Consider the following 114347-nt stretch of genomic DNA (forward strand, 5'->3'; position numbering starts at 1 on the left):
ACGGCGCCACAGGCGATGGTGATAAACAGGAAGGGGAACAGATCCCCGGCCCAGACCGGGCCGGTGCCGTCGATGAACTGGGTCAGCGCCGGCATCTGCAAGGTCGGCTGGGTCACCAGTATGCCGATGGCGAGGCCCACTATGGTGCCTATCTTGAGGAAGGTGGAGAGGTAATCCCGCGGCGCCAGCAGCAGCCAGACCGGCAGTACCGAGGCGACGAAGCCGTAGCCCACCAGCATCCAGGTCAGTTGCACACCATCGAAGTCGAAATAGGGCGCCCAGGTTTCGCTCTCGGCCACCCAGCCACCGGAGACGATGGCGAAGATCAGACACACCAGGCCGATGATCGACACCTCACCGATGCGGCCCGGCCTCAGGTAGCGGGTGTAGATCCCCATGAAGATGGCGAGCGGTATGGTGAAGGCCACGGTGTAGGTGCCCCAGGGGCTGTGGGCCAGCGCCTTGACCACTATCATCGCCAGCACCGCCAGGATGATCACCATGATCATGAAGGTGGCAATCAGGGCGATGACGCCGGCCGTCGGCCCCATCTCCGCCTTGACCAGCTCACCGAGGGAGCGGCCATCCCGGCGGGTGGAGACGAACAGCACCATGAAGTCCTGCACCGCCCCCGCCAGCACCACCCCGGCCAGCAGCCAGAGCATGCCGGGCAGGTAGCCCATCTGGGCCGCCAGCACCGGGCCGACCAGGGGGCCGGCACCGGCGATGGCGGCAAAGTGGTGGCCAAACAGTACCTTCTTGTCGGTCGGCACATAGTCCAGACCGTCGTTGTGACGCACCGCCGGCGTCATCCGGGTGGCATCCACCGCCAGCACGTGCTTGGCAATAAACAGGCCGTAGTAGCGATAGGCGATCAGATAGACGCACACCGCCGCAACCACAATCCAGAGTGCGTTGATCTGTTCGCCCCGATTGAGGGCGATATAACCGAGGGAGCTGGCACCGACCAGCGCCATCAGCATCCATCCAAGGTGTTTCCCTAACTTGTCCATCAGTGTGCTCCCTCCATGGTTTTTACACGAAATGCCAGATACAGCTACATCTGTATAGCAATCACCCTGGCGCCACAATCGGGCCCCGTCACAACTCCTGAGCCTGCCCCGAGAATTTCTCAATATTGCCGACCGGATCACGGCCATTTTAGGAGACATGACCTCAATGGGACTGAATTGATTGGAAAAAGTGGCGGTGATAGCCACAAAAAAGGCCCCTCAAAGGGGCCTTCATGACTAGCGCTTGGGTACGGATTCTTGCCTAGGAGAGCGCCAACCCGATGGAGAGCAGCAGGCTGAACAGGAAGGCGCTGATGGCGGTCTTCTTAAGGGCGCCGGTCAGCACCTCACCATCGAAGCTCACCCGCAGGGTGCGGGCGGCATCGGTGAGCGGCTTCATGGCGGGCAGGAAGATCCAGGGCCAGAGACCCGTTTGCTGCGTCAGCAGGAAGACGATGGTGGTGAGTAGCGCCGCTCCCAGCAGCAGCCAGTGGTAGACGATGGCGCGGTTGCGACCGAGCCGCACCGCCAGGGTGATCTTGCCGCTGGCGGCATCGGTCTCGATGTCGCGCACGTTGTTGATGTTGAGCACAGCCGTCGCCAGCAGACCGCAGGCGGTGGCCGGCAGCAGCAGATCCCACTGCAGGGTATGGGTGAACAGGTAGTAGGAGCCGAGCACCCCCAGCAGGCCGAAGAACAGGAACACCGAGATGTCGCCAAAACCGCGATAGCCGTAGGGCGTCTTGCCCACCGTGTAGGTGATGGCCGCAACGATGGCCGCGCCGCCGAGCAGGACGAAGGTCAGGATCTGCTGCCAGGCCTCCCCGAAGGCACAGGCAAGCAGGGCCAGTCCGCTCACCACCGCCGCCAGGGCGGTCAATCCCATGGCCACACACATCTGTTTACGGGTGATGAGGCCGGAGACCACGGCGCGCTGGGGACCGATCCGCTCGCCGTTGTCGGCGCCGGATACCGCATCACCGTAGTCGTTGGCCAGGTTGGAGAGGATCTGCAACAGGATGGCGGTCAGCAGGGATAGGCCCATGATGGCCCCGTCGAAGGCACCCCGGCTGGCGGCGAGGCCCGAGCCCAGCAAGATGGAAGAACAGGCAAGCGGCAGTGTTCGCAAACGCGCCGCCAGCAACCAAACAGAGCAGGTATTTGTCATATTGTGATGGCCAAACAATCAGATATTGATCGTGTTAAGGGTTATCGAACCGGATTTAGGTATACTTGGCTCCGTGGGGGCTTTAGGCTCCCTCGGGCAATTTACATGGAAGAATGGGCAGATAATATATAGGAAATCATCGCCCTTTGGCATCAACCTGCGCCATCCTCCCTCCAGAGCGATCGCCACTATCCGGCTCAGACACGACATCCATGTTGGCTCAGACCCATATCAAGCAACAACTGGACGCCCTGCGTCACAGCACTGTCAGCGGCTTCGTGCGGTTGCGCGTGGCGGTCGAGGTACACTCCTTTCTGGGCTGGCTGGCGGCGCAGACTCTCTATCCCCGCATCTACTGGCAGGCCCGTGGCCCGGCCCGGCCCGAATATGTCGCCCTCGGCCGGATCCATGAGCTGACCCGTCCGCAAGATATCCAGCGCGTCTGTGACAACACAGGTATCGACAGCGAAGACAGTCCCCGTTACTACGGCGGGCTGGCATTCGATCCGACCCAGCCCGGCTGGCCGGACTTTGGCCCCTGCCGTTTCGTGCTGCCACGCATCGAGCTGGTACGCCGGGGCGAGTGTGCCAGCCTCTGCCTGAACCTCTGGCTGCCGGCGCGCGATCAGGCACACGCCTTCGAGGCCGAGCTGAGAGCCGCCGAAGCCGCGCTGGATCTTCTGCAACCGGAAGCGCCCCTGCCGCCGCTGCACAAGCACAGCTGGCAGCGTACGGATTGCCCCTCCCGCGCCCAGTGGCAGCAGTTGGTGGCCCGGGTCACCGCCCCCGAGTTTCAAGCCCACACCCCCAAGGTAGTGCTGTCGCGGGAGAGCCGCCTTGGGGATGATGAGCCGAACGATGGTCAAACCGCCATCTCCCCCTGGTCCCTACTGGCCCAATGGGCGCAGCATGCCCAGGAGTGCTTCCACTTCGGTTTTCAATTCAGCCCAGAGCAGGCCTTTATCTCCTGCTCCCCCGAGCGACTCTATCGCCGGGAGGGACGCCACCTGCTCACCGAGGCGCTGGCTGGCACCATACGCCGCGCCGGGGATGATGCCATCGACCAGGCCCTGGCCGCCGAGCTGCTGGCCGACAGCAAGAACCGGCTGGAGAACCGACTGGTTCATGCGGATATCCTCAGCCGACTGGCACCGCTCAGCACCCATACCAGCCTGACCGAGCCGCGCATCCTCAAGCTGAGGTTGCTGCAACACCTCAAGTGCGACATCGAAGCCGAGCTCAAGCCCGGGGTCTGTGACTGGCAACTGCTGGACGCCCTGCATCCTACCCCGGCGGTGGGTGGTGCCCCGCGCGAATCGGCGCTGGCCTTCATCCGTGAGCACGAGCCCTATGACAGAGGCTGGTACGCCGGTGCCTGCGGCATGCTGAGCCGGGAGACCTCGGAGTTCTCCGTCGCCATTCGCAGCGCCCTGATCCAGGGCGGGGCCATCCGTCTGTTTGCCGGCGCCGGCATAGTGGCGGGATCCGAACCCGCCGCCGAGTGGGCCGAACTCGACAACAAGATCGCCAACGTGCTCTCCCTCTTGGGATAGCGTTTTCCATCGTTTCCTCACTGCGAGAGCCTCATGTCCGCGCGCCCAGAGTTTGCCACTCACCATGCCACCTTCAACCACGTCTGGTCCTCCCTGCTGCTGGAGGAGCTCTATCGCCTCGGCGTGCGGGACATAGCGCTGGCCTCCGGCTCCCGCTCGGCGCCCCTCACCATGGCCGCCGCCGTCCACAGCGGCTTTTGCCGTCACCTGCATTTTGACGAGCGGGGCCTGGGCTTCATGGCACTCGGCCTCGCCAAGGGCACGGGCCGACCGGTGGCGGTGATCATGACCTCGGGTACCGCGGTGGCAAACCTCTGGCCCGCGGTGGCCGAGGCCCAGCTGACCGGGGTGCCGCTCATCATCCTCTCGGCCGACCGCCCCCCGGAGCTTATTGACAACGGCGCCAACCAGGCCATCGATCAGCAAGGGATCTTCGGTCACTACCCCGTCTATCAGCTCAATCTGCCGAGCCCCACCCAGACCATTCCCGCCGCCTTCGTGCTGAGCTCGGTGGATCAGGCCCTGGCCCAGCAGGCGCGCACTCCCGGCCCAGTGCATTTCAACTGCATGTACCCCGAGCCGCTCTACCCCGGTGATGCCTATCTGGATTTCGGCGACTACCTGGCGCCCCTCGGCGACTGGCTGTGCTCGGAGAAGCCCTGGAGCCCTTGGCTCCCGAGCGAACAGAGCTGCCCCATCCAGCCCGACTGGGAAGCACTGCGGGGCAAGCGCGGCGTCATAGTCGCGGGCCGCATCCAGGATCCGGTGCAGGGCCAGACGGTGGCCGAACTGGCACAGCGCCTCGGCTGGCCATTGCTGGCGGATCTGCAGAGCCAGATCCGCTTTGACAGTCGCAACCTCATTCATATGGATTTGGCGCTGCAAAACAGCTGCTTCGTGAGTGAGCTGGCCCGCGCCGAGGTGCTGCTGCAGTTCGGTGCCCGCCTCATCTCCAAGCGGCTCGGCCAGTTTATCAAGCAGCACCCCTGGCAGGATTACTGGCTGGTGGATCCGCAGCCGGCCCGGCTCGACCCGGATTACCGGCTGCGTCGCCGCCTGCTGTGCGAGCCCGTCGCCTTCACCGCCGCCCACCCGGTTGGCGAGCAGCAGCAACCCTGGCACAAGCTGGCGGAACGCCAGCAACAGGCGACCCGTCAGGTGCGCGCCGCCTGCGATCGTTTCTCCGAACTCGGGGTCTGCCACCGCCTGAACGAGCTGATTGAAGGTCAGCTGTTTGTCGGCAACAGCATGCCGGCCCGCTTGATGGACATGCTCGGCGAGACCGGCAAGGGGCCAAGCCGGGTGATGACCAATCGCGGCGCCTCCGGTATCGATGGCCTGATCGCCACGGCCTATGGCTTTGCTCAGTCAAGCGATCAGCCCACCACCCTGCTGCTCGGGGATCTCAGTGCCCTGCATGACCTCAACAGCCTGGCTCTGCTCGGCAAGGCGAGTCGGCCGCTGGTAGTTATGCTGCTTAACAACGACGGTGGCAGCATCTTTCGCATGTTGCCGGTGCCGACCCAGGATCAGCTGCTGGAGACTTACTACTGCCTGCCCCACGGCCTGCACTTCGATCACGCCGCCGCCATGTTTGGCCTCGCCTATCACGCGCCCACCACCCTGGCCGAGTTCGAGCAGGTCTATACAGCCGCCTTGGAAGACCAAAGCTCGCAAACCCGAGCAACCCTGATTGAAATCAAGGTGCCGAGCAATGAAGTGGCCGAGGATCTCAAAGCATTGGGTAGTGCGATCCGTGGCAACTAGCGCAGAGGCAAACATCATCCCGATTGAAATCAAGGTTCCACATCACGACGAAGTGGCTAAGGATCTCAAAGCATTGGGCAGCGCGATCCGTGACCTCTAATCCAGGCGACTACAAGCTGCCGCTGGTGCTGCTGCACGGCCTGCTCGGCGATGGCCGCGACTGGCAGCCGGTCATCGATGCCCTACCAGGAGTCGACTGCCACGCACTGGATCTGCCGGGCCACGGTCACAACCAGCCTCTGCGGGTGAGCGATTTCGACGAGGCCAACGAATGGCTCTGTGGCGAGCTTGAGTCGCGCGGCATCCGCCGCTACCGGCTGGTGGGCTACTCCCTCGGTGGGCGGCTGGCGCTCTATCACGCCAGCCACTCCCCTGCCGGGTTGCAGGCCCTGCTGCTGGAGAACTGCCATCCGGGCCTGCCCGCCGCCGAGCGCGCGGCCCGCATCGCCCACGATGAGGGTTGGGCCCGGCGCTTCGAGGGCGAGCCCTTGACCGAGGTGCTGGCAGACTGGTACCGCCAACCGGTGTTTGCGGATCTCGACGCCGCCGGACGGGCCCGCCAGATAAGGCGCCGGCTCGGCAATCAGGGTCAGGCAGTGGCCGCCATGCTGCGCGCCACCTCCCTTGGCAAACAGCCGGATCTCGCCCCCTGGCTTGCGTCCGCGCCCTTGCCGGTGACCTGGATCTCCGGCACGGAGGATCAAAAATTCCATCGGCTGGCTTGCCAGCTGGTAAAGTTGGGCTGCAATATCAATCACTTGACCATGAATGGCGGCCACAATCTGCACGCCAGCCAGCCCGAGACTTTTGCCCGGCTCCTGCGGGAGTGGGTTAACCAACCAGAAGAGAAGCTCCATGATTGAAGCAATGAGCGAAGCCGAACTGTATGCACCCATCGAGTGGCAGGATTGCTCCGCCGGTTACGAGGACATCCTCTATCACAAGTCCCAGGATGGCATTGCCAAGATCACCATCAACCGTCCCCAGGTGCGCAACGCCTTCCGTCCCCGCACCGTCAAAGAGATGCTGCAGGCGCTGGCCGATGCCCGTTACGACGATCATATCGGCACCATCATCCTCACCGGCTTCGGCGAGAAGGCGTTCTGCGCCGGTGGCGACCAGAAGATCCGGGGCGACTACGGTGGATATCAGGATGACGAAGGCACCCATCACCTCAACGTGCTCGACTTCCAGCGCGACATCCGCACCTGCCCCAAACCGGTCGTCGCCATGGTGGCCGGTTATGCGGTCGGCGGCGGCCATGTGCTGCACATGATGTGTGACCTGACGATTGCGGCCGACAACGCCCAGTTCGGCCAGACCGGTCCGAAAGTCGGCTCCTTCGACGGCGGCTGGGGCGCCTCCTACATGGCCCGTATCGTCGGCCAGAAGAAGGCCCGCGAGATCTGGTTCCTGTGCCGCATGTACGATGCCAACCAAGCCCTCGACATGGGGCTGGTCAACACCGTGGTGCCCTTGGCGGAGCTCGAGCGCGAGACTGTGCGCTGGTGCCGCGAGATGCTGCAAAACAGCCCGATGGCGCTGCGTTGCCTGAAGGCGGCCCTCAACGCCGACTGCGACGGCCAGGCCGGCTTGCAGGAGCTGGCGGGCAATGCCACCATGCTGTTCTACATGACCGAAGAGGGTCAGGAAGGGCGCAACGCGTTCAACGAGAAACGCCGTCCCGACTTCTCCAAATACAAACGGAACCCCTGATGACACTCGCCCTCTATCGCTACCATCTGCCCTTTACCCAGCCTCTGACCTTTCACGGCAAGGTGGAGGTAGCGCGAGAGGGCCTGCTGGTGCGCATCAACGACGGCTGGGGGGAAATCGCCCCCCTGCCCGGTTTCTCCAAGGAAACCCTGGCCGAAGCCCAGAGCGAGGCACTTGCTTGCCTGACGCAGCTGGCCAAGGGAGAGACCATCAGCCCTCAGCTGCCTTCGGTACAATTTGGCGTCGACTGTGCTCGTCGCCATTGGCCCGCCCAGACAGCCTCCCTGCCCGAGCCCTATCCCCTCATTCAGGGCTCCCCCCAGGAGCTGCTCAAGAATTGGAAAGTCTGGCTGCACGAGACGCCCCTCAAGGCCAAGCTCAAGGTGGCCCGCTACCCCATGCGTGACGAGCTGGCGCTGATCCGCCTGCTGCTCGACCGACGCCCGACCCTCAAGCTGGTGCTGGATGCGAACCAGGGCTGGACCCGCGAGGAGGCCTGGGCCTTCTGCGGTCACCTGGATCCGAACCGGATCGAATACCTGGAAGATCTCTGCGCCAGCTTCGACGACATCGCCTTCGTGGCCGCCCGCACCAATATGCCGGTGGCGCTGGATGAGCTGCTGAGCCGGGGCGATCCCTGGCAGCCCATCCCTCAGCTCAAGGCGCTGGTGCTCAAACCCATGCTGCTCGGCAGCCTCGCCAACAGCGAGGCGCTGGTGGCCCGCGCCCGTGAGCTGAAGCTCAAAGTGATCGTCTCCTCCTGCTTCGAGTCCGGTGTCGGCCTCGGCCAGCTCGCCCGTCTCGCCGGCGAATGGGCGCCGGACCAGGCCCCGGGCCTGGACACCAAGCGCTGGCTGGCGGGGGATCTACTGGATGCCCAGGGCCAGCCCGACTTGAGCAAACTCAAGCCTCTGTTCCACCGTGATTGAGGCCCAGTCGCCCCAGATCGAGCAGAGCAGCGAGCCTTGCCCGGTGCGCCACTGGGCAAACCTGGCGCCGGAGCGGATCGCCATCCACGGCGACAACGCCCTCAGCTACCGACAACTGGACGCGCGGCTTAACGCCCTGTGTCGACAGCTTGAATCTGCTGGTTTGAACACGGGTGACAGGTTGGCCGCCGTGGTGCGTGGCGCGCAGGCAGATGTATTGATTGCCTGGGCTTGTGTGCGCAGCGGTATCGTCTTCTGCCCGCTTAATCCCGCCTTCCCCTTGGAAAAACAAGCAGAGCTGGCCGCCCAGCTAGAGGTTGCCGCCTTCTGGTCGGCGGGAGAGATCCCGGACGGCCCTTGGCAACCCCTGCGACTGGATACCGAGGCCGAGCTGGCTGCGGGCCATGATCTGCTGGCGCTGGATCCCGAGCGGCTGTGCAACATGATCCTCACCTCGGGATCGAGCGGCACCCCCAAGGCGGTGGTGCATCGCCTCGCTAATCATCTGGCCTCGGCCCGGGGCTCCGCCACTCTGATCCCGCTGGACGGCGACTGTGGCTGGCTGCTCTCCTTGCCGCTGTTTCACGTCGGCGGCTACGCCATCCTGTTCCGGGTCTTCCTGGCCGGCGCCAGCCTGGTGCTGGACGATCGCAGCCAACCCCTCGGCACGCGACTGACACAAGCGCCCATCACCCACCTATCCTTGGTGCCGACCCAGCTCTGGCGCCTGCTGGCCCAGGGCTTCGACCCCGCCAACACCCGGCTGCGCGAACTGCTGCTCGGCGGCGCCGCCATCCCCGAGCCCCTGGTGAGCCGTCTCAAGACGCTGGGCATCACTCCCAAGGTGAGCTATGGCCTGTCCGAGATGGGCAGCCAGGTCTGCACCGGCCAGCCCACCGGCGCCGGAGTGGTCGGCCGGCCGCTGCCGGGGCGAGAGGTATGCATCCGCCAGGGGGAGATCTGCGTGCGGGGCGCCACCCTGTTTGCCGGCTACTTCAAGGGCGGCCAGCTGGAGCGGCCACTCGATGAAGAAGGCTGGTTCCACACCCGCGACAAGGGGCACGTCACCGAGCGCGGCGAGCTGGTGGTGGAGGGACGGCTCGACAACCTCTTCATCTCCGGCGGCGAGAACATCCAGCCGGAGACCATAGAGCAGCGGCTGGTGGATCACCCCGCCGTGGCCCAGGCGCTGGTGGTGCCCATCCCGAGCGACGAGTGGGGCCAGCGCCCCGCCGCCTTTATCGACTGGCACGGCGAGCCCGTCTCCCATGCCGAGCTGAGTGCCTGGATCCGGCAGTCACTGCCCGGCTTCATGGTGCCGGACCGCTGGCTGTCCTGGCCGGATCTTGGCGGCAGCCTCAAGCCCTCCCGCACCAGACTCGCCACCTTGGCTGCCTCGGCCTGAACCCCCTCCTATTCGACTATCCTGTCCACGACACCTTAATCTGATACTTGCCCCCCATATGGGGCTGAGTCCTTGCTATCGGTACGGCCCCTAATGGGGCTGCTTTTGTTATGTTGCATGAGAAGGGAATGATTGCCCCGCCCCATCTGGTTTGTTGATGTTCCTTTGGAACCCAATACCCTGCCCGGTTCCCCCACGCCACTCCATCCACCAAAGGGATCACAATGAACCACCTGGGTATCAGGCTGCTGTTATTGGCAGCCCCCGGCCTGCTCGCCACCTCGGCGCAGGCCAACTACAGCGCCGACTGGCAGCACTACCGGCTGAACGGCGAGTCGAGTCGCCAGCTTGGCGATCGGGTCACCGAAGTCACCTATGAACTGAGTGCTAGTGACGGCAACGCACCCTATCAGCAGTTGCGGGTCTATCGCCGCTTCGACTGGCAGTCGGCCAACCTGGACGCCTTGGCCGAACAGCAGTGCGGCGAGCCGCAGCTCAAGGTCGAGCAGGGCTGGCAGATCCGCTATCGCAGTTGCGAGCAGGTGGTGCCGGTAGGCAAGGCAGTGCCAGCCAGAAGTTATGACTTCGGCTACGGCCTGCTACAGGGGCGCTGGGAGCCGCTGACGGGCACCCCGACCGCGCCACGCCAGGATGCCCTGCCGCTGCCCGAGCGCCTGGTGCTCGGCCACAGCGAACAGGAGCTGGATCGCTGCGAGCTCAATGCCGAGGGTCGCTGCGCCGAGCAGAGCTGGCAGTATCGGCCCCAAGACTGGCAGCAGCTGAGCGTGCTGGAGGAGACCCCCAACGAGCGGGATGGCCGACTCGAGCAGATCTTCTTCCGCCTGCAACCCGTGGCGGGCAATCAGGCCGCCAGCCAGGTGCGCGAACTGCACGTCTGGCGCCAATACAGCTGGTTGCTGGAGGAGGCGAAGACCCAGCAGGAGTGCGATGAGCCCCAGACGCGCCAGGAGGGAAACAAGGTCATCAGCTTCCGAGTTTGCCGCCAGACCCTGCCCGCCGGCAGCGAGGTGCAGGTGGTCTTGAAAGACACCGGCTATCAATATCCGGTCGGCGGCAGCCAGTGGCAGGCGCTGCCGGAGACCAGCGAATGGCAGGAGAGCCGGGTGCTCAATCGCCCCATAGTGCTGGCCAGCAAGGAAGAGCTGCTCGACTGCCGCCGCAGCGATGGTCGCGCCTGCTCCGAGCCGGACCTCCCTGATACGGATCTGCTGGATGCTGAGGCCGCCAAAATCGTGCAGGACGCCAGTGGCCAACCCGCACCTGTGTGGCAGGAGAACTACGGCCACGACGATCACAAGCTGCTAGTGGTCTCTCGCGGCATCCAGCGCCTGCTGGCGGCCAACCAGCCCGCCCACCCGGCCATGAAGCAGCTGCTCGAATACGTGCGCGCTCACAACTATTACAACTACGGCAAGCATCAGGAAGATGGCCCGGCCGCCGCCGAGGCCCTGGCCGAGGCCCTGACCGCACTCGGCGCCCATCCGTTGCTCTATCCCGAGCAGGCCACGGACGAAGTAGGGGCCGTCATCGGCGCCTGGAGCATCGCCCTGCATGGCCAGTTCAGGAGCCCGGCGGTGCAGAGCCGGTTCGGCACCCTGCTCGGCCAGTTCAACCAGATGCTTGCCTACAGCACCCAACATGCCAGCGAGATCAATGGCCGCCACCCCTGGGCGACTGGCCTGTTCGATCTGCTCAACTTCATCGACTTCGCCAGCGACTATGCGACCCCCTTCGCCGCTGATTTCCGCCAGCAAGACGATGAGCTGCGCCAGCAGCTGCGTGCCATCGGCATGAGCGAACTCGCCTTGTGGCAGGGACGGGACGGAGCGGATCTGTTCCTGCTCAACAACGTGCTGGACGCCTACACCCGCCTCTACCGGGTTGCCCGCTACACTCGCCCGGACGAAGCCGAAGCCTATCGCAAGCAGCTGGATGAGGCCGTCATCGCCCAGATCCGCCATCATGGCCTGATCCCGGGTGGCAGTCAGAGCCAGACGCTGCTGGACGACATGTCCCTGACCCTCTCCACCTACTACCTGACCTACACGGATCGCACCAGCGAGGCCTGCATCAGCGGCGACTTTGCCGGCCTGTGCACCCCGATCCGGATGGAGGATGTGCTGCCGTTCGAGCACACCTGCTCGCCGACCCTGCGCCTGCGGGCCCAGGAGCTGACCATGAGTCAGGCCGAGGGGATCTGCCGTGAGCTGGGCGCCGAGGAGCAGCAGTTCCACCGGCAGATGGAGACCGGCGGTCAGCCGGTAGCGGACGATCACAATGAGGCGCTGGAGCTGGTGATCTTCGACTCCTCCACCGACTGGAAACGCTATGGCGGCGCCCTGTTTGGTGGCGTATCCACCGACAACGGCGGCATCTACATCGAGGGAGATCCGGCCCGTCCCGGCAACCAGGCCCGCTTCTTCGCCTACGAGGCGGAGTGGAAACGCCCCGCCTTCCAGGTGTGGAACCTGCGTCACGAGTACGTGCACTACCTGGATGGCCGCTTCAACCAGTACGGCAGCTTCGGCCACTATCCTCTCAACCGCACCACCTGGTGGTCCGAAGGATTGGCGGAGTTCATCGCTCACGGTCAGTGCTTCGCCCGCGGCATGGACAACGTCGCTGCCCGCCCGGCCACCGAGCGGCCGAGCCTCGCCGAGATCCTGCATCTGGATTACGACAAGGGGGGCGAGATGGTCTACTCCTGGTCCTATACGGTGCATCGCTTCCTGAACGAGACCGGCCGTGGCGGCAGTTGGCTGGCACTGGCCCAGGCCCTGCGAGGCCCGGATCAGTCGCAGGCGATGAGCGCCTTCGAGACCGAGCTGGATCAGCTGATCGCCAGCGACAGCGAGGCTTATCAGCAGTGGCTAGCGCAAGAGTTGCTGCCCTGGTGGGAGTCCAACAAGGAGTCTGACGAGTGCAAGGCCAACGACTCCTCCCACTGAGGATGAGGCATTGATCGACAGGGGCAGCCATGGCTGCCCCTGTTTTTTTCGCGCAAAGGATGAACAGAAATCGCCCCGCCCACGACAGTCTCTGCCCGAGTGACACCACTGCCGGCTATCAAGCCTGACGCCAACCGCCAACTTGTAATAGAATGGCCCCCTGTCATCCCTTACTTCAGACCCGAACGCACCGCGCATGAAGAAGTTTGCCAAGATCCTGCTCGCCTGCCTCTGCCTGTTGCTGGCCTCTGCCGCTACGCTGCTGGGCTACAGCGAGTGGACCGTCTCGGACGCCCGTCACTACACCTATGACGACGTCGATGCGGTGCCCTATAACCGGGTCGCCCTGGTGCTCGGCACCTCCAAATACCTGATCGGCGGTAGCCCGAACCACTATTTCAAGTACCGGATCAAGGCCGCCGCCGAGCTCTACAACAGCGGCAAGGTGGACTACATCCTGGTCTCCGGTGACAACGCCACCGTGCAATACAACGAGCCACGCCAGATGCGGCGAGCCCTGATCCAGGCCGGCATCCCGGCCAACGCCATCTACAGCGACTACGCCGGTTTCCGTACCCTGGACTCCGTAGTGCGCGCCAAGGAAGTGTTCGGCCAGGCCCGCTTCACCGTGGTTTCCCAGGCGTTTCACAACGAGCGCGCCATCTTCATCGCCCGCCATTTCGGCATCGACGCGGTCGGCTACAACGCACTGGATCCCAGCGCCTATCAAGGTATCCGCACCCGGGTACGCGAGGTGTTTGCCCGGCTGATGGGGCTGCTCGATCTCTATGTACTGGACAAGGGCCCCAAGTTCCTCGGTGAGCCCATCGTCATCGGTGGCCCTATCCCCTGCCAGGCGCTGAGCAGCATAGGCACCAGCCAACCCTGCCTGCCCATTCCCCCCGTGGTGCCGGTGAAAAAGCCGCTCGATAAGGCCAGCGTAACCAATACGGCTGTGGCAATCAGCGCAGCAACGGCAACCAGTGCAGCAACGGTAACCAGCGCAGCAACGGCAACCAGTGCAGCAACGGCAACCAGCGCGGCAACGGCAACCAGTGCAGCAACGGCAACCAGCGCGGCAGCGACAACCAGCGCAGCAACGGCAACCAGCACGGCAACGGCAACCAGCGCGGCAGCGGTAACCAGCGCGGCAACGGCAACCGCCCCCTGAACAGACAGAAACAAGAGACCCGCCTGATGGCGGGTCTCTTGTTTGATGGGTCGAGCAAGGTGGTACTTAGCCCAGCGCCTGCTGGTAGCGACGGGCCACTTCCGGCCAGTTGACCACCTTGTAGAAGGCGGCGATGTAATCGGGGCGCTTGTTCTGGTACTTGAGGTAGTAGGCGTGCTCCCACACGTCCAGCCCCAGGATCGGTACATTACCCTGCATCAGCGGGCTGTCCTGGTTGGCGCTGCTCTCCACCTGCAACTTGCCTTCCTTGTTCACCGTCAACCAGGCCCAGCCACTACCGAAACGGCTCAGCGCCGCCTGGGTGAAGGCCTGCTTGAAGGCATCCAGCCCCCCCAGATCCCGCGCGATCGCCTCGGCCAGCTCGCCAGCGGGTTCGCCACCGCCCTGCGGGCTCATCACCTGCCAGAACAGGCTGTGGTTGGCGTGACCGCCGCCGTGGTTGCGCACCGCCCCCTGCACCTTGGCGGGCAGGCTGTCGAAGCTGAGCAGCAGCTCATCCACCGGCAGGGCCGCAAATTCGGGGGCTCCTTCCAGTGCGACGTTGAGGTTGGTGATGTAGGTCTGATGATGACGGCTGTGATGGATCTCCATGGTCAGCGCGTCGATATGGGGTTCCAGTGCATCGTAGGCGTAGGCAAGGGCGGGCAGGGTATGGCTCATGTTCGTCTCTCTTATTGGGGATCAATGCAATCGGGCTGCGGGCTCGGCCTGACACTGGCACTGACCGAGGCAGCGTTGAATGCCATCGTGGGTGCCGTGCTTGCGCACGAAGGCCAGCAGCTCGGTATGGGTGGTGCGGCTGTGGCGCAAGGCGGATGCCCGCAGCGAGGTGGAGCAGGCCGGGGACTGGCTGGTGGCGATCAGGCAATCGTGGATGTGGCACAGCATGTCGGCGGCCCTGTCCGGCAGCGTCATCGCCACCAGCAGATCCGCCAGGTTGTGGTGTGCCACCACCAGCGCCGCCACGGCTTCGTCAGAATCGTGCCAGAAGGAGAACTGCTGGCGGGCCAGCCACAGCGCCTGCTGGTAGTAGTCGAGCGCCTTGGCATGCTCACCGGCATCGAAATGACGATTGCCGCACAGGGTCTGCTGCTTCCAGTGCGCCATGCTGTTGTCCGCGTCGGTGGCACCGACCCATCCCTTCACCCAGGTTCCCGTCATGGCTTTAACACTCAAATGATAATAATTATTATTTAACTTATTTGAGGGGGGGAACACAAGGGATAGTTCAACGGCGGGCTCCTGCCCATATGGGTAGTGTTTTATCGCAATGGCCGGTTTAGTGATCGCATCCACAGATACATTCGAGTGCGGATACCATGCTGACAGTACTGGCATGACGCCGGTGGCTGCTCCTCGGCAGCCTTGCACACAAGGATGATCACAATGAAGAGATGGCTGTTGATGCTGCTGTGCGCGCTGCCCATGCTGACTCAGGCGGCAGGCTATACCCAGACCCGTTACCCCATAGTGCTGGTGCACGGGCTCTTTGGTTTCGACAAGTTGCTCGGGGTCGATTACTTCTACGGCATTCCCCAGGCCCTGACCCGGGACGGCGCCCGCGTCTACGTGGCGCAGGTGTCCGCCACCCAGAGCTCCGAGCTGCGCGGTGAACAGCTGCTCAAGCAGGTGCAGCAGGTGCTCGCCATCACCGGGGCCGAGAAGGTGAACCTCATCGGCCACTCCCACGGCGGCCCCACCATTCGCTACGTGGCCTCGGTCGCCCCCGAGCTGGTCGCCTCCGCCACCAGCGTGGGCGGGGTCAACCAGGGCTCGGAGATAGCGGATCTGGTGCGTGCCAAGGTCAAACCCGGCTCGGTGACGGAACAACTCGCGTTGGCGGCCGCTTCGGCGCTGTCCGGCGTCATTTCGCTGCTCTCCGGTGGCGGCAACCTGCCCCAGGATCCCCTCGCCTCCCTCGAGGCCCTGACCAGCGCCGGTGCCCAGCGCTTCAACCAGCACTACCCGGAAGGGCTGCCCAGCCGCTACTGCGGCGAGGGGCCGCTGCAAGCCACCAACGGCGTCTACTACTTCTCCTGGAGCGGACGCGGCAACATGACCAACATCCTGGATCCGGTGGATCCGGCGCTGGCGCTGACCGGCACCTTCTTCAAGGAGCCCAACGACGGCCTGGTCGGAGTGTGCAGCAGCCACCTCGGCAAGGTGATCGGCACCGGCTATCGGATGAACCACCTGGACGAGGTGAACCAGTCGTTCGGCATCCACCACCTGTTTGAGACAGATCCCGTGACCCTCTATCGCCAGCACGCCAACCGCTTGCAGAGACTGGGGCTATGAAGCGGGGTGTGGTGTTGCTGGGGCTGCTCTGCCCGACCCTGCTGCTGGGGATATTGTGGCTCTGCCCGAGCGCAGAGGCTCCCCTCGAGGTGGCGCCCGAGCAAGGGGCGCTGCGCCACCAGCTGGCCCAGCGCCTCGAGCAGGGCGACAGTGACGAAACGGACGATCTGATGCGCCGTTATCGCGGTTTTTTGACGGCGGAAGGCAGCCTGACGGTACCGACCGATCCCGGGCTCACCAGCCTGCAACGGCTGTTCGATGAGCGTGAGCAACTGCGCCAGCAACGCTTCACCAGCGCCGAGCAGGAGCAGCTGTTTGCCGAGGATCGGCTGATGGAGCAGTGGACCCTGCGCCGCAAGGCGTTGGCAGAGGCGAGCGAGGCTGACAAACAGGGATTGGCCACCGAGCTGGAACTCTGGCTGGCGGAGCAACCCCAGTGGTTCAGGGACGCCGAGGCCAACAGCCAGCTACTAGGGGATCTGCAAAGGCTGGATCCGCTGGCGCCGGCCGAGCGGGATGCCGTGCTGCAGGAGCGAGTGGGGCCGGAGGCGGTGGACAGGTTGCACCAGCTGGATCAGAGCCGACAGGCATTCGATCAGCAGCTGGCGGGCTATCTGGCGGAGCTGACCTCGCTTTCCGTCGGTGACAGGGCCATGCAGCAGCAGGAGATACTGTCGAACTGGTTTCAACCAGAGCAATGGCGAAGAGTCGAGGCACTAACCAGACTAAAACTCGGTGAAATGCCATAAAAAAGGGGCCTCTTGGCCCCTTTTTCCATCTCGTCCCGGCTTATAGCGGCTTGTTGGCCGCGGGCATGGACTGCCAGGTGAGGCGCGTCACCTGGGTGCCCTGCACCTCGCACTTGAGGCAGAGATCCTGCCAGCCCTTGTCCTGGCGCAGGGAGACTTCCCCTTCCAGCCCATTGGCATCCACCTTGATCTTCGTCGGCTCAACCTCAACCTTGTCGCCCTTGGCCAGCGCCATCAGCTTGCCGCTGCACAGCCACTGGGTCAGTTCGGCCCCCTTCAGCTTGACGCCCCCCTTGGCGGCTTTCTGTTCAACCTGGCTCGGCACGAACAGCTGGCTCAGTTCGGCGGCCCGCTTGATGAGCCACTCCTGACGCTGCTGCATGCTCATCTTGCTGACGAACTCGGCCGGCTGGCCCTTCTCATCCAGCCACTGAGTCAGGGTGCCCTTGTCGTCGAAGGCAAATTGGGCGGTAGGCTCCTTCACCCCAAACAGCTGGCCCGCCTTGAAGTAGTACCGGCTCTCCCCCTCCAGCTTGCCCTGCTCGTTCATGATAGGCACGGCGATGATGACGGGCGCACCGTCGATCCAAGCCTTGATATCGACGCCGTCGTGGCTGAATTGCCGGGTATCGAGGGCACTCTCGGCCCCCTTCTCCATCAGATTGAACTGCTCGGTCAGGGTAGCGGCCAGCGAAGGCAGGGAACTGAGTCCCAATCCCAAGCCGAGGCTCAGGGCGATCAGGGTATTGCGCATAAGTGTCCTGTGATGGGCCCGCAGGCCAGGATTAACTCTCTACCAGCCAGACCCGCAGTCCCTCCCGGTGCATCTCGCTCAGGGGACGGGATTGACGGGTCTGGTAGTCAAAATGGATCAGGGTCGTTTCGGCGGTGACGGCCAGCTCGCCGCCCTGCCAGGCCTCCTGCCAGAGCGTGAACGAACTGGTGCCGATACGGCGCACCCCGGTCTTGATCGATACCTGCTGACCATAACGCAGCTCCCGTTTGAACTGCACCGCATAGCCCGCGATGATCAGATGCCAGTCATGCACATCCAGCTCGGGGGAGAAGAGGCGGAACAGGGGATCCCGGGCCGACTCGAACCAGACCGCCGGCACCGTATTGTTGATGTGGCCGAGGGCGTCTGTCTCTTGAAAACGGGGTTGGATCTGCATTTCCAGCATGGATATCGACTCCTTGTCGTGGGACCGCGCACAGGCTAGCGCGGTAATCCTCGCGACTCAAGCACCCCGGCGTGCGGGTGGGAGCGAGCTCAGGTTTCCTCCGCTGCAGCTGCCTGTACGGGTTTTAGCCAGGCGCTGCGAAAATCGAACCAGCCGAGCGCCGTCATGCGCACCCCATGCACGCCAACCCGGCTTTCCAGCTCCAGCCAGTGATGAAACAACGGCACAAACCAGTGTTGCCGCTGCACCTCGGCCAGCAAGGCGCGCGGTCCCGGCTCGGCGCCGCAAGCACGCCACTGCGTCAAGCCCTGCCACAGGCCCGTCTGGCGGCTCCATACCTTCTGTAGCAAGGGCGTGCCCAACAGCCAGGCATAGGGAGCGAAGGCTTGCGCATGTTCGAGGTTGAGGGTGCCGAGCCAGAGATCCACATCCTCATCCTCCCCGCTCACCCAGCGGTCGTAATCTAGGCTGCGCACCTCCAGCGTGATGCCCTGCTCCCCCAGCAGGCTGGCCATGGCACCGGCACATTCATTGAATTCCAGGTGCTGGTTGAAACAGGCAAGCACCAGCCGCACCGGCAGCTGCGCAGGCCCGGGTTGCGGGCTCGGCAGGGGCTCGCGCCAGTGCGGCAACAGGCCGAGGGCGCTGGTCCAGCCCCGTTGCAACTCGGGGGCGACCCGCGCCATCAGGGCGATGGGGTTGAGCAGGGTCGCCAGCCAGTGGCGCAGAGCCGGATCCTGCAAGGCTTCGGCCCTGTCGTCCTGCAGCAGGAAATAGCAGCCGGACTCCAGCTCCGACTCACCGCGCATGGTGCCAAGCTCCGGGCTGTCATGACCGAGCTGCAGGTGGCTCTCCAATCGCTCCGCCAGTTCGGGCAACATCCATATGTCGATCTCGTCGAGCAGGGCGCGCAGGCCGAAGTAGTCGTCAAACGCACTCAGGCACAGGTGCAGGGGATCGTTGGTGATCACCTTGTAGGGGCCGGTGCCCACCGGCTGCAGGGCAAAGCCCGGCTCCCCCTTGAGCTCTCGCGGCAAGATGGCCGCCACCGGCTCGGCCAGCAGGTGGGCCAGCCAGGGATCCGGGCTATCCAGATGCAGATCCAGGGTACGCGGCCAGGGGCTCTCGATCTCGCTGAGATGGGCAAACAGCGGGCGCTCGCGCAAGCCAAGCAGGCTCTCGATCACATCCTCCATCCCCAGCTCGCGGCCGTGGTGGAAACGCACCGCCGGTCGCAGGTAAAAGCGCCAATGGCAGGGGCCGAGCCGCTCCCAGTGATGAGCCAGATCTCCCTCTATTTCCCCATTTTCCTCATTTCGCCGGGTCAAACCGTTGAAGATCTGGCGGCTCAGGTGTACCTCGGAGCGCCGCAGCGGATCGGTGGGCAGCAAGCGGGGCAACGGCCGGTAGTAGGGCACCCGCAGGATCTGGCGCCCCTCCCTGGTAGCCTGGCCGAGCTGCTCGATGAGCAAGGGGGTGAGCAGATCCAACCTGTCTTCCGCCAGCCGTACCGCCTGGGCCAGCAGGCCCTGACTCAGCAGATCCCGCAGTCGGCGCCGGATCAGGTTCTCCTGGCTGTCGAGCAATACCAGCCGGGAGCGGCGACCCCGCCCCGCCTCGGCCGACCAGCTGAGCCAGCCTTGTGCCTGCATGCGCTTGAGCAGGAGGCGAGCGTTGCGCGGAGTGCAGCACAGCAGATCCGCGACCTCGGCGAGGCTTAGCTCCCGCTCGTCGCTGCCGAGCTGATGGGCGAGCCGTTGAAATTGCTGGTAGAGGCGACTGCTGGGCATAAAAGAGGAAATCCTTGGCAATGAAGTCGTCAGTTTTTACTTCCTCATTTTAGCTCAATACTGTTGGCGAACGTGAGAACCACCGCACAGGAGCACCATCATGAGCCAGCAAACCTTGCCCAAACCGAACCGGATCCAGCAAACCCTGCGCCGCTATTTCAAGCGGATCCTGCCCCAGCCGCTGTCACTGGTGGAGGATCCCATGGCTCAGCTCAATCGCCTGATGCAATGGGACATGACCCAGATAGACGACAGGGAGTACCGCCGCCGCCTGTAGCGAAGGAGTGCAATAGCTATACCGGATCTGCTTGTTTACTTCGGACGAGGGCCTGTTAGATTGGACGTCTATCCATCTATAACAACGGCAACGAGCAACATCCAACAAGGAGTGTGTGATGAAAGATGCGACCCTGGCCCTGCACCACGGCTTTTCCAGCGACCCCACCACCAAGGCGGTGGCCGTGCCCATCTACCAGACGGTGGCCTACGAGTTCGACAGCGCCCAGCACGGGGCGGACTTGTTCAACCTGGCGGTGCCCGGCAACATCTACACCCGCATCATGAACCCCACCAACGACGTGCTGGAGCAGCGACTGGCCGCGCTGGAGGGTGGGATCGCCGGACTGGTGGTGTCGGCGGGCTCTGCCGCCATCACCTACGCCATCCAGGCGCTGACCGCCGCCGATGACAACATCGTCTCGACGCCCCAGCTCTACGGCGGCACCTACACCCTGTTTGCCCACATGCTGCCGAGCTTCGGGGTCGAGGTGCGCTTCGCCAAGGATGACAGCGCCGAGGCCATCGCCGCCCTCATCGACGACAAGACCAAGGCGGTCTACTGCGAGAGCATCGGCAACCCGGCGGGCAACATCGTCGATATCAAGGCGTTCGCCGAGGTGGCCCACGCCCGTGGCGTGCCGCTCATCGTCGACAACACTGTGGCCACCCCTGTGCTGTGCAAACCCATCGAACACGGTGCCGACATCGTCGTGCACAGCCTCACTAAGTACGTGGGCGGTCACGGCAACTCGCTGGGCGGTGTGGTGGTCGATTCCGGCAAGTTCCCCTGGGCGGATCATGCAGAGCGCTTCCCCCAGCTCACCCAGCCCGAGCCTTCCTATCACGGGGTGGTCTACACCGATGCCTTTGGTCCGGCAGCCTTTATCGGCCGGGTACGGACAGTGCCGCTGCGCAATACCGGCGCGGCGCTGGCCCCCATGAATGCCTTCCTGCTGCTGCAGGGGCTGGAGACCCTGAGCCTGCGCATGGAGCGCCACGTGGATAACGCCCTGCGGGTCGCCCATCACCTCAAGCGCCACCCCAAGGTAGAATGGGTCAGCTATGCCGGCCTGCCCGACCACCCTCACTATCCGCTGGCAGAGCAGTACATGGGCGGCCGCCCCTCGGCCATCCTCTCGTTTGGCTTGAAGGAGGGGTACGAGGCCGGGGTGCGCTTCTACGATGCGCTCAAGATCTTCAAGCGGCTGGTCAACATCGGCGACGCCAAGTCCCTTGCCTGCCACCCCGCCTCCACCACCCACCGCCAGCTGAGCGAGACCGAGCAGGCCAGGGCCGGGGTCAAACCGGAGATGATCCGCCTCTCGGTGGGCATCGAGGCCATCGAAGACATACTGGCGGATCTGGATCAGGCGCTGGAGGCCTGAGTCGGTAAAAATGCGGGCACTGACATAGTGCCCGCTCTCTATTTGCCAGGCGGGTGAACCAGTTGCCTGCCCGATACGTATGACAGCCTCTTGCCACCGAATCGAGGTTCCCATGATAGTCCTGCACCACCTGAACAAGTCCCGCTCCCAACGCATCATCTGGCTGCTCGAAGAGCTGGGGCTGCCCTACGAGATCAAGGCCTACCAGCGCGACACCGCGACTTTTCTGGCGCCGCCCGAGCTCAAGGCCATTCATCCCCTCGGCAAGTCACCGGTCATCGAGTTCGAGGGGCGGGTGCTGGCAGAATCCGGTGCCATCACCGAGTACCTGATCGCCCGCCACGGCGCCGATCGGCTGGCGCCGGCCCAGGATGACCCCGAGTACGCCGAGTACCTGCAGTGGCTGCACTTCGCCGAGAGCTCCGGCATCTTGCCGCTGCTGCTCGACATGTTCGTGCGCAAAGACGGCAGCCCGATGCGCTTCCTGCCGGGCTATGCCAAGGCGGAGTGCGCCAAGGTGCTTGGCTATCTAAATGCGGTCTTGAGCACTCGCCACTACCTGGTGGGGGAGCGCCTCTCCGGCGCCGACATCATGAACTCCTTCCTGGTGGATCTGCTGGCCCAGAGCGGTCAGCTGACCCAGTTCCCGCATCTGCAGGCCTACTGGCAGCGACTCAACACCCATCCGGCCAGGCAGAAGGCAGCGGCGCTGGAGCGCGAGCTGGATCTGGGCGCCTGATCCCCTGCCCGGTACGCCTAACCCCGCAATGCAAAACGCCCCGATCATCGGGGCGTTTTCTGTTTGGCTTCATTTAGCCTGGAGCAGCTGGATCCTGGGGATCAACGGGCGTGTGAAAGGATCCGCGCCACCTTGTCCGGATCGATGTCCTGCTGCTCTCCCAGCGCGGTCAGGCCGAAGCGCTTGAGGTTGGAGCAGATCGCCGGGATACAGCGCTCGTCGAGGCCATAGTCGGCGAGACTGGTACCCACCCCCATCTGTTGGAAGAACTGCTCGGTGCGAATGATCGCCTCCTCGATGCGCAGCGCCTTGTCCTCACGGCTGGAGTGCCAGACCCGCTCGGCAAATTGAGCCAGCTTCTCCTGCTTCTGGGAGGCTTGCTCCCGCAGCAAGGAGGGCAGCACCACCGCCAGGCTCTGGGCATGATCCAGCCCGTGCAGGGCGGTGAGCTGATGGCCGATGGCATGGGTCGACCAGTCCTGCGGCACGCCACGACCGATGAGACCGTTGAGCGCCAGGCTGGCGGCCCACATCAGGTTGGCACGCACCTGATAGTTGGTGGGATCGCTCAGCGCCTTGGGGCCGTTGTCCACCAGCACCTGCAGCAAGCCCTCCGCCAGCCGGTCCTGCACCTCGCCCCCCACCGGGAAGGTGAGGTACTGCTCGGTGATGTGGACGAAGGCATCCACCACGCCGTTGCCGATTTGGCGCGTCGGCAGGCTGTAGGTGGTGGTGGGATCCAGCACCGCAAACTGCGGCAGCACCAGCGGGCTCATGAAGGAGAGCTTGGCATCTCCCCGGCTCACCACGGCGGCGGGATTGCTCTCCGAACCCGTGGCGGGCAGGGTCAGCACGCAGCCCAGTGGCAGCGCCGCCTTGACCGGTGCCTTGTCCAACAGTATCTCCCAGGGATCTTCTCCCTCGAAGCAGGCGGCAGCAGCCACGAACTTGGTGCCATCCACCACAGAGCCACCCCCGACCGCCAGCAGGAAGTCGATGCGCTCGCGCTTCACCAGCTCGACCGCCTCCATCAGCTGGCTGTACTGGGGATTGGCACCGATACCGGGAAACTCCTGCCAGTCTATCCCCGCCAGCGCCGCGGTCAGCTGCCCATAGACGCCATTTTGCTTGATGCTGCCACCGCCATAGAGCACCAGCAGGCGACTGCCGCTCGGTATCAGCTCGGACAGGCTGGCTATCTGGCCCTCCCCGAAACAGATGCTGGTAGGATTGGCATATTGGAAGTTGTACACGGCAGAGCCCTCGGTTGAATGCATGCAGGGGGATTGTGCGCCCGTGCTCGCAAGAGGTCAAAAACGGGAGCGGGCTACCAAAATGGGGATGATGGCATTTCTAGCATGGGTACTCAGGTGCGACTTTGCTATGGTGTTAGCGGGATGAGGTGAGGTAGAGCCTCCCCATCGTCATGGCGCCACCGCCGTATCGCCATCAGGGCGCCTCTCAGGGGTCCCGTTTCCTAGCCATAAGGTCTCAATCATGAAACTGAAACACGCATGGATTGCCGGTTTGTTCACTCTTTCCGCCACTCTGGTACAGGCTGCCGAAGTCACCACCAACGTGGCCATGGCGCCCGGTCAGGCCAGCCTCGCGGAGGAGGTGACTGCCAAGGCCACCGTCACCGCCATCGACCAGACGACCCGCAAGGTCAGCCTGAAGAATGCCGAAGGCCAGAGCTTCGATCTGGTCGCCGGTGACGAGGTGACCAATCTGAAGAACGTCAAGGTGGGTGACGAGGTTGCGCTCAGATACCTGCAACTGCTGGATCTGGAGCTGCTCAAGGGCACCGCCGGCGTGAGAAAACGTGTAGTGGAAGTCGAGGGGAGCAAGGCCGCCGCCGGTCAGCAACCGGGCGCCGGGGCTGGCATGCAGGTCACCATCTATGCCGATGTCATCGATATCGACAAGGCGCACCAGACCATCAAGGTCAAGGGCGTGGACAAGACCCTCACCGTCAAGGTCAATGACCCGGCCCAGTTCGCCCTGATCGCCAAGGGGGATCAGATCAAGGCGGTCCAGACCACCGCCGTCGGCATCGGGATTGAGCCGCAGAAGCAATAACGGCTCCTCTACTCTTTCATCATGTATCCCACAGGGAGCGGCCTCGGTCCTCCCTGCTGTTTATCACTAAATGTGTCACTGAATGTGTCACTGACCCGCCATCATCGGGCCTGCATCAGGCAAGCGCTTGCCCCTGGGGGCGACAGATGGCCATTTGAATCATTATCCCTAGGCGCTCTTCTGCTCGCTGCTCTGCTTGCCGGTCAGGCGATCCATGGCCGCCTTGAGCATGGCATCGCGCTGCTCGGTCAGTGCCTTGCTCTGGGTCTCCCGCTCTTCGGCCGACAGCTGCTTGTTATCGGTAATGCCCTTGAGCTGACGCTCGAGATCGTCAAATTTTTTGCGATCGAAGCCGAGCGCCTTGTCCACCAGCTGTTGCATCCCGCTATTGTTGACGCCTTCGATAAGCGACGGGCTCTTGCTGTTTTTGGCCAGATGTTCATAGGTCAGCGCCTGCTGCGCCTTGCCGGTCAGCACCTGGCTGGAGAGGCTGACCTGCTGCTCCCACCCGCTGCTCTGCTGACTGTCATTGGCGCTGAGGGTGGCCAGGGCACGGTTGTGGGACGCACTCTGGGCGAGTTGCTGGCCATACGATTTGATATCCATGAGGGCTCCAAGCTGCCTGTCGGCCGAGCCGACGTCCGGGGATCTGCTCCCCACCATGACAAGATGGTGAGCAAGTTACAGGCCAACTTGCCCATCAGCTGCAGATGACGCGCCTTTTCCATCATCGATCTGCTGCTGTAACGGGTCATCTCAACAGATGTCACCAAGCCAGCAAGTTTTCCCCATACAAAGATCAATAATGAACAGCAGATCACAAAACAAACAACCACAGAGTCTTACCATGCCAGCGCACAATACAGTCAGGACGCCGTATTGTGGATGAAATGATTTTAATATCAATAATATGCAGACCAATTCACCGGCGTTTCTCGATGGCCGCAAGCGGCCTGTGGCAACGCCCATCTCATCCCTCGCCTGACTCTCACTCACCTCCATGTTTCGGGCAAGCGAATGAAAAAACATACCTTGAGTCTCCTCTCCGCCACCCTGTTAAATCTGATCGGCACCAGCGCCGACGCCTGCACCGGCCTCATCGTCGGCAAGGGTGCCAGCGCCGATGGCAGCGTGATGATCGCCAGAAATGAAGACTATGGCGTCAACAACTGGAACAAGCACCTGGTTTTCCACCCCGCTCAGCAAAACGAGGGCAAGAACTGGAAACTGGGCAATGGCCTGGAGGTGCCCATGCCCAAGGCCTTCCTCGCCTACTCCGCCATTCGTGACTGGGATGCCGCCACCAGCGATCCCGCCGGCAAGTATTACGAGGAGCGCGGCATCAACGAGGCCAACGTCGCCATCTCGGCCACCACCAGCGCCGAGGTCAACGACAAGGCCCAGAAAGCCGATCCGCTGATCGAGACCGGTGTCATCGAGGCCATCATCCCAACCCTGATCCTGCCCCAGGCCAAAAGCGCGAAAGAGGGGGTCGAGCTGCTCGGCCACTACGTGGAGACTCATGGCGCCGGTGAGGGCAACAGCCTCTACCTGGCGGACGTGAACGAGGCCTGGCTGATGGAGATTGGCTCGGGCCACCACTGGGTAGCGGTGCGGGTGCCGGACGACAGCTATGCCATGGTGGCCAACGGCTTACGCATCCACGGCGTGAACCTGGACGCCGCCGATGTGCTGCACTCCCCCAAGCTGCTGGAGTTCGTACGCGAGCACAAGCTGCTGGATAACGCCGACCCGAAAGATTTCAACTTCGCCAAGGCGTTCGGGGTCATCGCCGATCCCTACAACGTGGACAGGGAGTGGCTCGGCCAGCAGCTGCTCAGCGCCTCCCACAAGCAAGCGACCCGCCAGGCCCAATATCCCCTGTTCATGAAGCCGGATGCCCCCATCGCCGTGCCGGACGTCACCAAATTGCTCAGCGCCACCTATCAGGGTACACCGCTCGATGGCAAGGCGGAGCGGCCCATTCGCATCGACCGGCAGCTCGAGTCCCACATCATCCAGCTGCGCAAGGAGATGCCAAAAGAGCTGCAGGGCCTCATCTGGCAGAGCTACGGCGTGCTGGCCGAATCGGTGATGCTGCCCATCTACAACACCCTGGAGTCCTACCCCCTGCCCTATCACAGCGGCAGTGACAACTACTCCGACGACTCCGCTTACTGGCAGTTCCGCAGCCTGACAGCGCTCGCCAACACCAACCCGGACAAGTACCTGCCGCTGCTGCGCGGAGTCTGGGACAAGGAGAGCAAGAAGCTCTACCAGGAAGTGGCGGTGCTGGACAAGACCCTCAAGCAGACCTATGCCAGCGACAAGGCCACGGCGCTGGGGCTGGCGTCGGATTACTCCTACGGCCAGCTTGAGCAGAACTATCAGCTGGCCAAAGAGCTTCGCTACAAACTGATGACGGACCTCACCAAGAGCAGCGAGAAAAAGTATTCGGAGGCGGAATTCAAGAAAATCATGAGCCTGTAGCAGGCCAAAACAGCACAAAAAAGAGGCGCCCAAGGGCGCCTCTTTCTATCTCGGCAAGGAGTCTACCCTTCAGCGACGGCTGATCTGGAGCGGGCCGAAGGTCTGGGCCACCGGCATGATCTCGATGCTGTTGATGTTGACGTGGGCAGGCTGCTGGCTGACCCAGAGCACGGTGCCTGCTATGTCTTCCGGCTGGATCGCCTGCACTCCCTGATAGACGGTGGCGGCCTTGGCGTCGTCACCGTGGAAGCGCACGTTGGAGAACTCGGTACCACCGCACAGGCCCGGCTCCACGTTGGTGACGCGAATGGCGGTGCCCGCCAGATCCGCGCGCAGGTTCAGGCTGAACTGCTTCACGAACGCCTTGGTGGCGCCGTAGACGTTGCCGCCCGGATAGGGGTAGGTGCCGGCGATGGAGCCGATGTTGACCACGTGGCCGCGATTACGTTCGACCATGCCCGGCAACAGCAGGCGGGTGAGCAGGGTCAGGCCGCTGATGTTGGTGGCGATCATCTGCTCCCAATCCTCCAGATCCGCCTTGTGGGCGGGCTCGAGCCCGAGCGCCAGGCCGGCGTTGTTGACCAGCAGATCCACCTCTGACCAAGGGGCGGGCAGGCCCGCGATGGCAGCCTTGGTGGCAGCCTTGTCCTGCACGTCGAACACCAGCGGCAGGAACGCTTCACCGAGTTCCTCGGCCAGGGCAGTCAGCCGCTCGGCGCGCCGGCCGGTGCCGATCACCTTGTAGCCCGAGCTCACCAGCAGGCGGCTGATGGCCTCACCAAAACCGGACGAGGCGCCCGTTACCATTGCAATCATCTGAACCTCCATTGTCTTTTATCTTGTTGATAGCTAAAACGAATTCATTCATGTTCTCGCGCAGGCTCCACGCACCTTCGCCAGAGAAACAGCAACAGGTGCAACCCGAACAAGCCTGAGCCTGCGAGAGCAAACAGCAGGGCGGTGAGGGCATTGATCGAGGCATCGGCCCCCAGCCACCACCAGGCCAGCCAACCGACGCCGCCGATGGCGAAGGTCTGGACGGCGCACACCGGACAGCGGCCCAGCTTGGCCCCAAGGGCGGTGGCCAGGCAGTCATCGCAGCTCATGCAGACTTCTCAGCCGTGAGGCGCCGCAACTCATGTTGCCCCCGGCTCGCTCGGGGCCAGTGGCAGCACCAGCCGGTGCGCGTGCAAGCCTGGCCCATAGTAATCGGCCAGCCTTAGCCGGGAGCGAAATCCCAACTCGTGATAGAGGGTCTGGGCCTCCTGGTTGGCATCGGCAACCTCGAGCCGGATGGCGCCCCAACCAGCCGCCTTGCCCTCGGCAATCACCTGCGCCAGCAGGCGGCGGGCCCAGCCCTGGCGGCGCACCGTCCAGCGGATGGCAAGAGTCTGGATGGTGAGTCGATCCCAGCCCCTGTGTTCCAGCACGCACAGATAGCCCATCAGCTGATCCTTCTCATCCAGCAGCAAGAGGGTGCGCCCCTTGGCCTGGGTGAGCAGATAGTGCCAGCGGCTGCGGCCGAAGGCGACTTCGGGGGGAAAACAGTAGCGTTCCAGTCTAACGATGGCGCCCAAATCATCGATTCGGGCCGCGCGCACGGTCAACACGGGGTTTCCTCGTTCGGTTATTTATCCTCAGCACCAACAATGCGACTTGTATCACAAGTTACCAAGGCAGATATTAGGCACTGTAACCTCTTGTTTCCCCTCGCGCCATTGTCGTGCTTGTCGGTGCATCGAAGCCCACTGGGGATCCTGCCATTGTGGCAGTCCTTTCTGTGGAGCCGAAAATATGAGTACCTATGTCATCGTCGAGGAGCTCGGCGACTGGCCCTGTCATGCCGATTATCTGCTGACCGCCCGCACCTACCTGCAGCATGGCCTGCCCACCACCGGCGGGCGGCCCCGCATCATCAACCTGTGTCGTAGCCTGGAGCACCTGAGCGCCGGCTACTACTGCTCCCTGCTGGCCCAGGCCCGCAGCCATCACTGCCTGCCCGGCTTGCAAGCCATCAGCGTGCTGCAACCCCAGCAGCCGCCCGCCAAGCTGTGGCGCAAACTGCAAGGCTGGCTGACCCGTCAAAGCGAGGACAGGATCCGGGTGCGCGCCATCTTCGGCCAGTGCGAACAGAGCGAACTGGCGGGGCTGGCCCGTTACTACTACGGCCTGAGCCAACTGCCGCTGCAGGAGTTGACCCTCAAACGCGGTCGCCACGGCTGGTCGGTGCGCCAGCAGCAGAGTCTGTCGCCGCTGGAGTTGAGCCCAAGCGAACAGGAGCTGATGCTGCAACACGCCCAGGCGCTGGTCGGGACAGGTGACGAGGAGCAGGCGGCCCCGCTCTATCAGCTCGCCATCCTGGTGGATCCCAACGACGGTCGGGCCAGCAGCGACGAGCTGGCCCTCAGCCGTTTCATCAAGGCTGCCGCCGCCCAGGGGATCCAGGCCGAGTTGCTGCCCCCTTCGGCCATAGAGCGGTTGCCGGAGTTCGACACCCTCTGGCTGCGATCCGAGACCGCGGTCGGTCACTACACCTTCGAATTTGCCCGCCGCGCCGAGCAGCTCAAGATGCCGGTGATCGACAGCTCCCGCGCCATCCTCGCCTGCAGTAACAAGCTCTATCTCTACGAGCTGATGGTGCGCAGCGGCGTGCCCATGCCGCCGACCATGGTGGTGACCCGCCGTGGCCGCCACCACACCGGCGAGCTGGTGCAACGACTCGGCCTGCCGCTGATGGTGAAGGTGCCCGACGGCGCCCAGGGGCGGGATCTCGCCATGGCGAGCGATGAGACCCAGCTCGCCCGCCTGCTGGACGAGGGACTTGGCCGCTCCGCCCTGCTGCTGGTGCAGAGCCGGATCCCCGCCGAATTTGACTGGCGCATCGGCTTTCTCGATGGCTCGCCGCTGTTCGCCTGCCGCCGCTTCCGGCCCGAGCCCGGCAACCGGATCCGCCGCCGCAAGCACCCACTCGACTTGAGCCGTATCGAGGCGCTTCCCCTCAACGAGGTGCCGGAGCGGGTGCTGCAGACCGCCCGCCGCGCCGTGCATCAGCTCGGCAATGGCCTGTTCGGGGTGGACTTGCGCCAGCAGGGACCGAGCTGCGTGCTACTGGAAATCATCGACAATCCCTGGATACGTGGCGATATTGAAGACAGAGAGGCGAAGGATCTCTACGAGCGCCTGGCCAAGGCTTTCCGGCTGCGGCTGGAAAACCGGGGGCAAGGCGTGGCAGGATAACCAGCATCGTCCGTAGGGGACTTATGATAACGACGCAGTGGTGGGACATAGCGCCCCTTGGCTGGGATAACATCCTGGTTTGTCTGATATGTGGCGCCCTGGTGGGGCTGGAGCGGCAGTTGCACGGCAAGCCGGTCGGCATCCGCACCTCTTCCCTCATCGTGCTCGGCACCTACTGCTTTCTCGCCATCGGCGCCGCCGTCAGCTCGGCACCCGCCGATCAGGCGCGGGTACTGGGCCAGCTCATCACCGGCATCGGTTTTCTCGGCGCCGGGGTCATGATGACCCGGGATGGGCATGTGCTGGGGGTCACCTCGGCGTCCACCATCTGGATGCTGGCCGCCCTCGGTGCCCTCATCGGCATGGGGATGCTGCGCCAGGCGCTGTTGCTCACCGGCGTGACCCTGGTGATCCTGGTGGGCGTCCATTATCTGGAAGCCAGCTTCAAGAGCCTGCGCCGTGGCGTACACAACCAGCTGGAACACTGGCGCAACAGCGGTGACCACCCGCCCCAGCATCATCCCCGTCAGGACGAACCGGGCAGCAACATCGAGAAATGAGCCGCGTCGGCGGCAATAAAAAGGGCTCCTTGATGGAGCCCTTTTTGATCCCTTGCCCGTTACTGCAGCAGCAGGAAGCGGCCGCTCAGTGGTGGCAACTCGACCGTCACGCTGCTGCCGCCGATACTCAGGCTTTCGCCGCTCTGCAAGTCCAGCAAGGCGCTGCCACTGCGCAACTTGCCCACCGGCAAGGCATAGCTCTGGGGCGTGCTGGAGACGTTGAGCAGATAGACTATCTGCTCGCTCGCCGTCTGCTTGATGTCGCCGTAGAGGCTGCCGTCCGCCACCAGCTTGACCCGCTCCCCCTGATAGAGCGCGGGGTGCTGGGCGCGCAGGCCCAGCAAGGTGCTCAACCACTGCTTGAGCTCCGCCTGCTCGCTGCTGGGTACGAAGCCGGTCACCCCGGGCACCTTGCCATCGCTGCGGGCCACGTGATCGTCACACAATCCCTGGGCCGCACAGTCGCCGCTCACCGGCTTGGCAAAGCCCGGCACCTCGTCACCAAACTCCTCACCGTAATAAAGGGTGATGGGGCCGGAGCGGGCCGCGAGGAAGCTCAGCGCCGCCTTGTGACGCAGCCAGTAGTCCGCCGGATTGAAGTTGCCACGTTCGAGCAGGTCGCCGAAGCGCACCAGATCGTGGTTGCCCAGCATCAGGTTCGGCATGGCGTGATTGGGGTAGTTTTCCACCTTGTTCCAGCTGGCATCGAGCACGCTGGCGCCCTGCCCGCCCTTGCCGGATTCCTCCACCGCCAGCGCCTGCACTATGCCGTAGCGCAGCGGGAAATCGAACGCCGAGGAGAGCGCCGGTTTGTCGCTCGGGCCATAGGCCTCGGCCCGGATCTCGTCCGCACTCTTCCACACCTCCCCCACCATGTAGCCCAGGGTGCCCCACTGCTGACCCGCCGCCTTGCGCGCCGCGCTTGCCTGCTCGACCTCGGCGCGAATGGCGCGCCAGTCGTCCAGCCCGAGTTGATAGGCCTGATCGAGGCGCCAGCCGTCGATGCCGTACTGCTCGACCCAGTAGCGGGCCACCTCCTTGAAGTAGGCGAGGCTCTGGGGCTGGCTGTAATCCACCAGCTGACCCGGATAGCCGGCGCCACCGTTCTTGAGGGCGGGCAGCCGTCCCGCAGGCGAGGGCTTACTCACCCCCACCTTGTTGACGTGGCCGAACACCCCGTCGAGGAACACATAGAGGCCGCGCTGGTGTGCCGCATCCACCAGTTGCTTGAGCTGGGCATTGCTGCCGAAGTTGGGATCCACGTTGAAGAAGTCGCAGGCGAAGTAGCCGGTGGCATCCAGCTTGTCGTCCCCGCCCTGGCCGGCGCAGGAGTCGAATACCGGGGTGAGCCAGATGGCGTTGACGTTGAGACTCTTGATGTGGTCCAGGCTGTTGATGATCCCCTGCAGGTCGCCGTTGTGTTGGGAGGGGCCGTAGCCGACCCCGTAGTTGGCGGCGCCATCCCCGTCGACGAAGGACTCCACCATCAGCTGATAGGTTCTCAGGTTGCAGGCGGGTTGATCGTCCCCATAACAGGCGCGGCTGCTGGCCACAGGCGGTGGATTGACGATCGGCGGCTCCGTCTCGGTGCTGCTGCCCGAGCCACCACTGCCGCATGCCGACAGTAGCAAGGCGGCCCCGATCAAGCCGCCATAACGCAACATTCCCTGTTTCATTGTTCTCTTCCCGCGGTGGTGTGATCGGCGCAAAGACGCCGCATATGACACCATGATAACTGCCTGTTCGCGCGGGGTGTGTGACTGAAAACGTTATCTGGCTCAGCGAGTTAGCGAGCAATGCTCAGTGTGGATTGCGCGTCTTGAAGGCCTCGCGTTCATCGACGGCCTTGATGAGGTGATAGACCTCCTGCGCCGCCAGCACGCAGCCGCCTGGCCACGCCAGCTGATGGCGACTATTGATGAAGACCCGGGCGAAGTGACGCTCCGAGTCGATGGCGGCGAACAGTGGTTGGTCGCGCCAGGGGGTCAGATCCAGCGCCCCCGTGGTGCCATCGGAGAGCACCACGAACAGGCACCACCCCTGCAGATACTCGACATCGAGAAAGACCGGCATTTTTCGGCTCCGATTGAGAGATTTCGGCGCCATTATAGAAAAGCCCCCTTCCCCGCTTTGCCATCAGGATCACAGTTCTTTCAGTCGTTTATGCCGTCTTTTGGATGGGGGCCAGCCAGTTGCACACGCATATGATAGGCAAATGGACTTTTTTGTTACCCCTTAAGCAACCTTTCCCGAGTCCCATTGTCTTAACCCTGCAACATAAAAAAAGGTACCCCCGGATGGGGACCAAAAAACAGGCTTTTATCAGGAAAAACAATGACAAAAATACGGCATTGGCTGGGTCCATTTTGGCCCATCGCCATTTTTTCAGTGATCGCGCTCGTCACCCTCTCCGCCAGCAGGATTGGCCTTGGACTCTGGCAGCAGGAGCGGGTCGATGCCGCCGCCGGCTGGTCGCAGATGTTACTGCAGGGAGTGCGCGTCGACTTCGCCACCCTCTGCTGGCTGTGGGGGGTCCCCGCCGTGTTTACCATGCTGCTGGCCGGCCCTCATGCCCTGGGGCGAGCCTGGCTTCAGCTCATCAGGGTCTGGTTGACGCTGGGGCTCTGGTTAATGCTGTTCCTGGAGATATCCACTCCCTCCTTCGTCACCGAATACGGGGTGCGCCCCAACCGTCTCTACATCGAATACCTCATCTATCCGAAAGAAGTGCTCGCCATGTTGTGGGCGGGGCGCAAGGGTGAGCTGCTGCTGGCGCTGGTGCTCAGCCTGCTGACGCTCGGTGGCGGCTGGTGGCTCAGTGGCCGTCTGATGCGCGGGCTCAGCTTCCCGCGTTGGTACTTGAGGCCCGCCTTCGCCCTGCTGATCCTGGCCATCGGCTTCCTCGGTGCCCGCTCCAGCCTGGGACACCGGGCCCTCAACCCCGCCATGGTGGCCTTTGCCAGCGATCCGCTGATCAACTCCCTGGTCGTCAACTCCTCCTACTCCCTGTTCTTCGCCATCAAGCAGATGGGGGCAGAGGAGCATGCCAGCGACTTCTATGGGAAGTTGCCCCACGCACGGATCCTGGAGCTGGTCCGCAAGGAGAGCGGCCGCCCCGAACAGGACTTCAACTCGGAGACCCTGCCCAGCCAGACCTTCAACGAGGCCAGCTATACCGGCAAACCGAAGAATCTGGTGATCCTGTTGCAAGAGAGCCTCGGTGCCCAGTTTGTCGGCTCCCTCGGTGGCCTGCCGCTCACTCCCAACATCGATGCGCTGTCGAAGGAGGGTTGGGCGTTCAACCAGCTCTATGCCACCGGCACCCGCTCGGTGCGTGGCATCGAAGCCGTGCTGACCGGTTTCACGCCAACCCCGGCCCAGGCCGTGGTCAAGCTCGGCAAGAGCCAGACCAACTTCTTCACCATCGCGGATTTGCTCAAGCAGCGGGGCTACAGCACCAGCTTCATCTACGGTGGCGAGAGCCACTTCGACAACATGCGCAGCTTCTTCCTCGGCAATGGTTTCAGCCACATCGTCGAGCAGAAGGACTTCGAGAACCCGGTGTTTGAAGGCTCATGGGGCGCCTCCGATGAAGACCTGATGGCCAAGGCAGACGAGACCTTCCGGGCCCTCAGCAAGCAGGGCAAACCCTTCTTCAGCCTGGTATTCAGCTCCAGCAACCACGATCCGTTCGAATTCCCTGACGATCGCATCGCGCTCTATGAGCAGCCCAAGCAGACGCGCAACAACGCCGCCAAGTATGCGGACTACGCCGTCGGCGAGTTCTTCAAGAAGGCCCGCCAGTCGGACTACTGGAAGGATACCCTGTTCCTGGTCATCGCCGATCACGACAGCCGGGTCAGTGGCGCCAACCTGGTGCCCATTCCCCGCTTCCACATTCCCGGCGTCATCGTCGGCGAGGGAATACAGCCTCGCCAGGATCAGCGCATCGTGAGCCAGATAGACATGGCGCCGACCCTGCTCTCCCTGATGGGCATAAGCGCCGACTACCCCATGCTGGGCAAGGATCTGACCCGCATGCCGGACGACTGGCCGGGGCGCGCCATCATGCAGTACGACGAGAACTTCGCCCTGATGCAGGGCAAGGACGTGGTGATACTGCAGCCGGAGCGCCCAGCCGAGGGCTATCAGTATGACGCGGCCAGCCAGCGCCTCACCCCGGCGCAGCAACCCGACGACATGAAGGAAGCTGCGCTGGGACTGGTGCTCTGGGGCAGCCTTGCCTACCAGCAGGGACTCTATCAGACGGCGCCGGACAGCCTCACCGTGCTCAACTGATCAACCGTTCGGACATAAAAAAACCGCCAGCCGGCGGTTTTTTTATTGCTTGCTGCACGCAGCGAAAGGTATTCAGGGATGGGTGAAGCAGGGCAGCGAGCGGCTGAATCTGTGCTCGAACACCAGCGAGGTTTCGAGGTGCACCACCTCTTCCCTTGAGGTGAAGTGATCGAACACGAAGTTGCGCAGGTGCTCGGTATCCGCCACGCAGAGATGCACCAGGAAATCGTCCTTGCCCCCCATGTGGAACAGGCTGATCACCTCGGGCAAGGCCAGGATGGCATCGCGAAAGGCATCGATGATCTGACGGCTGTGACGGGCCAGCTGCAGGGAGACCATGGCCTGGATATGACCGCCCAGCGCCTGATAATCCACCTCGCAGTGGGCCCCCTTGAGCACGCCGTCCTGTTGCAGCTTGCGCACCCGCTCCAGACAGGTGGACGGCGCCACCCCGACCAGGGCCGCCAGATCCTTGTTGGTCATGCCCGCATCGCGAAACAGATGGGCCAGGATGTCCAAATCCAGTTGATCCAGGTTTCTCATCTTTACTCCTTGCATCGCTCAATTTTTTTAGACTCTGCCCGTAAACCGGGCCGAACACAACGCGGATTGACAAGGCAATCACTGTCTCTATGCTTTGCCGCACTCGGCCACAGCGCCAAAAAACTCGTTTGACACCATGTCAGACCCGACAAGGAGCCTCATGCACCCATCCCACCCCTTCTGGAGCCTGGAGGTGCCACGCCTCGACGGCCAGCTCCTGCTCACCCCCTGTCCCGGCACCCAGCAGGTTCCTGCGGCGCACGCCCTCGCCCAGTTGCAACTGGCTGGCGCCCATGGGGTCATCACGCTTATGACAAGCGCCGAGCTGGCCAACTTCGTACTGGATCAGTTTGGCCAGCAGGTTGAAGCCAGGGGCATGGCCTGGTTCCACCTGCCCATCCTGGACGATCAGGCTCCCGATGCCGCCTTCGAGCAGGCCTGGCAACAGGCACAGCCGTCGCTCATCGCGCTACTGCGCGACGGCAAGCAGCTAGCCATCCACTGCAAGGGGGGAAGTGGCCGCACCGGGCTGGTGGCCGCCGCCCTACTGATGACCCTGGGTCAACCGCAGCAGGAGGCCATGGCCGCGGTCCGGGCCCGTCGGCCCAGGGCCTTCAGCCTGGCCAGCCATCGCTACTGGCTCGACGCCCTGGCGCTCAGGCTGGCGCAAGCCGACTGACAGGGCCTATGCCTTGGGTTGCTGGTAGGTGAACACCTTGCCGATGTCTTCCAATCGATAGCTGGTGAGCTGATAGACGTAGTAGTTGAGCCAGTTGGAGAACAGCAGATGGCCATGGCTACGCCAGCTGGCCCGCGGCGTCTGGCCGGGGTCGTTGTTCGGGTAGTAGTTGATCGGGATGACGGGGGTGAGCCCGGCCGCCAGATCCCGCTGATATTCCCCGTCCAGGGTCAGGGCATCGTATTCCGGATGGCCGGTGACGAACACCTGGCGACAATCCTTGGTCGCCGCCAGATAGACTCCGGCCTCCTCGGACTCGGCCAGGATCTGCAAGTCGGTGTGGGCGCGGATAAGATCCCCATCAAAAGCCGCATAACGGGAGTGAGGGGCGACGAACTCGTCATCAAACCCCCGCAGCAGCGCCTCGTGTTCATCAAGGCGATGGTGGCGATAGACCCCCGACAGCTTCTCGCCGTGAGTCTGTTTTTCCATGCCATACAAGGCCTTGAGTGCCGCCTGCACCGCCCAGCACAGGAACAGGGTCGAGGTCACGTGCTGATGGGACCACTCGATGATCTCGACGATACGCGGCCAGTAGACCACCTCCTCGAACTCCACCAGCCCGAGCGGCGCCCCCGTGATGATCATGCCGTCGTAGTTGTTGCCCCGCACCTGTTCGAAGTCGTGATAGAAGTTCTCAAGGTGCGCCTGTGGGGTGTTCTTGGACTCCCGATCGTCGATGCGCAGCAGATCCACGTCCACCTGCAACGGCGAGTTGGAGAGCATCCGCATCAGCTGGATCTCGGTCTCTATCTTCTTGGGCATCAGGTTGAGGATGAGCACCCGCAGCGGACGGATGTTCTGGGTGACGGCCCGGGATTCCGTCATCACGAAGATGTTCTCCTGCCCCAACACTTCGGCGGCGGGCAACTGGTCCGGGATCTTGATCGGCATGCTTACTCCCTGTACTGCATCGGTAAATATGTCTGGACATCTAGAAGCCTATAATAAAGCATCCACGCTGTCATCAGATACCTTTGTATTCACTCCCGCCTTTGACTAGCATACGGCTCAGTGTGTTTCTCATGCCCAACCCCATGACAGGTATCAAGATCTCGGTAGACCGGCTGCAAGTCGGCAATTATGTCTCCCTACCCCTTGGCTGGCGTGAACACCCCTTCCTGTTCTCCAGTTTCAAGATCAAACACGAGCAGGAGATCGAGCTCATTCGCCGGCTCGGCCTCAAGCTGGTGACCATCATCCCCGACAAGAGCGACACGCCGCCCACATCCCTCGACCAGGTTCGTCCGCCCTCGGCCAATAACCAGACGCTCGCCGCCCGTCAGCACGAGATGCAGCAGGAGAAAGTCAGCCGTATCGAGCAGCTGCAACGCTATCGCCGGGATCTGCAGCAGTGCGAGAAGCAGTTCCAGCAGTCGCTGGCCCAGGTGCGCAATGTGATGAGCAAGGTCCAGTCCCGCCCCCTCAACGCCATCGGCGAGGCCAGGGAGCTGATCAATGCCATGACAGATCAACTGCTGGCGGTGGATGAGATGGTGCTGCACCTGGTCTCCAACAGCGAGGATGGCAACAACCTCTATTTCCACTCCCTCAACGTCAGCGTGCTCAGCATGCTGCTGGCCAGGGAGTGCAAGCTGCCGGCCGAGACCATCCGCCAGATCGGCATGGGCGCGCTGTTTCACGACATCGGCAAGCTGAAGATCCCGAGCCAAGTCCAGCGCAAGACGACGCCGCTGACCAAACCGGAGCAGAACCTGATGGCCCAGCACCCGCGCTACGGCCTGGACTTGCTCAGCCTGGCCAAGGATTTCCCGGCAGAGGCGAAGGGCATAGTGCTGCACCATCACGAATTTCTGGATGGCAGCGGGCCACAAGGGCTAAAGGGCGGACAGATAGATCAACTGACCCAGATAGTGTCGCTGATCAACGAATTCGATAACCTCTGCCACCTGCAGGCCAAGGTGCCCTATTCGGCCCTCGGCAACCTCTACAAGCAGCGCAAGGCCCAGTTCAACCCCGACTACCTCGGCATGCTGATCCGGCTGATGGGGATCTACCCGCCGGGCAGCGTGGTGCAGCTCTCCAACGGCCAGGTGGGGCTGGTGATGTCGGTCAATGCCTCTCGCCTGCTCTACCCCGCGGTGCTGGTGTACGATCCACGCATCCCGCGCCAGGAGGCGGCCATCATCGATCTTGAGCAGGCCGAGCTCACCATCGCCAAGGTGATCCACCCCAGACGCCTGCCTCCGGCGGTGTTCGAGTACCTCAACCCGCGCAGCCGGATCAGCTATTACTTCGAGCACAACAAACCCTGACCGGGTGTGCCGCCGCCACTAATTCCCAAGGAGTTTGCATGCGTATCGAGATAGTCAGCACGGGGGACGAGATAGTCACCGGTCTGGTGGTGGACACCAACGCCGCCTGGCTCAGCGCCCTCTTGCTGGAGCAGGGCTGGCAGGTGCGCCGCCGCGCCACTGTCGGGGATAACCTCGCAGATTTGAAGGCCGTGCTGCGAGAGAGCAGCGAGCGGGCCGAGGTGGTGCTGGTATGCGGCGGGCTCGGTCCCACCGCCGACGATCTCACCGCCCAGGCGGCGGCAGAGGCGTTTGCCCAGCCGCTGACGCTCTATCCCGACTGGCTCGCCACCATAGCGGTGCGTTACGCCAGCCGGGGCCGCGCCATGCCAGACAGCAACGCCAAGCAGGCCTGGCTGCCTCAGGGCTGCGACGTCCTCGACAATCCGGTCGGCACCGCCTGCGGCTTCCTGGTCCGCCATCCGGCCAGCCATGGCCTGAGCCAACTGTTCTTCACCCCGGGCGTGCCGTTCGAGTTCAAGCAGATGGTGCGCGAGCAGATAGTGCCGCGCTTGAAGGCCCTGGCCGGGGAGCAGACTGACACCGAGCTGCGCCGTTTCTATACCTTCGGCATCTCGGAATCGGCATTGAGCGACAAGCTGGACGCAGCCCCCTGGCCGGCCGGTATCGAGCTCGGTTATCGCTCGTCCATGCCGCTCATCGAGCTGAAACTCATCGGCCACGGCGCGAGCGCCGCCGACATGAATGCCGCCGAGGCGCGCCTGCTCAGCGAGATCCAGTCCTGGTTGGTAGGGCGCGGGGATCAGGATCCGGCCCGCCAGATCCTCGCCCTGCTGGGGCCGCGATCCTTGACCCTGTTCGAGGGGGAGAGCCGGGGCGCCCTGCTCGATGCGTGTCACGAGCACCCTTATCTCGATGCACACTTTAGCCAGCAGCTTGCCAGCGATCTCGCGCTATTGGAGGGAAGCGATGAGGGACTGAGCCTGACGATAGGTACGGCGGGGCCGGACGGGGTGCCATTGCTGCTCTGCGCCGATGGCGAGTCGATTGGCCAGACCCTCAAGCTCAGCCACCCGGATCCGGACAGCGGTCGCAAGATCCTCGCCTTCGCCGCCCTCGACATGCTGCGCAGGCACCTCTCGGGCCTGCCGGTGATCACCGATTACCTCACCCTGCCCAGGACGGCGACGCGCCGGGAGTGACGCTGACAGACGGCTTGCCGCAGGGCCCGGCTACGTCTTGCGATCAGCCCGCAGACAGCGCCGGTATCAGCGCCGCGAACCCGCTGAACGCCGTCCCGACATGCACCCAATAGCCCGCCAGCGCCAGGGTCAACAGACAGAAACTGGTCTCGTAGCCGCTCCCGCTCTTGAGCGGCAGAAAAGGCAGGCGGTAGCGCTGGCGCAGCGGCCAGAACAGGGGGATGCCTGCCGGGGTGAGCCAGTCCCCCAGCAGATGGCTGAGATAGCCGATGATGAGCGCATCCTTCACCACCCCCGAGACCATGCCGGGTGCCTGGAACTGCGCCAGCCCCCATATCCCCATGGCCACCGCCAGCAGGCTGTGGGTGAAGCCCCTATGACCAAACAGCCGTGATAGCGGCCCCGAGATCCAGGGCAGGCGTCGGCCGAGCAGGGAGTTGGGGTGATCGAGGTCCGGCAGCAAAGCACTGGCCAGGGCGATGGGCACCAACTGCCAGAGGCTGGCATCGGCCAAGGCCGGGGTGAGCTGCAACTGGTGGGCAAGCAGGGTGCAGGTAACGGAAAACAGCAGGTGGCCTTGGGCGGTCATGATGGGGTTCGATGGAGCAAGAGATGGACGGATGGGGTGCTGGCCCGGCAAGACCGGGCGGCAGATTAGAATCTCTCGCGCCGCAATGAGCAAGACGAATGTCGCAAAAATATCACTTTTACAGTCATTTATTCCACAAAATGTCCGTATTGCACGTTATTTACGACTCATACAGCACCGAATTCACCGCTAGACAAGGATGTCGGCCAGCCCGAGAAGGCCGGCCGACCTCCAGTCAATCCAGGCTCTTCTTGAAGCGGCGAGCGGCCAGGGTCAGCATCAGCAGGGTGAAACCCGCCAGCCAGAGCACGTCCGGCAGCAGATCCGCCATGTCGCCACCCCTCAGTACTATGCCCCTGATCAACCGCATAAAGTGGGTGGCGGGCAGCACCTCGGCGACCCACTGAGCCGGTACCGGCATCCCCTCATAGGGAAACATGAAACCCGACAGCAGGATCGACGGCAGCAGGATGAACACCGTCATCTGCATCGCCTGCAACTGGGTCTGGGCCAGAGTGGAGATGAGCAGCCCCAGGGTCAGGCTGGCGGCGATAAACAGCAGGGTCGCCAGCAGCACCTGGCTCAGGGCGCCATTGATGGGCACCGCGAAGATGAGGTGGCCGAGGCCGAGGATGATGACCACCTGGATCAGCCCCACCACTATATAGGGCAGGATCTTGCCGATCATCAGCTCCAGCGAGCTGACCGGGGTGGTGATGAGCAGCTCCAGGTTGCCGCGCTCGCGTTCGCGCACTATGGCCGCCGAGGTGAACATGATCATGGTCATGGTGAGGATCACCCCGAGCAGACCGGGCACTATGTTGACTGCCGCCCGGCGGGAGGGGTTGAAGTAGAGCACCGTCTCGAAGGTGGGGGGCGTAACTTCGACCCCTGGCTTGAGCTCCCCCAGGGGCATGGCGCGCAGGCCGAGCAGGGCACCGGCGATGACGGTATCCGAGCCATCCACCAGCCACTGGCCTACTCGCTCGCCGTCGCTCAGGCGACGACTCAGATCTGATGGCAGCACCAGCACGGCGCGCACCTCGCCGCGGGTCAGCGCGGCTTCCGCCTCCTGCAATCCCACGTAGCGCTGTTTGATGTGCACCACCTGGGTAGCCTTGACCGCCTCCACCAACAGCCGCCCCGACACGCTCTGGCTCATGTCCACCAGCCCGGCCGGGATCTGGCGCACGTCGGTGTTGATGGCGTAGCCAAACAGCAGCAGTTGGAGCAGGGGGATCATCACCACCATGCCAAAGGTCAGCTTGTCCCGCGACAGCTGCCTCAGCTCCTTCTGGGTAATGGCCCAGAGCCGGCGCAGGCTATTCATAGTGCTGCTTCCACATGCTGTAGATACCCTGATTCCCCTCACCCTGGCCCTCTCCCAAGGGGAGAGGGAACCGCTCGAGTGTGCATGGGCGCCGCAGTTTGACTGTCACTCGATGTTTTGACTGACACACAAGCAGGTAACTCAAGGCGCTTGCGCGCAGCCCCGAACAGCCCCCTTCTCCCCTCGCGGGAGAAGGGCTGGGGATGAGGGGGGAAAGCGGTTCACTCGGATGCAATGAGAACGGAGCCCTGTTCATGCCCTGCGCTCCTGACCGGTGCAGCTGACAAAGACGTCTTCCAGGCTGGGTCTGACCGGGGCCAGGCTGGCATCCGCCAGGGCCGGACAGGCCTGCTGCAACCAGCGCACGGGATCCGCCAGCTCCTTGTCTACCAGCACCCGCAGCCGCTGGCCGAGCTGGGCGGCGGAGCGCACCGGCGCCAGTTGCAACAGCTGCTGCTTGAGCAGCCGCAGATCATTGGCCTGCACCTCCACCACCCGGGTACTCATCCCCTCCATCAGCGCCTGGGGGGAGCCCTGAGCGCGCACCTTGCCCGCCTCCATGATGGCGAGGCCGTGGCAGCGCTCCGCCTCATCCATGTAGTGGGTGGTGACCAGGATGGTGGTGCCCCCTTCGCTCAAGTCGAACAGCTTTTCCCAGAAGTCGCGCCGGTTCTGCGGATCCACCGCCGAGGTGGGCTCGTCCAACAGCAGCAAGTCCGGGCTGTGGATCACCGCCGCCGCCAGCGCCAGCCGCTGCTTCTGGCCGCCGCTCATGGCCCCTGCCCGGCGCCGCGCCAGCGGGGTCAGCTCATAGGTCGCCAGCAGCTCGTGCAGCCGGGCGCTCAGGGCCTGGCTGCCCATGCCGTGGATCCGCCCCATAAACTCCAGGTTTTCCCAGGCGGTCAGCTCGTCGTAGAGGGAGAATTTCTGGGTCATGTAACCGATGCGCCGACGCAGCGCCTCGGCCTGTTTGGGGATGGCGAGCCCCAGCACCTCGATCTCGCCGGCGCTGGGGGTGAGCAGGCCGGTCAGCATGCGCAGGGTGGTGGACTTGCCGCAGCCATTGGGACCGAGAAAGCCCTGGATCTGCCCCTTGGGCACCTCCAGCTCCAGCCCGTCCACGGCGAGGAAGTCACCGAAGCGGCGGCTCACCCCCTGGGCCCTGATCGCCAGCTCACTCATGAGCCGGCTCCGCCTGCAGCGGCAGGCCGCTCGGCAACGCCTTGGCATCCGGCAGATCGATCTCCGCCAGATAGACCAACCGGGCTCTGTCTTGCTCGTTGAGGGCGTAATAGGGGGTGAAGGCCGACTCTTTCGAAATCCAGCGCAACCGGCCGCGCAGGGGCTCGTTCACCCCGTCGACGTTCACCACTATGGTGTCGCCAACCCGGTAGTCAGCCAGCGCCGTCTCGGGCACATAGACCCGGGCGTAGGGCGCGCTGTCCGCCTGCAGGATCGCCAGCACAGCGCCGACCGGGACCCGCTCGCCGAGGTTGTAAGGCAGACTGTCGAGGCGACCGGAGCGGGTGGCAATTATGGTGAGATCTGCTAATTCACGTTCAGCCAGCGCCACATCTGCGCTGGCGGATGCGAGTTTGGCAGTGGCTTCGTCTATGTCTTCGGTTCGCACACCCCGGGTCAGTTTGTCGAGCTGCTGGCGGGCGCCATCCCGCTCGGCCAGGGCACCATCCCGGACGGCGCGCGCCTTGTCCAGATCTGAGGGGCTCTGCAATTTCTGCATCACCAGCCGCTCGGTGCGCTGGAAGCTGCGTTCCGCCTCCCTGAGATTGGCATGGGCCTTGTCGAGACTGGCGCGGGCGGCGGCGATGTCTTCCGGCCGCTCGCCATTGGTCATGCGAGCCAGCGCCGCCCTGGCGCTCGCCTCCTCGGCGCGGGCGCGGGCCAGCACCGCCTGCTGGCGGCGGTCATCGAGTTGAACGAGCACGGCGCCCTTCTCGACCTGGCTGCCTTCCGCCACCGGCAAGGCCCGCACTATCTCGTTGGCGGTCGCGGTCAGCTGCACCCGATCCCGCTCCAGGGTGCCGAGCGCTGCCCCCCGGCTATCGGGCTGGCAGCCGCTGAGCAGGCCGAGTAATGCGGTGAACAGCAGACAAACACGCAGCATGGGAGCTCCTTTCGCAGGCCGTCACCCCCTCCCTGCGGCGGTATCACGCCGGGAGGGGATGCAATTGATATAGCTATCGCCAGCATACCCATTGTCACGCAGGATTTCCTCAATCCAGCTCACCCATTTGTATTCAGCTCGTTGACCCGGAAGGAGAAATGTCCGAATACTGCAAACCAGAGCTGCCAAGATGGCATCGGCTTTTGGTGGGGGTTTCGCCCCGTCATCCGCAAGGGCAAGCCGGTTCGAGACAACGAAGGAGGATCCCGGTGTTAAGCAAAGCGTGGTTTCAGCTGTCGACGGACATGACCTATGTCTGTCTGCGCATCGCCCCCGGCCTCACCACTCCCGTCACCGAGGCCGATGTCCGGACCCTGCTGCTGGCCTCCAATTGCCGCCGCTACCAACCGCTGACCGAGGGGATACGGCAGGGAGTCAGTCTGCTCAACGCCCTGCTGACCCAGCCGGATGCCCCCTCCCATGCCCCCGTTCCCATCGCCCAACGCCAGGATGCCCGGCTGCTGATCCTGGTGGCTGCCGACAAGATGAGTGCCAGCGCCCAGATCACCGCGGACTGGGGCGGCAAGCCCCTGACCCTGGCGCAGTTACAAGCCGCCGTGGCGGCCAGCGAGATCAAACAGGGAGTGAGTGAGACGAGGCTCGCCGCCGCCATTCAGGCCGCCGGGGCGGCAGCGCCCGGCACCCAGCTCAAACCCGTCATCGCTCAGGGCAAGGCGGCGGAACACGGGCTGGATACCCGTTTCGAGCGGCTGGTAGACACCGCGGCCGAGCGGATCCTCAAGCCCCAGGAGCTGGATCACGGCAAGGTCGACATGCGCGACCTCGGCACCCTGCTCACCGTCAAGGCAGGCGCCCAGCTGATGCGGCGCCACCCGGCCACCCAGGGCATCGACGGCTTCACCGTGACCGGCCAGCCCTTGCCCGCGAAGGCCGGCAAGGAGAGCACCATGACCGCGGGAGAAGGGGCCTGCCTCTCCCCCGAGGATCCGGATCTGCTGCTGGCGACTCGCCCCGGCCTGCCCTGTCAGGAGCGCGCCGGCATGAAGGTCGACGAGGTGCTGAGCGTCAAGCAGGTAGATATCCGCCACGGTCACGTGGAGTTTGAAGGCTCCTTGCTGGTCACCGGGGACGTCATGCCCGGCATGCGGGTCAAGACCAGTGGCGACGTGGTGATCGGTGGCTTCGTCGAAGGCGGCTATATCGAGTCGGGCGGCACCATCACGGTGCGCAACGGCATCATAGGCCGCAAGCCGGAACAGGGGGAATACCAGTGCCACCTGAGCGCTGGGGGCGAGATCCACGCCAGCTATGCCCAGTACGCCAGGCTGGAGGCCGACGGCGACATTCACATCCAGAGCCAGCTCAGCCACTGCTACAGCCGCAGCGGCCAGGATCTGAAGGTAGGAGACAGCGCCATGCGCAAGGGTCACCTGATCGGCGGCATCAACATCGCCAACCGGCTGATCATGGCCCCGGTGCTCGGCGCCTCGGCGGCAAACCGGACCAGGCTGCAGATCCTCGGCGGCTACTTCAGCCAGAAGGAGCAGGAGCAGGCCCTGCGCCAGCGCAAGCAGGCGTGCCGAGAGCAGCTCGACAAGTTGCAGGATCTCATACTGCGGCTATTGCAACTGCCCCACGACAAGCGCAATCCCGAGACCCTGCAGAAGATAAAAGCGATCCGCATCCGCCAGCTCGATGAGAGCAAGTCCCTCGACGAGCAGCTGGTGGCGGCCCAGGCCGAGCTACAGGCGCTGATGGCGAACATGGACATCATTGCCACCCAGCGGTTGTTTCCCGGCGTCGAGGTAGAGATGGCCCACTACCACAACCGAGTCGACATCGAGCACGGCCCCATCCATTTTGCCATCCGGGACGAGCAACTGCAGCTGACCCCTTATCAAGCCCACGGCCAGGCGAAGGGCCAGGGCGCGCACTGACGCGTGATCCCGGCGGCGATTTTCGCTACACTCGGCCTCCCCTTGGCCCCATAGGGCGGGCCAGCCAGAGTCAGGTAGTGAGATGATGTACAAGCTGATTGCATTGGATATGGATGGCACCCTGTTGACCCCGCAAGGCCAGATCACCCCGCGTACCCACGCCGCTATTTCGGCCGCCCGCGCCAAGGGAGTCACCGTGGTGTTGACCTCGGGCCGACCACTGGAGGGCATGACCGCCTACCTGGCCGAACTCGGCCTCACCGGCCCGGATGACTACGTCATCTGCTACAACGGCGCCCTGGTGCAGCGCGTGGCGGATCAGCACATCATCCGCAGCCAGCTGCTGACCGGCCGCGATGCCAGCGCCATCGCCCACCTGGCCGACGAGCTGGGGGTGAACGTACACGGCTTCTCCGTGCGCCAGGGCCTCATCAGCCCCAAGGTCAGCCGCTATACCGAGCACGAATCCGAGCTGGTAGACATGCCCATCAACCTGGTGGACTTCGCCACCCTGCCAAGCGACGAGCGGATCATGAAGGTGATGATGATCGATGAGGAGCCCCTGCTCTCCCGCACCATCGCCCAGTTGCCCGCCGAGCTTTATGAGCGCTATACCGTAGTGCGCAGCTCCCCCTATTTCCTCGAATTCATGAACAAGCTGAGCAACAAGGGCACCGGCGTCGCCGCCTTGGCCGAGCACCTTGGCATCACCGCAGATGAGGTGATCGCCGTGGGGGATGCTGGTAACGATCGTCACATGATCGAATACGCCGGACTCGGGGTCGCCATGGGCAACGCCACCGACGAGATCAAGCAGCTGGCGCAGCACACCACCAGTCGCAACGACGACGAGGGTGTGGCCAGGGTGATCGAGCAGTTCGTGCTCAATGCCTGATCCCCGCGGGGCACCTCAGGGTGCCCCGCATGTTTCACCACAGAATCTGCATGTTTAATATATCCACCACGATTCCCCGCCCAATCTGCCCCTCTCCCTGCTCAGGCCCCTGATACTGGGACTCAAGCTAGCTCAGCCACCATCAAAATTAACATAAACGCATCATTTCGTTTGACATATTGAACGGCCTTGGCAGACTGGGATCAGGATCCAGGCTGTCACTGCCCCGGCTGACCGACGATTCTGGTACTGCGGCGTGACCCGGATCCCATGACCATGCCTTGAGGCATGCCCTTGCTGCTCAGCCGCGGCAAGGGCCTTCCCAAGGCGCAGGATGAGACACCAGACAAGGATAGCCAAGGTGACCTATGCCAAGTACCCATACCAAACCCGTCGTGCTGATGACCATGGGGGCCCAGCCCCGTAACGGCCATCCCTACCAGGTCATGACCCACAAATACATCACCCCCCTGGTGGAGATCAGCGGCTGCGTGCCCTTGCTGGTGCCGACCTGCTGCGGCGCCGAGGATCTGGAGCAATATCTGGACCTGGCCGATGGCGTCTACCTGAGCGGCGCCGGATCCAACATAGATCCCGCCCTCTACGGCCAGGAGAACCTGACCCCGGAGAAGACCCAGGACAGAGACAGGGACTTGTTCGATATCCCACTGGTGCGCGCCGCCATCGACAGGGGGCTGCCGCTGCTCGGCATCTGCCGCGGCATGCAGGAGATCAACGTGGCCCTCGGCGGCGACATTCATCAGAAGGTCTATAACGAACCCGGCTATGCGGATCACAGAGAGGATGCGGACGATCCGGTGGAAGATCAGTATGGTCACAGCCATCAGGTCAGCCTGGTGCCCGGCAGCTGGTTTGCCGAGCTGATGGGGCAGGAGCAGATCCCGGTCAACTCCTTGCACGGTCAGGGGATCAAGACGCTGGCCAAGGGGTTGGCACCACTGGCCTATGCCGAAGATGGTTTGATCGAGGCCATTTATGCCCCCGAGCTGCCCCAGTTCACCCTGGCGGTACAGTGGCATCCGGAGTGGAAGGCGAGCGAAAACCCCCACTCCATCAAGCTGTTCGAAGCCTTCGGTGCCGCCTGTCGCGAGCGCCGCATGCAGGCGAGCTAGTCGCCCAAGCCCTTACCCTTCAGTTTGGGCAGCGCCCCGCGCTCGGGGCGCAAGGTCCGGCAGACATCCATCCCCTTGAGGCCCCGCTGGACGTGATCCGGGGTCTCGCCAAGCACCATGCCATTGCCGCGATACAACTTGGCATCCTCCAGCTCGAACAGCTCACCACCGATCAACAGTTGCTTGCGATCATTGACCACCTTGCCCCGTTTCAGGGGCAGGGTCATGTCCACTAGGATCTCGCCGGTGGCGCAGCCCTCACGCCAGCGCGCCTCATCCGAGAAGGGAGAGATTGCGATCTCGCGCCAGGATCCGTCCCGAAACTCCATCCGATAGCTGTCGCTCAGCAGATCGCAGCCCGTCAGGGCGATGGGGATAATCAACCAGATGATTTTCTTCAATAAACGCAAACCTTGCACTCCCTTGTCAGCCCGGGCCAAGGATAAAGAAAATCCCCTTTCATCGCATCTGTTTACCCAGCTTCTACTTAGCCGACCCAGGGCGGCGAACAGAGGATGGCGAGAGCCGGTGCCGATGCCGATGCGCTAGCATGGGCACCTCCCCCTTTTGCGAGACCACATTATGTTACTGATGGCCATGGCCCTCGGCGCCAGCCTGCAATTTGACTGCCCGCCCCAGATAGAGAGCAGGCAGCAACTGCTGAGCACAGCCGCAGGTTGGCAGGGAGTGAGTCGGGACTTGCATGGTCAGCCGAGCGAGCGCCTGAGCCACAGACTCGACAATCTCGCCCTGTTCGATGGGGATCCCGCCGAGCTGGCGCAGCTCAAACCGGACAACGGTGACAGCAGCGAGACCCACTACTGGAGCCTGGACGGAGGCAATGTCCGCCCCTTCTACCTGGTTTGTCACTATCAAGACAGCGCCATCACACTGCAACAGGCGCTGCCCTCAGGCATCAGCTATTGCCGAGTCAATGAGGCCAGCCCCCATGAGTTGATCGGACTGATCTGCCGCAAATAACGCAGCAGCAGCGCCCTCAGAGCAGCAGTTCGGCCAGCTCGCTTAAGCTGTACAGCTCCACATCCGGCAGCTGCTGCAAGGATGACCAGGGCGCCCCATGCTCGTTGAGCCAGGCGGCCCGAAAACCGTGCAGCCTGGCCCCCAGCACATCGCTCTCTGGGTGATCTCCCACGTGCAGTATTTGGTTGGCGGGTAGCTTGAGGGCAGCCTGCGTCTGCAGGAACATGTCCGGGGCCGGCTTCATCCTAGCCCCCGCTCCGGCCTTGCAGACCAGGGTGAAATAGTCGCTCAACCCGGCCTGTACCAGATCCAGGTTGCCGTTGGTGATCACCACCAGCGGGTAGCGCGCGGCGAGGCGTGCCAGCAGGGCATGGGTCGCCGTGCTCACCTCGATGTTTGAACGCTCGGCCAGGAAGGCGGCAAACACCCGCTCGGCCTCGTGTTCGGCCTGCACCATCGCCATCCCCCCCTGCACCAGGGCCTCGCGGATGCCATATTGGCGCGCCAGGCTGACGTCGTGGCGCAGTTCAGGATGTGCAAGCAGCAGGTCGCGTTTGAGGGCAAGCCAGCGCGGTTTGTCCAGCATAGCGGTGGCCAGAAATTCGCTGCGCAGATGGCTCAGCATCCACTGCTCGGCGCGCGCAATGGCGGGGCCGTTGTCATAGAGGGTGTCGTCGAGATCGAACGAGATGGCGGCCACCGGCTGCCAACGACGATAAAACTGCATTGTCTCTCCTCTCGCTTATATCAGGCGCGGGCCCGCTTCACTCATCTTCTGGGGTGGCGGGATCTCGCTTGGCCCTGGCGAATTGGACGCTGTCATACCCATTGCCAGATAGCAGCCTGCAACGATAAAGGGGCATCACGCATCCTCTGGATCTGTGGTATCCCGCTTTGCTCTGGGGTGGGCACTGTCATAGACCTTGGCCAGATGCTGGAAATCCAGGTGGGTATAGATCTGGGTGGTGGAGAGATCCGCGTGGCCCAGCAGCTCCTGCACCGCCCGCAGATCGCCGGAACTCTCCAGCATGTGGGTGGCGAAGCTGTGGCGCAGCTTGTGGGGATGCACGTGGGCATTGAGCGCCTGCTTGTTGCCCCAGCCATCGAGCCGCTCCTGCACGGATCGGGCCGACAACCGCTGCTTGCGTTTGGAAACGAACAGCGCTAGCGCCTCATCCCCCGCCAGCAGGGGTCTCACTTTAAGCCACTTTTGCAGCCACTCCACCGCCATCCGCCCCATGGGCAGCACCCGCTCCCGGGAGCCCTTGCCGGTCACCTTGAGCTGCCGCTCGTCGAGCTTGATGTCCGTGAGGTTGAGCCCCACCAGCTCGGCCAGACGAAGGCCGGAGGAGTACATCAGCTCCATGATGGCGCGATCCCGCACCGCCAGCGGATCCTGCTCATCGGTGATGTTGAGCAGCTGATACATCTCGTCCACGTCGAGGTTCTTGGGCAGGGGTCGCCCCTGTTTGGGGGTCACTATGCCACGGGCCGGGTTGGCCACCAGCCGCCCCTGGCGCACCTGCCAGTCGCAGAAACTGCGCAGGGCCGAGACCTTGGTGGCCAGCGATCGAGGGGCAAGCCCCGCCTTGTGCATCCGGGTCACCAGGCTGCGTACCTGAGTCGCCTCGAGCCTGGCCCAGTCGCGCAAGCCGAGGCGCACCAGCTCGGCGGCCATGGCCTGCAGGTGCGCCTCGTAGTTGCTGCGGGTGTGCGGGCTGAGTTGGCGCTCGACGCGCAGGTATTCGATAAAGGCCGTCAACTCGTCAGCCAGCGCGGCCGGCAGGGGTTCGGCGGCAGGCGGCTGCGCCTTGGTGGGTGATCTGGCTGGCGCCTTAGCCACGGGCCAGCTCGGGCAGACGCAGTTGCAGCAGACGGCCGAGCTGACCCAGCAGCAGGGTGTCGTTGTGAGGGGCGAAGTGACTGGGATCCGAGCTGGCGAAGGCCAGCACGCCGAGATCGCCGAGTCGCATCAGGGCCACGGAGTTGACCAGCACATCATTGCCAAACAGCGCCTGTTTCTCGCTCTGGTTGAGCCGGCCGAAGTAGTAATCCGTCCCCGGCAGACGCTGACCCAGCAGTTGATCGAGTTGTTTGCCGTCCGCGAGGAAACGCTGCTCCGGACCGCTGAGCTGAAATTTCTTTGGATTGAGCCAGAGCCGCAGCTCGGTCAGTCGCAGCCGCTGCACGAAGGCCTTGCCCATGGCCACGCTCAGCTCGAACAGCGTCTGGCAGCCGTAGATCTCGCCATAGAGATCGGCGTAGACCCGGAAGATCCGCTCATTCTCGCTGGCGATCCCCATCAGTTCGGTGATCTCCTGCTCCAGCTGCTCGATGCGCTCGCGCTGCCGATCCATCTGCCGCTCCACCAGGGAAACTGAACCCTTGCGCTCATGGGGAATGCGGATCCGGTCCAGCATGGCCGCGTGGCGCTGGAAAAACTCGGGATAACGGGCCAGGTACTCCAGCACAGTGGCTTCGTCCACCAGTTGCTCCTGCCGTTTGAGTTCGCTCATAACTTGGTTGGTCCATCATAGAAAAAGGGCACAGGGCCCTGACATTATCGTTGTGCAGAGGGGGCAAGGCCCCCAATACTTATAGCTCTATCTGGCCATCGAACACGTGCTCGGCGGGTCCTGTCATGTAGACCGGCTGGCCCGGCCCCTTCCAGGCGATGGTCAGCGTGCCACCCGGCAGGCTGACGGTAACCCGCTCCTTGAGCTTGCCCTGGCTGATGCCGATCACCGCCGCCGCGCAGGCGCCGGTGCCGCAGGCCAGGGTCTCGCCCACCCCGCGCTCGAACACCCTCAGACGGATTTCGGTGGCGTTGACCATCTCCATGAAGCCGACGTTGACCCGCTCCGGGAAACGCTCGTGTCGCTCCAGGATGGGCCCCAGGGTCAATACAGGGGCATCGTCCACCGAGGGTACCTCGATGACGCAGTGTGGGTTGCCCATGGAGACGACGCCACACATCACAGTGTGTTCCTGCGCCCGCAGCAGATAGGTTTTCTCCGCCTTCTGGGCCCGAAATGGCACCTTGCCCGGTTCAAACTGGGGCACCCCCATGTTGACCGTCACCTGGTTTTCACCCTCAAGCTGCAGGGTGATGCGGCCACGGGCCGTGCTGACCGAGATGCGATCCCGGTTGACCAGTCCCTTCAGCCGCACGAAACGGGCGAAACAGCGCGCGCCGTTGCCACACTGCTCCACCTCGCTGCCGTCGGCATTGAAGATGCGATAGTGAAAGTCGAGTTCGGGATCATAGGGTGGTTCCACCAGCAGCAGCTGATCGAAGCCGATGCCAAAGTGGCGATCCGCCAGCTTCTTGATGACATCATTGCTGAAGAACACCTTCTGGGTGACACCGTCCACCACCATGAAGTCATTGCCCAGCCCATGCATCTTGGAAAAATCTATCAACATCCTGCGTTCCTGTACCCTTTGGGCAGTAAATGCTCACCACACCGGCGATAGGTCAACGGCTCACGCTCTCGACTCACTGGCGGAACGTCTGGAAAACTCCAACATCATCCGGCTCTCAGGGCAGTAGATGCTCGCCCTGCCAGAGTGATTCCAGCGGCTCACGCTCCCGAATGAGGAATGCCTTGTCGCCGTCCACCAGCACCTCGGCGGCGCGGGGGCGGGTGTTGTAGTTGGAAGACATGGTGAAGCCATAGGCACCGGCGGAGCGTACCGCCAGCAGGGAGCCCTCAGCGATAGCCAGGCTGCGCTCCTTGCCGAGGAAGTCACCGGTCTCGCACACCGGTCCCACCACATCGTAGAGCGCCTTCTCATGGGTCGTGTTGTTATCCACCTCGATGATGTTCATCCAGGCGCCATAGAGAGAGGGGCGCAGCAGATCGTTCATGCCGGCGTCGATCAGGGCGAAGTTGCGGGTCTCACCGGGTTTGAGGTATTCCACCCGGGTCAGCAGCACGCCGGCGTTGGCGACGATGGCACGGCCCGGCTCGAACAGCAGGGTCAGCTTGCGGCCAGCCAGCTTCTGCTTGAGCGCCTCGGCATACTCGGTGGGATGCGGTGGCTGCTCGGCGCCATAATTGACCCCGAGGCCACCGCCCACGTCCAGGTGATGGATATGAATGCCTTCGGCCGCCAGCTCGTCGATCAGCCGCAGCAGCTTGTCCGCCGCCTCCATAAAGGGATTCAATTCAGTGAGCTGGGAGCCGATGTGGCAATCCACCCCCTTGATCTCGATGTGGGCCATGGCCGCGGCCTTGCGGTAGATGGCGGGGGCCTGCTCGATGGGAATGCCGAACTTGTTCTGCTTGAGGCCGGTTGAGATGTAGGGATGGGTGCCGGCATCGATGTCGGGATTGACCCGCACCGAGACCCGCGCGGTTTTGCCCATGCTGCCCGCCACCCGGTTCAGGCGATCCAGCTCGGCTTCGGACTCCAGGTTGAAACAGAAGATCTCTTTTTCCAGCGCGAGGCGCATCTCGGCCTCGCTCTTGGCCACACCGGAGAAGACCACCTTGGCCGGATCACCGCCCGCCGCCAATACCCGCGACAGCTCCCCGCCGGAGACGATGTCAAAGCCCGAGCCCAGACGGGCCAGCAGGTTGAGCAGTGCCAGGTTGGAGTTGGCCTTGACCGCATAGCAGATCAGATGGGGGATATCGCCGGCCGCCTGATCGAAGGCGTGCCAGTGACGCTCCAGGGTGGCGCGGGAGTAGACATAGAGCGGTGTGCCGTATTGTTCGGCGAGCTGTTGCAGCAACAGCTGCTCGGCCTGCAGTTGGCCGTCGGCGTCGTAGTTAAAGTGATCCAAGGGGCGGTTCCTTCCTAGATTATTGCGGCGCGGCCTCGGAGGCCGGTTTGGCGGTCGCAGGCGAGGCAGCTTGCGGTGTACTCTCTGTCTTGGACGGAGCAGGCTTTGGCTGCTCAACAGGGGCAGGTTGCTCGGCGGGCGGCATATAGAGCGGCCCCGTCAGGCCACAGGCGACCAACCCAAGAGACAGAAATGCGGCAAGCAGACACTTGGTGAACTGGGTAATCATAATGGTTCGCTGCGAAAAAATTTTTGGCCCTCTATAATCGCACTCACATTGTTAAAAGCAACAGGATAAACCGATGAAGGATCACGAGTATCACGCCCTGACAGACACCTTTTTCCAGTATGTGGAAGACGTTATCGACGAGGGATATCCGGATATCGACTGCGAGCGAGCCGGCGGGGTCTTGACCCTGAGCTTCGAGAACAAGACCAAGGTCATCATCAACAAGCAGGAGCCCCTGCACCAGATCTGGGTTGCCACCCGCGAGAACGGTTTTCACTTCGAGCTGCGCGGCGAAAGCTGGATAGACAACCGCTTCGGCGAGGAGCTCAAGGCCCTGCTGACCCGTGCTTGCACCACCCAGGCCGGTGAGCCAGTGGTATTCGCATGATAGATCTGCATCCCGATGGCGCTCGCCACGCGGTAATCTGGCTGCACGGGCTGGGGGATTCCGGCGCCGGGCTGGCCCCGCTGGTCGAGGCGCTGGACTTGCCCGCCTCCCTGCCCATCCGTCATCTGCTGCCTGATGCGCCCGAGCGGCCCATCACCATCAACATGGGCCACAAGATGCGCGGCTGGTACGATATCAAGAGCTTCGAGCAGCCGGCCGATCGCGCCGTGGAGTCCCATGTGCGGGAATCTGCCGCCCGCATCCAGGGCGTACTGGATAGCCTGATCGCCGAGGGCTTCGCCCCCGAGCGCATCATACTGGCGGGCTTCTCCCAGGGCGGCGTCATCGCCTCCTTCACCGCCCTGCGCTGTCCTCAGACTCTGGCGGGCCTGCTCTGCATGTCCACCTATCTGGCGGCGCCAGACGCTCTGCTTGGCGAGATGAGCGACGCCGCCCGCAACCTGCCTATCTGCTACATGCACGGCATCTATGACGATGTGGTGAGCCTCTCCATGGGTTGGGACGCGAAGAACCGGCTGGAAGCGGCGGGGCTGACCCCCGAGTGGCACGAATACCCCATGCGTCACGAGATCTGCCGCCCGCAACTCGGCGACATCCGTCACTGGTTGCTGGCCCGCCTCGGCGGCTGACGCTAAGCTCTCCCGGATAAGACAACGGCCTGCATCTGCAGGCCGTTTTTGTTTGCTTCACCAATAATTCAGCAGGATATTACCCTACTTCGCGTGCCGGACCAGGATGATTACGCTGCGGGCTCTGGCTGCGGTAGGGGATCACCTCCAACTCATCACCGGTCTGCACGATCTCATAGTACTGGGGCAGGTTGAAGTTGCTGAACTGGCCCGCATTGCTGAAACGCTCATGCCCCGAGGTGTAGAAGCGGTTCACCCCCTGCACCAGCTCATCCTTGTTGCCGGCGAAATGCTGGTAGATCTCCACCCGGTTCGCCTCATCCAGGATATAGATGTTGGTGCCGGCATCCCGGGTATCGAAGAAGAACTGCACCAACCCTTCGCTGGCGTAGCTGTCCACTATGCCGGGCAGGTGCTGACTGTGGGTCTTGTCGAGGCGCAGCGGCAGGTGATCCAGCTTGTTGTGGGAGATGTGGCGGTAGAAGTCGATGGCGTTTTCCAGCTTCTTGACCGACACCCCGCGCCGCTCGAAGAAGATGCCGTACTTCTCCTTGCCGAGCGCCAGGGTCTTGACCAGCTGTTGCTTGTCACGGGCGAGGCGCAGTTCGATGCACTCGGCAAGCAGCATCTGGAAGCGGGAACGCACTAGGGAGCGGAAGTGCTGGCTGTAGCAGAACACCTCGATCATCTCGGGGGCCGCGGCATCCTGATGCATCTTGCCGAGGATAGTGGTGAGCGCATCGACCACCGCCTCTTCCCCCTGGAAATGCAGGGTGCGGATCTCGCTCCAGGAGTTGCGATAGACCAGGTCCACCGAGCCCACCAGACACTCCTGGTTGCGACCGAACGAGAAGACATCGGCGGCATTGGCATCGAACTCGATCACCTGTCCCACCCAGTGGCTGCTGGGATCCGTCTCCAGATTGAGGAAGATGGAGAGCTGATGGATCTCGCAGGGGCGGCTGAGGGCCAGGTTGGTGGCGAGCGGATACTTGACCGGGAAGGTATCGGACAGATCGCGACAGAACTGGTGCAAGTTGTCGATGTGCAGATCCGAGCCCTGATTGAACAGGTGTACCCGGGACTGGGGCGTCAGCAGACCGTTGAAGTAAGCCCAGGCCACCAGCTTGCTGATGTAGCCGTTATATTCGAGCGGCGCCCGGCCTATGATGTCTGCCGGCTCCAGCGAATGCTTGTAGAGGTACCAGCCGGCGCGGTTCAGGCGACCGTGCGGCACCTGCACCAAACTCAGATCCGGCTCGCTCAAGTCTGGCGCTATCTTGAGGTTGATGCGCTGCACCTTGCCCGGCAGGCTCTCGAAGGCGGCGTAGAGCTTGCGCGACAAGATACCGATGTCTTCCGGGTTGATGGACTCGCTGATGTTGTTGCGCCGGGCAAACTGAATGAGGTTGCGATAGCTCTGCATCAGGGCTTCCAGCAACTCGGCGTAAGCCACCTTGACGTCCTCGACCTTCCACTCCTGGCGATGATCCAGGTGGTGCAACCGCTCCGGACTCCAACCCCAATAGGCCACCAGTTGGGCCATCTGCTCGCGGCGCCAGCTCGGGCTGTGCTCCTCTTTCGGATGACTCAGGCCATCACACACCTTGAGGTAGAAACAGCGACGCACCAGATCGAGCCGCTGCATGTCGCCGATGGACTTGAGGTAGTTGGTCACCTTGTCCAGCATCAGGCAGTAGTTGTCGAGTCGGTAGTGCATGCCCTCGTTGTGCTGGAACCAGTCACGACTGGTCACCGACAACAGACGGGTATCGGGGTACTCGTGGGAGTAAGCCTCCATCAACACCGACTTGAGCACGGCTTTATAAGGGGAATCGATACCCTTGTAGAGCTGCCACAGGGCGGAGCCGAAATACTCCTCGGCCGGAATGCGATTGAAACCACCGAGATCGAGCCAGTCGTCCTGACTCAGCTTGCCATGGGCAAACAGGCCATTCACATACTCATCGTAGTGATCGTCATACTCGGCGGGGACCAGATACCAGAGCAGGCGCTTGCCAGCGATGTGCATGGCGCTGCGGTAGAACTCGTCGAGCAACAGCAGGTGTTGGGCGCTGCCGCAGCTCTCCCCCTGCATCTGGGCATCGTTGCGCTGGCGGAACTTGTCTTCGGGGATCAGGAAGAAGTTGAGATCGACGCCGCGCTGCTCGGCCCACATGGACAGTTGCTGGCACTTGAGATCCAGCAGCGCCAGCCGCTCCTGCGACAAACCCGCCACGTGGCAGACCCAGATGTCGAGATCCGAGTGGCAGCACTGACCAATGGACGAGGTGCTGCCCATGGAGTAGAGGCCCTGGATCGACTTGTCGTGGGTATTGAGGCCACCCTGACAGTTGGCGTTCTGGCACAGATCGTTGATGAAGGCTTGCTGAGCCTCGTTGGCGACAAAACTCCAGATACCATGAGGCACATCCCCTGCCACATAGCCGGGTAAGAGAGGATGATTGAAGTGCAGCATGACTGGCAGCAATTGGAAGACCTGCTGCCCATAGCGACTCATGAGATCCAGCGCTCGTTGCGTTTTGAGACGATTGAGTTCGTCGTAGCGCGCCACCAGCGTGTCGAGTTTTACCAGCAATGCCCTGCCTTTGACGGGAAGAGAAATGACGCACCAAAACGGGGAGACGTCAAAAAAGTGTGATCATGTTAACAATGCAAACAGCCGTGGTAAACAAGCCCGCACGGAATCACCGGATTATTTATGACGAGCCTCACAACTGTATCATTGGAAAGCAATAAAAATAATAAATTTCAAACAGTTAACATATCATTATGACTTAATGAAAATCATTTTCAGCCACCTTTTTTGAACCTGGCCCCGCTTTTGCTGGCTGCGCCATGAAAGCCCCTGCAAAGGGTGGTAAGATCGTTTTCCTTCTAAAGATGAAACAACTGATTGATATGGCAGCCCGAACCCTGAAAATCGCCACTCGCAAGAGCCCACTGGCCCTGTGGCAGGCCAACTTTGTGAAAGATCGGCTGGAGGCCCTCTATCCCGATCTGCAGGTCGAACTGGTGCCCATGAGCACTCAGGGTGACAAGATCCTGGATACGCCGCTCGCCAAGGTCGGCGGCAAGGGACTGTTCGTCAAGGAGCTGGAGACTGCCATGCTGGAGGGCCGTGCCGACATCGCCGTTCACTCCATGAAAGACGTGCCGGTGGACTTCCCCGAGGGGCTGGGTCTGCACACCATCTGCGAGCGGGAAGATCCCCGCGATGCCTTCGTTTCCAACTGCTTCAAACAGATCGATGCGCTGCCCCTGGGCGCCGTGGTCGGCACCTCCAGCCTGCGCCGCCAGTGCCAGCTGCGCGCCGCCCGTCCGGATCTGGTGATCCGCGACCTGCGCGGCAACGTCAACACCCGCCTCGCCAAGCTGGATGCAGGTGAATACGACGCCATCATCCTCGCCGCCGCCGGCCTGAAACGGCTGGAGATGGCCCACCGCATCACCGCCTTCATCGAGCCTGAGCAGAGCCTGCCCGCCAATGGTCAGGGCGCCGTCGGTATCGAGTGCCGACTCGACGATCACGAACTACACGCCCTGCTGGCGCCACTGGAACACGCCGAGACCCGGATGCGGGTGCTGACCGAGCGCGCCATGAACCGCGCCCTGCAGGGAGGCTGTCAGGTGCCTATTGGTGCCTACGCCCTGGTGCAGAACGATGAGATCTGGCTGCGCGGCTTGGTCGGCAGCCCGGATGGCACCCAGGTGATCCGGGACGAGATCCGCGGTCCTCTGGCCGATGGCGAAGTCCTTGGCCATGTCCTGGCCCAGCGTCTGCTTGCGGCCGGCGCCGATGTCATTCTGGCCGAGGTTTACCGCGCATGAAAGCAGGCACAGCGGGATCTTGGCCACAACCGGTAAGCGAGACCTGATGGTCCCGCTGGTGGTGCGCCCGGCCAGGCAGGCCGACGAGCTGGTGCAACTGCTGCGCCGCAGCGGCCACCACCCGCTCTGCTGCCCGCTGCTGGAAACGCGGGCCGGCAGCGAGCTCCACCAGCTCCCCCAATTGCTGGCGAAAGCGGACGTCGTCATCGCCGTCAGCATGCATGCAGTTAATTTTGCTCATCATTTTCTGTTGCAAACTGGTCTGACCTGGCCACATATTGATTACTTTGCGGTCGGTCAGGCGAGTGCCGATGCCTTCGCCGAGGTGGGGATCCAGGCCCAGAGCCCCGAGGATCCCCGCAGCGAAGGCTTGCTGTTGCTGCCGGCCCTGCAAAAGCTCACCGGCAAGCGGGTGTTGATCCTGCGCGGCAACGGTGGCCGGGATCTCATCGCCCGGACACTGGCCTCACGCGGCGCACTGGTGCACTATTGTGCCACCTACGAGCGCCATTACCCCGAGCTCGACGGGAACGCATTGACTCACCACTGGCAAGCGGCCGGGCTCGACAGCCTGCTCATCACCAGTGGCGAACTGTTGCAGAGGCTGCTGGAACTGGTGCCAAGCCAGCAGCAGCCCTGGCTTTATGACCGCCTGTTGGTGGTGCCCAGCCCCCGGGTGGCCGAACAGGCCGAGGCGGCTGGTTTTACCCGTATCGTGATTGCCCAAGGTGCATCCAACCAGGCCCTGACGGCCGCCCTGGAACTGAGGAAGATGGAATGACTGAACAGCAAGAAGTCCAGCCGAACGCAGCAACCCCTGCCGCGCCGGTGCTCGAGCCCAAGAACAACAAGAACCGCTCTGGTGCTCTCATTGGCGGGATCGCCATCCTGCTGGCCCTCGGGCTGACCGGCGGCCTCTATCTGCACGGGCAGCAAAATGCCGTCGCCCAGCAGGCCGAATTGAATGCGCTCAAGCAGCAGTTGGCCGAGGTCACGGGCAAGCTGGATCAGAACAACAGCAAGGATGCCGAGCAGCTGGCTGCGCTCGGCAAGAGCCAGCAGCAACTGCAGGATGCGCTGGACGGGCTGCAGCATCGAGTGCTGGATCTCAACGACAAGCGTCCCAACGACTGGATGCTGGCCGAATCCGAGTATCTGGTACGGATGGCGGGCCGCAAGCTGTGGCTCGAGCATGACATCATTTCCGCCATCACCCTGCTCGGCAATGCCGACGAGCGGATCAAGGCGCTCAACGATCCCAGCCTGATGCCCATTCGCAAGGCACTGGCGGAAGACATCACCAAACTCAAGGGAATGCCGCGCGTCGACCGCGAGGGGCTGACCCTGAAACTGGCTGCCCTGTCCGATCAGATAGAGCTGCTGCCACTCTCCACCGTCAGCATGCCACAGGCCAAGGCCGAACCGGATCAAGCGGTCAGCACCGACCCGGTCGAGTGGGAAAGCAACCTGAAGAAAAACTGGGTCAAGTTCACCGAGAACTTCATCACCATCCGTCGCCGCGATGGCGCCGTGGAGGCGCTGCTCTCTCCGCAGCAGGAGATTTTCCTGCGCGAGAACCTCAAGACCAAGCTGCTGCAAGCCCAGCTGGCGGTCTATCGCGAGCAACAGGCGCTGTATGAAGACAGCCTGGACAAGGCCCAACGCTGGCTGACCCAGTACTTCGACACCGACAACAGTGCCACCCAATACATGCAGTCCGAGCTCGACAAGCTCAAAGGCGAGCAGATCCAGTTCGACTACCCGGATCAGTTCAAGACCCAGGCCATGCTGGAACAGGTGCTGACCGAGCGCCTGCAACGCATCCTGGCTGGCAACTGAGGAGGCACCCATGATTCGTCTTATCCTAGTGGTGGCCGTGATGGTGGCGGGCCTGATGTTCGGGCCCGAAGCGTCAGGCAACAAGGGCTATGTACTCATCTCTCTTGGCAACTACACGGTAGAGTCCTCGGTGACCAGTGCCGTGATCCTGGCGGTGCTGTTCTACGGTGTCCTGCACATCCTCGAGTGGCTGCTCGGCCGGGTGTTCGGCCTGCGTCGTAAGACCAAGGGCTGGTTTGGCACACGCCGCCGCCGCAAGGCCAACCTGCAAACGGTCAACGCGGCCCTGGCCATGGCCGAAGGTCACTACAGCCAGGCCGAGAAGCTGCTGGTCAAGGGGGCGGACAACAGCGAGACCCCGCTGCTGAACTACCTCAGCGCCGCCCGAGTGGCCCAGGCCAGGGGCGATGACATTCGCCGGGATCACTACCTGCAAAAGGCGCAGGAAGAGAACCCTAAGGCCGAGCTGGCACTGACCCTGTTCCAGACCCAGTTGCAGATAGAGCAGGGCCAGTACGACAGCGCCCTCGGTCGGCTCGAGTCCATCTACGCCCTCAACCCGCGCCACCCCATGGTGCTGGATCAACTGCGTCAGATCTATCTGGCACGGGAAGACTGGGCGGCGCTGATCGACCTCGCCCCGGCCCTGCGCAAGGTAGGCAAGCTGACGCCTGCGCAAGAAGAAGAGTTACTGCAGCAGGCCTGGTGTGGTCGCCTCGACGCCGCCAGCGACACACTCGATACCCTGCGCCCAATCTGGCAGGAGCTGCCGCGCAAGCTGCGCCAGGATCCCGCCCTGCTGGCCAGCTATGGCGATCGCCTGCGCCAGCTCGGTGCCGATGGCGAAGCGGCCGAGCTCTGGCTGGATGCGCTGCGCAAGCAGCCTTCCCCCGAGCTGTTCGCCCGTCTGCCCAAACTCAAGCTGGATGACTATCAGCCCATGCTGACCCTGCTGCAGAAGATGCAGGACCAACCGGGCGCCAAAGCGGCATTGGCCCAGACCTATTTGCTGGCTGGCCAGCTGGACGAAGCCCAGCGCCTGCTGGAGCAGGAAGTGCAGCGGGAACCGAGCGCCGCCATCTGCCACGCCCTCGGCCAGCTGATGGACAAGCGTCGGCTCACCAACAAGGCCAACGAATACTATCGGCAGGCCCTGGCGCTGGCCGGGATCTGATCCCACGCCGTTGCATCGCTGAATAAAAAAAGAGGCCGCAGGATGCGGCCTCTTTTTTGTGTTGATCCTAATGGTTTTTCTCCCTTCTCCCCTCGCGGGAGAAGGGCTGGGGATGAGGGGACAACAAGCGATCACCCTCACCCTGTCCTCTCCCCGGGAGAGAGGGCCAATGATTCAGGCGGTCAATCGCTCCAGCTCGCCAATCAGCCAGATGGCCTCCTGCCTGTGAGATCCACACACGTCCCGCATGGGCCGAAAGCCACTGCATACCGCGGGGCGCTCGGGCCTACCGAAGATCTTGCAGCCCAGCTGCACATCGAGCTGAACGCACGGCACACCTGCCGATTTACCCGCCGGCATACCGGGGATGGCACTGCTGATACTGGGCGCGATGCAGCAGGCCCCACAACCTTGACGACATTCCATGTGATGCTTTCCTGTGCATGGCGAAGCAGTCTATCAAAGCGCCCTGATTCCCCTTAGCCTTATCCCCTTATCCCCTTGCCCCCTTGATATAGTGAGCGCCCTGCCGCCCGGGCAGCAAAAAGCCCGACCGTAAACAGGGTCGGGCTTTTCAGTGACAGGGGCTCAGCGCTTACTCATCAGAGGATGATGTCGCGCACCACGCTGTCTTTGCGATCCAGGAAGTGGATCGACTTGATGCGACGGATGGTACGCGATTTGCCGCGGATCAGCAGGGTCTCGGTGGTCGCCATGACGCCATCGCTGGTGATGCCTTCCAGCAGATCACCCTTGGTGATGCCGGTGGCCGAGAAGATGACGTTGTCATTCTTGGCCAGATCTTCCAGCTTGAGCACCTTGGAGAGATCGATGCCGAGCTCCTCGCAGCGGGCAATTTCCTGCTCGCCGAGGGCACGCACTTCCGGGCTGTCGCCCTTGACCTTGTGACGGGGCACCAGTCGTGCCTGCATGTCGCCATCCAGCGCGCGGATCACCGCCGCCGAGATCACCCCTTCCGGTGCGCCGCCGATGCCATACAGCATGTCGACTTCGCTGTCCGGCAGGCAGGTGAGGATGGACGCCGCCACATCACCGTCAGGAATGGCGAACACTCGCACGCCCAGTCCCTGCATCTCCTTGATCGCCTTGTCGTGGCGCGGCTTGGCCAGGGTGATCACAGTCAGGCGGGAGAGCGGCTTGCCGAGTGCCTTGGCAACGGCCTTGAGGTTCAGCTCGAGGGCCTGATCGAGATCGATGGCACCCTTGGCCTTGGGGCCGACGATGAGCTTTTCCATGTACATGTCGGGGGCCTTGAGGAAGGAGCCCTTGTCGCCGACGGCCAGCACGGCCAGGGCGTTGGACTGGCCCATGGCCGTCATCCGGGTGCCTTCGATCGGGTCGACCGCGATGTCCACCGCATCCCCCAGACCCGTCCCCACCTTCTCACCGATGTAGAGCATGGGGGCTTCGTCAATTTCGCCTTCGCCGATCACAATCTCACCATCGATCTGGATCTGATTGAGGATGTGGCGCATGGCCGCAACGGCCGCACCATCGGCGATATTCTTGTCACCACGTCCGAGCCACTTGTAGCCAGCCAGTGCAGCCGCTTCCGTCACTCGGGAAAACTCGATTGCCAGTTCACGTCTCATCGCATATCCAACCTTAGGTGCTCGAAAACGGGCGGCATTCTACCACAAGGGCAAACCTTTGCGCGCAAAAGTGGCAGATCGCCATATAAATCGCGCCGTCACCCAATTGACACCAAACCGCCATCGGTTGTTCACGGCGCGGTAACCCCACTGTCATTTCCCCTGACTAGCATGGCCCCGTCTTTTAAAACAAAGCTTGCAACACAAGGGATTAAGATGAAAAAGCTGACCGTAGTCGCATTGGCACTCACCTCCGCCTTCCAGGCCCAAGCCGTCGAAGTATACAAAAATGATTCCACCCTGCTCGATCTCTATGGTCGCATCTACGCCGGTCAATTCTTCGGCGATAAGAAGGAAGGGGTCGATACAACCCATCCGAACGGCACCCAGGAGTACAGCGACAAACAGGGCGCCAACCAGTTTGTTCGTCTGGGCGCCAAGGTAGAGAGCGAGATCAACCCCGGTCTCAAGGCACTGGCCCAGTACGAGCTGCAGATCTACATCAACGACAGCGAGAAGACCGTCAGCGAGAACTCCGACAACCTGCGCACCCGTCTGGCCTTCGCCGGGGTCGGCGCCAACTGGGGTAACGTCACCTTCGGCCGTCAGCAAGGCGCCCCCGGCATGCTGGCCAACTGGACTGACGTCTCCCTCTCCGATGGCTACGGCAACGACGCCCTCGGCGCCAAGACCGACACCTTCGCCACCAACCGCGCCGGTTCAGTACTGAAATACTCCGGGCTGTTCAACGGCTTCCAGGTCGATACCAGCTACAAGTTCGATGGCGGTGACACCGAAGAGACCACCAGCAAGGACAGCGATGCCGCCTACGGCGGTGCCGTCTCCTACACCTTCCCGTTCAACCTGGCGCTGGGCACGGCCTACAACGTGGGTATCCGCGACAAGAGCAACGAGGAAGACGCCAAGCTGTGGCTGCTCTCCGCCAAGTATGACAACAAGGCCGTCTACGCCGCCCTGAGCTACGCCGACGGCACCGACTTTCTGGCCACCGGCAAGGATCACACCGGTTGGGAAGCCGCGCTCGGTTACAACTTCGAGAACGGCATCGGCCTGATGGCCCTGTGGAACAAGCAGAAGGTGGAGCAGGACGGTAAGGCTGACTATGACTCCATCGACTACTACACCCTGGGCGCCCAATACAAGTTCAACAAGAACCTGAGGGTCATCGGCGAGTACCGCATCAATAACCTAGACAGCCAGGACAGCGGCAAGCTGAACACCAAGGATGACTTCCAGCTGGCAGCCCGCTACGACTTCTAAGTCGGGCCTCACTTAAGCTGAACATCATAGAAAAACGGCGCGCAGAACCTCTGCGCGCCGTTTTTTATTGCGCTCTCTGCGCCCTGACTCAGGCGAGCGGCTTTTGCACCGACACCAGCAGCAGCATGGGGCGCTCGGCTTCCTCCGCCAGCGCCGGATTGGCGGCGATCTGCTCGACAGTGGGGCCCCAATCCTCCACGTGTCGGATCTCGAATCCCGCCGCGATCAGCGCATTGAGGTAGGTGCCCAGGGTGCGGTGATACTTGATCACCCCATCCGCCAGCCAGTTGCTGACACGCTTGCCCTCGGCCTGATAGCCGTTGATGGGCCAGGAGCGGCGTCCCTCCTCATCCACCAGCCAGCCCTGCGGCTGCGGGCAGGTGAAGATAGGGTGCTCCACCGAGAACACAAAGCGGCCACCGGCCACCAGGGCGCCGTGGATCTGCGTGAACAGAGGGGCCACCTCGGGCAGGTAGTGCAGCGCCAGGGAGCTGTAGACCAGATCGAACGACTCACCGATTAGCTCCAGCCGGCTCAGATCCCCCTGCCGATAGTGGATCCCCGCATCCTGAGTCAGCTCGGCGGCGCGGGCCAGCATCTTGGCGGAGAGATCGATGCCGACTGTCTCGGCCGCTCCCTGCTCCCGGACGGCGCGGCAGAACCAGCCATAACCGCAACCCAGATCCAGCACCCGCTTGCCGGTCAGCGAGGGCAACATGGCCTGTAGCGCCGGCCATTCCGGCGCGCCCGCCAGCCCCTGCTGGGAGCGGGGCAACTGGGCATAACCTTCAAAAAAACCAGGATTATCATAGATATTTTGTGACATTTAACGCTTCCTCATACTGGCAAGGGGCAAGGCGGGTATCCATGAGCATACCCTGAGCCTCGCGACCACAGACCAAAAAAAAGCAGAGAACCCGGGCGGGCCTCTGCTCTGCTTAGCGCCCGCATCCAGGATGCGGGCCAACAAAAAAGGCCATAGACGATGGAGCGTCTATGGCCTTCTGTTTTCTTCGTACCAGCACGGCTCAGGCCTCATGTGTTAACGAGGTCCGATAGGCAAGGCACGATAAATGTGTGGGAGGCTCAGGCCTCCCCAGGCTCCGGACAATGCTTCATCGTGCGCATCTGTTCGGAGTTCACTCGGGTCACTCGCTGATCCGAGGCATAGAGTGTCATGTCGATCACCGGGCCAAGGCTGGCCGTTGAGAGAATGGGGAAATTGGACGCCACTCTAGAGGCTGGTTGGCCCGATGACAAGCGGGCTGCCCCGATTTTGCTGGACGGCTCACGGCAGTTTCTTCTGCCAGAACAGGGCGCGCCCCACCTCCGGGCTCAGCTCATAACCCGCAAACCCGCTGGCACGATAGGCCGCCTGCGCCACCTTGTTGCCCTCCAGCACCTCCAGGGTCAACTTGCAGCAGCCCAGCTCCCGGGCGAGGCGCTCCGCCTCCGCCAGCAACCGCTTGCCAAGCCCCCGACCGCGATGGTCCGGGTGCACGGCGATGTCGTGAATGTTGAGCAGAGGCTGGCAGGCGAAGGTCGAGAAGCCCTCGAAACAGGTGGCCACCCCTGCCGGCTGCCCGTTCACCCAGGCCAGCAACACATGGGCATTCGCTCTCGCCGCCAGCACTTTGGCCAGATTGGCCTGCACCTCGTCAGACAGGGGGCTGCCGCCACCCATCTCGTCTTTGGCGTATTCGTTGAGCAGGAAGACCAACGCCTCGCCATGCTGCCGATTATGAAGATCTGCCCTGATGATCTCGTCCATGTCTCTCTCCTCCGTGTCCCTGAGATGGATGATGAGAGCCGATGGTAAACCAGCGCCTCGCCCATACCAAGACTCGCCCGATCCACATTGGGCCCATCTTGGCGCCATCTGGCAATCCAACTGGTCATAGGTGTGGTCTTTTTACATCTTATGACTTGCCAGCCAAATGAAAATAAATATCATTAGCGCCCTCCCGCACAGGGAGCCATTTAATAATTACAAATAAATCAATAAGTTCAGGCCAACAGGTCGATTAAAAGAGTCACACCCAGATGCAGAACCCCAACCACCCGCGCGCCCTATTGGGCGTCGCCTTGCTGTCCCTTTGCGCCAGCGCCCAAGCCGAAGACGAGACCCTCACCGTCGTCGGCAAACGCAGTCAACACGAAGAGGTCGCCACCGCGACCCGCACCGCCACCCCGGCCAAGCTGGTACCCCAGACCATAGAGAGCGTGTCCGCCAGCGAGCTGACCGCCTACGGCCAACCCACATTGAGCGAGGCCCTGAGCGGCATCCCAGGGGTCAACGCCAGCGGCGACACCCGCTTCGACAGCATCAATATCCGCGGCTTCAACGCCAGCAACGACTTCTACCTGGACGGTCTGCGCGACGACATGCAGTACACCCGCGACCTTGGCAACATTGAGCGGGTCGAGGTGCTCAAGGGCCCGGCGGCCGTGCTCTACGGCCGTGGCAGCACCGGTGGCATCGTCAACCGGGTCAGCAAGAAGCCGCAGCGGGGCCAGGCCTCCAGCGTCACCGCCCGGGTCGGCAGCTTCGACAGCCAGCGCCTCGCCGCCGATCTCAATGCCGAGGCCAGCGAGCAGGTGCAACTGCGCTTCAACATGGCGCAGGAGGACAAAGAGAGTTTTCGTGACGGGGTGACCAGCAAGCGCACCCTGCTGGCCCCCTCCGCCAACTGGGAGATCACCGACAACCTGAACTGGCTGGTGCAGTACGAGCGCAACGGCAGCGATCGTACCCCGGATCGCGGCATCCCCGGCGTCGACGGCCGCCCGGCTAATGTGCCCATCGAGAGCGTTTACAGCGACACCAGCCGCGACTTCATCGATGACGTAGCCCAGTCCACCCGCTCCCAGCTGACCTGGGATCTGAACGAGCAGTGGCAGTTGCGCCAGCAACTCGGCTACACCACCCTCGACAGCCAGTTCGACAACACCTATGTCACCAGCGTCAAGGGCGATCAGGTGACCCGCGCCCGCTGGCAGCAGGATCTCAAGGCTAAGAGCCTGACCAGCAACACGGAAGCCGAAGGCCAGCTGCAGACCGGTCCCGTCGAACACCGCCTGCTGGTCGGATTGGAGCAGAACTGGCAGGAGCGCACTCCCAAGCTCTACCAGAACGCCACCCCGATCCCGCCGGGCAACCTGTACGATCCGGGCTCATTGCCCACCTATAACGGCGCAATGAAGCTCTCCAGCGACGCCAACCACAAGGTGCGTGGCTACGGCCTCTATGTGCAGGATCAGCTCAGTCTGGGTGACTGGCACCTGCTCGGCGGCTTGCGCCGGGACGAGTTCACCGTCACCAGCCGCCGCAACGATCTCAACAAGGAGGAGACCCTCTCGGTCACCAGTCTGAGCCCGCGTCTGGGCCTGGTGTGGAACCCCATCGAGGAGCACGCCTTCTACACCGCCTACAGCAAGACCTTCACCCCGGTCGGCGGCGAGCTCATCGGCATCACCCCGGGGGACAAGAACAACAACTTGGATCCCCAGCACACCCGGCTGTATGAGGGTGGGGTGAAGAGCGACTGGCTGGACGGCAAGCTGGCCACCACTCTCTCTATTTACCGGTTGGAGATGTACAACAAGCGCAGCAAGGATCCGCTGGATCCCACCAAGGTGATCCTCACCGGCCTGCAGCGCACCGACGGCATCGAGCTGAGCGCCCGCGCCCAGCTGACCGACGAGATCTACCTGCACGGCGGCGTCGCCATCCAGGACGCGGAGCAGGTCAAGGCGGATGCGGATCTGCAGGGCAAGCGACCGAGCAACGTCTCGCGCGAGAACGGCCAGCTGTTCGCCGGCTACCAGAGCGGCCCGCAAGGCTGGTATGGAGAAACCGGGGTGACGGCGGTCGGAGATCGCTTCGCCGACAACGCCAACACCACAGTGCTGCCCGGCTACGCTCGCTTCGATGCCCGCGCCGGTTACCGCTGGCAACACTGGGATGCCCAGTTCAGCGTGGAGAACCTGACCGACCACGAATACTACGTCAGCGCCACCAGCGCCTCCCAGATCATGCCGGGCAGCCCCCGTCAGCTGAACCTGACCGCGGCCTACCGCTTCTGATCCCCTCCTGACCAGACTGGCCGGCGCAAGCCGGCCAGATATGTATGAAACACAAGAAACTCCCGCTCCACAACAACAAGTGGGTGCGCCGCATCCACGCCTGGGCCGGCTTTGCCACCCTGGCCCTGATGCTGATCTACGGCCTCACCGGCCTCTGGCTGCAACACAGGGCCGTGCTGCCCCTGCCCGGGCCTCATACCGACAAACAGAGCGAGACCTTGACGCTGACGACGCCGCTGGCGGATCCCGCCGTGCTCACCACTCTCTTGCAACAACAGTATTCCGACGGGCTGGCAGAGGCGCGCATCGCCATAACCCCGCCCCAGACTCTGCCTACCCCGAGCGGCACTCTCACCCTGCCCGCACGTTGGGAGCTAAAGGGCGTCACCCTGAGCGAGAGTATCGCCGCCAGCTATGTGGCTGGCACCCTGGAGGTGCGCATCGAGCGCCAGCAAGCCAACTTCGCCGCCAGCCTCAACCGGCTGCATCGCGGCATGGGCACCGGGCTCTCCTGGCAGCTGATGGGGGATCTCGCCGCCCTGGCGCTGCTGCTGCTCGCCCTCACCAGTTTGCTGATGTGGAACAAGCTGCACGGCCCGTCCCGCCGTGGCATCGCCTTGCTGCTGGGCGGCGCCCTCGCCACCCTGCTGATCGCCCTGCTCTAGGCCCAGGCCTGACCAAGCATTACATACACCAAAGCGGGATCCCGCTCTCACAGGGGGTAACGCCTTTTTCGGGGGAGGTAACAAAGGGTAACCGGGCGCGGGCCGGGGTCACAGTTGCGGCCACCGCGGCTAGCGGGGGTCAGGCGCGGCTGTTAGGGTGCGGCCAGGACTCCAGACGCCAAGAGGAATCATGCGCATCGCCAGCATCGAGTGTGGGCGGGTACTGGCCATAGTGGCCGTAATGACCATTCACATCTCCCCCTTCAGCAACCCCTTCGATCCCGGCCTCTGGGGTGACCCGCTCTATCTCTGGCTCGGGGGCATCATCAACCAGCTATGCCGCTTCGCGGTGCCGCTGTTCTTCCTGTGCGCCGGCTACTTCCTGCAACCCAGGCTGAGCCAGGATCCCACGGGAGTGGCGCTGCGCTACTGCCGCCCCCTGTTGCTGCTCTGGCTGGGCTGGAGCCTCATCTATCTGCTGGTGCCCTTCAACCCGCTGGCGGCGGTGCAGCAGGGCTATCTGCCGGCCATGGCGGGTCAGTGGCAGATGCAGATTGGAGATCACCTCAACGCCTGGCTGGTCGGCGGCATGATCCATCTCTGGTTCCTGCCCGCCCTGATGCTGGCAGTGCTGATCCTCGGACTGTGCCAATGGGTGAGGCTTCCAGGCCTGGCGCTGGTGATGGGGGCCCTGCTCTATCTGCTGGCCCTGCTCGGCGGTTCCTATGGCAAGCCGCTGCTGGGTGGCGAGTGGGCCCTATTGACCCGCAACGGCCCCTTCTTCTCGCTGTTATTCGTGGCCCTCGGTGCCTATCTCAAGGCCCGCAGCTGGCGACCGGATACCACTCTGAGTCTTCGTCTGCTGGGGGCGGGGCTCGCGCTCTACGCCCTGGAGGCCTGGGGGCTGCTGCACTTTGCCGAGGTGCCCCTCAATCGCCATGACTTCCTGCTGGGCTCCATCCCCTGGGCCTTGGGTCTGTTCGGCCTGCTGCTGGCCAATCCCCATTGGGGCAAAGGCAGTTGGCTGGAACGTCAGGCCCCCAAGGTGCTCGGTCTCTACTGTCTGCACATGATGCTGGTGGTCTGGCTGATGGTATTCGGCCCGCAAGGCAAACACCTCTGGTGGGAAATGCTGAAGGTGCCGGCCCTGCTCGCCTGCACGCTGCTGGCCTATCGCCTGCTGGAAGCAACCCCGGCCAGCCGCTGGCTACTGCGGGCTCGCTGAACACCAGGCACAGGTCTGCTCATGGCGCCAAATCAGGCTCCGATCGCGCCAACAGCTCGCCGTGGCTCAGGGCACAGTCATGCATCTGTTGCAGCAAGGGGATAAGGGCGCTGCCGAGCGGGCTCAGGGCGTACTCCACCTTGGGTGGCACCTCGGGGTAGAGGGTACGCCGGATGACCCCATCGGCCTCCAGCTCCTTGAGCTGAGCGGTGAGCACCTTCTGGCTCACGTCCGGCAGGCAGCGGCGCAGGTCCCCGAAACGCAGGGTCTGCTCACGCAGATGAAACAGGATGGCGGGCTTCCACTTGCCCGTCAGCAGGCGCAGTACCTCGTAGGCAGGACAAAGAGGATGGGACACGGCAGGCCTCATAGATAGTTACTTTGGGGTAACTATGCCACGAAAATGTGCCTTCTTGCAGCCAAGATGCCGGCTTCTTATGATGTGGGCTCAGCTATTCCAGTTCAGTTCAGTTCAGTTCAGTTCAGTTCAGAGAGAGAGGTAGATCATGCCCAGCCTGCTGCAAATCCATTTCAACTTCCCCAGCGAGATGATGGGGCCGGCCCTGACCGAAGCGGCGCTGCCGCTGGCCGAATCCATCACCCGGGAGCCCGGCTTTATTTCCAAGATCTGGACCGAGAACCCGCGCACCGGCGAGGCCGGTGGCATCTATCTGTTCGAGGATGAAAAGAGCGCCCTCGCTTACGCGACTATGCACGAGCAACGAGTGCTCGCCATGGGCGCGAGCGGTGTGCAGTACAAGCTGTTTGAGGTCAACGAGCCCCTGAGCCGCATCACCAAAGGGATCCTCTGAATCGGGTCCATAGTGGACATGCTCGCGTCACTCAGAACCTCAGGGTCAATCCCACATTGGCCTGCCACTGGGTGACCAGATCCCCCCGTACCCGAAAGGCGCACACCTCGGGATTGCAGAGAAAGTCTGCATCCTCGTTGAGCAAGGATCCGTAGCCGCGGACCTCGGCGCGCAGCGCCAGCATCTTGGTCAGACGGGGTTGCACTCCCAGCGCCAGTGACATGGAGGGCGCCGTCTCGCTGCCATAGGCATCGAAGTGGGTCACCCCAATCCCGGCACCGATATAGGGGGCCATGATGTTGTCCGACAGGGTCAGGGCACCGGCGAAGTGCAGGGTGTCCACCGTCAGTCGATCCGGCTGATCCGGTGACATGGGGGTGGATTGATGGCTGTAGAGCAGCTCTATCATGCCGGGGTCATCCACCTCCTTGCTGATGAAGAAGCCCCAGTTGGCCGAGCTCTCCCCTTGCAAGGAGTTCAGGCTGGTCGATACCGGCGCCGGGGTCGGCTCGTCCGCCTTGTCAAAATCGATGGCCGAGCTGTAACCCATAAAGGGGGTCAGCTGCCAGCCGAGATCCCCATCCTCGGCCGCCCAGCCCTGACCCAGCGGCAACAGCAGCCCCATCACCATCATTTCCGCTCTCGTCACGGCCCTCTCCCTGCTCTGGTTGCAATCTTCAGTGCCAAAAGCATATCAGAGCCCTTCGTCCCCCATCCTAAATAGGGGCTGTATCGGGCCGATTTGCTTGATGACGCCGGGTATGGCCCCGAGCTCTCCATAAAAGATCCATCCGGTTTACGCCATTCATCTGGGATTAACCTCGACCCCGTAAGCTAGCGGCGCCACAGAGGTGGCGTTCACAGGATGAGGATTTCAGGAATGGTTGCCGCGCAACTCAACGACCCACAGAACAAGCTGTCCGATACCTTGCGGACCACGGCCCATGCCATCGAAGAGAGCCACATCAGCCTGCGGGAGATGCTGGCCCTGGTCGGCGAACAGGGTATGCTGCTGTTTTGCGTGCTGCTCACCGTGCCCTTCCTGCTGCCCGTCTCCATTCCCGGTGTCAGCACCCCCTTTGGCCTCTTGATCCTGTTTATCGGTATCGGCATCACCCTCAACCGGGTGCCCTGGCTACCCAGTATCCTGATGGAGCGCCGCTTCGCCGCCGAGCAGCTCAAGCCGACCCTGCACAAGGGGGCCGATCTGCTGGCCCGCATCGATCGCTTCATCCGCCCGCGTCTGCTGTTGTTGACCGGCAGCACCACCATCAATCGCTGCAACGGCCTGCTGATCATGCTGGCGGCCATGTTGCTGATGCTGCCGCTCGGCGCCATCCCCTTCACCAACGCCATGCCCGCCTGGGCTATCCTGCTGCTGGCCATCGGCATGCTGCAGCGCGACGGCCTGTTCGTCACCGCGGGTTACGCCCTGGTGAGCGCCACTGTCGTCTGGTTCAGCGTACTGGCCCTGGGGCTGCTGATGGCGGGTCAGAACGTCTCGACTCTGTTTAGCTAAGGCGGGTTCGGCCAAGGCCGGGAGAAACGACAAGGGCGACCCTAGGGTCGCCCTTGTTCGTTGTCACTCTTTGCCGTTCAGGGATCGCAGTCGTGAGCCACCCGGTTGCGCCCACTGCGCTTGGCCCGGTAGAGCCACTCGTCTGCCCGCGCCAGCACGGCACTGACCGCCTCCCCGGGCCGCACCAGGGTGGTGCCCAGGCTCACTGTGATGGGGGCCGGATCCGGCGCCATGGCCGCCACCGCCGCGCGAATGCGCTCGGCCACCTTCAGCAGTATCCCCTCGTCGATCTGCGGCAGCAGGATCAGAAACTCCTCGCCGCCGCTGCGCACGAACATATCCTCGGCCCGCAACTGGGCGGTCACGCACTCGCTGAAACTGCACAGCACCCGATCCCCGGTCTGGTGGCCGAAGCGATCGTTGATCTGCTTGAAGTGATCGATATCCAGCATGATGAGGCCGGTGCGCCCCTCCCCCTGCAACTTGTGGTGATAGTGCTCGAAGAAGAAGTGCCGGTTGTAGAGGCCGGTGAGTTGATCCGTCTCGCCCAGGCGCTTGAGCCTGCGCTGCAACTCGTGTTGGCGGGTGATGTTGCGGGTCATCCAGGCCACCGCCCGCTTGCCCTCATACAGGGACGGCAGCGGCGCTATCTTGCCCTCGAAACGCTGCATTCCCTGAGGGCCCGCCTCGGCATTGATCCCCTCCACTTCGGCCGGGGAGAGATCATATTCCACCACCTGCACCTCGCCGGTGGCAAAGGCCCGCACCATCTGCTCCATCACCCACTGCGCCTTGTCGATGGGCAGAATATCGAGCAATTGCTTGCCGATCAGCGGGTTGCCGTCCTGATAGGACTGCTGCTCCACCCCGCCGATATATTCCACGTAGTAACCATCCTCACTGAGGATGAAGACGGGATCGGGCAGTTGGGTCATCACTTCATAGAGTTGTGCCACCGAGAGTGCCATCTGTGTTCCTTTCACGCCGCGGGCGAGCGACCCAGTGTTGTTTGTTATACACGACCCGTTAAGTATCGCACACGGCCCCGCCGCCCGTAGGGCGGGCACCTGCGTGCGATATGCCGCCGATCTCGGGGCGGTAGACAGGAAAGAGGGGAAGCCTGCCAACCCCTTGCCGCCAGCTCCTCACCGTCAAGACCCATGGTGGCAAACGACATGGCGGGCGAGGCAGTGGCTTATGGCAGGTAAGTTCCGTTCGGCGTCGATACTATGTCATTACATTCGATCATGGCAGTGATTAATATCAAAAAACACATAATATGTAGATTTATTGCCTTAAAAAATGAAATGAGATGGGGCTGTGGTGAGATGGTCAGGATATTGCACTGCCACCATGCCCTGTGCTCGCGGATCTCACCCTCCCCGCCACCAGAGGGGCGGAAGCTGAAAACAAAAAAGCCATCGGGCAGGGCTCGATGGCTTTATTGGAAGACGATGGAGAGGGGATCAACGATTAGCGGAGCGACTCCCGTTCCACAGCAGCTCGCCGCTTTTCAGGTCCATCAGGCTCATGGCGAGCCGATAGTGGCTCCCCTCGGAGACCAGATCCCCGTACAGCATGTAGTTGGCCCCGGTCTGGCGACCCAGACGCACCAGAGAGGCCGGGTTCATGCCCCCCTGTTGATACTCCAGCTGACCGGTGATGGCCGCCACCTGACCGGGGTCGGCGAAGCTGAAGCCGCCGTGCTGCTGGATGCGCTGGCTCATGGCCACCGCCATGGGCTGGGTGCTGAAGGGCTCACCCGTGCCGTTGCGCGGCGGGGTCAGCAGCAGCACAGGGTTGCTGCCCGCCAGCGCCTTCACTTCCGGGGCCTTGAGGAAAGCATCCGCCATGGCGAGCGCCAGGCCGGTCGGCGCCTCGGGTTTGGGGGCAGGTTTCACCACCTCGGGCTCGGTCACCGGTTTCTCCGGCTGGGTCACCGGCTGCTTGGGCTCTGACACCGGCGCCTGAGTGCCACCATAGGGATTGACCGCACAACCGCCCAACACCAGGGCACCCAACACCAACAAGGAACGCAGCTTCATCTTCTCTCTCCACCAAAGTCCGTAACTGGACGCCGCCAAAATCCGTAACCTGACGCTATCAAAGCCCATAAACCAGGCAGCGCCAACAATCCATCTGACGGAGCCCGGCTCCGCGCCCCTCCATGCTAGAGAAAAACCGGCCAGAGAGCGAGGCACCTTGCCCGCCAAGCGACAGGGATTGGCCCAATCAAACGGTTGTCGCCACCAGCGGCACTGTGAGAGAGGGCCGACGACAACCTACTCTCCACCTTGACCATCTGTCGTTGCCGGGTGATGCTGTCCACTCTTCATTTGGAGCTACTCATCATGCAACTGACCCCACCCCAGACCCCACAGAGCGATGATCTCGATGCCCTGCGCGCCGGCCTCTCCGGCTACAACCTTGCCATGGCGGGTTCCCATCAAAGAGAACAGATCGCCAGCTTTATCAAGGACGAAGAGGGCAAGGTACTGGGGGGCATCCTCGCCGACATCAAGTGGGGCTGGTTGCATGTGGACTGGCTCTGGATCAACGAGCGCATTCGCAAAGATGGCTGGGGCGCCCGCCTGCTTGGCGCCATGGAACAATACGCCCTGAGCCAAGGCATCACCAATTTCCACCTCGAAACCACCAGCTTCCAGGCCCTGCCCTTCTATCAGAAGCAGGGCTATTCCGTCTTCGGCGAGCTGCCCGATATGCCGCCGGGACATGTAAGTTATTTTCTGAGGAAAATGATGAAATGCTGAGATGCCAAAACCTCAGAGAATGCGGTTTCAGCACACAGAAATTGGCAATCGGAAAGAGTGTTTGAATCGGCTATGAGACCCTCATCATGTCCGGTGTGAAGGTCGGCATTGGCGCAATCGTCAGCGGTAACCCAGCCCGAGTGATCCGCTACCGCTTCGACGAGAACACCATCACCCGCCTCAACGCCCTCGCCTGGTGGAACTGGCCGGTGGAGCAGATCAGCCGGAATTTGAAGTTGATTACCAGTAGAGATATCGCCGATTTGGAAATATTAATTATAAAAATACAGTGATGGAAGGTGTGATTACTATTTCATAGCATTTCACATTTCTAGCCTAAAAGATTTCAGGCAGAACCCAGAGAGAAGTACTCTGATTTACAGCTTACGATGGGATCCTCGACATATTTATAAGGAGTTTTTTGTGAATCTAGACAGCTTAATTACAGTTGCGGGTTTATTCGTCGCAGTTTATGCAATAATCCCTAGAGTAAGACGGTTAGAATTATCTCTTAGGTTTGGAAAGTTCGGCTGGACGATACTATGCGTGTCATTTTTGACCATATTATACATGCAGTTTTATAAAACATTTATAATTCTGGGTTTAACACCTGGCTTAAACCTGTCAAGATGGTCAATCAATGCATCGAATGCATCATTTATCACTTTACTACTAATGACGCTGACTTTGTTAATCTACATTAGTATCAAGGGTGTATCCAAATCAAATATTGTTAAATTTAGAGAATATGTTTTCGAGCTTTCACGTGAGAAAAAATATTCTGAATTATTTTCTCTAATTGAAGGTAATCTTATTAAAATTGCTCGCGTATATAATGGCCACTATTTATTTCCTAGGTTTCGAGATTACCTTTACGATCATTCAAAAGATCAGGCGGATTTTCTTTCCTTAATTAAAGGCCAAAATGCGACTAATCAAGAGACAAAACCAAAACTTCGAAAAAAAGCCTGTAATCTTTGGATAAAAACCCTAAAGATATTCGCCAATTTACTTCCGACTTATGACAAAGAAAAAGATGTCGCTAAAGAAATAATACATGAGGTTTTAATAAACAGGTATACTGTAAAAGCAATGGCGGAGATCAGGCCCTATTTCGCGTTAAAAATTCTTTCTACAGATTTCTATGAGAACAATCAGTTTGTAGACACATACCTAAGATGCTTGGCTGAAGACACTAAAAGCATTCTGTACCATGAAATTCGAAATAATCAGAATTTAACGCATAACTATGAATATGCACTGCCAAGTAAAAACAGACTACTTAGTTATTTATTCAAAGACTGTAATCTTGCTGAAAAATATGGGGTATATAAACCTATTGGCGAATTTGTTATAGCCCATCTGGATCATCTATACAGCCACTCACAGCCTGACCCATATAATGAACCAATGGGTGAGTTTTATGAAGAAGGTCAATGGAACTCAAAGCTTCTTGTAGGAATAAAATTTTTCGACATCATGGTCACTAGTGCTTTATATCAAAATATACAATGGCACATGTGGCTTTACTATTTTCCATATTTCGTTGAACGCATAGAGAGAAATTTAGCCCCTAACGAAAAGCTTGTTGACTTAAATGATGAATGGCCGACTAAATATCATTACGCATTGTATGAAATAACATCTTGCCTTTGTAAGTGGATCACTGCTGTCGATCATATTCCTTTAAATCAAGAAAATATCGTATTAGAAACGACATCGGCAGTTCATGAGAATGGGAATATACCGAAAAGTAGCATGCTGGCACTTGGGCAAATAGTGAAACAAATCCTAACAAGTAATAGAGTATCTTATAGATTCAAAAAATATATAACTGATATGATATATAGGCGATATTTTTAACTCATGAAAAAACCTGAAACCGCATCTTACGCAAAGGCATTGATAAACTCTGTACTTTGTGGAGGTTTTAGCATGAATAATATTTCTCATGAGTATGTTCAATGTCTTTTAGATACGTTTGAAAGATTTGATCGCATTCCATATAACACTCACCATGTTGATGAGCTACGAAATATATTGAAAGAGAATACAATTCAATCTGAGGCGTCTGAGGCATAACAAGATGCTTGCGTTGGATACATTTCTGCTACATCCCAATTTTTCGCAGAGTGCAGATCCCATTTGCTCAGTACCGAGTGCCGTGGGGTGTAATGAACGAAGTGAATTTCACCTCGCTTCACAACAGTGGTGCAATGCGCTCGGCTTACTGCACCCTACGATGACCCTGAGGTGATGGTGAGCACGGTTTTGGCTCCCCCTCCAATCCGCCGAGGGGAAGGAGCAAGGTCAGGAGTGCCATCAGGGATGATGGCGCAGACGCAGCCGGCACAGGGATGTGCCGTCTGCGGCGGTCCGTCCGACCTTGTGCCTTACCCGAGGGAAACCGCGTAGCGGTCGGACTGGCGGGGGAGAAGACCTTTGGTGACTTTGGGTCTTTCCAAAGTCACTCGCCCCGGCCCGAAGGGCGGGCGAAACCCCTTCGAGGCCCTGCGGCCTCGCGTCCTGCACGGCGTAGCCGTGCCATCTATCCCCTCATGCTGCAAAACGGCCGATTACGCCTGACGGCTAATCGACCCTACGACTGCACGGCAACGCCGTGCCCTCTTGCCACAGGCACGGAGTTTGACTGAACTTCACCGCCACGCCGGGCGGCTACCGGCCAAGGAAGGATTCCCAGTCCTTAAACACCGGCTGCAACCCCGCCTGCCGCACGGCCGCCGCTACTTCCCCCAGGGATCTGTCGTCGTGGATGGCGAACTGCTCCAGCTCCTCCTGGCCGCCGTCGGCGTAACCGCCGGGCTGGGTACGCGACTCAGCCGACATCTGGGTGATGCCAAGGCGCAGGGCGCCGTTGCGAAACGCCGGGGATTCGCGAGTAGAGAGGGAGAGATCCAGCGTCGGCGAGAACAGGCGCCAGGCGCAGATTAGCTGCACTAACTGGCGATCCGTCATGGTCACCTCGGGCTCCAGCCCCCCGGTGCAGGGACGCAGGCGCGGGAAGGACAGCGAATAGCGACTCTGCCAGTGGTGGCGCTCCATCCAGGCCAGGTGCTCGGCCACGAAATAGCTGTCGGTACGCCAGTCCGATGAGAGACCGATGAGCGCACCGAGGCCAATCTTGTCCACCCCGGCGCGGCCGAGCCGGTCCGGGGTGGCGAGGCGCCACGCAATGTCCTGCTTGTTACCGCGCAGGTGATGGCGGGCGTAGGCGGGGGCGTGATAGGTCTCCTGATAGACCATGACGGCGTCCAGCCCGAGGCTCTTCAGCTCGGCGTATTCGGCCTCGGACAAAGGCTGCACCTCCATCCCCACAGTGCTGAAATGGCAGCGGATGATGGGCATCATCTCGCGAAAATAGGCCATCCCCACCTTGGTCTCGTGCTCACCAGTTACCAGCAGCACGCTGTCAAAGCCCCGCGCCTTGATGGCGAGGCACTCACGCTCTATCTCCTCCGCATTCAGGGTCTTGCGCTTGAGGCGGTTGCTCATGGAGAAGCCGCAGTAGCTGCAGTCGTTGGCGCAGAGGTTCGACAGATAGAGCGGCACATAGAAGCCGACCGTGTTGCCAAAGCGCTGGCGGGTGAGACTTTCTGCCTGCTGGGCTAGCTGGGGCAGATAAGCCTCTGCCGCAGGGGAGATCAGCGCCATAAAATCCTGCAGGCTGCGGCGCGATTTGCCCAGCGCTAGCTCCACATCCCGGGTCGTCTTGGCACGGATCTGCATGCCAACGTCGTCCCAGTCGAGCTCCTGCCAGCGATCGATAAAACTCGCTTCCTTTGTCTCGGCCGCGGCCCTCACCCCCAGCCCCTCTCCCAGAGGGAGAGGGGCGCGGATCCCCTCCATCTCAGGAAGAAGGGCGAGAGAGGCAATCGTCACCGAGTCCTGCCCCGTGCCCATGCTCTGACTCATAGGGCCTCCAGAAAATCGGTGAGGGGGCTGGAGGCGCTGGCCTGGAAGCCGCGGACCCCAAGCCCGGCCAGATGGGCGCTGCGGCCCGCCTCGCAGGCGAGCGCGAAGGCGCGGCCCATGGCGACAGGATCGCCGCTCACTGCGATGGCGGTGTTGACCAGCACCGCATCGGCGCCGAGCTCAAACGCCGCCGCTGCATGGCTGGGGGCCCCTATGCCCGCATCCACCACCACGGGCACATTAGCCTGCTCGATGATGATGGAGAGGAACTCCCGGGTCACCAACCCCTGATTGGAGCCGATGGGGGCGCCGAGCGGCATCACGGCGGCGCAGCCCACCTCTTCGAGCCGCTTGCAGAGCACGGGATCGGCGCCGCAGTAGGGCAGCACCACAAAGCCCTCCTTCACCAGTTGCTCCGCGGCTTTCAGCGTCTCTATGGGATCCGGCAGCAGGTATTTGGGGTCCGGGTGGATCTCTAGCTTCAACCAGTGGGTGCCCAGCGCCTCGCGGGCCAAGTGGGCGGCAAACACCGCCTCGGCGGCGGTCTTGGCGCCGGAGGTGTTCGGCAACAGCTTGACCCCGAGTTGCAGCAAGGGGCTTAGGATATCGTCGTGGCGCTTGCCGGGCTCCAGGCGCTTGATGGCCATGGTGACCAGCTGGGAGCCGCTCGCCTCGATGGCGGCGGCCATCAGCTCTGGGCGGGCGAACTTACCGGTTCCGGTAAAGAGGCGGGATGAGAAGGTGTGATCGGCAATGCGTAGCATCTTAGCCTCCGGCCATAGTGGTAAAAAGAGATGGCGATCCGCCGCGAGGCTGACCCATCAGGAGTGAGAGGGCAAACTTCATGCGTTAGCCTCCGGCGATGGCGGTAAAGAGGTGAAGTTCATCCCCCTCAACGAGAGGGGTCTCGAGCCAGCGGCTGCGGGGCAGCACGGCGCCGTTAAGGGCCACCGCCACCCCCTGGGGGGCGACGGCTTGCGCCGCCAGCAGCGCGGCCACGCTGGCGCCCTCTTCCGTTGTCAGGGGCAGCACCTTATCGTTCAATCGAATATTCATGGGCAATCCTTGTTGGCGCTGCCGTGGCCATTGCCACAAACAGAGCAGGCGGGATCCGCGGGCAGGCGTAGGCTCTGCCACTCGTGGGTCAGGGCATCGAAGCGGCGCAAGGTGCCCGCCACCGGGCTCTCACGGCCGAGCAGCAGCTTGATGGCCTCCAACGCCTGCAGGGAGCCCATCACGCCCACCAGAGGGCCTGTGACGCCGCTGCTTTGGCAGCTCTCTCTTATTTCGGTATCCGCCGGGTAGAGGCAGGCGTAGCAGGCGTGCTCAGGCGCGCTTCGCACCATCAGCTGCCCCTGCCAGCCAACCGCGGCGGCGGAGACCCAGGGCTTGCCCTGGCCTACGCAGGCGGCGTTGATGGCGTGGCGAGTGGAGAGGTTGTCGCAGCAGTCGATCACCAGATCCACCTCGGCCACAAACTCCGGCAGGCTTGCCTCATCGAGGCGCTGGTTGATGGCGATCAGCTCCACCAGCGGGTTATGGGCCGCCAACCGTTCCCGGGCCAGTTCGGCCTTGGAGCGGCGCAGATCCTCCCCCGTGTAGAGAAACTGGCGCGGCAGATTGCTGGAATCCACCACGTCGCCATCGGCGAGCCAGAGCGTGCCTACCCCAGCCCCGGCGAGATAGAGCGCCAGCGGCGAGCCTAAGCCACCGAGGCCGACAATGAGCACCGACTTCTCTTTCAGCCGCGCCTGTCCCGCCTCCCCGATCTCGGCCAGCATCAGCTGACGGCCATATCTCAGATACTCTTCGTCACTCAGAGACGCCTCGTCAGAAAGCATGTTCCACCTCCTTTGCCGGAATGGCGGAGAGCGCCGGATCCCCTACTCCCACGGCGGCCAGCAGCCGGGCCGTGGCACTTTGCCAGTCGTCACTGGCTGTGATGGCGGAGACCAGGGCGATACTGCCGACCCCACTCTCCTGCACCTGGGCTATGCGCGACTCGCCTATGCCACCGATGGCGACCGTGGGCCAGTCCGCCATCAGGGCGCGGTAGTGGTGCAGCCGCACCAGCCCCTGGGGGCGCGACGGCATCTGCTTGGTGTTGGTGGGGAAGATGTGGCCGAGCGCGATATAGGACGGGGCGAGTTCCCGCGCCCGCATCAGCTCGAAGTAGCCGTGGGTGGAGATGCCAAGGCGCAGGCCGGCGGCCTGGATGGCGGCAAGATCCGCCGTCTCCATGTCCTCCTGCCCCAGGTGCACACCGTAGGCGCCGGCCTCGATGGCCAACTGCCAGTAGTCGTTGATAAAGAGCCGGGCCCGATACTGGCGACCCAGCGCCACCGCCTTGGCGATGGCGGGCATCACCTGAGCTTCTGGCAAGTCCTTGATCCGCAGTTGCAGGGTCTTGACCCCCTCACCGAGCAGCCGCTCCAGCCACTGCACCGAATCCACCACGGGATAGAGTCCGAGGCTGTGCTCGGTTGGGGCGAAGGGGCCTTGCGGCAAGCGAGCCTCGCTGGCAGGACAGAGACCGAAGCGGCGATCCAGTTCAGACCCTGCCAACACGGCGCGTGGGAACTGGGCGAGATCCCCGGGCCAGCCGAGGTGGGCGATGGGGCCTGGGCCGGCCCCCACCCCCTGCGCGCCCGCCAGCCCTTGTTGCAGGTAGGCTCGGGCGAGGGTGATGGCGTCTTCGATGGGGTAGTCCAGCGCCACGATGGCGGCGATGGCGCTGGCGTAACAGCAGCCGGTGCCGTGGCCGTGACGGGTGGCAAGCCGGGGCGCGGCCAGCCAGAACTCGCGGCCCTCGTCCTGGTAGTAGTCGAGGCAGTGATCCCCGCTCCAATCGAGGTGGCCGCCCTTCACCAGCACCGCGCGGGCACCGAGTTCGCGCAGGCGCGCAGCCCCCGCCCGCACCAGCGCCGGGCTGGTCGCCGGAATGCCGGTCAGGGCTTCCAACTCCGGGCCGTTGGGGGTGATAAGCGACAAGCGTGGCAGCAGGTGTTCACGCACCGCCGCCAGCATGTTCGGCTCCGCCATGGGAGTGCCTGTGCTGGCGATGGCAACCGGGTCATAGACCACGAAGGGGGCGCTCAGGGTATCGAGCCGGCGGGCCAGCACCTCCACATGCAACCGGGTCGGCAGCAGGCCTATCTTGATGGCGGCAGGGGGCAGATCGACGCCGAGGGCGTCGATCTGGGCACAGAAGCTCTGCATCAGCACGGGATCCACCATCTTCACCGCCACCGAATTCTGGGCCGTGATGGCGGAGATCACCGAGCAGCCGTGCACCCCGAGGGCATGCAGGGTATGCAGATCGGCCTGGATGCCGGCGCCGCCCCCGGAGTCCGAACCCGCTATGGCCCAGACGATGGGTTTGGATTCGCCGTTCATGCTTCTTTCCGCTCCTGCTTGAGCGCGGCGGCCTGATGGTAGATCTCGCCCCCCTTCTCCTTGAAGACTTCCGCCATCTGGGCCATGCCGGTTTCAACCTCAGCCATCACAGACTCAGGCTGACCATCCATGCCCACCAGTTTCACCTCGACCGCTTCGAGTTTGGCGGCGTAGTCACGCACGTCCTGGGTGATCTTCATGGAGCAGAACTTGGGGCCGCACATGGAGCAGAAGTGCGCCACCTTGCCGGACTCCTGGGGCAGGGTCTCGTCGTGGTAGGCGCGGGCGGTCTCGGGATCCAGCGCCAGGTTGAACTGATCCTCCCAGCGGAACTCGAAGCGCGCCTTGGACATGGCGTTGTCGCGGATCTGCGCGCCCGGGTGACCCTTGGCGAGATCCGCGGCGTGGGCGGCGATCTTGTAGGTGATGAGGCCCTGCTTCACGTCCTCCTTGTTCGGCAGCCCCAGGTGTTCCTTGGGGGTGACGTAGCAGAGCATGGCGCAGCCATACCAGCCGATCATGGCGGCACCAATGCCGGAGGTGAAGTGATCGTAACCGGGGGCGATATCGGTGGTGAGCGGGCCCAGGGTGTAGAAGGGCGCCTCGTGGCAGTGCTCCAGCTGCTCGGTCATGTTGCGCTCGATCATGTGCATGGGCACGTGGCCCGGCCCCTCGATCATCACCTGCACGTCGTACTCCCAGGCGATCTTGGTGAGCTCCCCCAGGGTGCGCAGCTCGGCGAATTGCGCCTCGTCGTTGGCGTCATGGATGGAGCCCGGGCGCAGGCCGTCCCCCAAGGAGAGTGCCACGTCGTAGGCCGCGCAGATCTCGCAGATCTCCCGGAAGTGCTGGTAGAGGAAGCTCTCCTTGTGGTGCGACAGGCACCACTTGGCCATGATGCTACCGCCGCGGGAAACGATGCCGGTGAGGCGCTTGGCGGTCATGGGCACGTAGCGCAGCAGCACGCCGGCGTGGATGGTGAAGTAATCCACCCCCTGCTCCGCTTGTTCGAGCAGGGTGTCGCGGAACAGCTCCCAGGTCAGATCCTCGGCGATGCCGTTGGTCTTCTCCAACGCCTGATAGATGGGTACGGTACCGATGGGCACCGGGCTGTTGCGCAGGATCCACTCGCGGGTCTCGTGGATGTTGCGGCCGGTGGAGAGATCCATGACGGTATCGGCGCCCCAGCGGGTGGACCAGACCAGCTTCTCCACTTCTTCTTCGATGCTGGAACTGACCGCCGAGTTGCCTATGTTGGCATTGATCTTCACCAGGAAGTTGCGGCCGATGATCATGGGCTCGGTTTCCGGGTGGTTGATATTGCTGGGGATGATGGCGCGGCCGGCAGCCACTTCATCGCGCACGAACTCAGGCGTGATGTTCTCCGGCAGACGGGCACCAAACCCCTGGCCCGGATGCTGGCGCAGCAGCAACTCGGAGCGCACCCGCTCGCGGCCCATGTTCTCGCGAATGGCGATAAATTCCATCTCGGGAGTGACTATCCCCTGGCGAGCATAATGCAGCTGGGTCACCCACTTGCCAGCCTTGGCGCGGCGGGGTTTCGGCAGCTGCTCGAAGCGCAGGTGATCCAGCCCCTCGTCCGCCAGGCGCTCCTGGGTGAAGGTGGAGCTCAGGCCCGACAGCGGCTCGGTGTCGCCCCGCTCCAGCACCCAGGCTTCCCGCAGGCGCGGCAAGCCGAGGCGCACGTCTATGATGGCGTTCTCGTCCCCGTAGGCGCCCGAGGTGTCGTAGACAGGCACCGGCTCGTTGGCTTCGAACTTGGGCTCTTCCTTGCTGCCACCGACGAAGGTGTCGGCCAGGGCGATCTCCCGCAGCCCCACCCGGATGTCGGGGCGAGATCCTTCGATAAAGATGCGCTTGGAGTTGGGGTGGGCCATGCCCTTCAGGTTATCGATAAAACGCTGGGCGCTGGCACGCTGCTCGCGGCGGCTGGCGGGAGCGGCCTTGGCATTGTCGGAAACGGGCTGTGTTGCTGAAACAGATTGTGCTTCTTGAGCGGACTGGATTGGGGTAGACATAGCAAAACTCACATTAACTGGTTGAAGTTATGGGTATTTGCTTGTCTGGAGTTCGAGGAGAAGATGAACCAATGGGTGAGATTTGCTCTCAAGAGGGAGGGGTGCGCGCAGGCTCCCGACTCGTCCTTGTCACAACCTGAAGGTCGCCATCGAAATGGCATTCAGGCAGGGCAAGCTCCCCCTTGTGCGCCCTGACTCATCGAGGAACGGCTCCTCTTGATGAGCGGGAGAGGCTTGTACCTCTCCCCGCGCGGCAACCCACTGGTTACCCTTGTTTCCCTTCGCAGGTTCTAGCCTGATCAGGTTCCACGGATCCCGAATTAACGGTCTCAGCTTCGCGTCGTTCGACGGTCAGCACTCCGACAAGATGGCGCCAGTATAAGTGGGGTTTCGTAAAGTACAAGCCATTAACACCGCCGACCGGTGACAAGGCTTGGCCAGGATGCTGAGCTGACGGGTGAAGGCGAGGGTTGAATAAGCCAGCCCCGTTTCAGACCAGCGAACAGGGCGGTTGACTCGCGGCCGGCATTGGTAACGCACTCAGGACACGGCCGGACAAGCCAACCACAGGCAGATAAAATCGCTAAAAAATAGATATTTAACAAACAAAAACCGGGCAAAAGCCCGGTTTTGTATACTGTTTTGACTGCCACTGGTTCACTTGCCGGCGGCGGGTTCTACCTTGAACTCGACATTGCCAAACCCGGCTTGAGCCAGTTCATCCGTGTCGAGGGCAACGCCGGTGAGCGCTACCGCATCACTGTTCGCTCTGCGCAGCGCCATGACCTTCTGCGCTTTCGGCTGACCGATCTCTATGTCGCCTGCGAACTGGCTCTCGGCATAGAAATCACCGGAGACGGTGGAGCGAACCGGCCGCAATACTTGCCCAAGTAAAGATTGCATGTTCGCCAAGCCATGCTGGCTGATGGTCCAGTTCCAGTCCCACCACTTCACTTCACCCGGGATGTAACGCTTGCTCCACTGGTAGTTGATGCTGCTGGCATTGTCACGGAAAGGACCGATAGCGAAGGTATGGGCCTTGGTCGGACGATCCCCTGGATGGGTATGCCAGGCATTGCCACCCCAGCGCAGGAAGCCGTTCAGGGTCAGGTCATAATTAATATCCGCTTTGAATTCATACGGATAAGAGACATTGGCCTTATACAATGCAACCCGGACCGGTACACTGGAATGGGGCGGCACAGTCGGGCGAGCTTCTATTGATACCGTTTCGGTTGCTGAGCCCCCTTCTTGACGAGCCCAGGTCTGGCTGGACGATATTTCCACCGAGTATTCGGTGCTGGATACCTGAGGGATTTGGAAGGTTTTCTTGATCCCCACCTTCTCACTCAAGCCATAGGTATCGGTCTTGGACCAGTTGGTCGCCTTGTCGTACTTGAGAGTCACCACCACCTGCTGGGGCAGGTCGGTATAGTTGGTCGCCGTGGCTGTGATGGTCTTGACCAGCTGCTTGCCGCTTTCAGTCACCAAGCCGTGGCTGAATGAACCCGGATCCAGGGTGTAGGAGAAGTTGCTCACCTTGATGGAGGTCTTCTCGCCACAGCGATAACCACTGCAGCCCCCCCCATTATTTCCCTGGATGAGCCAGCCATCACTGACGCGAGTGATATCCATATCTTCACCCACATATTGGCTATGATCGCCACCGACCCAGGCATAACCCAAATTATGGGCAAGATAGCTGACCGGCCTGATGAAATAATCATTGTCATGGACCATACGCCATTGCACATCGATCTCATCACCAGCCGGAATATTCCATGCAGATAAAACAGGTATTTCTCCTGTTATCGGTTTCTTGGGATAACACCAGGTATCGCTCGCGCTACCTTGCTTTATTTCACCACTATAACCTGAGCCCATGATGACCCAGTTATCAGCCAGGCCGGTGATCTGCCATTGCCCCATCTTGCTGACTATATCGCTGCGGATACTCATGGCCTCATTACGCGTCAGGGCGCGATAATCATCACCACAGCGCTGGCTACCAAGGCTGAAGTACTTCAGCTGGTCTGGATAGATGGGCTCTGCCCCATAGGCCTGGCTCATCAGCAGCGTCGAAATGGTCAACGCCAGACCGGTTATTTTTAGTTTATCCATAGCTCCCCCGATATTGTAGGTATTGGCATGCGAATGATATTTATCTCGTTGCATGCAAGGGGACAGTATCAGCCAAAAAGAGCCTGGATTGCGATCGAGTCCACACTTTAATTATTAACAGCAGACCTGACACCAATTAACAAATTGGTTATCTTGTTGATGATAAATTAAATATCAGAGTCATTACTTTATTATTTAATTTGTAATTTTCGTGGTGTTAAAGTTTTTAATTATTAAATATTCAGGCCAGCACTATTCGAGCAGTTCGAATATCAGTCAGATAAGTGAGCCCTATTAAGACCCGCTATTCCGGGTCTTCTTCCGGATTGGGGATCAGCACCTCGGTCAATCGCCCGTCCTCATCACGGCTCAACACCAGTCTACGGCCCGCCTGCAGATCCGCCGGGCTGCCGTTCAACCAGCGGGTCTCCGTATCGAACACCAGCACCCCCAGCTCCTGCAGCAACAATGCCTGCCCCGCCACGGCGAGCAGCCTGTCTTCCGCCCGCAGCCACTGGTTGCTCTGGGCCAGGGTCGGGGCCGAGGCAATCACCTGGATCTGCTCGGCGACGCCATGGCGACTGTGGATGGCGAGCCGCATGCCGGGTTTCAGTGCATCTGGCCCATCGACACCGACCAGATTGGCGCTGCCAAGCTCCAGCTCAGCTCCTTGAAATTGCAGATAAATGCCGTCGTTTTGCTCCAGCTCCACCAGCCAGAGTTCTTGCTCGGCAGCCAGAACGCAAAACGGTAACGCCAACAGGATCAATGTGCTTCGAGTCATGACAAGCAGGCCCATGGTCAACCTCGCGATGAGGTTTAACTATGGGCCTGAATGGGCACTTTTTCCGCCTTGTGGAGGGATCCGCGTCTCAATCATCCTCACGGCAGCGACTCAGCCGCATGCCGTCAAACTTGCATTCGAGCTCCAGCCAGCGCCCTTCGAAGGGGGCTAGGCTGTCATCCGAGGTGACGTAGCCCCAAACCCGCCCATCGACCACGGGCCCTTCCAGCTCCATCTGGTCTTTCTCTTCCAGTGCTTCCACCTCGCGGATCAGCCGTTGCTCCCCCTGCACTATCCCTTCCAGATCGACCCAGCTGCCGCCCAGATCATCCTCGCTCAGCCCATCCTTGAAGCGGGTTTGTTCATCGATAACGAAGGGAATGCCGTTGACCATCAACTGGCCCAATTGCCAGGTGGTGCGGCCGGTCAGTTTGAACTCGGCCGACTGCACAGTGCCAAATGGCAGCAATATGAGCAGCAGGAGAGCGCAGAGAGACTTCTTCATCAGGGATCCTCGGGGTTACACTGACGCACAGCGTGGCTTATTTGATGTGAAATAGCCGTGAAATAGCGGTCGAGACCGGGAGATCAGAGCATGAAAATACTGGTGGTGGAAGACAATCCCCAGGTAGCAGAGACCATCATGGATTATCTGGAGCTGGCGGGACACCGGCTGGATTGTGCCTATCACGGTCAGGCCGCCCTGCAACTGCTGGCCGAGCAACGCTTCGACGTCATCATCATGGATGTGATGATGCCACGGCTCGATGGGCTGAGCACGGTCGAGCGACTGCGGGCCGAAGGCATAGCGACGCCGGTGCTGTTTCTCACCGCTCGCGACAGCCTGGACGACAAGCTGGCCGGTTTTCGTGCCGGCGGTGACGACTATCTGGTCAAGCCGTTCGCCATGGAGGAGCTGGAAGTCCGGCTGCAGGCCCTCTCCCTGCGTGGTCCCCGTGGCGATCTGGGGCCCCTCAGCTATGGCGAGCTGGAGGTGGATCCCGCCAGCGGCCGTGCCAAACGGGCCGGCGTGGAGCTCAAACTCGGCAAGATCCCGTTTCAGATCCTGACCCTGCTGGTGAAGCGTGCCCCCCAGCTAGTGACGCGCCAGGAGGTGCTCGATACCGTCTGGGGGGATGAAGAACCCGACTCCGATGCCCTGCGCAGTCACATCTATGCCCTGCGCAACGCCCTCGACAAGCCCTTCTCCAGCCCCATGCTGGAGACCCTGCACGGCCAGGGTTACCGGCTGACGAAGCATGAGAGCGAGCACGCCAATGACCGCTAACGAGCGACTGATGTCATGAGTCTGCCCAGTCTGCGCCGCCGGCTGATCCTGGCGCTGGGGGGGGCCGGGCTGCTGCTGCTGGTGATCCTCAGCCTGCTGATGGTGGTGGCCGAGAACAAGATAGAAGAGCTCAGCCTGCGTCACTGGCTGGAGGCCGAAGTCACCCGCTACAACGATGACTGGCTGCGACTGGGCCCGGCGGCGCCCGCCCCCAGCCCGCGCCAGTTCTCCAGCTACTGGACCCAGGCCGGCCGGCTGCCCGCCTGGCTCAAGCCCTTCCAGAGCCCGGGTTTCTTCGAGCATCAGCTCGGCAAGGAGGACAAGCACTTCCTGGTGCGGCCTCATCCCTCCGGCCAGGGGTTGCTCTATCTGGTCTTCAACGATGACGCCGACGACTATCTGGATCCTTACGAAGACAAGTTGCACCTGGTCACCCGGCTGATCGGGCTAGCCTTGCTGCTGGGCTGCATCGGCTTTGGGATCTGGCTGGTGCGCCACATCACCAGGCCGCTGGAGCGACTGCGCCAGCGGGTCGCCCACCTCACCCCGGATCAGGCGGATTTCGTGCCAGACGCCCCCTGGCAGGAGCTGCGGGAGATCGAGCTGGCGCTGCTGGCGGGCAAGCATGAGGTGGCCGCCGTGTTCGCTCGCGAGCAGGAGTTCAGCCGCTTCGCGAGCCACGAACTGCGCACCCCCAACATGGTGATCCAGGGCTCGGCGGCCCTGCTCGGCAAGGTGACTGACTTGCCCGCCCCCGCCGCCCGGGCGACCAGTCGCATTCGCGCCGCCAGCGATGAGATGGCGCTGCTCACCGAGACCTTCCTGCTGCTGGGTCGCAAGGAGGCGGTAGAGCGGCCAGCACAACAGGTGGCCCCACTGATCCAGCAAGAGCTGGCGCGCCTCGCGCCCCTGTTGCAGCGCGAGAGCCTGGACATCCGGCTCAGCCTCGATGAGCAGAGTGAGGTACAGGCCCCGCTCTCCCTGCTCTCCATCGCACTGGGCAATCTGCTCAAGAATGCGCTTAGCTACGCCGATGGCCATATCGAGATAGTGCTGACGGGGCAGGCCCTCACCATCAGCAACCCCACCGCCGCAGCGCCGGATCAGATCCTCGGCTATGGCTGTGGCCTGACCATCATCCAGCGTATCTGCGAGAAGCTGGGCTGGCAGATCAGCACCCGGCTGGAAGAGGGGGTCTTTAGCGCCAGGCTGGCGATGGGTCAGGGAGCTGTCATTGACGACGGTTCATCCCAGGTTGAGTGATTGCTCGTAACCTGCTAGCCCCCTCATCCCCGACCCTTCTCCCACGAGGGGAGAAGGGGGACGAAATGACCAAACTTGCAAGCAAGCCAGAAACGACAAGGCGCCCGAGGGCGCCTTGTCTGTTCCAACCATCCCGGATTACCGGATTTACTCTGCCGGCTTGTGCTTGCGGCTCGCCTTGAGTTCCAGAAAATCGATGATCTTGCCCGCAACATCCTTGCCGGAGGCGGCTTCCACCCCTTGCAGGCCGGGGGAGGAGTTCACCTCCAGCACCAGCGGGCCGCGGGCAGAACGCAGTATATCCACCCCGGCCACGTCCAGCCCCATGATCTTGGCGGCCTGCACCGCGGTCGCCCGCTCTTCCGGGCTTATCTTGATCGCCTCGGCGGTGCCGCCACGGTGCAGGTTGGAGCGAAACTCCCCGGGCTGGGCCTGACGGCGCATGGCAGCAACTACCTTGCCGTTGACCACCAGGCAGCGGATGTCGGCGCCGTTGGCCTCGCGGATATACTCCTGCACCAGAATGTTGTTGTTGGTCTGAATGAAGGCTTCGATCACGCTCTCGGCGGCCTTCTGGGTCTCGCACAACACCACGCCTATGCCCTGGGTGCCTTCCAGCAGCTTCACCACCAGGGGCGCACCGCCCACCATAGTGATGAGATCCGGCACGTCGTGGGTGCTGTGGGCATAACCGGTGATGGGCAGGCCGATGCCGTGGCGCGACAGCAACTGCATGGCGCGCAGCTTGTCACGGGAGCGGGAGATGGCCACCGAGCTGTTCAGCGCCATGGTATTCATCATCTCGAACTGACGCAGCACGGCGGTACCGTAGAAGGTGATGCTGGCGCCAATGCGCGGGATCACGGCGTCATAGTTCTCAAGCTCCCGCCCTTCGTAATGAATCGAGGGATTGTGGGAGGCGATGTTCATGTAGCAGCGCAGGGTGTCGAGCACCTCGACCTGATGACCACGAGCCCGAGCCACCTCGACCAGACGGCGGGTGGAATAGTTGTTGGGCTCGCGGGATAAAATGGCAATATTCATGGAAATGGCAGACCTGATAATCGGACTGGAGAGTATAAGGTGCCATGAACGGCTGGCAACGCCAATCCTTTCCCCTCACCATGCGCCGTTCTGCAAGAAGGTCCCAAAACAAAGGGCAACGTTCTGCAAACGTCGGTTAAAACAGCGTCAATGCGGACCGCGCAGCCCCTGTTGCAGCTCAAGCAGCAGCCCTACTTCCTGCAGACGGCGGGCCGTCGCACCACTCCATCCTGCGACCGGAATCGGCACCAGCAGGGTCTGGGCGATGCAGTGGCGATAGAGGGGCCCCTCCAGTTGCCAGCGCTGTACTAGGCCATTCTCATGATGGTGCAGCCAGGCCTGATTGCCGCTGCGCAGCAGCTCGAGACGACGACTATCCTTGAGCCGCAGGCAGAGTCCCTTCTTTTCCACCCCGGGCCCCGCGTACTTGTCGAGCCAGAGCGTCAGCGGTACTCCGGCGGCCGCGCCGCGCAGGCAGGCACGCCCCTCGGCGGTGCTCAAGTCCCCAAGCGTTATGGGCTGACCCAGCCGATCGCAGACGCCCTCGGCCACCAGATGCAGACTGTCGTCGCCACCGAGGGCCACCAGCAGCTCGCGGATCATCGCCAGCACATGGGTGCCTATGTCGAGAATGACGCCATCCGGGTGATGAAAGGTCCGTTGATCCGGCTCGCCGGTCGCGAAGTTGAGAGCAAAGGGATGACCCTCTGCATCGATGCCGCAGGGCTCCAGCAGGAAGCCCTCCACTTCAGCCACGTCCAGAATGGTCGCGGGTCGAACCTGCGCCTCGTCCGTTAGCAGCTGCCAGCTGGCATCCAATCCGTCGCCAAGAAGTTGCTGCACGGCGCTGCGCGCCATCCAGTGATCCAGCGCCAGCACCCGAACCGCCATCTGGGGGTCGGCCAATAGCGCCTGCAAGCGGTCGTGCTGGACCAGGCTGGCCACCACGGGTTTCTCCACCAAAATCAACGGCACCGCGCTTGCCAACGCCTGCTCCAGCACCGGCAGGTGCAGCAGAGAAGGGGTGGCAATGACCAGCCTGTCCAGCGGCAGGGCCAGCAGGGCTTCCAGACTCTGAGCCTGGGTTACCCCCGGCAGCGTCTGCACCGGGTCAAAGCCCCATATTTCAGCATCTTTCGCCAATGCGGCGAGCGCAGGCAGATAGGCCGTCTGTACCACGGCCCCCAGACCGACGAATCCAATCTTCATCACTACCTCGATTCAGGGTCAGCCAGTCGGCTCACCCGTTTAATGCAAGTTCGGCCCCAGCCAGCGTTCGGCCTCTACCAGGGTCATGCCCTTGCGCACGGCGTAATCCTCAACTTGATCCTGCTGGATCTGCGCCACCGCGAAGTATTTGCTGTCGGGGTGGGAGAAGTACCAACCCGACACCGCCGCCCCCGGCCACATGGCGTAGGATTCGGTCAGTTGCATGCCGATGGCCTGCTCGACCTCCAGCAGCTCCCAGATGCTGCCCTTCTCGGTGTGCTCGGGGCAGGCCGGATAGCCGGGGGCCGGGCGTATGCCCTGATAGTTCTCGCGAATAAGCTCCTCGTTACTGAGCGCCTCGTCCGCGGCATAACCCCAATGCACTTTGCGCACCTGCTCGTGCAGGTACTCGGCGAAGGCCTCCGCCAGACGGTCACACACCGCCTGAATGAGGATGGCGTTGTAGTCGTCGTGATCGACTTTATAAGCATTGGCGATGGCCTCTTCCCCTATGCCGCCGGTCACCGCGAAGGCGCCGATCCAGTCAGCTTTGCCACTCTCTTTCGGCGCCACATAGTCTGCCAGACAGTAGTTGGGGAAGCCCTGCTTCTCGCTCTGCTGGCGCAGGTGGTGCAGCACTTTGCGCACTTCGCTGCGCGACTCGTCGGTGTAGACCTCGATGCTGTCGCCGACCCGGTTGGCGGGGAACAAGCCTATGATGCCGGCGCAACGCACGCTTTGATCCTGCTCGAGTTTATCCAGCATGGCGTTGGCATCGGCAAACAGGGCGGTCGCTTCCTCGCCGATGATTTCGTCTTCCAGGATGCGCGGATACTTGCCCGCCAGCTCCCAGCTCAGGAAGAAGGGCGTCCAGTCGATGTAGGGGCGCAGCACCGAGATGGGCACGTTTTCGAATTTCTGCACGCCCGGCTCACGGGGCGCTGGCGGCTGATAGTCGACCCAGTCCAGTCGATGGTGGTTGGCACGGGCATGGGCCAGGCTGACCGGTTTGGATCTCGGCTGCTTGCGGGCATGCTGATCCCGGGCAATCTCGTACTCCTTGTCGATGCGGGCGACGAAGGCGGGCTTGAGTTCAGGATTGAGCAGACTCTGGGCCACCCCGACCGCGCGCGACGCGTTCGACACATAGACCACGGCTTCACTGTAGTTCTGCTCTATTTTGACCGCGGTGTGGGCCTTGGAGGTGGTGGCACCGCCGATCAACAGTGGCAGCTTGAAGCCCTGACGCTCCATCTCCTTGGCCACGTGTACCATCTCGTCAAGCGACGGGGTGATCAGGCCAGAGAGGCCGATGATGTCAGCTCCCACTTCCCGCGCGGTCTTGAGGATCTTCTCGCAGGAGACCATGACCCCGAGATCCACGATCTCGTAGTTGTTGCACTGCAGCACCACGCCGACGATGTTCTTGCCGATGTCGTGCACGTCCCCCTTCACGGTGGCCAGCACGATTTTGCCGTTGCTGTAGCCGCCCTGTTTCTCGGCCTCGATGTAGGGCTGCAGATAGGCCACAGCCCGCTTCATCACCCGCGCCGATTTCACCACCTGGGGCAGGAACATCTTGCCCGCGCCAAACAGGTCGCCGACCACGTTCATGCCGTCCATCAGCGGCCCTTCGATGACGTGCAGCGGCTTCTCGGCCCCGGCCCGCGCCTCTTCGGTATCCTCTTCGATGAAGTCGGTGATGCCCTTGACCAGGGCGTGCTCGAGCCTCTTGCCCACCGGCCAGCTGCGCCACTCCTGATCCCGTGGATCCTCCGCCTGGGCACCGGCGCCGCGATACTTCTCGGCGATGGCCAGCAGATCCTCGGTGGCGTTGTTGTTGAGGTTGAGCACCACCGCCTCGACCTTCTCTTTCAGCTCCGCCGGGATGTCTTCATAGATGGCGAGCTGGCCGGCGTTGACGATGCCCATGTCCATGCCGTTCTGGATGGCGTGGTAGAGGAAGACAGCGTGGATGGCTTCGCGCACCGGTTCGTTGCCACGAAACGAGAAGGAGACGTTGGAGACGCCGCCGGAGATCATGGCGTGGGGCAGGTTGTCCTTGATGTCCTTCACCGCCTCGATGAAGTCCACCGCATAGTTGTTGTGCTCATCGATCCCGGTCGCCACCGCGAAGATGTTGGGATCGAAGATGATGTCTTCCGGCGGGAAGCCGACCCTGTCCACCAGGATGCGATAGGCGCGCTGGCAGATCTCGAACTTGCGGGCACGGGTGTCGGCCTGCCCTACTTCGTCGAACGCCATCACGATGACGGCGGCGCCGTAGCGACGCAGCAGCTTCGCCTGCTGGATGAATTTCTCCTCCCCCTCCTTCATGGAGATGGAGTTGACCACCGGCTTGCCCTGCACGCACTTGAGGCCCGCCTCCAGCACCTCCCACTTGGAGGAGTCGATCATCACCGGTACCCGGGCGATGTCCGGCTCGCCGGCGATCAGGTTCAGGAAGCGCACCATGGCCGCCTCGGCGTCCAGCATCCCCTCATCCATGTTGATGTCGATGATCTGGGCGCCGCTCATGACCTGCTGCTTGGCCACATCGAGGGCCTCGTCATAGAGCCCCTCCTTGATCAGCCGCTTGAACTTGGCCGAACCGGTGACGTTGGTGCGCTCCCCCACGTTCACGAACATGGATTCGGCGGTGATGATGAGCGGCTCCAGGCCCGACAGACGGCAGGCCACCGGCAGCTCGGGCAGGGCCCGAGGGCGGATGCCCGCGACCGCCTCGCTCATGGCACGGATATGGGTCGGGGTGGTGCCGCAGCAACCCCCCACTAGGTTCAAGAAGCCACTCTGGGCCCACTCGCGAATGTGCTCCGCCATCTCGCCCGCGTCCAGATCGTACTCGCCGAACGCATTGGGCAGACCGGCGTTGGGGTGGGCGCTGACATGGGATTCGCTGATGCGCGACAGCTCCGCCACATATTCGCGCAGCTCATCCGGGCCGAGCGCGCAGTTGAGGCCGAACGACAGCGGCTTGACGTGGCGCAGGGAGTGATAGAAGGCCTCGGTGGTCTGGCCGGAGAGGGTGCGACCGGAGGCGTCGGTGATGGTGCCGGAGATCATCACCGGCAAGCTGTAACCCAGCGCCTCGAACACCCCTTCCACCGCGAAGGCGGCGGCCTTGGCGTTCAAGGTATCGAAGATGGTCTCGATCAGGATGATGTCGGCGCCGCCCTCGATCAGGGCGTGGGTCGATTCGGTGTAGGCGGCCACCAGCTCGTCATAGGTGACGTTGCGCTTGCCCGGATCGTTGACGTCCGGCGAGATGGAGCAGGTGCGGTTGGTGGGGCCCAGCACCCCAGCCACGAAGCGCGGTTTGTGAGGCTCTCTGGCCGTCCACTCGTCGGCGACGGCACGGGCCAGTCTGGCCGCTTCCCGGTTGATCTCGGCGGAGAAGGCTTCCATCTCGTAATCGGCCATGGCGATACGGGTGGCGTTGAAGGTGTTGGTTTCGAGGATGTCGGCGCCGGCGGCGCAGTACTGATCGTGTATCTCGCGGATCACCGCGGGTTTGGTCAGCACCAGCAGGTCGTTGTTACCCTTGATGTCGGTATGCCAATCGGCGAAGCGCACGCCTCTGTAGTCCGATTCACCGAGCTTGTAGCCCTGGATCATGGTGCCCATGGCACCATCGATGATCAGGATCCGTTCCTTGAGGCAGGCTTCCAGTTTCTTTTTTATGCTCGACATTGTGTTCGACACCGCTCGTTCCTCTTACATCCATGCAACTGCGCGAAGCCCATCCTAGCAGCAAACAAATCAAATGGAAATCTAGCCGTCTATCTGTCCGTGATGGTGATTAAATATAACCATAAATAGGTAATGAGTGCACCCGAAGCGGGGAGTACCCTATGCCCGTCCTTCATCGGGATACGTGCTTGCTGTATTACAAAAGAGAAAAATAACTATGAGCGTCTACTACACACTCTGTTTCTTGGCAGCGTTGGCGATATTCATCGCCTTTGCCAACCAGTATGTTGTGAAGATCCAGACCACCATCGCCATCACGGCCGGATCCATGCTGATCTCCGCCCTGCTGGTGCTGTTTGGTAAGTTGGGTTGGTTCAATCTGGAACCTCTTGCCGTCAAAACCATGGAGAGCATCGACTTCCAGAATTTCCTGCTGAAGGGGATCCTGGGCTTCCTGCTGTTCGCTGGAGGCCTTGGCATCAATCTGAAGGCGCTGCGCAGCCAGAAGTGGGAGATCACCATTCTCTCCATAGTGGCCACCTTGCTCTCGACCTTCCTCATCGGCTACGGCTTCTGGTTTATCGCCAAGCTGCTGGGCTGGGAAGTCCCGCTGGTTTACTGCATGTTGTTCGGTGCCCTTATTTCTCCTACCGACCCCATCGCCGTGCTGGCCATCGTCAAGAAGATGAAGGCGCCACCCCAGATCGCCATCCAGATCGAGGGCGAATCCCTGTTCAACGACGGCGTCGGCCTGGTGATCTTCGCCACCGTGTTTGCCGTCGCCTTTGGCGGGGTCGAGCCGACCTTCGGCAGCGTGGCTGGCCTGTTCCTGCATGAGGCCCTCGGCGGCATCCTGTTCGGCGCCGTGCTGGGCCTCATCGCTCACGTGATGATCAGCGCCACCGACGATGGCTCCCTGGAGCTGTTGCTGACCCTGTGCATCCCGACCGCGGGCTTCGCCTTCGCCAACATGATCGGCGTCTCTGGCGCCCTGGCCATGGTGGTGACCGGCATCATGATCGGCAACTGGACCCGCCAGTCCGGCTTCTCTGAGCAGAGCAAACACCACCTGGATCACTTCTGGGAGTTGATGGATCAGTTCCTCAACGCCCTGCTGTTCCTGCTGATCGGCCTGGCACTGGTGCTGCTGGATCTCGCCTGGCAAGACTGGATCCTGCTGGTCATCGCAGTGCCGCTCTGTCTGGCTGCCCGCTTCATCAGCGTGTCGCTGCCCTACGTCGCCTTCCGTCGTTTCCGCAGCTACAACACCTTCTCCATCCGCATCCTGACCTGGGGCGGCCTGCGCGGCGGCCTGGCCATGGCCATGGCGCTGGCGCTGCCCTCCGGCGTCATGGTGCTGCCGGAGCACGGTGTCGATCTGCGTGAGGTGATCCTGGTGATGACCTACTCGGTGGTGATGTTCTCCATCGTGGTGCAGGGCATGACCATCACGCCGATGATCACGGCTGCCAAGAAGGCCAGCGGCAGTTACTAAGCCACTGTCTTAAGTCATCTTGATGTGTGAAAAGGGCTCCCGGCGGGAGCCCTTTCTGCTGGTGCTGACCACGGCATCCAGCCTGGTCTCTCACCCTGTGTCTAAATTTCTGCCAAATACGGGTTGCTTTTCATGCAAATCGAGGAGAGAATGCGCGCCGGCTAGTTAATCAGCCCTGATTATGTTTACCCTGCAATGCTTCACCTCACGATGAATCCTGTCAGTACCCGCATAACCTTCTTCTGATTTACTCGCCTCGAGAACCGCCAGGCTGTCTGCCTGCGTTGCACGGCTCTCACGGCGCAGACCCGTTCTGCCCACCTCCAAGTAGCATCATGCATCCGCATGTTCCTTGGCGCATTCCTTGAAAGTGCAGACGCCCCCAAGGGGCTGGGTATTCCTGCGCGGATTCTGACCGCGTCTATTGACCTAACATTTGCCGAACAAGGAGCAATTATTTAATTTATATAGAGAAATACCATGATGAAAGCAGTACATACACACAAACCCCTGCGTCGTAGCAAGCCTATCAACCTGCCCCCGCAAGAGCAGGATGACGATACCTTCCTGATCCAGTTCAGCACCCGTTTCAGCGGTGGCTTCGCCATCTCCTGTGACGGCATCCCTGGCGAGTTCTCCATCGAAGACCTCAACTGACGTTTCATTACGTCCAGCAGGAACCGCCTTGCTACCTTGAATGGCCCCGAATTTTCCAGGCACTCTGTTGCTGAAAATGGACGGTTTTTCAAGCTAGACAGCAACAGCCCAATCAGGCACCAAAGCGCCTGATTGGGCTGAATAATATCCCGGCCTTATCAAATGCATCGTGCTGGGCCCGGCCTCTTACCAGCTAACTGCGACCCTTGACCCGTTCCCATTTAACTAACGGGAACCGCTCCCGGCGACCACGCCACCCTGACCGTCGACCCCCTCCCCCAGACTGCCGCTCAGCTAAAAAGCCACCAGCAAGCTCTGCCACTTCCCCGCGATCCATTAACTGCCCAGATCCCGATACACCAGCACTTGTGCATTGTTTGTAGCGCCAAGCTGCCATCAACCGCCAGATCCACCCTCATGTCGTGCTTTATCGCCTCGCCGGTGTGCTGACGAAAGCACGCACCGCCAGATACCAGCCAACCTTCTTGCTCGAACTCAACCACCGATAAACCAGCGGTAGTAAGGGTTGATGCGCTCTGCCGGGGTCATCTGGCCGACACCGCGCGCCCATGCGTTGCGATTGCCCTGATAGGCGTAGAAGGCCACCGAGTAGAAGTGATCCAGAGATTGCCATTCGGTCTCTACCGCGGCCTTGAACGCCCCATCCGCATTAATGAGTGGCGGCGGGGTGCGCAGGGACAGCAGCTCGGGCAGCACCCGGGTGATCTCGTTGCGTCTGACCCAGGGCGCGTATTCGATGCGGGGCCAGTCGTCGGTCACCGGCAGGGCATCGCCGGCAAAGCGCAGCAAACCGTCCCGATCCGTGACCCAGGTGGCCAGCATGGCGGCCGGGTTGTCGATACCGACCTCGGCCAGGGCGGCCGCGACCTCGGGCCGGGCGAAGCGCTGGCTGATCTTCGGCGCATCCAGCACCAGGGGGTCGAGGGAGCCAATCAGCAGCATCTCGTGAAATTCCGTGGTCCAGAGGGTGGCGTGGGGGAACACCTCTATAAAACTGCGCACCAGGGTGCGGCTCTCTTCGATGTTCTGGGTAGGCAGCGGCAGCCACTGGGCCAGCAGGCCGCTCTTATGCAGGCGGCGGGCGGCGAGCTGATAGAAGTCGCGGGAATAGAGATTCACCACTCCGGCCGCCGAGGGGGGCGGCGGCTCCAGGGTGATGAGATCGTATTGCTCGTCGCTTCGCAGCAACTCCCGCCGTCCGTCGCGCAGGCGAATGTCGAGGCGTGGATCCCGCACCGCAGCGTAATTGCCCTTGAACAAGGGCGCGGCTTCCAGCACCTCCGGCAGCAGCTCGGCCACCACGGGACGGGTCAGGCCAGGGTCACGCAGCATGGCGCCGGCGGTAATGCCGGTACCAAAGCCGATCACCAGGGCCGACTCCGGCTGCTTGTCATGAATGAGCAGGGGCAGCAGTGCCTGCAACCGCATGTAGCGCAGGGAAGGCATGGCATCACCGGTATTGGACACCCCCTGGATATAGAGACGATTGAAGCTTTTCTCTGCATTGCCCTGGGTGACGACGGCCACAGTGCCGCCCTTGCCTTCGTGGTAGTAAGCCAGCTGCCCGTTTCGTGCTCCCGGCAGCAACTCGGCCAGTCGCTGGGGCGGCGTCAGCACGCCGATGGCCAGAGTCGCCAGCGTCATGACGAGGACGGCACCACGATAGCGGCGCTGGGCCGGGCTCTGCCAGGCCGCCACGCAGCCCACCAGGGCCGCCAGCATGGCCAGCAGCGCCAGGGTGCGAACCAGACCGATCTGAGGGATCAGCACAAACCCGGTCAAGGCCACCCCGACAATGCCGCCAAGGGTATTGAGGGCCACCACTGTGCCCACATCCCGGCCCACCCGTTGACTGCTGGCCGCCAGTCTCAGCGCCAGCGGGAAGGCGGCGCCGAGCAGCGTGGTGGGAAGGAAGACGGTAGACAACGCCACCGTTAAGAAGCGAACGCACATGCCTGCCAGCTCATTGCCGGTCAGCTGCAGGGTCCAGGCCTCCAGCTGGGATTGAGCCATGACGAGCCAGCGGCCGAGGCCCGCCACCTGCAGCAGCGCCAGCAGCCCGGCCATGGTGATCAGCAGGCCGAACAGCCCCCAAGGATTGTGGATACGCTCGGCGCGGCGTGCGTAGAGGGCGCTGCCCAGCATCAGCCCGGTCAGGTAGGTGGCCAGCACCATGGCAAAGGCGAAGGTGCGGGTACTCATGAACTGCACGATGGATTGGCTCCAGACCACCTCGTAGCCGAGGGCGATGCCACCGGCCACGCAATAGAGCAGCACGGCGAGACGTGCCGAGGCGCTGCGGGGCTCAGGAGAAGATAGCGTCGGCAGGGGGAGTTGCGCGCGGCGATACCACAGCCAGGCGCCGATGGCCGCCAGCAGGTTCAGGGCGGCGGCAACGAAGGCGCTACCCTTGACGCCAAGTTGCGGCAGCAGCACGAAGGCGGTGAGCAGGGTGCCGACGATGGCACCGGCGGTATTGGCCGCATAGAGGCTACCCCCCGCTCGCGCCACCTGATGGCTGGCCGGAGTCAGGGCGCGTACCAGCACTGGCAGGGTGCCCCCCATCAAGAAGGCGGGCAGGCCGACGAGCACGAATGGCAACACCCAGGCGAGCAGACCCAGGGTCATTTCCAGGCGTGCAAAGAGTTCGGCCACGTTGGCCAGCGCCAGGGTGGCGCCGACGCCGAGCAAAGCCACGGCCAGTTCCAGCCCGGCGTAGAGGCGTACCGGTTGACTCAGGCGGTCGGACTTGCGACCGAAATAGAGTCCGCCGAGGGCCAGACCGGCAAAGAAGGCGCTAATACCCGTGGTGACGGCATAAACTTCTACCCCCACCACCAAAGACAGTTGTTTTACCCAGAGAACTTGATAGATCAGCGCAGCTCCCCCTGATGCGAACAGCAGCGAGGCGGGCAGCAACATATTCAGAGAGGGTCGATTGCGGGCGACCTCGTCCACCTTGTGACGGCGGGGTGCGGAAGGGGTGCGGGCGGCTGTAGACATCGAGAACGCCTTATCGGATCGGGTGATCCGTACGAGCAGAAGAGATAAAAAGGCGCCCGCTCTGGGAGGGCGCCTTGGCGATACTTATTATTTTTTGTCCATCTTGGCGTCGATCTGCTTTTGTACATCGGCCTGGATCTGGTCGATGCTGAAGCTGGCCGGACGCTGGCTGGGCGGGTAGTCGACGAAGGTTTGCAGGAAGGTCGCCGCCTTGCGGGTGGCTTGCATCAGCAAATAGTCGTTCTTGGCCAACCAGTCGTAGTACTGGTCGGAGACCACATCGGCCCGCTCGTACGGATCCATGCGCAGGTTGAACAGTTTCGGGGTGCGCAGGCAGACGAAGGGCTCGCTCCAGACCTGCATGCCACCCGGTGCACGCTGCTCACAGTAGACAATCTTCCAATTGCCCATGCGCATGCCTACCAGGTCACCATCATCGCTGAAGTAGTAGAACTCGCTACGGGCGCTCTTGTCGCTCTTGCCGGTCAGATAGTCCAACTGGTTGAAGCCGTCGAGGTGCACCTTGAAGTTCTTGCCACCCACATCGGTGCCCTTGAGCAGGCGATCCTTGATGTCGGTGTCGCCCACCGCGGCCAGCAGGGTCGGGAACCAGTCAAGCCCTGAGAACATCTGGGTAGAGATGCTGTCCGGCTTGATATGACCAGGCCAGCGAACCAGCGCCGGAACCCGGAATGCCCCTTCCCAGTTGGAGTTCTTCTCGTTGCGGAACGGCGTGGTGGCCGCATCAGGCCAGGACCACTGGTTCGGACCGTTGTCGGTGGTGTACACGACTATGGTGTTGTCCGCGATCTTCAGGTCGTCCACCGCCTTGAGCAGTTTGCCGACGTCGCCGTCATGCTCGAGCATGCCATCGGCGTACTCGTTGCCCGGCATACCGCTCTGTCCCTGCATGGAGTCACGCACGTGGGTGAAGGCATGCATGCGGGTGGTGTTCATCCAGACGAAGAAGGGTTTCTCCGCCTTGACCTGCTTCTCCATGAAGTTGATGGCGGCCTGAGTGGTGTCATCGTCGATGGTTTCCATCCGCTTCCTGTTGAGCGGACCGGTATCCTCGATCTTGCCATCGGCGGTGGAGTGGATCACCCCGCGCGGGGTCGCGGCCTTGATGAACTCGGCATCATCTTTTGGCCAGTAGGGGCGCTCTGGCTCCTCTTCCGCATTCAGGTGGTAGAGGTTGCCGAAGAACTCGTCGAAGCCGTGGTTGGTGGGCAGGTATTCATCCTTGTCCCCCAAGTGGTTCTTGCCGAACTGGCCGGTGGCATAGCCGTGGGACTTCAGTGCCTGGGCTATGGTCACGTCACGGGCCTGCAGGCCGACCGGCACCCCGGGCATACCTACCTTGGAGAGGCCGGTACGCAGTGCGGACTGGCCGGTGATAAAGGTGGAACGACCGGCGGTACAGCTGTTTTCCGCGTAGTAATCGGTGAACAGCACCCCTTCCTTGGCGATGCGGTCGATGTTCGGGGTCTGGTAACCGACCACCCCCTTGCCATAGGCACTGATGTTGGTCTGGCCGACATCATCGCCGAAGATCACCAATATGTTGGGTTTCTCCGCCGCGGCGGCGGCCGAGGCCGCCAGGGCTGTCACTATGGAAAGTGCCAGCCCGGGCATCCACTTTCTTGCAAATGTCATAGTTACTTCTCCGTATCACGCTACTGTCCTTGTCCGCGACTACGTACACCGGAAGGCTCATTACAGAGCATCATGCCGGCGGATCCTGCGGTCCTTCTTCTACCTGGGTTACTCGAACGGGTAGACGCGGCGCCACTCTTTCGCCATGTCCACCACGGTCCAGTGACCCCTGCTCGCGGCATCCAGCGCCTTGTCCAGGCGCCCGATCTTGCTGTTTCTGTCGTAGGCCCACTCACGCTTGCCATCGGTGTGGTGCACCAGGCCGGCGAAGCGCTTGCCCTCCCCCGCCATGGTCCATTGCAGCATCTGCAGATCGCCATCCGAGTTGCCGAAGGCGAAGATGGGACGACGGCCTATGATGCTGTCGATGCTCTCCGGCTTACCGGGGCCATCATCGTTGTGCACCAGCACGGGGAGCCGCTGGATGGAGAGCTGACCCTTGTTATCCTCGAAGCGGCTGCCAAAGGTAGTACCGATGACCTGCTCAGGCGGTATGCCATAGACCTTTTCGGCGAAGGCGCGCATGAAGGCCACTTCACCACCGGAAACGATATAGGTCTTGAAGCCATGGACGCGCAGGTAATTGAGCAGCTCCAGCATGGGCTGGAACACCATCTCGGTGAAATGGCGCTGGCTAGTGGGGTGTTTGGCGCTCTCGAGCCAGTGACGGGCATTTTGCGTGAACTGCTCTGTGCTCATCTTGGTATGGGTGGCGGCCACTATCTGCATCAGGCCCTTCATGCCACTCGCGGCGAGTGCCTTGTGATCCCCTTCCAACGCCGCCTTGTAAGGCTGCTGCTGTTGCCACTCCGGGTGCTGGGGAGCCATCCGCTTGAGCTCGGACAGGGCGAACAGTATCTGGAAGTAGGCTGGTTGCTCGCTCCACAGGGTGCCATCATTGTCGAACACGGCGATGCGCTCGGCCGGCGGCACATAATCCTTGCCCCCTTCGGTCGTCACCGCGGTGACGAAGCCCTCGATGGCCTGGCGCGATGGCCCCTCATTCCAGGAAGGAAGGGGGTCGGCGGCGCGCGCCAGCAGTGGCAGCGTGAGCAATAGAAAGGCGCACCAGCGCAGCTGTGACAACATGTGGGTATGACGCATCATGGCTTCCTTGTCTGATTAAGAGGGGCTGGCTGGCCTTGTCCCGGATTCAATGGCTGCAAGCCATGGGGCTGGCCTGTTTGGCTATGGGGTTCGGCCATGGCCCCGTCGAGCACAGCGACGATCTGGCTGGCGGCATCTTGCCCCGGTGGCTGCTTGCTGGCGCCATAGATAAGTCTGAAAAAGGCTAGCACAGGCTCTGTGACACTCCCTGTACTTCCTTGAAACAAGGGTGATATTGCCAGCTGCCCCGTGCGCCGCCGCACCCAGAGATAGAGCCCGCCGAGCTCCATGGGGTGCTGCCTGAGCTGGGTGCGCGCAAGGTGCAAGGCATAGCCAGGAGAATTGAGTCTGGCCAGCCGGCGAGACTCTCGCCACTGCCGCGCGCGGCGCCACAGCCCGCGCAGTCGGGTGCGTACCAGCCAGACCAGCAGGATGACCAGTGCCGCTGCACTGGCGAGCATCAGCCAATGCCCGGCCAGGGTGATGCGAGCCTGTTGCCCCAGGGCGTGCAGATCCTTGCTGATAGAGAAGGGCGCCTGATAGCTGCTCGCCTGGGCCGTCAACTCGATGTCGGAAACCTTCACCACCTGCGATTGACCGCTGTTGGCATCCCACCAGGTCAGCTGGATGGCGGGCAGCCGGTATTGACCCCTTTGCTCGACCACATAGGTCGCCACGTCTTCGCGCATGCCCCCCGTGGTGGTGCCACGACCATCGTCAAGGGCCTTGACTATCGGGGTCTGCACGTAGCGCTTGAGCCCATCAACCACCGCAAAGTCCGGCACGGGCAGCAGCATGGCCTGGGCCCCATCGGCCTCGATACGCAGGCGACGGGTTACGCTGTCACCGACGCGCAGGGGCTGGTGGGAGTGCTGGATCTCCTGGGTGAAGCGCACGGCATTGGCTACCAGCTGAGGGGTCTTGCCCCCATGGGGCAAGGCCTTGGCGTTAAAGCTGAACACCGGGCTGCTGAGCTTGACTGGACCGCTGGCCTGCCCGGGCTGAAGCTGGAAGCTCAGGGCCGGGATCTCGAAGCGCTGGGCGACCTGTGGGGTGATGCGATAGGTGAAGCGCATGCCGAAGAAGGTCTTGCCATCGAGCTGCAAGGTGAGGTGACTGGCCTCGCTGCTGGGAGGGGCGACCACGGCCCCGGCCAGGCTCAGGGGGGGCAGCACGGGGGCCGCAGTGAACCAGGTATCCACCAGCAGATCCACCTCGAGTCGCAGGGTGCCGCCCACACTCACCCCATCGGCAGGCACCAGCCGGCTCTGGATGCGCACATCCGGCTCGGCGGCCAGCACCGGCAGGGAGAGGCAGAGCCACAGGATGGTGAGCAGGATCCTCATGGCGATGGCTCCTGAGTGGGTGGGCTGGTGGCATCCTGCAACAGGAACTTGCGTTTGAGGAACTGGGCCGGCGAGGTGTTGAGGTTATTGAGCCAGAGCTCATCCGAGCTGGCTTGCGGTGTCTGCTGCTGTTCTACCTTGCCGCCCTTGGAGGAGGTGTTGTCCTCCACTGTTTTATCGGCCTTCTCATCCGGGGTGCCCGCCTCTTGCTGGGCCTCGTGATCCTTTAGCAGCGCCTGGGCCAGCGCCAGGTTGGCGCTCGCCTCGGGGAACTTGGGCTGCTTCTTGAGAGCCTGCTGGTAGGCCAGGATCGCCTCCGGGAACTTGAACCGTTTCACATAGCTGTTGCCGAGGTAGAAATAGGCATTGGCCGTGTCCAGCCGCGCCAGGCTGGCCTCGGCGAGATCGTAATCGGCGGCCAGATAGGCCGAGACTCCTTTCCAGTAAGGATCGCTGAAGTGAGCCGCCGCCGCTGGGTAGTGGCCATGCTCGAAGGCCCAGCGCCCCTGCTGCGCCTGAGTAAAGAAGGCATCGACAAATGGATTGGCCTGCACCCGCGTCGGGGTTGCGGTCAGCAGCAGCGCCAGCAAGACGCCCCCCAGCCAGTGCACCTGCCAGCCCCGCCGCACGCAGCACAGGGCCAGCAACGCCAAGGGCCAGCACAGCCAGTAACCGGCATCTTTCCAGTGAAGCTGCTGATCGCTGCCTTGCGCCGCCTGGAAATGTTGCTGGGCGTGGAGCTCAATCCAGTCGAGATCGTCATCATTCAGGGTGAGGCTGCCGAGGGGGGCATCGGCGGCCTTGGCCAGCCCCTTGAGCCCCGCCTCATCGAAGCTGCCCACGACCGGGCGGCCATCCGGGCCAATCAGGGGCTGCCCCTTGGCATCGCGGATCAGGGTGCCGTCCTGGCTACCCACTGCCAACACCAGCACCTGTAGCTGGTTGCCTCTTAGACGTTTGTCGATGGCGTCAAACTGGCTAGGGTCGGCACCATCGGTCAGCAGCACCAGGGTGCCGGGTGACTGCTCGGCCGCCAACAGCTTGTGGGCTTCATCGATGACGCCGAGCACATCCTTGCCGGGGCGCGGCATCAGATCCGTGGCCAGCACCTGGACGAAGGAGTCGAGCAAGGCCGGATCCTCGGTCGCGGGCAACACCAGGTGCGCGCTGCCCGCATAGGCGATGAGGGCCGTCTTGGTGCCGGCCCGGCGCAAGATGAGATCGTGCAACTTGTGGCGAATGGCGGCGAGCCGGGTGGGCGGCACGTCGTCGGCATCCATGGAAGAGGAGAGATCCACCGCCAGGATCAGGGGGGCCCGGTTATCGAGAAAAGAGGGCGTATCCTGCTGCCAAGTTGGGCCTGCAGCAGCCAAAGCCCCAAAAATCAGCAGGACGGACAGCAGATGTATCGGATGCAGGCTGCGCTCATGGGTGGGGGTGATGACCAGAGAGGCCATCAGATGGGGCGCTATGCTGTCGCCGAGCTGGCGTATCAAGTCATGGCGGCGCAGCCAGAGCAGGGGTAACAGGGCCCCCGGCAGGATCAGCAACAACCAGAGGGGGCGCAGGAAGTGGAAGGCTGCCAGATCGATCATGAAGGCCCCTCCCCGGCTCTGGGCATGGGAGTGCGTCTGCCCAGCAGGGCGGCGGTCAGGTGACAGATCAATAGCAGCAGCAGGCCAGCCCCGAGCGGCCACCAGAACAGATCCCGTTTGGGCTGATGGCTGAGGGTCTTCACCTTGTGGGGGGTCAGCTTGTCCAGGGTGTCGTAGACGGCTTGCAGCGCCTGGCGGTCATCGGCCCTGAAGAAACGCCCGCCAGTGGTGCTGGCGATCTTCATCAGCACCTGCAGGTCGACCTTGGCCTCGCCGCTGGCCGCAGGATCGCCGATACCGATGGTGTGCACCTTGATCCCTCTGTCATGGGCCAGCTGGGCGGCATGTTCCGGGGTGATGGCGCTGCCGGTGTCGTTGCCGTCGGTCAGCAGGATCAGCACCTTGTCTCGCTCCTCGGTCTTTGCCAGCAGCTTGATGGCCAGGCCGATGGCATCCCCGAGCGCCGTATTGGGCCCCGCCATGCCGATACCGACCTCATCGAGCAGCAGCTGCAGGCTGGCGTGATCCAGGGTCAGCGGGGCCTGGGGATAGGCACCAGTGCCGAAGACAATCAGGCCGAGCCGATCATCCTTGCGCTGCTTGATAAAGTCGTGCACCGCCTCCTTCACCGCACTCAGCCGATCCGTCTGTTGTCCGTCCGGGTTGGTGTAATCCCGGGTCTCCATGGATTGGGAGATATCGATGGCCAGCATGATGTCGCGGGTGGGGGTGTCGTGGCGAATGGGCTGCTCGACCAGCACCGGACGGGCGCAGGCCGTCACCAGCAAGCACCAGACCAGCAGATTGAGAATGAGCTGCCAACGCCCACCACTCAGGCTGCGGGGGGCCAGCCCCAGAGCCTGATCCATGGCGGCGAAGAAGGGCACCCGCAAGGCGCTGCGGGCGGCGCGATATTCGGGCAGGTAGCGATAGGCCAGCCAGGGCAGCGGCAACAGGAGCAGCGCCCAGGGCGCATCAAACTGCCACATGGTGCTCTCCTATCCAGCGCCGGCTGAGACTGAGCAGCCCATCGACGCGATTGCCCGGCATGTTCAGTACCTGCTCGGATGGCGCGTAGGCGAGGATGAATAGATCGTCGGCAAATTCGGCGGGCAGCGGGAAAGGGGCGCTCTTGGCCATAAAGCCCTGCCAGGCTTCATTACCGAGCTTGGCTGCCGCAGCGCCACCCGGCATGGAGAGGGCGACGCGTTTGAGCAACACCGGGAGCTCGCGCAGGGCCGCGAGCCTGGCGCCATCGTCGCCAAGGGAATCTTGCAGCACATCGAGTCGGGCCAGCGCCTCCCGACGATAGCGGTCACGGCGCCACTGCCACCAGCGCCGCCCCCCCCACAGCAGGAGCAAGAGCAGCGCAATGAGCAGCAGCACTGCCCAGCCCCAGGTCTGGGGCAGATAGCTGACGGGGGGCGTGGGGATGGCCAGCTCCTTGAGCTGATCGATGGCGGGCACCTTGGCCGTCATCCGGCCCTCCTCGTCAAGCGGCCAAGTTCCAGGCGCAGTTGGCCGATGACCTCCTCGCCGGTGCTGACCATCATCAGCGGCACCTGGCTGCGGCGCAGCAGCTCGGCGACATCCCGCAGCCGCCCGGCGAGAAACTCCCCGAGTGGCTGCTGTACCTGCTTGCTGCCCACTTGCAGCTCCCGCTGCACCGTGCCCTGCGTGATGGTGATCCTGCCCTTGTCGGGCAGTTGCAGGGCGATGGGGTCATAGACCTGCATGGCGATGACATCGTTATGGGCGCTGAGCTGGCGCAGCAGTTGCAGCGTCTTCGCCCCGGCGCCGGCAAAGTCGCTGATGATGCAGATGAGGTGGTCGTGACCGGCGGTGGCGAGGCAGTGGCGCAACACTGTATCGAGTTGATTCTGTTGTTCGGTTTCCGGCCGGCTGGCGTGCAGCTCGTGGTTCGCCCGGATCACGGCCGCGCACAGGGCCTCGATACGGGCGCGACTGCGCTGGGGGCGAATGTGCTCGATCTTGTCGTCGCCAAACACCATGCCGCCGACTCGGTCACCGGCGTGGAAGGCTATCCAGGCCGAGAGGGAAGCCAGCTCGGCCGCCGTCACCGACTTGAAGCTGCGGCGGGAGCCGAAATACATGCTCATGCGCTGATCCACCAGCAGCAGGGTCGGGCGATCCCGCTCCTCGGTGAAGGTGCGCACGAAGGGTTTGCCATAACGCAGGGTGGCGCGGGCGTCGAGGTGGCGCAGATCATCCCCTGGGGTGTAGTTGCGCAGCTCATCGAAACTCAGGCCGCGGCCCCGCAGGCGGGAGGCGTGCGCCCCTGAGAGGATGCTGGACAGGGGTTGGCGAGAGAGAAAACTGAGCCCGCGACTGCGCTGCTCCAGCGCCATCAGCTGGGCGAGGGAGGCATACACGAAGCCATCCGGGGCGGCGAGACGCGTCTCTGTGGTCATGACGCCGCCTAGGCCGGGATGGCGACGTGGTCGAGCAGGCGATTTATGACGTCGTCCGCGCTCACCCCGTCGGCAACGGCGTCATAGGAGAGTTGCAGTCGATGGCGCAGCACCGGGTGCACCACGGCGCGCACATGATCCGGCGTGACGAAGTCGTCACCGGCCAGCCAGGCTTGCGCTCGTGCCACCCGATCCAGGCTGATACCGCCGCGCGGGCTGGCACCGATGGCGATCCAGCGGGCAAGATCGGCGTCGTAATCGGCCGGGTGACGAGTGGCATTGATGAGGGCCATCAGATAGTTGTCGATGGCCTCGGAGACATAGATGGCGGCCACCTCGCGCCTGGCCGCGAAGATCACCTCCTGGGGCAGATGATCCGGCTGTTGCTGCTCACCGGCCTGCTGTTGCTGATCCTCGCCCCGAATAAGGCGCAGGATGCGGATCTCGTCCTCCACCTTGGGATAATCCAGGTGCAGCTTCATCAGGAAGCGATCCATCTGGGCTTCCGGCAGGGGGTAGGTACCCTCCTGCTCGATGGGGTTCTGGGTCGCCAGCACCATGAACAGGGAAGACATGGGATAACTCTGGCCCGCCACCGTGATCTGGCGCTCCTCCATGGCTTCCAGCAAGGCGGCCTGCACCTTGGCCGGGGCGCGGTTGATCTCGTCGGCCAGGATGACGTTGCCAAACAGCGGGCCCTGCTGGAACTTGATCTGGCTGCCGGTAGGGGTCTGCTGCAGGATCTCGCCGCCCGTGATGTCCGAGGGCAGGAGATCCGGCGTGAACTGGATGCGGCTCATCTTGGCGTCGAGGTGAACAGCCAGCGCCTTGACGGTGCGGGTTTTGGCGAGCCCGGGAAGACTCTCCAGCAAGACATGGCCATTGGCCAGCAATCCCAGCAGCACGTGGCGAATGGTATCGGTCTGGCCAAATACCATGGCGGCGACGTTCGCCTCCAACTGGGTGATCTGTTCGCGTATCGTCACAATTCCATTCCTTGGCAAGGTGAGTCGAATGAGGGTCATAAGCCGGGCATCGCAACAGGCGATACCCCCATGACTGTCTCCCTCAAGATGATAGGCGTCGATGATTTGATGTATGAAGATTACACAATATGGTTGTTTCCAAGCGATGACAATAGACCCATTTGATTTCTTTTTTCCTTATATATGATGCATCTAGGACGCATTGTTGGTCGTCATTCGGGTCACAACAGGGGGCCATCCCCTGCTGTGACCCTTGGTGCACTCATTTGGTCCAGTAGGGCTCAATGGCCAGCAGGCGGGGATCCTGCGGGGCGGCTTTGCGCATCCGTTTGACGTAGCCGAACGCCTCATCCTGCTCGCCAGCAATGGCATGCAGATAGATGAGGGTGTAGAGCAAGTCGGGATCCTCAGGTGCCTGCTCCAGCCCGGCCCGCAAGGCGGAAAGTGCCTCGTCACGGCGATTCAGCTGGGAGAGCAGCAGCCCCTGGTTGTAGCGGATCCGCACGTTGCCCGGCAGTTCGGTGGCCGCCTTGTCCAGCCAGTTCACGGCTTCCTCCGTTTTGCCACGCTCCACCAACAGCAGCGCCAGCATATACGCGAGGTTTCCGTGATCTGAAGTGGGCATTTTATCTAGTGCGAGCCCTTCTCGTAGCAGCGTCTCTGCTTCGTCCAGCTGCTGGGTCGCACTGGCCAGGGTCACCAGGTTGACCCGGGCTGGCACGAAGTAGGGATCCATCCGCAGGGCCTGGCGATACTCGGCCATGGCCTCCTGCTGGCGACCCTGGCGCGTCAGCAGCACCGCCAGATTGAGCCGTCCTCCCGGCAGATCCGCATTGCCACGCAGGCGCCGTTCATAATCTGCGAGCTGGCGCTGGAACCCCGCCCGCTCGGCCTCGGGCAAGCGGTCCAATGGAATGTCGGCGAGGGCCCGGATGGCTTCGTCCCGTACCGCCAGGCTCGGGTCCTGCAGCAGCGGCAGCAGGTCGTCCTGCCGCGCCATGGGCGGCGTATTGACGAAACCGGAGACGGCATAGGCCCGCACCAGGGCGCTCTCATCCTTGAGGGCCAGGCGCAGGCTCGGCAGTGCAGGCAGACCGAGATCCGCCAGCTGCTCGGCCGCGGTGGCGCGCACGATGGCGGCTTTTTCCTTATCCGTCAGCAGGGCGCCGAGCAGTTCGAGGGCATTGCCCTGACCGCTGCGCACCGCCTGGAAGCTCTCGCCGTAGTGCGCGGGTCGCTGCGGTTTGTCATACCAGCTGTCGATGGCCTTGGCCGCCCACGCGGGCTGCTTGCCCTGATGACAGCTGGTGCAGGCATCCGGGCTGGCGGTCTTGGCCGCCAGATCCGGGCGCGGGATGCGCAGGCTGTGGTCGCGGCGCGGATCCACCACCATGTAGGTCTTGGTCGGCATGTGGCAATTGACGCACTGGGCCCCGGCGCTGCCCGGCTCATGATGATGGTGCGCCTTGTTGTCATACTCCTTGGCCTGCAGGCTGGGGAAGCGGCTGGTCGGCGGCTGGGGGTTGTGGCATTGCACACAGAGGGCGTTGCCCTCCAGCTTGATCTTGGTGCTATGGGGGTTATGGCAGTCGCTACACCCCACCCCGGCGGCGAACATCTTGCTCTGGGTGAAGGAGTCGAATTCGTAGACCTCGCCGTCGATCTGGCCATCGGCATGGTAGAGGGAGGTTCGCAGCGTGGTGGGCAGACTCTGATCCAGTTGCGGATGGCCCGGCATCTGGCCGGTGCCGAGCCCTTGCCTGCGGCTGTGGCAGAAGGCGCACTGCTCCACCTGCCCCTTGCTGCCGAGCGCCTTGGTGTCGACGCCGAGACCATAGTGATCATCCGGCGCCTTGGCACTGCCGCCCGCCTTGTGCTGATTGGCCCAGGTCACGTGGTTCTGGCTCGGGCCGTGGCAGGCCTGACAGCCGACGGTCTGCTCGTGCCAGCTGGTGCTGAAGCTGTCGCTCTTGTCGTCGTAACCCTTGCTCAGAGCGGTGGAGTGACAGTCGGCGCACATGGCGTTCCAGTTCTGGTAGCGACCGGTCCAGTGCAGGGGATCGCTGGTGGCAAAGCGCTGACCGGGGTAGAGGGAGAACCAGCGCTGCCCGCCTTCCCCCTTCGGGCGGCTATCCCAGGCCAGGGTCAGGGCCTGCAGGCGGCCACGGGAGTGTTCGACCAGGTATTGTTGCAGCGGGTAGTGGCCAAAGGTGTAGAGGATCTTGACGTCGGTGGGCTTGCCATCCTCTCCCTCCAGATTGGCGAAGAACGCATCCCCCTTGCGAAAGAAGCGGGCCTTGACGCCGGCCTCATCGAAGCTGGCGTCCTTGAAGTCGCCAAGCACGTTGTCCGGGGTAGCGTGGCGCATGGCCCAGGCGTGATCGGAATCCTTCCATTGGGCGACCTGGCTCTCATGGCAGTCGAGGCAGCTCGCCTCGGGGGCATAGCCGTTGGCCTCGGTGGCGAGAGCGGGAGATTGGCCTGGCTCGGCAAGGGCCGGAGCGGCGACAAACAACAGCCAGCCCCAGAGGCCGGCCAACAACATGGCCATGATCCGGCGCGGCAACCCGCGTCTACAACATCTATCCCTCACAACGTGCTCCTTGCTTGCCCGTGATATCGAGCGTTCTTGTTATCTGATGCGTGGATGGCAATACAGCATCACCGCCACAGGCCGGGATCCTTCCGGCAAGTCGTGAAAGTGGGCGTCGTCATATGACCGACGTGACTGATTCTCTTGGTTATTTAAGTATCACTACGGCGTGACTCCCTCAAGGTCTAAATGGAGACCAGCGGAAAGTGGATGCAGGAAAATGCCCATGTCTGCCAAGCAGCAAGTGGATAAAACTGCACTCAGAGCGCGTCACCCTGACTGCACCAATGCAAAGGGCCGCCAGTCACGGCAGCCCCTTTGCTATGTTTTGCGGATTACCGACTCAGACCGCGACGCTTTCCCGCTTTGGATCTTCCAGCAGCAGGCACTCCTCTTCGTCCGTCCCCAGCTTGACCAGCCGACCCTGACTCAGCCCCAGCTTGGCCAAGAGCCCAACCGAGCGCTCGTTGCCCGCCGTGACGATGGCGATCACCCGCTCGATGCCGAGGCGCTCACGCCCATCCTGCAGCGCCGCCTGCGCCGCTTCGACACCATAGCCCTGGCCACGATAGGCCGGCAGGAAGGCGTAGCCGATGTCCTCGCACGGCAGGGTATCGCGCTTGATGAGGCCGCAGATACCGATCTTGGCGCCGTCTTCCCGCCGACTGACCAGGTAGAGACCGTGCCCATGCTGGGCATAGCTGACCGCAGGCCCCTGCTGGATATAGTCTTCGGCATCGCTCAGGGTGCGTACCCCGCGATCGCCGATGTAGCGATGAAAATCGCCATCATTGAGCAACTCGAGGATAAAGGGGGCGTCGACGGTGGTTAATTCGCGCAGGGTGAGGCGCTCGGAGAGGATCATGGCAAGGGCTCTTCTTTTAGGAATTATCGGGAACAAGACAGACCACCAAGACTGCCCCCACCGCGGCCCCTTGGCAAGATCCAGCGCTCAGAAGTGGCGGCGAAGCAGCACAAAGCCGCGATAATGCCGCTCTCGGCCAGAATTTCTCCCTATCTGACACCAGCCCCGCCGCCGGTTGCGGCTATACTGCGCTCCCTAATTGCCTCATCAGGACAGATACCATGACCGAGAACACCGAATTTTTCGACGAACAAACCCTGCTGGAGATGGTGGATAACCAGCTCGCCGACGGCAACCCCTCACAGGTGAAGGCCACCCTGATGCGGCTGGTGATGACC

Annotated in this window: 103 protein-coding genes, 1 pseudogene and 1 riboswitch (1 of these 105 only partly in view); of the genes and pseudogenes, 45 read left to right on the top strand and 59 right to left on the bottom strand. The window is 62.4% G+C overall.

What is annotated here, in order from left to right; all coding sequences use genetic code 11:
• Both BN1137_RS05955 and BN1137_RS05960 read right to left on the bottom strand, forming a co-directional pair.
• The coding region (locus tag BN1137_RS05955) for a carbon starvation CstA family protein (protein ID WP_332309844.1) at positions 1-1013 on the bottom strand (1013 nt) is incomplete at its 3' end.
• Positions 1014-1275: 262 nt separating this feature from the next.
• Positions 1276-2181, bottom strand: coding sequence for a 1,4-dihydroxy-2-naphthoate polyprenyltransferase (locus BN1137_RS05960; protein ID WP_050717869.1), 906 nt, complete (start codon positions 2179-2181; stop codon positions 1276-1278).
• Positions 2182-2393: 212 nt separating this feature from the next.
• On the opposite strand from BN1137_RS05960, the gene BN1137_RS05965 reads away from it, so the two are divergent.
• From BN1137_RS05965 to BN1137_RS06000, 8 genes are all read left to right on the top strand, one after another.
• Positions 2394-3734 carry an isochorismate synthase gene (locus BN1137_RS05965; protein WP_050717705.1) on the top strand — a complete coding sequence of 447 codons (1341 nt, stop codon included), beginning with the start codon at positions 2394-2396 and terminating at the stop codon, positions 3732-3734.
• 33 nt (positions 3735-3767) lie between these two features.
• Positions 3768-5501: a 2-succinyl-5-enolpyruvyl-6-hydroxy-3-cyclohexene-1-carboxylic-acid synthase gene (gene menD / locus BN1137_RS05970; protein WP_050717706.1), complete on the top strand. Its 1734-nt coding sequence runs from the start codon at positions 3768-3770 to the stop codon at positions 5499-5501.
• 89 nt (positions 5502-5590) lie between these two features.
• Positions 5591-6364, top strand: coding sequence for a 2-succinyl-6-hydroxy-2,4-cyclohexadiene-1-carboxylate synthase (gene menH / locus BN1137_RS05975; protein WP_050717707.1), 774 nt, complete (start codon positions 5591-5593; stop codon positions 6362-6364).
• Complete coding sequence (gene menB, locus BN1137_RS05980; protein ID WP_050717708.1) at positions 6357-7217, top strand: 1,4-dihydroxy-2-naphthoyl-CoA synthase; 861 nt, start codon at positions 6357-6359, stop codon at positions 7215-7217. The genes menH and menB overlap by 8 nt, the downstream gene beginning before the upstream one ends.
• Entirely contained in the window at positions 7217-8146 is a 930-nt protein-coding gene (gene menC / locus BN1137_RS05985) for an o-succinylbenzoate synthase (RefSeq protein ID WP_050717709.1), read from the top strand. The genes menB and menC overlap by 1 nt, the downstream gene beginning before the upstream one ends.
• A complete protein-coding gene (menE, locus tag BN1137_RS05990) occupies positions 8139-9551 on the top strand; it encodes an o-succinylbenzoate--CoA ligase (RefSeq protein WP_083443379.1) in 1413 nt (470 codons plus the stop codon). The genes menC and menE overlap by 8 nt, the downstream gene beginning before the upstream one ends.
• Before the next feature lie 224 nt (positions 9552-9775).
• Positions 9776-12520 (top strand): collagenase, encoded by a 2745-nt coding sequence (locus BN1137_RS05995; protein WP_050717710.1) that lies wholly within the window; start codon positions 9776-9778, stop codon positions 12518-12520.
• Between the two features lie 196 nt (positions 12521-12716).
• Positions 12717-13691, top strand: a complete 975-nt coding sequence (locus tag BN1137_RS06000) for a SanA/YdcF family protein (protein WP_050717711.1) — start codon at positions 12717-12719, stop codon at positions 13689-13691.
• A gap of 66 nt (positions 13692-13757) precedes the next feature.
• Here BN1137_RS06000 and BN1137_RS06005 read toward each other — a convergent pair whose 3' ends face one another.
• Entirely contained in the window at positions 13758-14372 is a 615-nt protein-coding gene (locus BN1137_RS06005; RefSeq protein WP_050717712.1) for a superoxide dismutase, read from the bottom strand.
• Positions 14373-14393: 21 nt separating this feature from the next.
• On the bottom strand, positions 14394-14819 hold the full coding sequence (locus tag BN1137_RS06010) for a hypothetical protein (RefSeq protein ID WP_050717871.1): 426 nt from the start codon (positions 14817-14819) through the stop codon (positions 14394-14396).
• Positions 14820-15098: 279 nt separating this feature from the next.
• Between BN1137_RS06010 and BN1137_RS06015 the strand changes: the two genes are divergently transcribed.
• Together BN1137_RS06015 and BN1137_RS06020 are read left to right on the top strand one after the other, a co-directional pair.
• A complete protein-coding gene (locus BN1137_RS06015; RefSeq protein ID WP_050717713.1) occupies positions 15099-16010 on the top strand; it encodes a lipase family alpha/beta hydrolase in 912 nt (303 codons plus the stop codon).
• Positions 16007-16759 (top strand): lipase secretion chaperone, encoded by a 753-nt coding sequence (locus tag BN1137_RS06020; RefSeq protein ID WP_050717714.1) that lies wholly within the window; start codon positions 16007-16009, stop codon positions 16757-16759. Before BN1137_RS06015 ends, BN1137_RS06020 begins: the two co-directional genes overlap by 4 nt.
• A gap of 40 nt (positions 16760-16799) precedes the next feature.
• Here the strand turns inward: BN1137_RS06020 and BN1137_RS06025 are convergent, their stop codons facing one another.
• From BN1137_RS06025 to sgrR, 3 genes are all read right to left on the bottom strand, one after another.
• Positions 16800-17513 (bottom strand): hypothetical protein, encoded by a 714-nt coding sequence (locus BN1137_RS06025; RefSeq protein ID WP_050717715.1) that lies wholly within the window; start codon positions 17511-17513, stop codon positions 16800-16802.
• 31 nt (positions 17514-17544) lie between these two features.
• Positions 17545-17940 carry an acyl-CoA thioesterase gene (locus BN1137_RS06030; RefSeq protein ID WP_050717716.1) on the bottom strand — a complete coding sequence of 132 codons (396 nt, stop codon included), beginning with the start codon at positions 17938-17940 and terminating at the stop codon, positions 17545-17547.
• A gap of 89 nt (positions 17941-18029) precedes the next feature.
• Positions 18030-19730, bottom strand: coding sequence for an HTH-type transcriptional regulator SgrR (gene sgrR, locus BN1137_RS06035; protein ID WP_050717717.1), 1701 nt, complete (start codon positions 19728-19730; stop codon positions 18030-18032).
• A gap of 100 nt (positions 19731-19830) precedes the next feature.
• Between sgrR and BN1137_RS22340 the strand changes: the two genes are divergently transcribed.
• The 3 genes from BN1137_RS22340 to BN1137_RS06045 all read left to right on the top strand — a co-directional run bounded on the left by BN1137_RS22340 (position 19831) and on the right by BN1137_RS06045 (position 22133).
• Complete coding sequence (locus BN1137_RS22340) at positions 19831-20007, top strand: hypothetical protein (RefSeq protein WP_157433643.1); 177 nt, start codon at positions 19831-19833, stop codon at positions 20005-20007.
• 118 nt (positions 20008-20125) lie between these two features.
• Positions 20126-21394, top strand: a complete 1269-nt coding sequence (locus tag BN1137_RS06040; protein ID WP_050717718.1) for an O-acetylhomoserine aminocarboxypropyltransferase/cysteine synthase family protein — start codon at positions 20126-20128, stop codon at positions 21392-21394.
• Between the two features lie 112 nt (positions 21395-21506).
• On the top strand, positions 21507-22133 hold the full coding sequence (locus BN1137_RS06045; protein ID WP_050717719.1) for a glutathione S-transferase family protein: 627 nt from the start codon (positions 21507-21509) through the stop codon (positions 22131-22133).
• Between the two features lie 101 nt (positions 22134-22234).
• On the opposite strand, the gene BN1137_RS06050 is transcribed toward BN1137_RS06045, so the two are convergent.
• Positions 22235-23410, bottom strand: a complete 1176-nt coding sequence (locus BN1137_RS06050) for an iron-containing alcohol dehydrogenase (RefSeq protein ID WP_083443380.1) — start codon at positions 23408-23410, stop codon at positions 22235-22237.
• A 220-nt stretch (positions 23411-23630) separates the two neighbouring features.
• Here BN1137_RS06050 and BN1137_RS06055 point away from each other — a divergent pair, with 220 nt between their 5' ends.
• Positions 23631-24212: a hypothetical protein gene (locus tag BN1137_RS06055; protein WP_050717721.1), complete on the top strand. Its 582-nt coding sequence runs from the start codon at positions 23631-23633 to the stop codon at positions 24210-24212.
• Between the two features lie 168 nt (positions 24213-24380).
• Here the strand turns inward: BN1137_RS06055 and BN1137_RS06060 are convergent, their stop codons facing one another.
• The gene (locus BN1137_RS06060) at positions 24381-24818 is read right to left on the bottom strand and encodes a hypothetical protein (protein WP_050717722.1); all 438 of its coding nucleotides are present in this window, start codon (positions 24816-24818) and stop codon (positions 24381-24383) included.
• Between the two features lie 411 nt (positions 24819-25229).
• Between BN1137_RS06060 and BN1137_RS06065 the strand changes: the two genes are divergently transcribed.
• A complete protein-coding gene (locus BN1137_RS06065) occupies positions 25230-26702 on the top strand; it encodes a C69 family dipeptidase (protein ID WP_050717723.1) in 1473 nt (490 codons plus the stop codon).
• Positions 26703-26771: 69 nt separating this feature from the next.
• Here BN1137_RS06065 and BN1137_RS06070 read toward each other — a convergent pair whose 3' ends face one another.
• From BN1137_RS06070 to BN1137_RS06080, 3 genes are read right to left on the bottom strand one after another with little or no spacing between them, the layout of a single operon-like run.
• The gene (locus BN1137_RS06070; RefSeq protein WP_050717724.1) at positions 26772-27518 is read right to left on the bottom strand and encodes an SDR family oxidoreductase; all 747 of its coding nucleotides are present in this window, start codon (positions 27516-27518) and stop codon (positions 26772-26774) included.
• 44 nt (positions 27519-27562) lie between these two features.
• Positions 27563-27808 carry a DUF3624 family protein gene (locus tag BN1137_RS06075; RefSeq protein ID WP_050717725.1) on the bottom strand — a complete coding sequence of 82 codons (246 nt, stop codon included), beginning with the start codon at positions 27806-27808 and terminating at the stop codon, positions 27563-27565.
• 30 nt (positions 27809-27838) lie between these two features.
• The gene (locus BN1137_RS06080) at positions 27839-28312 is read right to left on the bottom strand and encodes a GNAT family N-acetyltransferase (RefSeq protein ID WP_050717726.1); all 474 of its coding nucleotides are present in this window, start codon (positions 28310-28312) and stop codon (positions 27839-27841) included.
• A gap of 184 nt (positions 28313-28496) precedes the next feature.
• On the opposite strand from BN1137_RS06080, the gene BN1137_RS06085 reads away from it, so the two are divergent.
• Together BN1137_RS06085 and BN1137_RS06090 are read left to right on the top strand one after the other, a co-directional pair.
• Positions 28497-29939 (top strand): RimK family protein, encoded by a 1443-nt coding sequence (locus tag BN1137_RS06085; protein WP_050717727.1) that lies wholly within the window; start codon positions 28497-28499, stop codon positions 29937-29939.
• A gap of 23 nt (positions 29940-29962) precedes the next feature.
• Entirely contained in the window at positions 29963-30499 is a 537-nt protein-coding gene (locus BN1137_RS06090; protein WP_050717728.1) for an MgtC/SapB family protein, read from the top strand.
• A gap of 59 nt (positions 30500-30558) precedes the next feature.
• On the opposite strand, the gene BN1137_RS06095 is transcribed toward BN1137_RS06090, so the two are convergent.
• The gene (locus BN1137_RS06095; RefSeq protein WP_050717729.1) at positions 30559-32175 is read right to left on the bottom strand and encodes an alpha-amylase family glycosyl hydrolase; all 1617 of its coding nucleotides are present in this window, start codon (positions 32173-32175) and stop codon (positions 30559-30561) included.
• Positions 32176-32299: 124 nt separating this feature from the next.
• On the bottom strand, positions 32300-32572 hold the full coding sequence (locus BN1137_RS06100; RefSeq protein ID WP_050717730.1) for a DUF2442 domain-containing protein: 273 nt from the start codon (positions 32570-32572) through the stop codon (positions 32300-32302).
• 261 nt (positions 32573-32833) lie between these two features.
• Between BN1137_RS06100 and BN1137_RS06105 the strand changes: the two genes are divergently transcribed.
• Complete coding sequence (locus BN1137_RS06105; RefSeq protein ID WP_050717731.1) at positions 32834-34798, top strand: LTA synthase family protein; 1965 nt, start codon at positions 32834-32836, stop codon at positions 34796-34798.
• A gap of 72 nt (positions 34799-34870) precedes the next feature.
• On the opposite strand, the gene BN1137_RS06110 is transcribed toward BN1137_RS06105, so the two are convergent.
• Complete coding sequence (locus BN1137_RS06110) at positions 34871-35341, bottom strand: Lrp/AsnC family transcriptional regulator (RefSeq protein WP_025325515.1); 471 nt, start codon at positions 35339-35341, stop codon at positions 34871-34873.
• Positions 35342-35501: 160 nt separating this feature from the next.
• Between BN1137_RS06110 and BN1137_RS06115 the strand changes: the two genes are divergently transcribed.
• The gene (locus BN1137_RS06115; protein ID WP_050717732.1) at positions 35502-36020 is read left to right on the top strand and encodes a phosphatase domain-containing putative toxin; all 519 of its coding nucleotides are present in this window, start codon (positions 35502-35504) and stop codon (positions 36018-36020) included.
• Between the two features lie 6 nt (positions 36021-36026).
• Here the strand turns inward: BN1137_RS06115 and metA are convergent, their stop codons facing one another.
• Positions 36027-36974 carry a homoserine O-acetyltransferase MetA gene (metA, locus tag BN1137_RS06120; protein ID WP_050717733.1) on the bottom strand — a complete coding sequence of 316 codons (948 nt, stop codon included), beginning with the start codon at positions 36972-36974 and terminating at the stop codon, positions 36027-36029.
• 143 nt (positions 36975-37117) lie between these two features.
• Here metA and BN1137_RS06125 point away from each other — a divergent pair, with 143 nt between their 5' ends.
• Together BN1137_RS06125 and BN1137_RS06130 are read left to right on the top strand one after the other, a co-directional pair.
• Complete coding sequence (locus BN1137_RS06125; protein WP_050717872.1) at positions 37118-38356, top strand: cyclic di-GMP phosphodiesterase; 1239 nt, start codon at positions 37118-37120, stop codon at positions 38354-38356.
• Between the two features lie 38 nt (positions 38357-38394).
• Complete coding sequence (locus tag BN1137_RS06130) at positions 38395-39558, top strand: CinA family nicotinamide mononucleotide deamidase-related protein (protein ID WP_050717734.1); 1164 nt, start codon at positions 38395-38397, stop codon at positions 39556-39558.
• A 43-nt stretch (positions 39559-39601) separates the two neighbouring features.
• On the opposite strand, the gene BN1137_RS06135 is transcribed toward BN1137_RS06130, so the two are convergent.
• The 4 genes from BN1137_RS06135 to BN1137_RS06150 all read right to left on the bottom strand — a co-directional run bounded on the left by BN1137_RS06135 (position 39602) and on the right by BN1137_RS06150 (position 43602).
• Complete coding sequence (locus BN1137_RS06135; protein ID WP_050717735.1) at positions 39602-40147, bottom strand: metal-dependent hydrolase; 546 nt, start codon at positions 40145-40147, stop codon at positions 39602-39604.
• Positions 40148-40382: 235 nt separating this feature from the next.
• Positions 40383-41477: an ABC transporter permease gene (locus tag BN1137_RS06140; protein ID WP_050717736.1), complete on the bottom strand. Its 1095-nt coding sequence runs from the start codon at positions 41475-41477 to the stop codon at positions 40383-40385.
• 252 nt (positions 41478-41729) lie between these two features.
• Positions 41730-42659, bottom strand: coding sequence for an ABC transporter ATP-binding protein (locus tag BN1137_RS06145; protein WP_050717737.1), 930 nt, complete (start codon positions 42657-42659; stop codon positions 41730-41732).
• Positions 42652-43602 carry an HlyD family secretion protein gene (locus BN1137_RS06150; RefSeq protein ID WP_157433647.1) on the bottom strand — a complete coding sequence of 317 codons (951 nt, stop codon included), beginning with the start codon at positions 43600-43602 and terminating at the stop codon, positions 42652-42654. The genes BN1137_RS06145 and BN1137_RS06150 overlap by 8 nt, the downstream gene beginning before the upstream one ends.
• Positions 43603-43871: 269 nt before the next feature.
• Here BN1137_RS06150 and BN1137_RS06155 point away from each other — a divergent pair, with 269 nt between their 5' ends.
• From BN1137_RS06155 to BN1137_RS06165, 3 genes are all read left to right on the top strand, one after another.
• Positions 43872-45560, top strand: a complete 1689-nt coding sequence (locus tag BN1137_RS06155) for a DUF342 domain-containing protein (protein WP_050717738.1) — start codon at positions 43872-43874, stop codon at positions 45558-45560.
• Positions 45561-45645: 85 nt separating this feature from the next.
• Positions 45646-46455: a sugar-phosphatase gene (gene yidA, locus BN1137_RS06160; protein ID WP_050717874.1), complete on the top strand. Its 810-nt coding sequence runs from the start codon at positions 45646-45648 to the stop codon at positions 46453-46455.
• Between the two features lie 368 nt (positions 46456-46823).
• The gene (locus BN1137_RS06165; protein ID WP_050717739.1) at positions 46824-47588 is read left to right on the top strand and encodes a gamma-glutamyl-gamma-aminobutyrate hydrolase family protein; all 765 of its coding nucleotides are present in this window, start codon (positions 46824-46826) and stop codon (positions 47586-47588) included.
• Here BN1137_RS06165 and BN1137_RS06170 read toward each other — a convergent pair.
• Entirely contained in the window at positions 47585-47998 is a 414-nt protein-coding gene (locus BN1137_RS06170; RefSeq protein WP_050717740.1) for a hypothetical protein, read from the bottom strand. The two genes, BN1137_RS06165 and BN1137_RS06170, sit on opposite strands and share 4 nt — an antisense overlap.
• 172 nt (positions 47999-48170) lie before the next feature.
• On the opposite strand from BN1137_RS06170, the gene BN1137_RS06175 reads away from it, so the two are divergent.
• The gene (locus tag BN1137_RS06175) at positions 48171-48569 is read left to right on the top strand and encodes an STY0301 family protein (protein WP_050717741.1); all 399 of its coding nucleotides are present in this window, start codon (positions 48171-48173) and stop codon (positions 48567-48569) included.
• A 16-nt stretch (positions 48570-48585) separates the two neighbouring features.
• Here BN1137_RS06175 and BN1137_RS06180 read toward each other — a convergent pair whose 3' ends face one another.
• The 6 genes from BN1137_RS06180 to lptM all read right to left on the bottom strand — a co-directional run bounded on the left by BN1137_RS06180 (position 48586) and on the right by lptM (position 53590).
• Positions 48586-49296 carry an HAD-IA family hydrolase gene (locus BN1137_RS06180; RefSeq protein WP_050717742.1) on the bottom strand — a complete coding sequence of 237 codons (711 nt, stop codon included), beginning with the start codon at positions 49294-49296 and terminating at the stop codon, positions 48586-48588.
• Positions 49297-49431: 135 nt separating this feature from the next.
• Entirely contained in the window at positions 49432-50412 is a 981-nt protein-coding gene (gene xerC / locus BN1137_RS06185) for a tyrosine recombinase XerC (protein WP_050717743.1), read from the bottom strand.
• Positions 50405-51085: a DUF484 family protein gene (locus BN1137_RS06190; protein ID WP_050717744.1), complete on the bottom strand. Its 681-nt coding sequence runs from the start codon at positions 51083-51085 to the stop codon at positions 50405-50407. The genes xerC and BN1137_RS06190 overlap by 8 nt, the downstream gene beginning before the upstream one ends.
• A gap of 79 nt (positions 51086-51164) precedes the next feature.
• Positions 51165-51995 (bottom strand): diaminopimelate epimerase, encoded by an 831-nt coding sequence (dapF, locus tag BN1137_RS06195; RefSeq protein ID WP_050717745.1) that lies wholly within the window; start codon positions 51993-51995, stop codon positions 51165-51167.
• A gap of 115 nt (positions 51996-52110) precedes the next feature.
• Positions 52111-53361 carry a diaminopimelate decarboxylase gene (gene lysA / locus BN1137_RS06200; RefSeq protein ID WP_050717746.1) on the bottom strand — a complete coding sequence of 417 codons (1251 nt, stop codon included), beginning with the start codon at positions 53359-53361 and terminating at the stop codon, positions 52111-52113.
• Between the two features lie 19 nt (positions 53362-53380).
• A complete protein-coding gene (gene lptM / locus BN1137_RS22835; protein ID WP_083443381.1) occupies positions 53381-53590 on the bottom strand; it encodes an LPS translocon maturation chaperone LptM in 210 nt (69 codons plus the stop codon).
• Between the two features lie 73 nt (positions 53591-53663).
• On the opposite strand from lptM, the gene cyaY reads away from it, so the two are divergent.
• Positions 53664-53978 carry an iron donor protein CyaY gene (gene cyaY, locus BN1137_RS06205; protein WP_050717747.1) on the top strand — a complete coding sequence of 105 codons (315 nt, stop codon included), beginning with the start codon at positions 53664-53666 and terminating at the stop codon, positions 53976-53978.
• Entirely contained in the window at positions 53975-54628 is a 654-nt protein-coding gene (locus tag BN1137_RS06210; RefSeq protein ID WP_050717748.1) for an alpha/beta hydrolase, read from the top strand. The genes cyaY and BN1137_RS06210 overlap by 4 nt, the downstream gene beginning before the upstream one ends.
• 79 nt (positions 54629-54707) lie before the next feature.
• Here the strand turns inward: BN1137_RS06210 and BN1137_RS06215 are convergent, their stop codons facing one another.
• Positions 54708-57227, bottom strand: a complete 2520-nt coding sequence (locus BN1137_RS06215) for a class I adenylate cyclase (protein ID WP_050717749.1) — start codon at positions 57225-57227, stop codon at positions 54708-54710.
• A 323-nt stretch (positions 57228-57550) separates the two neighbouring features.
• On the opposite strand from BN1137_RS06215, the gene hemC reads away from it, so the two are divergent.
• The 4 genes from hemC to BN1137_RS06235 are packed head-to-tail and all read left to right on the top strand — an operon-like array spanning position 57551 to position 61493.
• Entirely contained in the window at positions 57551-58480 is a 930-nt protein-coding gene (gene hemC, locus BN1137_RS06220) for a hydroxymethylbilane synthase (RefSeq protein WP_050717875.1), read from the top strand.
• A gap of 46 nt (positions 58481-58526) precedes the next feature.
• A complete protein-coding gene (locus tag BN1137_RS06225) occupies positions 58527-59261 on the top strand; it encodes a uroporphyrinogen-III synthase (RefSeq protein WP_050717750.1) in 735 nt (244 codons plus the stop codon).
• A complete protein-coding gene (locus BN1137_RS06230) occupies positions 59258-60319 on the top strand; it encodes a uroporphyrinogen-III C-methyltransferase (RefSeq protein ID WP_050717751.1) in 1062 nt (353 codons plus the stop codon). Before BN1137_RS06225 ends, BN1137_RS06230 begins: the two co-directional genes overlap by 4 nt.
• Positions 60320-60329: 10 nt before the next feature.
• Positions 60330-61493 (top strand): heme biosynthesis HemY N-terminal domain-containing protein, encoded by a 1164-nt coding sequence (locus tag BN1137_RS06235; RefSeq protein ID WP_050717752.1) that lies wholly within the window; start codon positions 60330-60332, stop codon positions 61491-61493.
• A 174-nt stretch (positions 61494-61667) separates the two neighbouring features.
• Here BN1137_RS06235 and BN1137_RS06240 read toward each other — a convergent pair whose 3' ends face one another.
• The gene (locus BN1137_RS06240) at positions 61668-61919 is read right to left on the bottom strand and encodes a YkgJ family cysteine cluster protein (protein WP_050717753.1); all 252 of its coding nucleotides are present in this window, start codon (positions 61917-61919) and stop codon (positions 61668-61670) included.
• A gap of 176 nt (positions 61920-62095) precedes the next feature.
• Positions 62096-63106 carry a class II fructose-bisphosphatase gene (gene glpX / locus BN1137_RS06245; protein WP_050717754.1) on the bottom strand — a complete coding sequence of 337 codons (1011 nt, stop codon included), beginning with the start codon at positions 63104-63106 and terminating at the stop codon, positions 62096-62098.
• A 216-nt stretch (positions 63107-63322) separates the two neighbouring features.
• On the opposite strand from glpX, the gene BN1137_RS06250 reads away from it, so the two are divergent.
• Positions 63323-64387: a porin gene (locus tag BN1137_RS06250; RefSeq protein ID WP_050717755.1), complete on the top strand. Its 1065-nt coding sequence runs from the start codon at positions 63323-63325 to the stop codon at positions 64385-64387.
• Between the two features lie 88 nt (positions 64388-64475).
• Here the strand turns inward: BN1137_RS06250 and BN1137_RS06255 are convergent, their stop codons facing one another.
• Both BN1137_RS06255 and BN1137_RS06260 read right to left on the bottom strand, forming a co-directional pair.
• Positions 64476-65213: a class I SAM-dependent methyltransferase gene (locus BN1137_RS06255; protein WP_050717756.1), complete on the bottom strand. Its 738-nt coding sequence runs from the start codon at positions 65211-65213 to the stop codon at positions 64476-64478.
• Between the two features lie 462 nt (positions 65214-65675).
• Positions 65676-66158, bottom strand: a complete 483-nt coding sequence (locus BN1137_RS06260; protein ID WP_050717757.1) for a GNAT family N-acetyltransferase — start codon at positions 66156-66158, stop codon at positions 65676-65678.
• 272 nt (positions 66159-66430) lie between these two features.
• On the opposite strand from BN1137_RS06260, the gene BN1137_RS06265 reads away from it, so the two are divergent.
• From BN1137_RS06265 to BN1137_RS06275, 3 genes are all read left to right on the top strand, one after another.
• Positions 66431-68473: a TonB-dependent receptor gene (locus tag BN1137_RS06265; protein ID WP_050717758.1), complete on the top strand. Its 2043-nt coding sequence runs from the start codon at positions 66431-66433 to the stop codon at positions 68471-68473.
• A 44-nt stretch (positions 68474-68517) separates the two neighbouring features.
• Positions 68518-69138 carry a PepSY-associated TM helix domain-containing protein gene (locus tag BN1137_RS06270; RefSeq protein WP_050717759.1) on the top strand — a complete coding sequence of 207 codons (621 nt, stop codon included), beginning with the start codon at positions 68518-68520 and terminating at the stop codon, positions 69136-69138.
• Positions 69139-69328: 190 nt separating this feature from the next.
• Positions 69329-70363, top strand: a complete 1035-nt coding sequence (locus BN1137_RS06275) for an acyltransferase (RefSeq protein WP_050717760.1) — start codon at positions 69329-69331, stop codon at positions 70361-70363.
• Positions 70364-70382: 19 nt separating this feature from the next.
• Here the strand turns inward: BN1137_RS06275 and BN1137_RS06280 are convergent, their stop codons facing one another.
• Complete coding sequence (locus tag BN1137_RS06280) at positions 70383-70721, bottom strand: winged helix-turn-helix transcriptional regulator (RefSeq protein ID WP_050717761.1); 339 nt, start codon at positions 70719-70721, stop codon at positions 70383-70385.
• A gap of 148 nt (positions 70722-70869) precedes the next feature.
• Between BN1137_RS06280 and BN1137_RS06285 the strand changes: the two genes are divergently transcribed.
• Positions 70870-71175, top strand: a complete 306-nt coding sequence (locus tag BN1137_RS06285; RefSeq protein ID WP_050717762.1) for a monooxygenase — start codon at positions 70870-70872, stop codon at positions 71173-71175.
• A gap of 31 nt (positions 71176-71206) precedes the next feature.
• Here BN1137_RS06285 and BN1137_RS06290 read toward each other — a convergent pair whose 3' ends face one another.
• A complete protein-coding gene (locus BN1137_RS06290; RefSeq protein ID WP_050717763.1) occupies positions 71207-71824 on the bottom strand; it encodes a porin family protein in 618 nt (205 codons plus the stop codon).
• 231 nt (positions 71825-72055) lie between these two features.
• Between BN1137_RS06290 and BN1137_RS06295 the strand changes: the two genes are divergently transcribed.
• The gene (locus BN1137_RS06295; RefSeq protein ID WP_050717764.1) at positions 72056-72694 is read left to right on the top strand and encodes an exopolysaccharide biosynthesis protein; all 639 of its coding nucleotides are present in this window, start codon (positions 72056-72058) and stop codon (positions 72692-72694) included.
• 77 nt (positions 72695-72771) lie between these two features.
• Here BN1137_RS06295 and BN1137_RS06300 read toward each other — a convergent pair whose 3' ends face one another.
• Both BN1137_RS06300 and BN1137_RS06305 read right to left on the bottom strand, forming a co-directional pair.
• Complete coding sequence (locus BN1137_RS06300) at positions 72772-73662, bottom strand: sensor domain-containing diguanylate cyclase (protein WP_050717765.1); 891 nt, start codon at positions 73660-73662, stop codon at positions 72772-72774.
• Between the two features lie 498 nt (positions 73663-74160).
• Positions 74161-74739 (bottom strand): hypothetical protein, encoded by a 579-nt coding sequence (locus BN1137_RS06305; protein ID WP_050717766.1) that lies wholly within the window; start codon positions 74737-74739, stop codon positions 74161-74163.
• Between the two features lie 306 nt (positions 74740-75045).
• Here BN1137_RS06305 and BN1137_RS06310 point away from each other — a divergent pair, with 306 nt between their 5' ends.
• The 3 genes and pseudogenes from BN1137_RS06310 (at position 75046) to BN1137_RS22345 (ending at position 77328) form a co-directional block, all read left to right on the top strand.
• Positions 75046-75465, top strand: coding sequence for a GNAT family N-acetyltransferase (locus tag BN1137_RS06310; RefSeq protein ID WP_050717767.1), 420 nt, complete (start codon positions 75046-75048; stop codon positions 75463-75465).
• Positions 75466-75530: 65 nt separating this feature from the next.
• Positions 75531-75758: pseudogene (locus BN1137_RS06315) on the top strand (chloramphenicol acetyltransferase); the annotation flags it as partial.
• Between the two features lie 130 nt (positions 75759-75888).
• The gene (locus BN1137_RS22345) at positions 75889-77328 is read left to right on the top strand and encodes a hypothetical protein (protein ID WP_157433649.1); all 1440 of its coding nucleotides are present in this window, start codon (positions 75889-75891) and stop codon (positions 77326-77328) included.
• Positions 77329-78141: 813 nt separating this feature from the next.
• Here BN1137_RS22345 and thiH read toward each other — a convergent pair.
• The 9 genes from thiH to BN1137_RS06360 form a co-directional block, all read right to left on the bottom strand.
• Positions 78142-79332: a 2-iminoacetate synthase ThiH gene (gene thiH / locus BN1137_RS06320; RefSeq protein WP_198150606.1), complete on the bottom strand. Its 1191-nt coding sequence runs from the start codon at positions 79330-79332 to the stop codon at positions 78142-78144.
• Positions 79333-79394: 62 nt separating this feature from the next.
• A complete protein-coding gene (locus BN1137_RS06325; RefSeq protein WP_050717769.1) occupies positions 79395-80162 on the bottom strand; it encodes a thiazole synthase in 768 nt (255 codons plus the stop codon).
• Between the two features lie 85 nt (positions 80163-80247).
• Complete coding sequence (gene thiS / locus BN1137_RS06330; protein ID WP_050717770.1) at positions 80248-80454, bottom strand: sulfur carrier protein ThiS; 207 nt, start codon at positions 80452-80454, stop codon at positions 80248-80250.
• Positions 80451-81239 carry a HesA/MoeB/ThiF family protein gene (locus tag BN1137_RS06335; RefSeq protein ID WP_050717771.1) on the bottom strand — a complete coding sequence of 263 codons (789 nt, stop codon included), beginning with the start codon at positions 81237-81239 and terminating at the stop codon, positions 80451-80453. The genes thiS and BN1137_RS06335 overlap by 4 nt, the downstream gene beginning before the upstream one ends.
• Complete coding sequence (gene thiE, locus BN1137_RS06340) at positions 81229-82794, bottom strand: thiamine phosphate synthase (RefSeq protein ID WP_050717772.1); 1566 nt, start codon at positions 82792-82794, stop codon at positions 81229-81231. The genes BN1137_RS06335 and thiE overlap by 11 nt, the downstream gene beginning before the upstream one ends.
• Positions 82791-84833, bottom strand: coding sequence for a phosphomethylpyrimidine synthase ThiC (gene thiC, locus BN1137_RS06345; protein WP_050717773.1), 2043 nt, complete (start codon positions 84831-84833; stop codon positions 82791-82793). Before thiC ends, thiE begins: the two co-directional genes overlap by 4 nt.
• A 258-nt stretch (positions 84834-85091) precedes the next feature.
• Positions 85092-85205: riboswitch (TPP riboswitch) on the bottom strand.
• 285 nt (positions 85206-85490) lie between these two features.
• Positions 85491-86903: an aerolysin family beta-barrel pore-forming toxin gene (locus tag BN1137_RS06350; protein WP_408605533.1), complete on the bottom strand. Its 1413-nt coding sequence runs from the start codon at positions 86901-86903 to the stop codon at positions 85491-85493.
• Positions 86904-87258: 355 nt separating this feature from the next.
• Complete coding sequence (locus tag BN1137_RS06355) at positions 87259-87738, bottom strand: hypothetical protein (protein ID WP_050717877.1); 480 nt, start codon at positions 87736-87738, stop codon at positions 87259-87261.
• A gap of 88 nt (positions 87739-87826) precedes the next feature.
• Positions 87827-88243, bottom strand: a complete 417-nt coding sequence (locus BN1137_RS06360) for a hypothetical protein (RefSeq protein ID WP_050717775.1) — start codon at positions 88241-88243, stop codon at positions 87827-87829.
• A gap of 90 nt (positions 88244-88333) precedes the next feature.
• On the opposite strand from BN1137_RS06360, the gene BN1137_RS06365 reads away from it, so the two are divergent.
• Entirely contained in the window at positions 88334-89026 is a 693-nt protein-coding gene (locus BN1137_RS06365; protein ID WP_050717776.1) for a response regulator transcription factor, read from the top strand.
• Between the two features lie 15 nt (positions 89027-89041).
• A complete protein-coding gene (locus tag BN1137_RS06370) occupies positions 89042-90289 on the top strand; it encodes a sensor histidine kinase (RefSeq protein WP_050717777.1) in 1248 nt (415 codons plus the stop codon).
• Between the two features lie 147 nt (positions 90290-90436).
• Here the strand turns inward: BN1137_RS06370 and rimK are convergent, their stop codons facing one another.
• From rimK to metH, 3 genes are all read right to left on the bottom strand, one after another.
• The gene (gene rimK / locus BN1137_RS06375; RefSeq protein WP_050717778.1) at positions 90437-91333 is read right to left on the bottom strand and encodes a 30S ribosomal protein S6--L-glutamate ligase; all 897 of its coding nucleotides are present in this window, start codon (positions 91331-91333) and stop codon (positions 90437-90439) included.
• Positions 91334-91480: 147 nt separating this feature from the next.
• Positions 91481-92542 carry a Gfo/Idh/MocA family oxidoreductase gene (locus BN1137_RS06380; protein ID WP_050717779.1) on the bottom strand — a complete coding sequence of 354 codons (1062 nt, stop codon included), beginning with the start codon at positions 92540-92542 and terminating at the stop codon, positions 91481-91483.
• A 39-nt stretch (positions 92543-92581) separates the two neighbouring features.
• Entirely contained in the window at positions 92582-96253 is a 3672-nt protein-coding gene (gene metH / locus BN1137_RS06385) for a methionine synthase (RefSeq protein ID WP_408605529.1), read from the bottom strand.
• Between the two features lie 217 nt (positions 96254-96470).
• On the opposite strand from metH, the gene BN1137_RS06390 reads away from it, so the two are divergent.
• Entirely contained in the window at positions 96471-97748 is a 1278-nt protein-coding gene (locus BN1137_RS06390) for a cation:proton antiporter (protein ID WP_050717781.1), read from the top strand.
• A 480-nt stretch (positions 97749-98228) separates the two neighbouring features.
• Positions 98229-98405 (top strand): hypothetical protein, encoded by a 177-nt coding sequence (locus BN1137_RS22350; RefSeq protein WP_157433650.1) that lies wholly within the window; start codon positions 98229-98231, stop codon positions 98403-98405.
• Between the two features lie 495 nt (positions 98406-98900).
• On the opposite strand, the gene BN1137_RS06395 is transcribed toward BN1137_RS22350, so the two are convergent.
• From BN1137_RS06395 to BN1137_RS06445, 11 genes are all read right to left on the bottom strand, one after another.
• Complete coding sequence (locus BN1137_RS06395; protein ID WP_198150597.1) at positions 98901-101429, bottom strand: fused MFS/spermidine synthase; 2529 nt, start codon at positions 101427-101429, stop codon at positions 98901-98903.
• Between the two features lie 87 nt (positions 101430-101516).
• A complete protein-coding gene (locus tag BN1137_RS06400; RefSeq protein WP_050717782.1) occupies positions 101517-103085 on the bottom strand; it encodes an arylsulfatase in 1569 nt (522 codons plus the stop codon).
• 108 nt (positions 103086-103193) lie between these two features.
• Positions 103194-104189 (bottom strand): HAD family hydrolase, encoded by a 996-nt coding sequence (locus tag BN1137_RS06405; protein ID WP_050717783.1) that lies wholly within the window; start codon positions 104187-104189, stop codon positions 103194-103196.
• A complete protein-coding gene (locus tag BN1137_RS06410) occupies positions 104189-105538 on the bottom strand; it encodes a BatD family protein (protein ID WP_050717784.1) in 1350 nt (449 codons plus the stop codon). Before BN1137_RS06410 ends, BN1137_RS06405 begins: the two co-directional genes overlap by 1 nt.
• Entirely contained in the window at positions 105535-107133 is a 1599-nt protein-coding gene (locus BN1137_RS06415; protein WP_050717785.1) for a vWA domain-containing protein, read from the bottom strand. The genes BN1137_RS06410 and BN1137_RS06415 overlap by 4 nt, the downstream gene beginning before the upstream one ends.
• Positions 107130-108122 (bottom strand): vWA domain-containing protein, encoded by a 993-nt coding sequence (locus tag BN1137_RS06420; RefSeq protein ID WP_050717786.1) that lies wholly within the window; start codon positions 108120-108122, stop codon positions 107130-107132. Before BN1137_RS06420 ends, BN1137_RS06415 begins: the two co-directional genes overlap by 4 nt.
• Positions 108109-108612: a DUF4381 domain-containing protein gene (locus BN1137_RS06425; protein ID WP_050717787.1), complete on the bottom strand. Its 504-nt coding sequence runs from the start codon at positions 108610-108612 to the stop codon at positions 108109-108111. The genes BN1137_RS06420 and BN1137_RS06425 overlap by 14 nt, the downstream gene beginning before the upstream one ends.
• Positions 108609-109565: a DUF58 domain-containing protein gene (locus BN1137_RS06430; protein ID WP_050717788.1), complete on the bottom strand. Its 957-nt coding sequence runs from the start codon at positions 109563-109565 to the stop codon at positions 108609-108611. The genes BN1137_RS06425 and BN1137_RS06430 overlap by 4 nt, the downstream gene beginning before the upstream one ends.
• 8 nt (positions 109566-109573) lie before the next feature.
• The gene (locus BN1137_RS06435) at positions 109574-110551 is read right to left on the bottom strand and encodes an AAA family ATPase (RefSeq protein ID WP_332309845.1); all 978 of its coding nucleotides are present in this window, start codon (positions 110549-110551) and stop codon (positions 109574-109576) included.
• 262 nt (positions 110552-110813) lie between these two features.
• Positions 110814-113096: a tetratricopeptide repeat protein gene (locus tag BN1137_RS06440; RefSeq protein WP_083443393.1), complete on the bottom strand. Its 2283-nt coding sequence runs from the start codon at positions 113094-113096 to the stop codon at positions 110814-110816.
• A 391-nt stretch (positions 113097-113487) separates the two neighbouring features.
• Positions 113488-114009, bottom strand: a complete 522-nt coding sequence (locus tag BN1137_RS06445; protein ID WP_050717789.1) for a GNAT family N-acetyltransferase — start codon at positions 114007-114009, stop codon at positions 113488-113490.
• Positions 114010-114230: 221 nt separating this feature from the next.
• Here BN1137_RS06445 and BN1137_RS06450 point away from each other — a divergent pair, with 221 nt between their 5' ends.
• Positions 114231-114347, top strand: partial view of a hypothetical protein gene (locus BN1137_RS06450; RefSeq protein ID WP_050717790.1) — the start only. It continues 147 nt past the right edge of the window; 117 of the gene's 264 nt are visible here — the first part of the coding sequence; it begins with the start codon at positions 114231-114233; the stop codon falls past the right edge of the window.

It is taken from the genome of Aeromonas tecta, assembly GCF_000820185.1.
Taxonomy (GTDB): domain Bacteria; phylum Pseudomonadota; class Gammaproteobacteria; order Enterobacterales; family Aeromonadaceae; genus Aeromonas; species Aeromonas tecta.

Bases quoted from the DNA above. Each gene is read 5' to 3' on its own strand.
- BN1137_RS06235 (WP_050717752.1), top strand. From the start codon at position 60,330: ATGATTCGTCTTATCCTAGTGGTGGCCGTGATGGTGGCGGGCCTGATG.
- BN1137_RS06415 (WP_050717785.1), bottom strand. From the start codon at position 107,133: ATGATCGATCTGGCAGCCTTCCACTTCCTGCGCCCCCTCTGGTTGTTG.
- BN1137_RS06210 (WP_050717748.1), top strand. From the start codon at position 53,975: ATGATAGATCTGCATCCCGATGGCGCTCGCCACGCGGTAATCTGGCTG.
- BN1137_RS06265 (WP_050717758.1), top strand. From the start codon at position 66,431: ATGCAGAACCCCAACCACCCGCGCGCCCTATTGGGCGTCGCCTTGCTG.
- BN1137_RS06335 (WP_050717771.1), bottom strand. From the start codon at position 81,239: ATGCTTTCTGACGAGGCGTCTCTGAGTGACGAAGAGTATCTGAGATAT.
- BN1137_RS06025 (WP_050717715.1), bottom strand. From the start codon at position 17,513: ATGCGCAATACCCTGATCGCCCTGAGCCTCGGCTTGGGATTGGGACTC.
- BN1137_RS06420 (WP_050717786.1), bottom strand. From the start codon at position 108,122: ATGTGGCAGTTTGATGCGCCCTGGGCGCTGCTCCTGTTGCCGCTGCCC.
- BN1137_RS06095 (WP_050717729.1), bottom strand. From the start codon at position 32,175: ATGAAACAGGGAATGTTGCGTTATGGCGGCTTGATCGGGGCCGCCTTG.
- BN1137_RS06365 (WP_050717776.1), top strand. From the start codon at position 88,334: ATGAAAATACTGGTGGTGGAAGACAATCCCCAGGTAGCAGAGACCATC.
- BN1137_RS06325 (WP_050717769.1), bottom strand. From the start codon at position 80,162: ATGCTACGCATTGCCGATCACACCTTCTCATCCCGCCTCTTTACCGGA.
- BN1137_RS06255 (WP_050717756.1), bottom strand. From the start codon at position 65,213: ATGTCACAAAATATCTATGATAATCCTGGTTTTTTTGAAGGTTATGCC.
- BN1137_RS06400 (WP_050717782.1), bottom strand. From the start codon at position 103,085: ATGACATTTGCAAGAAAGTGGATGCCCGGGCTGGCACTTTCCATAGTG.
- BN1137_RS06050 (WP_083443380.1), bottom strand. From the start codon at position 23,410: ATGCATTCAACCGAGGGCTCTGCCGTGTACAACTTCCAATATGCCAAT.
- BN1137_RS06130 (WP_050717734.1), top strand. From the start codon at position 38,395: ATGCGTATCGAGATAGTCAGCACGGGGGACGAGATAGTCACCGGTCTG.
- glpX (WP_050717754.1), bottom strand. From the start codon at position 63,106: ATGAGACGTGAACTGGCAATCGAGTTTTCCCGAGTGACGGAAGCGGCT.
- BN1137_RS06110 (WP_025325515.1), bottom strand. From the start codon at position 35,341: ATGAGAAACCTGGATCAACTGGATTTGGACATCCTGGCCCATCTGTTT.
- BN1137_RS06440 (WP_083443393.1), bottom strand. From the start codon at position 113,096: ATGTTGTTGGCCGGCCTCTGGGGCTGGCTGTTGTTTGTCGCCGCTCCG.
- BN1137_RS06270 (WP_050717759.1), top strand. From the start codon at position 68,518: ATGAAACACAAGAAACTCCCGCTCCACAACAACAAGTGGGTGCGCCGC.
- BN1137_RS06060 (WP_050717722.1), bottom strand. From the start codon at position 24,818: ATGGATATCAAATCGTATGGCCAGCAACTCGCCCAGAGTGCGTCCCAC.
- BN1137_RS06165 (WP_050717739.1), top strand. From the start codon at position 46,824: ATGCCAAGTACCCATACCAAACCCGTCGTGCTGATGACCATGGGGGCC.
- BN1137_RS06100 (WP_050717730.1), bottom strand. From the start codon at position 32,572: ATGCCGGTCTTTCTCGATGTCGAGTATCTGCAGGGGTGGTGCCTGTTC.
- BN1137_RS05995 (WP_050717710.1), top strand. From the start codon at position 9,776: ATGAACCACCTGGGTATCAGGCTGCTGTTATTGGCAGCCCCCGGCCTG.
- rimK (WP_050717778.1), bottom strand. From the start codon at position 91,333: ATGAATATTGCCATTTTATCCCGCGAGCCCAACAACTATTCCACCCGC.
- BN1137_RS06105 (WP_050717731.1), top strand. From the start codon at position 32,834: ATGACAAAAATACGGCATTGGCTGGGTCCATTTTGGCCCATCGCCATT.
- BN1137_RS06125 (WP_050717872.1), top strand. From the start codon at position 37,118: ATGACAGGTATCAAGATCTCGGTAGACCGGCTGCAAGTCGGCAATTAT.
- BN1137_RS06000 (WP_050717711.1), top strand. From the start codon at position 12,717: ATGAAGAAGTTTGCCAAGATCCTGCTCGCCTGCCTCTGCCTGTTGCTG.
- BN1137_RS22340 (WP_157433643.1), top strand. From the start codon at position 19,831: ATGAGCCAGCAAACCTTGCCCAAACCGAACCGGATCCAGCAAACCCTG.
- BN1137_RS06285 (WP_050717762.1), top strand. From the start codon at position 70,870: ATGCCCAGCCTGCTGCAAATCCATTTCAACTTCCCCAGCGAGATGATG.
- thiS (WP_050717770.1), bottom strand. From the start codon at position 80,454: ATGAATATTCGATTGAACGATAAGGTGCTGCCCCTGACAACGGAAGAG.
- menC (WP_050717709.1), top strand. From the start codon at position 7,217: ATGACACTCGCCCTCTATCGCTACCATCTGCCCTTTACCCAGCCTCTG.
- BN1137_RS06115 (WP_050717732.1), top strand. From the start codon at position 35,502: ATGCACCCATCCCACCCCTTCTGGAGCCTGGAGGTGCCACGCCTCGAC.
- BN1137_RS06135 (WP_050717735.1), bottom strand. From the start codon at position 40,147: ATGACCGCCCAAGGCCACCTGCTGTTTTCCGTTACCTGCACCCTGCTT.
- thiE (WP_050717772.1), bottom strand. From the start codon at position 82,794: ATGAACGGCGAATCCAAACCCATCGTCTGGGCCATAGCGGGTTCGGAC.
- thiH (WP_198150606.1), bottom strand. From the start codon at position 79,332: ATGGAGGGGATCCGCGCCCCTCTCCCTCTGGGAGAGGGGCTGGGGGTG.
- BN1137_RS06090 (WP_050717728.1), top strand. From the start codon at position 29,963: ATGATAACGACGCAGTGGTGGGACATAGCGCCCCTTGGCTGGGATAAC.
- BN1137_RS06390 (WP_050717781.1), top strand. From the start codon at position 96,471: ATGAGCGTCTACTACACACTCTGTTTCTTGGCAGCGTTGGCGATATTC.
- thiC (WP_050717773.1), bottom strand. From the start codon at position 84,833: ATGTCTACCCCAATCCAGTCCGCTCAAGAAGCACAATCTGTTTCAGCA.
- BN1137_RS06055 (WP_050717721.1), top strand. From the start codon at position 23,631: ATGAAACTGAAACACGCATGGATTGCCGGTTTGTTCACTCTTTCCGCC.
- BN1137_RS06300 (WP_050717765.1), bottom strand. From the start codon at position 73,662: ATGGCACTCTCGGTGGCACAACTCTATGAAGTGATGACCCAACTGCCC.
- BN1137_RS06075 (WP_050717725.1), bottom strand. From the start codon at position 27,808: ATGAGCTGCGATGACTGCCTGGCCACCGCCCTTGGGGCCAAGCTGGGC.
- BN1137_RS06240 (WP_050717753.1), bottom strand. From the start codon at position 61,919: ATGGAATGTCGTCAAGGTTGTGGGGCCTGCTGCATCGCGCCCAGTATC.
- BN1137_RS06370 (WP_050717777.1), top strand. From the start codon at position 89,042: ATGAGTCTGCCCAGTCTGCGCCGCCGGCTGATCCTGGCGCTGGGGGGG.
- BN1137_RS06350 (WP_408605533.1), bottom strand. From the start codon at position 86,903: ATGAGCCAGGCCTATGGGGCAGAGCCCATCTATCCAGACCAGCTGAAG.
- BN1137_RS06150 (WP_157433647.1), bottom strand. From the start codon at position 43,602: ATGCTGCGTGTTTGTCTGCTGTTCACCGCATTACTCGGCCTGCTCAGC.
- BN1137_RS06005 (WP_050717712.1), bottom strand. From the start codon at position 14,372: ATGAGCCATACCCTGCCCGCCCTTGCCTACGCCTACGATGCACTGGAA.
- BN1137_RS06250 (WP_050717755.1), top strand. From the start codon at position 63,323: ATGAAAAAGCTGACCGTAGTCGCATTGGCACTCACCTCCGCCTTCCAG.
- BN1137_RS06010 (WP_050717871.1), bottom strand. From the start codon at position 14,819: ATGGCGCACTGGAAGCAGCAGACCCTGTGCGGCAATCGTCATTTCGAT.
- BN1137_RS06085 (WP_050717727.1), top strand. From the start codon at position 28,497: ATGAGTACCTATGTCATCGTCGAGGAGCTCGGCGACTGGCCCTGTCAT.
- BN1137_RS06380 (WP_050717779.1), bottom strand. From the start codon at position 92,542: ATGAAGATTGGATTCGTCGGTCTGGGGGCCGTGGTACAGACGGCCTAT.
- BN1137_RS06395 (WP_198150597.1), bottom strand. From the start codon at position 101,429: ATGTCTACAGCCGCCCGCACCCCTTCCGCACCCCGCCGTCACAAGGTG.
- BN1137_RS06225 (WP_050717750.1), top strand. From the start codon at position 58,527: ATGGTCCCGCTGGTGGTGCGCCCGGCCAGGCAGGCCGACGAGCTGGTG.
- BN1137_RS06425 (WP_050717787.1), bottom strand. From the start codon at position 108,612: ATGACGGCCAAGGTGCCCGCCATCGATCAGCTCAAGGAGCTGGCCATC.
- BN1137_RS06145 (WP_050717737.1), bottom strand. From the start codon at position 42,659: ATGAGTGAGCTGGCGATCAGGGCCCAGGGGGTGAGCCGCCGCTTCGGT.
- BN1137_RS06065 (WP_050717723.1), top strand. From the start codon at position 25,230: ATGAAAAAACATACCTTGAGTCTCCTCTCCGCCACCCTGTTAAATCTG.
- menB (WP_050717708.1), top strand. From the start codon at position 6,357: ATGATTGAAGCAATGAGCGAAGCCGAACTGTATGCACCCATCGAGTGG.
- BN1137_RS06230 (WP_050717751.1), top strand. From the start codon at position 59,258: ATGACTGAACAGCAAGAAGTCCAGCCGAACGCAGCAACCCCTGCCGCG.
- menD (WP_050717706.1), top strand. From the start codon at position 3,768: ATGTCCGCGCGCCCAGAGTTTGCCACTCACCATGCCACCTTCAACCAC.
- BN1137_RS06295 (WP_050717764.1), top strand. From the start codon at position 72,056: ATGGTTGCCGCGCAACTCAACGACCCACAGAACAAGCTGTCCGATACC.
- BN1137_RS06180 (WP_050717742.1), bottom strand. From the start codon at position 49,296: ATGCAGTTTTATCGTCGTTGGCAGCCGGTGGCCGCCATCTCGTTCGAT.
- BN1137_RS06190 (WP_050717744.1), bottom strand. From the start codon at position 51,085: ATGAGCGAACTCAAACGGCAGGAGCAACTGGTGGACGAAGCCACTGTG.
- BN1137_RS06310 (WP_050717767.1), top strand. From the start codon at position 75,046: ATGCAACTGACCCCACCCCAGACCCCACAGAGCGATGATCTCGATGCC.
- BN1137_RS06405 (WP_050717783.1), bottom strand. From the start codon at position 104,189: ATGCGTCATACCCACATGTTGTCACAGCTGCGCTGGTGCGCCTTTCTA.
- BN1137_RS06275 (WP_050717760.1), top strand. From the start codon at position 69,329: ATGCGCATCGCCAGCATCGAGTGTGGGCGGGTACTGGCCATAGTGGCC.
- BN1137_RS06030 (WP_050717716.1), bottom strand. From the start codon at position 17,940: ATGCTGGAAATGCAGATCCAACCCCGTTTTCAAGAGACAGACGCCCTC.
- BN1137_RS06020 (WP_050717714.1), top strand. From the start codon at position 16,007: ATGAAGCGGGGTGTGGTGTTGCTGGGGCTGCTCTGCCCGACCCTGCTG.
- BN1137_RS06410 (WP_050717784.1), bottom strand. From the start codon at position 105,538: ATGAGGATCCTGCTCACCATCCTGTGGCTCTGCCTCTCCCTGCCGGTG.
- BN1137_RS06305 (WP_050717766.1), bottom strand. From the start codon at position 74,739: ATGAAGCTGCGTTCCTTGTTGGTGTTGGGTGCCCTGGTGTTGGGCGGT.
- dapF (WP_050717745.1), bottom strand. From the start codon at position 51,995: ATGTTGATAGATTTTTCCAAGATGCATGGGCTGGGCAATGACTTCATG.
- sgrR (WP_050717717.1), bottom strand. From the start codon at position 19,730: ATGCCCAGCAGTCGCCTCTACCAGCAATTTCAACGGCTCGCCCATCAG.
- BN1137_RS06045 (WP_050717719.1), top strand. From the start codon at position 21,507: ATGATAGTCCTGCACCACCTGAACAAGTCCCGCTCCCAACGCATCATC.
- BN1137_RS22350 (WP_157433650.1), top strand. From the start codon at position 98,229: ATGATGAAAGCAGTACATACACACAAACCCCTGCGTCGTAGCAAGCCT.
- cyaY (WP_050717747.1), top strand. From the start codon at position 53,664: ATGAAGGATCACGAGTATCACGCCCTGACAGACACCTTTTTCCAGTAT.
- BN1137_RS06070 (WP_050717724.1), bottom strand. From the start codon at position 27,518: ATGATTGCAATGGTAACGGGCGCCTCGTCCGGTTTTGGTGAGGCCATC.
- BN1137_RS05965 (WP_050717705.1), top strand. From the start codon at position 2,394: ATGTTGGCTCAGACCCATATCAAGCAACAACTGGACGCCCTGCGTCAC.
- metA (WP_050717733.1), bottom strand. From the start codon at position 36,974: ATGCCGATCAAGATCCCGGACCAGTTGCCCGCCGCCGAAGTGTTGGGG.
- BN1137_RS06260 (WP_050717757.1), bottom strand. From the start codon at position 66,158: ATGGACGAGATCATCAGGGCAGATCTTCATAATCGGCAGCATGGCGAG.
- hemC (WP_050717875.1), top strand. From the start codon at position 57,551: ATGGCAGCCCGAACCCTGAAAATCGCCACTCGCAAGAGCCCACTGGCC.
- BN1137_RS06015 (WP_050717713.1), top strand. From the start codon at position 15,099: ATGAAGAGATGGCTGTTGATGCTGCTGTGCGCGCTGCCCATGCTGACT.
- lptM (WP_083443381.1), bottom strand. From the start codon at position 53,590: ATGATTACCCAGTTCACCAAGTGTCTGCTTGCCGCATTTCTGTCTCTT.
- BN1137_RS06445 (WP_050717789.1), bottom strand. From the start codon at position 114,009: ATGATCCTCTCCGAGCGCCTCACCCTGCGCGAATTAACCACCGTCGAC.
- BN1137_RS06140 (WP_050717736.1), bottom strand. From the start codon at position 41,477: ATGAATAGCCTGCGCCGGCTCTGGGCCATTACCCAGAAGGAGCTGAGG.
- metH (WP_408605529.1), bottom strand. From the start codon at position 96,253: ATGTCGAGCATAAAAAAGAAACTGGAAGCCTGCCTCAAGGAACGGATC.
- BN1137_RS06175 (WP_050717741.1), top strand. From the start codon at position 48,171: ATGTTACTGATGGCCATGGCCCTCGGCGCCAGCCTGCAATTTGACTGC.
- BN1137_RS06040 (WP_050717718.1), top strand. From the start codon at position 20,126: ATGAAAGATGCGACCCTGGCCCTGCACCACGGCTTTTCCAGCGACCCC.
- BN1137_RS05960 (WP_050717869.1), bottom strand. From the start codon at position 2,181: ATGACAAATACCTGCTCTGTTTGGTTGCTGGCGGCGCGTTTGCGAACA.
- yidA (WP_050717874.1), top strand. From the start codon at position 45,646: ATGTACAAGCTGATTGCATTGGATATGGATGGCACCCTGTTGACCCCG.
- BN1137_RS06360 (WP_050717775.1), bottom strand. From the start codon at position 88,243: ATGAAGAAGTCTCTCTGCGCTCTCCTGCTGCTCATATTGCTGCCATTT.
- BN1137_RS06355 (WP_050717877.1), bottom strand. From the start codon at position 87,738: ATGACTCGAAGCACATTGATCCTGTTGGCGTTACCGTTTTGCGTTCTG.
- BN1137_RS06430 (WP_050717788.1), bottom strand. From the start codon at position 109,565: ATGACCACAGAGACGCGTCTCGCCGCCCCGGATGGCTTCGTGTATGCC.